Raw genomic sequence first — 115343 nt, forward strand, 5'->3', positions numbered from 1 at the left:
GGGTATCGGATTCCCACATTCATCCGTACATGTACGGATGAATGTGGGAAGTGTTCGGATGAAGTTGCGAATCAAGGTTTCCGCGATAAGTTTATACTGCCATGTACAAACCGATAAAAACCGATATAACTTACGATATAATTATAAAGCTACGATTAATTGATAATCGATTGGTGCACCTGCGAGGCTCATGCGCATTGCTGGACCGAGGGGCTCCGGAAAAACTGTTTTGCTCTGCGATCTTAGGGATCGTGCGCGAGAGCTTGGATGGAAGACCGCTATTGTTTCTGCTGGCCCTGACCTATTGTTGGACTTGCGGGATCAGGTTGCTGATTCTTCTCTTGAGGCCAATGCTTCGGTCGGCGTAAACGCAGGATTTGTTTCGGCGAAAGTCGATGTTGCACCCAAAGAGTCGAGCCTTAGAAAGTTGTTGAGATCGGCAGCGAAGTCATCCAAGGGTCTTTTTATTGCCATCGATGAAGTTCAGGACGCCCCGATTGATGATATACGAGCTGTTGCGTCTGCGGTTCAGCTTTTGATAGGGGAAAAAGTAGATATCGCACTTGCCTTTGCTGGTTTACCCGCCGGTGTTATGGATCTTATTAACGGCAAGGCGCTTACGTTTTTGCGTCGTGCCCTCCCCGAAGATCTGGCGCCTATCAACCAGGTGGAGGTAGCTCTCTCTATGGGCGATAGTTTTGTCGCGACTGGTTTGACCATAGAGGACGATCTGCTGTCGAGGGCCGCTAAGGCCACTAAGGGCTATGCCTATCTGGTGCAACTGGTCGGTTATTCCATTTGGCAGCGCTCCAACTTGCATCGTGCCAAAAGTGCCATTGTGAGCGAGCGCGACGTCACCGAAGGCATTGCGCTGGCAGAGGCTCGTTTTCACGATGTTGTTCACGAGCCAGCGATTTCCGGACTGGGGCCTAACGATATCAAATACCTTTTGGCGATGTGCGAGGACAAACAACAGTCCAAATCATCTGAGATTGCTAGGCGCATGGGTAAAAAGACCAATGAGGTCAGCTCCATTAGGGCAAAATTGCTACAAAGAGAGGTTATTCAGGCGCCACAGAGAGGCTACGTGCAGTTTGCCGTGCCGGACCTAGATATCTATCTGCGAGAGAATGCCGAGGAGATTCTCGAACGGTTCTAGGTCGAGGTATTATTAGGCTTTGATTTTACTTGGGGGCATTATGGTAAAAATACGAGATTCCCGTATCGAATTACTTCGCATTGTCCTTATGTGGACGGTAATGGCTCATCATTTTGTTGTTCACAACGCTGATTCTGTTTCCGTATTTCCTAGCTCGTTTACTAGGTTTTTCTACAATATCTTTTTCTATCCAATTGGAAGAACTGCGGTCGGCTGCTTTGTTGCCATAACAATCTGGTTTGTTGCGGGGAAAGCTGGATACTCCATTAAACAAGCTGTTAAACAGATAGCTTCAATCGAAGGCACGGTTCTCTTCTATAGTATTGTGCTGGGTTTTTTCTTCATGCTTCGCGGCGATATTCAAGTAAGTCCAACCAATTTGATAGATATTTTTGCACCAACTCTTACTGGTTCTAGTTGGTGGTTTGTAACCGTCTATGCTTGGCTTGTTATTTTTCTGCCCTTTTTAATTCCGGCTTTGCATGTGTTGGACCAGAAACTACATCTTTATCTATCAATCTTTCTGGTCTTCGCCTTTGGATTCCTGCGTTATGTGCCACTCTTTTGGATTCCCATCGACGGGCTACTAGTTGATTTTATTATAATTTGCGTTCTTGTTTGCTATATTCGCTGGTATGTAGATTTGTCAACAGTGGATGTACGGCGCCTGGTTACTTGTTGTATTGCTTCCTTTGTGGGAGTTGCAATATCGTTTTATGGTCAATTCCATTTTGATGGTTTGCTGGGCTCGACCTTTGCGAATTTGTATAACGGTTTTTTCGGATCACCGGCGTCTATTTTTTCGTTAGTTATAGCAATTTCGGTCTTGTTGATCGATTTAAAGATGCCGCATTTTTCCTCCCGTTTCGTTAACGCTGTAGCGAAACTTTGTTTCGCTACTTATCTTATTTCTGACTATGGGCCTATCCAAAGTTGGCTTTGGAGCTCGCTGTTTCCCTTTACGCGTGTCGGCGTTAGACTGGGAATATTGCAGGTGCTTCTGGTTCCAACGGCTGTTTTCGCGATTTGCTTAATGCTGGAAGGTCTCAGAAAACTCTTAGTCGGCTTCTTCATGCGACTTGTCGGTCCTTGCGATTTGTTAAATAAAGCTATGTCGTAGAACCGAGACTTTCGACATTTTCTACTGCATACGTGATTTGCCGACGATCCCTCTACACAGGTGATGGAACAATTGGGATTCTGAACCAGCGTTCTCTGGTTGTAGCGGATTGGTTGATAATCATCTAGGAAAGCGTGTCGTGGGCACGTAAAGCCTGTTGTAGGCATGGTAACGCCCACGGTTGTTGCAACTAAGACGACTATCATCGAGGTTGCTGTAATCTGGCCGGTTGAGTCGAAGGCCGACATGGTAACCGTTGCGAATTATTTGAGATCGGTGATGATGGCTAGTCTGGTATGTCTCTGGTGCTGTTGCTGTCTAGGGCGCTATTAATTGTTGTAGAGGCTCCAGTTCAAATCAATGACTCGAATCGGTTTCCATACCAATAGAATGCGCTGCTGGCATATGACGCATCGATATGGGCATAGAATTGCGTTTATTTAATTTGCAGCCACAAAGATGTCTTTTGCAAAGCGTGAGGGCTATCTTGCCCGTGCTGTGCGTCCGGGCAACTTTAGTGCCGTGACGGGCAACTGTCAGATGGTCCGTCGCGAAGTGTTTGAGCAGGTCGGAGGCTACAATGAGGAATTCGCCGTTGGCTTTACCGACGCGGACTTTTGTCTGCGCGTGTGGGAGGCCGGCTATCGAACCATCTTTACACCCTATGCCGAGCTCTAACACTACGAGTTCACCTCGCGCGGTAGGGAAGAGGCCAACGAGGAAAAGATGTGTCGCTGGAAGCGCGAGCAAGTACTGTTCATGCGGCGCTGGCCTGAGTTCTTCTTGGATGGCGATCCGTGGCTCGGGCCGAACCTATCCACCGAAAGCGAGTACTTCTTGCTTTAGAGCGAAGTAATTCCAAGATCCGGCAAAGTATCCTCAAGAGCTGCAAGAGCGGTGGGGTTCAAGTGCTCCTCGTTGAAGCGGCTCTTGTCATATCGAAAACGTGTGTCAGGTTTTTTCAGGTGACTGTATTAAATTAGTTCGCTTATGTGCTCGGTTTGACTCAGAAGCTATTTAGCGTAACGGTTGAGGTGTGGCGACTCATATTTAAATTGCAGTCACAAAGACACCTTTTATCGATTTCCCGTTGAAATACTGAATTGATAGTTTAAAAATAACTTAAGAGAGCCTTAAATCTCGGAGAAAGGATGTCGTATGAAAAACCTTCGAGAAAGATGGCGCGGACTAACATTGCTGGGAGTTGTTGCATTTGCCGCTGCCTGCATGACGGTTGCCCCGGCGCCCTCATTTGCTGATATTGCTGGCGGTGGCGGAGGCGGTGGACCGATTATGGAATGGTGTTCCGACGGTCGTCCGAAGACCGGACTCGTTCGGTTCGAGGACGGCAACCTGCGCTATTTCGATCCCGAGACTGGCGCCATGGTCACGAACCAGTGGCATAAGGATTACGAAGCCGTCTGGTACTATTTTGGCGCTGACGGGACCGCAGTTTCGGGCTGGCAGTCTATCGGTGGGGACAAGTACTACTTCTACCCCGAAAGCCATGATATGGCATACGGCCGAGTTCAAATTGACGGCAAGAACTACTTCCTGAACTCCCCTGGCGCCAATGCTGATGGCCGTATGCAGCATAGCGGCTGGTTCTATGACTCCATTTACGGTAAGTGGTCCTACGCGACCTTCAGCGGCGAGCTTCTGACCGGTTGGCATAATCTCGGCGGGGCTTGGTACTATTTCAACGAATCTGGGGTCATGCTGACTGGCTGGATCAACGATTCGGGTACCTGGTACTACGCCAATGCCTCCGGTGTGATGGCCACTGGTTGGCTTAACATCGGCGGTGCGTGGTACTACCTCGATGGTTCGGGCGCCATGGTTGCTAACGGCTGGCGCAGCCTGGGCGGCTCCTGGTACTGGTTCGGCGATTCCGGTGCAATGGCCATTGGCTGGTTCTTGGCAGGCGGCTCTTGGTACTATGCGAGTGGTTCGGGAGCCATGGCAACCGGCTGGCTCAGCAATGGCGGCACGTGGTATTGGCTCAGTGGTTCGGGCGCTATGGCCTCTAACTCTTGGGTCAACATTGGCGGAGTCTGGTACTGGTTCGACAATGCCGGTGCCATGGTCACCGGTTGGCTCGAGATCAACGGGGCCTGGTACTACTTTAACGGTTCCGGCGCTATGACCCACGACGCCTGGGTCGGCGACTACTATCTTAAGTCTTCCGGCGCCATGGCTACGAACGCCTGGGTCGGCTCCTATTATGTCGGCGAGGACGGCAAGTGGATTCCAGGTTACGGTTTAGTTTGGTATAAGAACGGAAGCGATGTTTACCATACGCATAAGTGCCGTACCGTTGGCAAGGACGCAAAGGGCTATTCGCAGATCCCTATTCAGGAGGCCCAGAGGCGTGGCGCTTCACGAGAGTGCAAAAACTGCCAGCAAATTGGCTAGCACATTATTGAGTTAGTTTTGATTGAGGCCCCGTTGCCCTGAGGTGACGGGGTCGCTGTGTGATTGGATACCGTGCCGCTATGATGAAATGCTCATTCGGGGAGCTGGTCTTTTCGGGCCTGGTTTCTTTGGGGCTCCTTTTGGGTTCGCCCTCGATGTTATACGCCCTTGATTCGAATAACACTGACGAAGGTCCCGCATCTAACGTTACTATTGCTTCTGTCGAGTCAGGCGTTGATGCTCAGCGCGAATCGACCTTCGCTGTCGAGCAGAACTCTCAGGTGGATAATGAGATCCCTTCTGAGGTCTCGAATCAAATTATTTGGCATCAGGGGTGGATATCACCCGAAGAAGGGGCTGGTTTTTGGCGTTGGGGCTTGTCCGACGGAACAATCGCTGTTTCTTCTTGGAGACATATAAACGGTGTCTGGTACTGGTTTGACGACGAAGGTCGAATGGCTCAGGATGGGTTGGTTCAAGTCGGGGGTGCGACGTATGCCTTCTCCTCTTCGGGCGCAATGCGTGTCGGCTGGTACCTAGATTCTACGGGCTCCACTTCTGCTTGGCGTTATTTCTCCGGTTCTGGCGCCATGGTAAAAGGCTGGCTTTCAGACGGCAGCAACTGGTATTGGCTGGATGATGAGGGCAAGATGGTCCACGATGCGATGCTGCAGATCGGGGGAGCCACGTATGGATTCTCTTCTTCTGGTGCAATGCTTATCGGATGGCATCTTGATGCTTCTGTCTGGCATTATTTTTCCGGCTCTGGCGCTCTGGTAAAGGGCTGGCTCTCGGATGGGGGTCGTTGGTATTGGCTTGATCCTGCAGACGGTTCTATGGTCACCGGGCTGAATGAATGCAATGGCACCTCTTATATCTTTAACAGTTCAGGGGCCATGCTATCCTCCCGGTGGGCACTTATTGACAACAACTGGTATTACGCTGACTCCAACGGCTTACTGCATGGAGGCTGGTTACTTCTAGGGAATTCTTGGTATTACCTGGATCCAGGAAGCCATATTATGCTCACGGGCTTTGTGCAAGTGGGTACATCCTCCTATATCCTTACGAGCTCTGGTGCCATGGCAACGGGCTGGGCACTTGCTGATGGTACTTGGTATTACGCCGCCTCAAGCGGAGCTATTCAACGAGGACGATGGATAAAGTCCGGAAGCGCCTGGTATTACCTTGATGATGTATCCGGCGCAATGCGTACTGGTGAATTTGCGGTAGGAAGCACGCGCTATTTTTCTTATGATTCCGGTGCGATGGCATCTTCGTGCTGGATCAATTTGAGCAACGGTATGGCATGGGCGAATTCGTCTGGAGCACTGAGCGAGCCGTTGCCTACTTCATCTGATGGATCTCCCTTAGTCGCTGATCGTGCCGACTTGTCTTCATTGCCGGGTACAATTCATATTGGAGACGCGGTTTTCTATGCGGACCAAAACGGTGTCGTTAATGTGGCATCTGGTTGGATTATGTCGAATGACGCTTCTGACGAAAACGGCAATACTTGGTACTACGCATCTTCCAATGGTGTCCTTAAGTCTGGTTGGCAATATGTCAACGGTGCGTGGTATTGGATGGACCCTTCCACGTTCAAGATGAAAACTGGATGGCTTAATGACGGCGGTACGTGGTACTGGCTTCAGCCTTCGGGTGCCATGTTTGCTAACGGGTGGCTGAAAATCGATGGCGTTGACTATTACTTCAATGCAAGTGGTGCATGGTTGAATACGTCTGGCTCTGTTTTGGGGGTTAATAGGTCCAGTCTGGTCAATTGGCTTATGAGCCACGAAAACGACGGCTATTACCGTGGAACACGCTACGATACACATCTTAGCCAAGAAACATGCATGTATCCAAAGGGTGATCCTCGCTGGGATGGGTATACCGGTATGAACTGCGGAGGATTTGTATCGCACGCATATATGAAGGCGGGCGGGAATTTAGCTCCCATTGCCGCCGAGCAGAGCCATTCCCCTTGGAGTGGAGGTCCCGGAAGGGGCGGCTGCGTAAACGCTTATCGTTGGTACGGCTACGCTATCGATACGTGTGCGAACGTGACTTATTTCAACTCTATTGATGAGTTGTTACGTAGTGGTTTGGCTCGTAAGGGGGACATTGTGTTCTTCAATCCTTACAACCCATATGCGGACGATAGCCACATTGGTTTTTTCTGGGGCAATTCGCCGAGCGAAAATTTGTTCTGGCATAGTGATGGTTATGGAAATCGCATCTCCGGTTTGACTGCTTTGGGCCCATCGAAAGTAATCTTGATTCGTTAGAATTCCGCGTTGTAGGGGGACTCTCTGGGTCCCCTACCTTTTTGACATCTGGTTTGAAAGCTTATTTGAAGTCGGTATTCTTGGGGAGGTAGGGGGACAATGAGCCTTCGGGTTCAACCTTGCTGGTAAGTTCTTTTTTTCTTTGCAGCATCGCGCCCAACTATTTATCGTCCTAGATGGCGTCTTGTCCAGTTAGATGTTCGGAAGTGTTTCATAGCTATGCTGTAAGCTAGACGCAATCAAGAGCGAATGACGAGGTTTACATGAACAAACATCTTAAGTTGTTTTCGGCATTGTTGGTGCTATTGCTCCTTGCGCCCGTTTCTATGTTTGTATGCCCTGCGGATGCAGAGGCTGCTCAGACTCTGGTTGAGAATTCTTGGCGTTATGAGGGTGGACAATTAGTTTCAGATGATGCTTCTTCCGAAGAAGACGGAATAGCTTTATTGTCTATGGACGCTCTTCCCGATGGGGTTACAGCTCAGGGCATTGACGTCAGCGAGCACCAAGGGCGTATTGATTGGGACGCAGTTAAAGCTTCTGGCATCGATTTCGCTATTCTGCGCGTTGGGTTTGGCGCTCCGTCTTTCGGCGGTCGAGTTGACTATCAATTTAATCGAAATATTTCTGAGTGCGAGCGGCTCGGAATTCCCTACGGCGTCTATATCTATTCATATGCTTTTGATAATCAGCAGGCAGCTGATGAGGCATCAATGGTGATCAATTGCCTTTCTGGGCATAATCCAAGATTGCCGGTGTATTACGATCTTGAGGATAACTCGATAATTGCAAATGGACGTCAAACCGGAATTGCATCGAGGGCGCAGGTTTTTTGTAATAGGATTTCTGTCGCAGGATATGAGCCTGGTATTTATGCAAATTTAAATTGGTTTAACAACATTTTGACTGACTCTGTATTTAAGAGTAGCTCTTGGGATCATTGGATTGCTCAATATAACTCGCAATGTGACTATACCGGCAATTACAGTTTTTGGCAGTATAAGAGCAACGGAAAAGTCCCTGGAATCAACGGCAACGTTGATATGAACTACGCGTATGTTGATGTCTCCCTTTATCATTGGCAACTAATTGACAGCACCTGGTATTATGCAGCCTCCAACGGCAAGTCGTATACTGGATGGTTGTTTCAGAGTGGCACGTGGTACTGGCTCGAGCCCGACGCGGGCGGTGCCATGGCTACCGGCCTTCACGAGTGCAACGGCTCCCTGTACTGGTTTAATTCGTCCGGCGCTATGGCGTCCGGGTGGGTCCTCGACGGCGGGACCTGGTACTACGCGACGGGCTCCGGCGCGCTGGCGCGCGGCCCCGTATCCGTCGGCGGCGTGCCCTACTGCTTCGACGCCCGGACGGGGGCCATGCTGACGGGCTACCAGACGGACGCGCATGGCGTCCGTCGCTACTTCGGCAGCTGCGGTCCCCTTAACGGCTGGGGCCTCGTCGACGGCTCCTGGTACTGGTTCGCTGACGGTATCGCCTCGACCGGCTGGCTTTACACCGGCGGCTCCTGGTGCTGGCTCGACCCCGACGCGGGCGGCGCCATGGTGACGGGCCTTCACGCATGCAACGGCTCAGCGTACTGGTTCGACGCCTCCGGCGCCATGGCGACCGGATGGGTCCTCGACGACGGCACCTGGTACTACGCGACTGGCTCCGGCGCCCTCGCCTCCGGCTGGCTCAGCCTAAGCGGTGCGTGGTACTGGCTCGATCCCTCGACGCACACCATGGCCACTGGGCTCCACGAGTGCAACGGCTCCGCGTACTGGTTCAACGGCTCCGGCGCGATGGCGACCGGATGGGTCCTCGACGGCGGGACCTGGTACTACGCGACGGGCTCCGGCGCCCTCGCCTCCGGCTGGGCCTACGTCGGCGGCGCCTGGTACTGGCTTGACCCCTCGACGCACGCTATGACTACGGGTGTTCAAGAAATCGATGGGGTGAAATACTCTTTTGCTAGTAATGGTGCATGGCTCGGCTAGCAACTCTTCTTTAATTGCTTTTTTCTAATTACATATTGCTCTTAGCTATCCATTTGTAGACTATGTTTATGTAAAAATTGGTTACTACTGGGGGCTGCACATGGCAAGGAAAAAGCGAATAACATTAACCCTAATCATTCTTTCAACTATACTGCTCGCTGGGCCCGGTGTGGTTGATATCGCGAACGCAGAATCCATAAGCTCCTCCATCCCTACTGATTTTGAGCGGCAATCCGTCCCCTCGGCTCTTTCTCCTTCTGATTCAATCGATGATGGTCCTGCTCAAGAATCCGTTAAATGGAATCTGGGTTGGAATTCGTTTGACGGCAACTGGTTCTATGTGGATTCAGTTAATCCGGTCTCGCTGCATTCTTGCTGGCTCTATACCAGTGGGATCTGGTACTGGCTCGACCCCTCGACGCATGCCATGGCCACCGGCCTGAACGAGTGCAACGGCTCCGCGTACTGGTTCGACGCCTCCGGGGCCATGGCGACCGGCTGGGTCCTCGACGGCGGCACCTGGTACTACGCGACCGGCTCCGGTGCCCTCGCCTCCGGCTGGCTCAACCTGGGCGGCACGTGGTACTGGCTCGATTCTACAACGCATGCCATGGCCACCGGCCTGAACGAGTGCAACGGCTCCGCGTACTGGTTCGACGCCTCCGGGGCTATGGCGTCCGGGTGGGTCCTCGACGGCGGGACCTGGTACTACGCGACGGGCTCCGGCGCGCTGGCGCGCGGCCCCGTATCCGTCGGCGGCGTGCCCTACTGCTTCGACGCCCGGACGGGGGCCATGCTGACGGGCTACCAGACGGACGCGCATGGCGTCCGTCGCTACTTCGGCAGCTGCGGTCCCCTTAACGGCTGGGGCCTCGTCGACGGCTCCTGGTACTGGTTCGCTGACGGTATCGCCTCGACCGGCTGGCTTTACACCGGCGGCTCCTGGTGCTGGCTCGACCCCGACGCGGGCGGCGCCATGGTGACGGGCCTTCACGCATGCAACGGCTCAGCGTACTGGTTCGACGCCTCCGGCGCCATGGCGACCGGATGGGTCCTCGACGACGGCACCTGGTACTACGCGACTGGCTCCGGCGCCCTCGCCTCCGGCTGGCTCAGCCTAAGCGGTGCGTGGTACTGGCTCGATCCCTTGACGCATGCCATGGCAACGGGCGTTCAAACTATTGGATCGTGTGAATATATATTTAATAGTTCCGGCAAGATGATGGCTAATTGCTGGTCAAACGGTGATGGGTCTTGGATGTATCATTCTTCGTCCAGCGGTGCAATTGACCTTAAAGGCATCATGACTGATTCGGGAATCCAGCTGATTGACGATGACGGGAATGTTAGAACGGGCTGGATTGAGAGTCAGGGTTCTCGATATTATTGTTCTGCTAATGGGGTAATTCTGACTGGATGGCAGCAAATAGCTGGGTCTTGGTATTACTTTAACTCGGATGGTCGAATGGCGACCGGCTGGCTTAACGATGGCGGTAACTGGTTCTGGCTAGATTCCGCTTCTGGCATAATGAAAACGGGATGGCTTTCCCTTGGGGGCACATGGTATTACCTTGATGCCGCGCGTGGGGGAGTAATGTTGAGCAACGGTTGGCATTGGATCGGCTCTACTGACTACAAGTTCAGTTCATCCGGCGCTATGGTTGGCGCTTGGGCCGATGTGCCGTGCTATTCGCAGTACCCGGAACTTCCTACTGGCTGTGAGTCGGTTGCCCTTACAAACTTGCTTAACTACTATGGTTTCGGTTTAGGTAAGACGATTATTGCGGATTATTACTTGCCCAAGGGAAGCAACGGCAACTTTGTTACCGCCTTTGATGGCAACCCAAGGCGTAGTAGCGGGGGTCTCATGGGATGCGTCGCCCCTGCGATTACTATTGCTGGTAATAACTTTCTGCGTGCTGCTGGAAGTGGCAAGCAAGCAAAAGACGTCTCTTTCTCGTCAATTTCTTCCATTAAGAACAGACTGACCTGTGGTCAACCTGTTGAGATGTGGAATACCGAGTGGGGAAGTTGGCCAGGAGGCCGCTATGCTGCGCGTTGGTATAACGGGCACTCCTATGGCCTGTGGGGCGGTAATCATGCCGTAGTCCTTAAAGGCTATGATGACGAGCAGGGAATTGTCTATCTTTCGGATTCGATTAACGGCAATGTTACGCGAAATGCCCAGGTGTTCTTCGGCACGTGGCAACAGATGGATAGCCAGGCCGTGGTAATTGAATAGCCATGATGCTAAAAGGGGAGAGCTCGGCGAGTTCTCCCCTTTTGCTACATTGTTAATCTGGCTACGCCGTCTTCTTACGTCCAAATAGTTCGTCCCAGTTACTGGCTGCCAAAACTGTTCCGCATACAATTACAACGCAGCAGATTACGGATGCCATGTCGGGAATTGTTCCAAGCAAGATCAGGCCAAAGACCACCGACCATGCCGAATAGGAGATATTCAGGGCCATCGCACGCGCTGCTCCGATTGCCGCAATGCCCTTGTAATAGAACAGATAGGATGCAGTTCCTGCGAGCCCGGCGAGTGCAATAATCAATGTGGGCATGCTCGGGATAGCGCTCAGCGTGAAATGCCACGCTCCGAAGAGGGGAAGTACAAGCACTCCATAAACAAGCGCACTTGTAGTTTCGCGGATTTGCAAAGCCGTTTCGTCATCAACGGCATCATCTTTCATTCCCCACGCGCACAGCACCGCTTCGGATCCCCATCCGATAACAGCAAGCAACGCGCCGAGTAAGCCGAGGGGGGCATTTGCAATCTCGCTCGATCCGGCCGATAGATAGCCCATCGTCATTACGCCGCAAAGAGCAACGAGAAGGGAAAGAATCTGTCCTTTGCCCATTTTCTCCTTCAGCAGCACGAAAGAAAGGAATGCTCCGACAGCGGGATAGAAGGCGGAGATAATTGCCGTGTAGGCTGCTCCGATATTATTAATCGCCAATACGTATCCGGTCATTCCGATAGGTCCACCGAGTAGTGCGCCGGCGATGACGACCTTGCCCGAACGAGTTTTAAGTGCAGCGAGCGTGTCTTTTAATCTGCCTCGAACTCCCATGTACCCAAAGAGCCAGATCGCACAGAAGGCATCATGGAGAAAAGATCCCGCAATGGAGGCGCATGCAAGCGCTTCCGCCGATCCAATATAGGGCGCAAGCGCCAAGCCGATTCCAAGAATCACTGTATCAAGGCCCCAAAGAAGACCGCTAAAAAAGCCGAATTGCATCGTTATTCACCTTTCCGATAGATCTCCAGTGCCTTTTTAAGGTATTTGGCACCGTAATTGAAGTAGATATAGAGCCACTCGCCCACGAAGTCACCTTCGGCTTCTTTCAGAAGAGACCAGAGGTACCAGCACCATCCTGCAAGGGCAATGTGCGCATAGTTATGTGCAACTTCGTTGTTTGTTGCCTTGCGCCCAAAATATGCATCAAGCGCGCGGTCGACTTCATCTTCGGAAAGCTCGCAGCAGACACTGCACGTTCCAAAATCGTTTGCGTAATCGCTCATGCCAGCATATTCCCAGTCAATGAGATAGTACTTGTCGTTCTCATCGATAAGGAAATTGAGGTAAAAGAAGTCATTGTGGCAAAGGCATTTTGGTGCATTATCGGCCTGTACAAAGTGCTCCAATTCATCGATTTCGGCGGACATTTCCCTGTAGCCTGGAATGTCGATGGGACCTTTTTCCAGAAGAAGTGATTCGTAGCGCTTCGCTTCGAGGTAGAAGTCAAATTCGGTTTCAACATTTGCACCACTCTCGTGAAGCGAACGACACATCTGCATCATTCGATTCATTTGGGCAGCATCATGCGGATCAGGCTGCTTTGCGTTGGGTACAAACTTCGAAATTTTCCAACCACGCTTTGGGTCCTCATGAATGAACGTGTCGTCAAGGCCGAGTTCCTTGGCCTTTTTAAGTGCGGCTACTTCTCCATTTCTGTTAATAAGCAGTTCGGTCCCGACTCCCGGATGGCGGTAAACGTACTCTCCGTCATTGGTTCTAAAGTGGCACGATAGATTCGTAAGACCTTGTTTAAGTGGATAAACGTCGTGAATCTCTGATTTGGAGCAGCCGAGCACTTGCTCGATGTTATCGAAAATATCGGAGTCAACGTTTTCGATAAAATGCGGATCAAAGGCACGCAGTTCATCAAGAGAATCGAATTCGTTGATCTCGCCCTCAGGATACTTCTTGATAACCATATCGAGCTCCTTGATGTGCTCGATATATAGATCTTCCCAAAGCTTGTCCGTTGTTTCGGGCTTGTTATATTCCGTTTCGAGAATCTGCTTGAATGCAAGCGAGAAGGCTTTATCAAAGTAGACATGTCCGAGCATATACCAAGCATCGGAACCGCCAATCGTAACATTGGTGATTCTGTCCATTGCTCCGGTTTGAATGCACCATTCTTTGGTGGCGCCTTCAGCATATTGAGCAGAATAAAATGCTTTCCAAACGTATGCTTCAAACGGATTGTTTAGAAGGTAATCATCGCTTGAGCAAATATAGGTGTTGCCAAGCCGCTCTTTTACGCACATAAGCGATGCGTGGTTATTTTTGGATGCATATTCGTTGTTGACGACAATCGAGACGCCGAACTTGCTTTCGAGATAGAAGAAATATTCTTTTTTATAGCCGACAACGACGGTGATATTGCTGATACCTGCGTCTTGCAGCTGCCTAATCTGACGTTCGATGAGAATCTCACCACGTACCTTTAAAAGGCCTTTGGGCTTTTCATACGAAATGGGAGCAAAGCGGCTCGAAAGCCCCGCAGCCAATATCACTGCGTTTTCAACCTTATAGGGGTGAAGTGCTTCGTAACCGCTGTCGGTTAGGCTGTCCGATTCGAGAAGGCCCTCATTCGTAAGCTCTTTATTTGCTGCGTTTACCGATCCAAGTGAGAGGCCAGTGCGCTCGGCAACTTCTCGCTGGCTGGCATATGGGTTCTTTAGGTATTCGTACAGAACAGTAAAGTTACGCTTGGTCAGTTCCACTGCAGGCCTCCAATTAAGATGTTCATTGCTAAGGGAAATGATAGAATGATTGAACGCTATGTTCAATTTAATTTATTTATCTACATAGACTGAACAGACAGTAACGAAAATCAATCCTGGAATGTGGATTAAAATAAATAAGTGAGATATCTGGGAGGGTTGCTTATGTATCAATTCGAAAAGAAGGCCACGCTTGTTTGTGCTGCCGCGTCATTAATCACTGCTTGCTGCTTGCCCTTGAGTGCGAATGTCGCGTTTGCACAGGATTCCGTTGAGGCTCAGAGTATTGAGTCAAAAGCGGTTTTTTCTTCTGTGGTTTCCGATGATTTGCAACCTGATATTTCTTCCGTCATAAAAGATGGCTGGCAACGGGATGAGTCGTCTGGAGTTTGGTATTACGGAAAAAACGGTAAGCACCTAACTGGCTGGCTGCAAAGTGGGGGCTATTGGTATTGGCTTGATCCAGCCAATGACGGTGCAATGCAGACAGGTTATTTCAATGTGACCGATGTTGGCGGATCGACTGCTTCGTTTTATGCGAATGACGGTAATGCCGCAACGCCTTTTGGCGCGCTATATCAAAACTGCTGGCTACGCAACTCAGATGGAAAATGGTTTTATGCCAATGCTGGAGGCGATTTAGCTGCTGGTTGGTTTTACCAAAATGGCACATGGTATTACCTGGATCCTGCCACCCATGTAATGCAGGTTGGTTTTGTCGACCTCGGGAGCGGGAAATACTACTTAGATGCCTCTGGTGCTATGAAAACCGGCTGGATTCTCGTTGACGGGAATTGGTACTGGGCTTATTCATCGGGTGCCCTTGCTTCGTCATGGCAGACGATAGGTGGGGCTCGCTATTATTTTGACTCACAGACGTTCATCATGTTCAAGGGTCGTCAAAAGATTGATGGAAGAACCTACATTTTTGGTGACTATGGCCTCGCAAATGGATGGTACAAAGACGGAGCAGATTGGTATTATTGCTCTAACGGTATTGCGGCCACTGGCTGGAAATTTGTTAACGACACTTGGTATTATCTCGACCCAGCTTCCGACGGCAAAATGTTCGTTGGGTATTTAGACCTTGGCAATGCAACTTATTATTTAAAGTCTAACGGGGCTATGGCTGTTGGTTGGGCTCAGGTCGAGGACGGCTGGTATTTCGCCTCCCAATCTGGTGCACTTATTTCTGGCTGGTATAAAGAGGGCACGAGCCGGTATTACCTGGACCCTGTTAGCCATCTCATGAAAACGGGCTTATTTGAAGTGGGCGGCAACGATTGTTTTGCAAACCAGAGCGGTAGGCTTGTGGTTTCAAGCTGGGTTACCGTTAATGACGGCGTTCAAAGATACGCTGATGATAATGGATATCTTTGCAAGGATGTGATTCGCGAAAACGGCACTATCCTAAAAACCGCTGGAGCTGATGGTTGGCAGGTTGCGTCCGGCTGGGTTAATGTCGCAAATCTAAGGTTTTACGCTGAGCCCGGAACGGGTGTCATTCATCTTGGATGGCTGCAGATTGACGGCGATTGGTATTGGTTTGATGCCGATTCTGGCGTGATGAAGACCGGATGGGTTTTTACTGGTGGTGCATGGTATTACCTAAACGCTGACGGAAAAATGGCAACTGGTTGGAAATGCCTGAATGGAACATGGTATTACCTTGAGTCCAATGGAAGCATGCATGTTGGCTGGCTTAAAGATTCGGGTAAGTGGTATTGGTTAGACGGCAGCGGCGCTATGGCAACTGGTGCAAGAACCATCGATGGCGTTCGCCGAATTTTCTGGAGCGATGGTCAGTGCGACAAAGTTGGCTGGCAAAATCCTCCCCAGTATCCTCAGGTCAGCTCTTGGACTGTTCAGCTGCCTAGCTATTGCACCGGATACTTTACCTATGTGACCCCTTCTCGCATCTCTGTCGAAGCAACACGGGAAGATTGCGTGAATGCCTTTATTCAGCGTGCCTATGAGTATATCGGTACGCAATATATTGAGCCTTGGTCTACCGCTCCCGGCGGAGCTGTTGATTGCTCTGGTTTTGTCTTGCAGTGCCTTTATGCTACTGGCATGGATATGGGTGTTTACAACCCTTATAACCATCGCTGGGATCCAAGCCAAACCTACAATTCCATGAATTGGTATCGAAGCAATATCTTTATGCCCGTGAGTACGAGCTCGATCCAGCGCGGCGATGTTATTTATTACCGCGGTCATATTGCAATTGCACTTGGTAACGGAATGATGATCGATTCCTGGCCTCATCAGGGTGTCGGAATTCATCCTATTGGTGTACGCGGAAACGTAATCGGTGCTGCTCGTCCTTTTATTTAATTATTAAGGGTGCCAAGCGGTTGCTATTAGAAGGGGGCATGAAATGAATGCTCGAATTGGTGATCGTGGACGTTTTCAATTGGCTGAAGAGCTGCTTTTTGCGAGCTTGCTTGTTGTCTTGACCTTATGTATTGCACATCCTGCTTACGCGGCTGATGAGGTGTTGGATTGTGGCGGCGAGACCGTTGTTTCTTTGCCCCAGCAATCAGATGATTCGTCTATTGAGGCTGAAGCTGCTTCTGCGCCGATATCGCCCGAAGATCAGTGCCCCTCTTTGAAGGAGGACCAGTGTTCCGGTTGGAAATCGGAGGGGTCGTCTCGTTATTATCTCAATAACGGCAACCGCTTGACTGGTATGCAGAATATTGATGGCTCTGTTTACTATTTTGATCCTGCTTCTGACGGTTCGCTGAGCTATGGTTGGGTTTTTACTGATAATAAATGGTTTTATGCTGATCAATCCGGCGCCCTGGTGAGCGGCTGGCAGTATATCGGAGGCCAATGGTACTGGTTTGATTCTCTAGAAGGTTGCGCTTTGGCGACTGGCCGGCGAGTTATTGATGGACATCCTTATCTTCTTGGAACATATGGCTTGGTTTCCGGTTGGTGTCTTGATGGCGAGGCATGGTATTACGGTCAAAATGGCGAGGTCCTAACCGGATGGCTGTTTGTTGGCGATAAGTGGTATTGGCTTGACCCCGCTAACGACGGTGCAATGTCTAAGGGTATCGTTTGTGTCGGTTCAGCTAAATATTACTTATCAGAATCTGGCGCAATGGCTGTTGGCTGGGCGTTTGATGGTGTTAATTGGTATTATGCCGACTCCTCGGACTCACTTGCTCACGGCTGGCGTTTTGTGAACGGCGCCTGGTATTGGCTTGATTCCGATGGAATTATGGCTACCGGCATATTGCATCTAGGTGGGTATGATTACTATTTGAAGTCATCTGGCGCAATGGCTGTTGGCTGGGCTTTTGATGGGCTAAATTGGTACTATGCTGAATCTTCTGGTACGCTTACTTCTGGTTGGCATTCGATAGGCGGCTCTTGGTATTGGTTCGACGACACTAATGACCACAAAATGGTTACAGGGTTTATGTCAATTGGCATCAACCGGTACCATTTCACTGATTCGGGTGCGCTGTCATTTGGCTGGTACCTGAGTGAGGGTGACTGGTATTACTCGGATCCCGTAAACGCTTCAGGTATTGTTAAGACTGGTTGGCTAACGCTTAACGGTTGCTATTACTATCTCAACCCCATTGCTGGCGGAAAAATGTCAATTGGACAATTTGCCGTAGACGGGAAATACTATTTTGCAAAGGCTTCAGGTGCCTTGGCTTGTCGAGAGTGGGTTGACGTCCAGGATTATGCTGAAGCTGAGTCTTGTAAGGTATTTGCCGGCTCTAACTGTGTTTTAACTGGAGCCTTGCGAGCGGGAAAGCTATTTATTTCAAACGGTGATGGAGAATTGGTCCAGGCGAAGGGCTTTGTAACACTGGGCGGTTGTAAATTTTTTGCAGACCCAACTGATGGCTCCCTGTGCTCTGGATGGAAGAATATAGACGGTTCTTGGTATTTCTTTGATGAGTTTGATGGCTACGCTCGATCCGGCTGGATATATATAGGTGGTTCTTGGTTCTATCTCGAACCGTCTACCTTTGTTATGAGAACCGGCTGGATTGCTGTTGGCGGTTCCTGGTATTACTTGAACTCATCTGGATACATGCAGACTGGTTGGGTAAATCTCGGTGGCACTTGGTACTGGCTTGATTCGAGTGGAGCCATGGCAACTGGTTGGCGTATTGTGGACGGCTCTTGGCAGTACTTTATGTCCAATGGCGCTTGGGTATCTGACTATATGGATGCAAGGGCACAGGGCTATTCTAGCAATACCAATTGGTTGATACTTGTTGATACGTCGCGTTGCCTTACAAGCATTTACACGGGGTCTAGAGGGAATTGGTCTTTGAACCGTCGATACGTATGTTCCACCGGCAAAGCAAGCACGCCTACGGTGTTGGGGGAGTATCAGGTCTACGGTAAGGGTTATTCCTTTGGCCATGGGTACACTTGTTATTACTACACGCAATTCTACGGCGACTATCTCTTCCATTCATCGCCTTATTACGTTAACAGCAATCAGGTGATGGATCCTACGATGGGCGTTCCGTCATCTGCCGGATGTGTGCGTCTTGAGATCCAGAATGCAAAATGGATTTACGATAATATTCCTTATGGAACGAAGGTCGTTACTTATTAACGGAGAATATTTAATACACTGATAAAAGGATGTTCGTGTCGATCGAGTAACAGATGCTACATTTGATGCGTAGCATTTGCGCGGATATTTGTTGTTCGTGGTTTTGGACTATGGGTATCATTTTGCCTAGAGTAGATATAGCGTGTCTTTATGATGCTTATCGGAAATCTATGTAAGAGGATAATTTGAAAGAAAAGTCACTTAAGTCAAACATGCTATGGAACTCTATCGGTTCTTTATATTATTCAGGCTGTCAATGGCTTATTACCGTTGTTGTAGCAAGGCTTTCAAGTACCTACGGAGCCGCTGGATTGCTTTCAGTGGCGATGTCGGTATCAAATATTTTTTCGCAAATTGGTCTTTTTAGAATTAGATCATACCAAGTGTCCGACATTCATGAAAAGGTATCGGCTAGGCAATACGTCGGTTTTAGAATTGTTACCATCGTCTTGGGCTTTGCAATTACATTAATATATATGTGTTTCACTTGTTCAAGAGATAGTTTTATTGCTGTATCGCTTTATCTGGCCTTTCGCGCTGGAGATGTTTTTATTGACGTACTGCATGGGGTCGATCAGCAACATCAAAGGATGGACTACTGCGGTATCTCGATGATTATTCGAGCAACCCTATTTCTTGTTGCCTTTATTATTGGATTGGGATTTTTTGATAGCTTAGATATTGCATTGCTTGGCATGGTAGTTGCCACCTATCCCGTGATTATTTATGACTATAAAATTGCATCTCGATTTACGAACGTAATGCCTTCTTTTAATCTTTCGACTAGTAAACATTTATTTCAGTCATGCCTGCCCGCCGTGGTCGGCATGTCTCTCTGTTCAGTAGTCGTTACATATTCTCGTCAGTTCTTAGGGGAATGTTATGGTTCCTCATCGCTTGGCATTTATGCGACTGTCTGTACGCCGATCGTGATCATTCAAGCTTGCGCTTCATATGTTTATGCCCCTCTTCTGGGGTTATTTGCCGAACGATTTGAGGCTAAAGACGCCCAGGGCTTTTTCCGTCTTGTTTTTGCGGTGGCTTTGGCAATGTTTGCCTTGTTTGCGGTATGTGCTGGCGTTTTCGTTTTCTTTGGGAACGATTTGCTCGGCATGGTGTTCGGAGGCACAATCTCTAGCTATGGTTATTTAATCTATGCGGGTCTATTTAGCTCTGCTTTTACAGCATTAGTGGCATTTTTAAGTGATCTTCTAATTAGTATCCGCGATATGTCTGGTTGCTTTATTGGAAATAGTGTCGGTTGTTTGGTCTCATTTCCTTTGTCTTGGGTTTTGATTCCGCAATCGGGATTAAATGGCGCCAGTTACGTAGTGATTGTTAGCTATTTTGTGACCTGTACAATCTTACTTGGCTTTCTCTATAGATCTGTTCGCAAGAGCACCGCTGACACTCAAGATAGTTAATTGGAATGGGTTTTCTAAAATGAATGATTCCGAGGCATTGTCGCACTTACAGGCGGCTGAACTTAAAATATTAGACGCTATTGCGTCTCTTTGTGCCAAATTTGATATCAACTGGTGGCTCGACGGGGGAACCTGCCTTGGCGCCATGCGACATAATGGTTTTATTCCTTGGGATGATGATATTGATATCGGCATGATGCGTTCAGATTATGAGCGTTTTTGTGAACTTGCACCTAGGGAGCTTCAGCCTGGGTTTTCCCTTCATAACTCACAAAATACAGATTGTTACGCGGCTATGTTTTCAAAAGTTTACATGGACGGTACTAGGTTTGAAAATCAAGAAGGAAGAGACGCCGGATCTGCGATGGGTATTTTCGTAGATGTATTTCCTTACGATTATTTGTATGTTGATGCTAATTTGCGTGCTCAACAGATAAAAACTGCTTCTTCCGCTCAACGGCTTTCTTATCTATACCATTCAGGGAGTATTTCTGTTCCGCATAAGGGCATGCTTGGTGAAATCGAAAAGGCAGTCTGTGTTTTGCTCCATGGTATTGAAAGGATGCGTTGTAAGGATCCTCGCCAATATCAGGACAGATTCGATAACGCTATTGGCGATGATAGCGTTGGGCAGATTAGCAATGAGTGCCTGACGCTTGCCTGGCCTAATATGGCCCCCGTTCCAGGCGATGATATTCTTCCGACTTGTAGGGCAAAGTTTGAAGGTAGATCATATCCTGTTCCGAGATACACGGAGCGCTACCTTACAACAATGTACGGTGACTGGAAGAGTATCCCGGCTCCCGAGGATCGCCATACACACTTACCATTGCTAATTGATTTCGGTGATGGGCAAATTTGGGAGTCTGGAAATTAGATGGCGCTGACATATGTGATTTTTTCAGCTCAATATCCGCCTCATATGGGCGGAATTGAGAGCTTTACGCGTAATATGGCATACGCCCTTACGGAAAAGGGTGCTAGGGTAATTGTTGTAACAAACGATACCAATTCAATTGGAATAGACATTGAGACCGATTGTGGTGTTGAGGTCCTTCGCTTGTCTTGTTTTCCATTCGTTGATGGTCGCTTTCCAGTTGCTAAGCATGACGAGAAGAACCGTAATCTATGGAAATGGCTTGAATCCCAAGATGTGGACGGCGTTTTGATAAATGCACGGTTCTATCTTCATTCAATTTTGGGCATGAAGTATGCACGAAGAAAAGGTCTAACGCCTGTCGTTCTTGATCACGGATCAGCTCATCTTTCATTCAGCAGTCCGTATCTTGACCCTTTCGTACGCATTTATGAGCATGCTATTACATTAAGGGGCAAAAGATATAAGCCAGCATACTACGGTGTATCTGAAAAAAGCGCTGAATGGCTTCGTCATTTTGGGATTACCGCCAAAGGCGTCATCCCTAATGCAATTGATGCAGAGAAATACCGTAACATGTCTTCAGGTCGCGATTTTAGAAATGAGCTTGGATTAGGCGAAGACCCAGTTATAGTTTCCTATGTTGGTCGATTTATTCCGGAAAAAGGAATCAAGTCTATCATTGACACTTCGAAAAGCTATCGACTTAATGAACTTGGGGTCCATTTTGTCCTGGCGGGCGATGGGCCAATGTCTTCTGCGGTTGAGCTGGCCCAGGGAGAGTCGCTTCACTGGGTGGGACGTCTGTCTGCATCTGATGTCTCCGCTCTTCTTCAACAGTCCAATCTACTTTGTCTCCCAACTCGTTCTGAGGGATTTTCAACAATACTGCTAGAAGCAGCTGCATGTGGGTGTCCTGCTGTTGTTACTGACGTCGGGGGGGCACGTGAGCTTATTCCGAGTAGCGATTATGGGACAATTATTAAATCGATGAGTGCGGAGTCGGTTGAGATGGCTGTGTATCAGATGGCATCTAGCCGCTCAGTATTAAACAAGCAATCGAAATCAATTCAGGAATTGGTTGAGCTTGGGCATACATGGGCTAACTCGGCAGATAAGCTCTGCTTTGCTTTCGCTAAGGCAAGAGACTAGCCATATTGCTATCGTTTTTGTGGCGACGACATAGGTTGCGTTAGGCCAAATGTAGAGCAACGCTCTCGTAGCGATGGAATCTGGGAGAAACCGGCTGTTCGCCTCGCCGTCGCACAGCTGGTCGGCCTCGGCGTCCATCACGGCGGTGACGACCTGCTCGGCGAGGCGCCTGAGTAGCTCCTGCATGTCGATGGCACCGTCGTCGAACCGTGGCATGGCGAGCATGTCCGGCGTCGGGTCTGATAAGATTTCCATAGCGGTCTTCGTCCTTTCCTAGAACCTGCTGTCATGGTGATTTCAGATTCTAGGACGAAGGCCGCTCTTCGTTAAACGGGCGCTAGGGCGCCACCCTTACACCAACATTTTCGACGCGATCATCCCAGCCGTATAAACTTAATATTCAAGCTTGAGATGTAACTTCGTGATGGTTAGTCCGGATGCTGTAAACTTTATCTATAGTTAGAAAGTACGTTGGACTGTAAGGGTCGTATTTTCTTCGAGCGTCGCTAAGGGCCAACTATTATTTGGAATGGATGAAACTCGATTGTCATTTGCTACAACAAAAGATTCAAAAGGTTATCCGAGTGTTCTGGTAATTATTCCTGCTTACAACGAGCAGGAATGCATTCTCAATACCGTTGCGTCTATTAAAGCTGCTGGATATGACTATGTCGTAATTAACGACGGCTCGCAGGACGGAACACTTAGGCTTTGCCGAGAGCATGATGTCAACATACTGGATCTCCCACAGAACCTTGGTATCGGTGGGGCGGTCCAAGCGGGGCATAAGTATGCTCAGAGATTTGGCTATGATATCGACATTCAGGTTGACGGCGATGGCCAACACGATCCTTCCTATATACCTGAGCTTGTTAAGCTGATTGAGAGTGGGGCGAGCCTGGCGATAGGCTCTCGATTCTTGGTTGAGACTGACGGTTTCCAATCAACTTTTATGCGTCGTGTTGGAATCAGGTGGCTTTCATTTTTGCTTGAGTTGCTTACGGGTAAGGTGGTCACTGATCCCACCTCTGGCTTTAGAGCCTGTAATAAAGACGCCATCGACTTATTCTGCAAGAGCTATCCTGATGACTATCCGGAGCCGGAATCGATAGCTTTGGCTATGAAACTTGGTCTTCCCGTCATGGAAGCACCTGTAAAGATGAATGAGCGCCAAGGCGGGCGTTCATCCATTGGGGTTCTCTCTTCCGTCTACTACATGATTAAAGTTACGCTTGCCATTGTTCTTGTGTGTTGGGTCCATAGGGGAGACCAATAATGAATTTGATTTTAAGGATTGGGGCAGCCATCTTTTTTGGTGGGTTCCTCGTTTATGTTCTTCGCCTCGTATCCAAAGGAAAGATGCTTCTCAAGTATTCTCTACTTTGGATTTTAATGTGCATGGCGGCCTTGCTCTGTGATTTATTTCCTCAGATTATTTATTTTTGCTCCACGGCTATCGGGTTTGTTAGCCCGGCCAATTTCCTCTTTTTGGGTGCAATTGTGTTGTTGCTTGCAATCTCTCTATCCCTTAGCGTTGCGGTGAGCCGTCATGTTTTAGCAATCAAAAGCCTTACACAAAGGATTGCCTTGCTCGAAAAAGAGCTTGAGAATCGTTTGGATTATCATGAATGAGCTCGATGCAATTGTTTGATTCAGTTCGTTTTTAGTTCTTCAATGTTGCCAGTTGCATAAAAGGAAAGTGGAAATCAGCCTTATACAAACGTTGCTAATACTCTTTGCTGAGGCTCTGATCGGTGCCAAATCCGATGGCTCTCATCGTGGGTTGACATCTGCTGGTCAATGGTGGTGTTATCCCTGCTCCGGCTGCAATGTTGTTTCAGCTGCTATACTGTAGTCGAATTGTTTGTATTAATAATGTGGAACAGAAAAATTAATTAGCCGGAGGACTCCATGACAAAAGAGCGTAATTCCATTATCGAGCTATTTAGGTTAATCTCTAACATTAATTGTGCTCGTCTTCCGATCCTTAATTGCCTAATAGATATATAATCTATATGCTGTTAAGTAGTGTGTCGTATTATATGATGCGATACGTTAAACGAATTTTAATTGGGCATATTGGTTATTTTAGGAACTGTGTCTCAGGATCGATTGTGCCTAGATATTCAAACGGTTGTTTGATTTTATTGGAAGAGTGAAATGATAAATAATCCGCATTTTAGTTTATTCAGCGCGATTTGTCTTGTATCAATTTGTTTCACCCCTCTTTTATGCCCCACGATTGCTTTTTCATTACCCGAAGATTGTGCGGTTCTAAGCGCTGATATTTCTACAGATCAATCGGTACAGGGCCCAGTTGGGCCATCGGATAGTGATCGGTTACTTTCGGATTCAGTTAATTTCACAGCGTCTATTGATTTGTCGACATATGAATACACTGGCGGTGCGATTACTCCTAGGGTGTCGGTTTTTGCTGCTGGCGGTTTTATGCTTACATGTGGGACCGATTATGAAGTCGTATATGCTAATAATATTGCACCTGGCTGTGCTGCTGTAACTGTAAATGGGCTAGGGGACTACGCTGGCGCTACCACCCGGTTGTCGTTCCAGATTGTTCGCTCTTCTGATAACAAAATCGCTCTTCCTGGTTCTTGGGTCTACGAAAACGGTAAATGGTGGTGGAGATATGAGGCCGGTGGTTGGCCGTCAAACTGTTTTCTGACTATTGGGGGATCGGAATATTATTTTGATTCCGAAGGCTACGCAGCTACTGGTTGGAGATGCCTGAGTGATGGATGGCACTTATTCTCTGAATCCTGTGCGCATTTGAAGGGATGGACTGCCACCGGCGGTCATTGGTTCTTCCTTGACGAAGCATCAGGTTCAATGAAGACCGGCTGGGTTTTAGACAATCATTACTGGTATTATTTGGACGGTTCGGGCGCTATGCATACTGGCTGGCTGCTCCTTGGCAATTCTTGGTATTGGCTTGAGCCTTCCGGATTAATGGCTACGGGCTTTAAACTTGTAAACGGCAGTTTGTATCATTTCTCTCAATCTGGATCCATGAACACTGGTTGGTTTGTTAACGATGGGACATGGTATTGCGCCAATGCCTCTGGAGCGATTCGTACAGGATGGTTTTACTTTGATTCTAACTGGTATTTGCTTGATTCCAATAATAATGGCGCCATGCTCGAAGGATTTCAGTCTGTAAATGGTAATTGCTACTATTTGGATTCGGATAGTGGCGGCGCATTAGAGTGCAACGCCTGGATCTTCACGCAAGATGGAAACGCATATTATGCGTGTAGCAGTGGTGCAATTGTGTTAACGGGTGTCAAGGACAGCGTGGGCGAAATTAAGCTCAAAGACGCCAAAGGAAAGCCTATAGTAGGCTGGTATTGGTCTTCCGCTGCTCATACGTGGTTTTACGCAGATCCAGACGGGGTGCTACAGCGCGGTTGGCAATTAATTGGCAAGAGGTGGTATCACCTCGACAACGAATCCGGCGTTATGAATACAGGCTGGTTCCGTGATGATGACGGGCTATGGTATTACCTTATGTCGTCAGGTCAAATGGCAACTGGTTGGTACAGTATCGATAATGGCGAGTATTTCTTTAATGCAGCCGGTGCTTGGGTAGAGCCCGAGCGTTCTGCTCGTACTTCCTTTCAGTCTCAAATTGTAAGCCGATGCTACAACGTTCCTTCTCCTGGAGTGGGATTGTGCTCGGAGTGGGTTAGCGAGGTATTTTATCCCGTGCTTGGGTCTTATCCCAACGGTGACGCATGCGACATGTTTTGGAATTGGTGTCACAGTCGAGATGTATCGCAGCTTAAGGTTGGAATGATAGTTGCGGTCCCTACACATACGCATACTAATGCGGGGGCTCGCTGGGGACACATTGCTATTTACGTCGGTAACGGTATGGTTATGGATAACATCGGTTACATTAGGACGACATCACTGGCTTGGTGGCTGAACTACTACCACACTACCGCTACACCTCAGTGGGGCTGGGTTTTAAATACGCCTTTGGAATGATATAGCTTTGGCTAGCTTGCGGAAATCAATCTCGAAGGCAAACGCTCCTTTGTGCTGCCGTTGTTCCATCCGGTTTCATCATGGCTCCGGTTCATCATAAGACAAGTAAAATTGCCATTTCTGTATTCGATAATGGGATTGGTATTCAGGAGCCACTTTCTCGTGGCGGAAGAATGGCAAATACAGTTGAAGAGGCTATCAGCTTGGCTTTTGAAAGGGGGGGCTACTGATGGAAAGGGTGCCGGAAACGGTTTATGGCTTTTGCAAGAAGTGGTTAAGCAGGGACTCGGGTCAATCTCTGTCGTTACTTCTGGAACAAGCTTCGACGTTATACATAAAGAGGGAGTTGAAGATGCTCCTCTTATAAGAGAGCACATGCCTGCTAGCGGGACGACTCTTGTCGATTTTCAAATATTTCCTAGCAGCGTCATAAATTTAAATGAAATTATGGGCGATGCCTCACCTGTCGATTTATGGACTGAAAATCACGAAGTAGATGATGACGGTAAAACGATAAAGCTGAATGTTAAAACTGAAGCTCATGGTTTAGGAAGTCGTTTCGACGCGAAGCTATTTAGAACTGTTGTAGAAAACATACTTACCGATTAAGATATTACTGCGGTGTTAGATTTCAATGATGTTGAAATCGTCAGCTTGTCTTTTGCTGATGAGCTGATTAACAAGTTGAAAAAACGGATTGGTGTTGATCAATTTAATAGGCGAGTTCGACTCGTCAATCTCTCTAGTGGGTGTCGGTCTATCTTTAGTGGCATTATTGAGAATTATTAAAAGGCTTTATCGATCCCGTCTTGTTTTCTAGATCCTTCAGGTAACTTAATATCTTCTTGAGATTATCATTTTGGATTGTTTTAGACCTTTGCTGCAGTGGAGAAGGATTTATGAATTGTTGTAAAAGCATTTTGATTAATTATTTTCAAGGTATTCGAATTAATGTCAGCTTATTAAGCAGGCGACAGCTCTGCTTACTAGCTGGTGGTTTTCTCTTCTTGTTAATCAATTCAATTTATTGGTACACATTCTCTCATCGCCTAATTTCGATCTTCTTTTCGGCTTCGCTGCTTGTCTTGTTGATCATTTTTTTATTTGCCGCCATCTGTCGTGATTCTGATCAAGCAAATGAGGCTAAACTTTTCTTTGCTTCATTAACTATTTTGGGTATTTTGTTTTCTGGTGTATTTACGCCTCTTTCCGCGCCCGACGAGGATTTCCACTTTAGCGCATCTTATGCTTTGTCTAATTTTATTATGGGCAAGGGTTATCAAAGTGATGATCCTTTATTGATGAGGCAATCCGATGCCGAATTTTATACCGAGTTTCTTCATAACCTGAATTTATCTTCTACTAACTACGACCGCCTTAATAGAGAATACTCTCAGCTCCTTGATAGCTCTGATGCTGAAATTTTTACTATGACCGGTAGATCTCATTCTGTTTCATCCAATCTCCCTCAGGAAAAAATACTTTCCGCTCTCGGTATTACTCTGGCGCGTTTATTAAATTTAGGACCGGCTTATCTATATCTTTTCGGCCGGCTATTTAATCTGGCCTTCTATATCGTATGTGTCTATATTGCATTTAGGATTACTCCTATTGGCCGCAATATTATTGCCGTCATTAGTTTGTTTCCTATGTGCCTGCATCTTGCGGTTTCTTATTCATATGATGCTTTTATCATCCCTATGTCAATCTTGCTGACTGCGCTTTGTTTGAGGTCCATTAAAGCGGAAGGCCTGTTTACCATAAAAGAAGGCTCTCAAATTCTATTTGTGGCCATGCTTCTCGCTCCGTGTAAGGTTATATATACAATGGTTGCTCTGCTGGCACTGTTTATTCCTCAAGGGCGCTTTCGGTCTAGAAAAGAAGAACTGTTTATCAAACTTGGCTGCATGATGCTTGTCGGTATGGTTCTGGCTGGAGGCAGGCTCTTAGATTATTGCGTCAATTCTGCTTCTTCGGGTTCAGCTGTAAATAACAGTATGGATTACAGAGGGGATCAGTCGGGTCATTTTTATACTGTGTCCGATGTTGTCAATAACCCGTTGAGATTCGTTAAAATGCTTTACCTGTCTCTTGACCAGTTTGGATTTGAGTATCTGCAGCGTATGGTTGGGGGGTCTCTCGGTTGGTTCCAAGAAGAAATAGCCTCACCCCATATTTATGTCGTGGCTCTGACCGCGGTGATGGGCATGAGTGTTGTGTCATCTGATGATGATAGCGACGTTCTTTCTTTTTCTACTAGTTTAACTGGCATTTTTGTATTCGCTATTGGTCTTATTCTGGTCATGCTGACTCTTCTTGTGTCCTGGGTATTCAATACAGAGGGGCTCATTACGGGTGTTCAAGGCAGGTATTTTCTCCCGTATCTCCCTTGGTTGCTCATTTCTCTTAGGACAAGTAAGTTCAAGTTTGATGGAAAGCTGTTTCCCTATTTGCTAATGGCTATGCTGTTCCTAAACTTCTACAATTTAACTCGTATTTTTTCCATAGCACTTACACTCTAGTTTTACAGGGGAAGTTGTGTCTTTTAAAGCTAATGCAAAAAATGGATTAAGGCGTCTTAAGTGGGCGTCATGGGGTCTTGTTCATCAGGGTTTTTCCGATTTGAGAACCTCCGGTCTTGTTGCCGTAAATGATTTTGAGGTAAATGACGGTCGTCTTCATCTTCGCGGTTGGGTTAAGTCTTATTTACCCGAGGACTCGATTTTCTCAATTTCAGTTAAAGGTAAGGACGGTGTGGTCTATTCTTGCCCTGTGGAATTTGTTGATAGCCCTGAAGCAAAATGCTATTTCGGACTTGATGAAGATCCTATAATTGGATTTTGTTGCGTTCTCGATTACCGCTCTCCCTTAGACCTAGAAGTTTATCTATGTGCAGAATGGTCGAAGGGCTTTAAGGACACGAGGCTAGGCATTCTTAAAGCTAATTCAAGTGTTGCTGCCACTGTTTCAGTTGCTAATCCTTATCTTGAGGGGCAGATTGGTTCTGTCGAATTAGGGTCGCTCTGCTATTCGGGACAATTGAAAGACAAGGTAACTATTCCCGATGATTATCACGTGGACATTGTTGTCCCCGTGTTCAATGGCCTTAATTTACTTAAATCGCTTGTCGTCAACTTGAGCAATACAAAGATTGCCCATAAAGTTTATTTTGTAGATGATTGCAGCACTGATGATGCCGTTCCGGCCTTTCTCATGGAACTTTGTGAAAGTGACCCCAGATATCAACTTGTTAGTGCTAAAGAAAATGGCGGCTTTGTCAAAAGCGTAAACCTTGGGCTATCGTTTACTACTGGCGATGTTGTGCTGCTGAATACCGATGTGCAATTGCCCCCGCTGTGGCTGGAGCGCCTCATCGCACCTTTGCTGCTTGATGACAAGGTTGCTTCAGCGACTCCTTTTACGAACAGCGGAACTATTTGCAGTTTTCCAAGATTCCTTGAGAATAATGAACTCGCTTTTGGGCTTGATGTTGCTGAAATTGATTCGATCTTTTCGCATTTTCATCCTATCTATAATGAGGTGCCTACTGGCGTAGGCTTCTGTATGGCTTGCAGTCGAAATGCTCTTAATGCCGTTGGATTCTTGGATTCTGATATGTACGGAAGGGGCTTTGGAGAGGAAAATGACTGGTGCCAGTCTGCGATAAAGGCTGGTTTTAAAAACGTAATGGTTGAGAACCTGTTTGTCTTCCACAATCATGGGGCGACTTTCCAAAGCGACGAGAAGGTGGCCTTGATTGAAGATCATCTCAAAAAGCTGAACAAAAGGTTTCCTAACTACAATCGCGATGTTGCGAGATATTGTGAAGCTAATCCTCTCAAGGAGCTTCGTTCGTTTGTGTATGCCCAGGCATTCTTGAAAAGCATTCCAGGTTTTAAGACTGTATATTTGACTCATGATTTAGGTGGGGGAGCGTCTACCTATTTAAAACGTAGGATTGCAGCTGACCTGGCTGCCAGTCAATGTGCAGTAACAATTGAATATTCTGTGTTTGAAAGCATTTTTCACGTAGCGATCCAAAGTGGCGATAAACAAACACAGTTTGTTTCTTCGACTTTGGCTGATGCACTTGATGTGGTCTGCTCTTCTACTGATAAAATTGTCGTAAACGAGCTTGCGTCTTACCCTCATCTTGGACTTGCACTTGAAGATATTGCCGAACGTGTTGAGTCGCACCATTGTGCTCTCGAGGTTCTAATTCATGACTATCTCATGATTTGTCCGAGCATTAATCTTGTTAACGCCAATAAACGGTATTGCGGTTTGCCCGGCATTTATTGCGATTGCTCCAAATGCTATCGAAATCAAAAATTCTATGATGTCTATGAAGACTCAATTGTTGCTTATCGGGCTAAGTGGCACCGTCTGCTTCTCGATGCAGGAGAGGTAGTCGTTTTCTCGGAATCTTCTAGTCGTCTCTTAGAAAATACGTTCGGTGATATTGGAAATATTGTTCTTAGGCCCCATAAAGTGCCGTCATTGCATTCGAATATAACGGTGAAGAAGACACCTGATGACCCTATCGTCATCGGATTGATTGGTAGGCTTACCGAACATAAGGGTTCTCGCATTATTAAAGAATTGCTTAATGAAATAGAATCGCGCGACCTTGATGTTTCTATCGCTCTCATTGGTAAGACTGATGATGATTTTGATATCAAGTCAGATCATTTCTTTGAGTTTGGAGAATATCGACTCGAGGATTTGCCCAAATTGGCTGCTGAGAGTGGGGCCGATGTCTTCTTCTTCCCAAGTGTTTGGCCAGAGACCTTCTCTTATGTCTGTTCCGAAATTATAGACATGGGTTATCCGCTCGCGACATTTGATTTGGGCGCTCAGCAAGAGAAGGCCTCTGGTTATGAAAAAGGGTTGGTGCTTTCTCTTGAATTGTCTCCTTCTGATCTTTGTGACGCACTAGTGTCTTTTGCAAAAGACTGTCGAGACTTAATGCTGTAATTGAGGTGCTATGGACTTTTCAATTAATGAGACTGCCAGGATTAGTTTTCTAGACACTCTCAAATGTTTATTTCGAAGCGATTCGAAGGACAGGGCTCTGGTTTATATCTCTCCCGATCTAGGGGGTTCGGACTTTATTAGAGTTGTGAGTCCTTACATTAAAAACCCACTGTTATCCGAGGCTGCAATCTATAGCATCAAAGATCTTTTCATTGACGATTTTATTAATGCTCGACGGATTTCTAACGCTTTTTATCGTTCACATAATGTCACTTTCTTGGTTTCAAGAAATAAGATCTCCTTGTCAAGCGTCCATGAATTACGGCGTCTGCAAGAGAAATACTCTTGTTCGATCATTGTCGATCTTGACGACGATTTGTTTTCGATGGATGACTCACATCCTCAATACGAGGAATATCTACCTGAATTAGACAAGTTGAAGGAATTGCTTAGCTTCTCCAATTTGCTTGTGGCCTCTACTCCTGAGGTTGTTCAAGGTGTTGAGCGAGTTGGAGTGAATATTAAATCATGTGTTTTGCCCAACTGTCTGGATGATAGGATTTGGGTGTGGGGGAGGCGCCTTTCTCAGTCTGATGATGGGCCCCTTAGGGTTTTGTATTCTGGAACTGAAACTCACGATGCCGATCTTACAATGCTAGCCGAGTACATGCCTTCCATTGAGAAAAGTGTATATGAAGCGTCTGGCAGAAGCATTGAGGTTCATGTTGTTGGTGGCACTTTGCTTGATCTGCCCGGACTGATCATTCACAAAGTTCCCCCTGAGTTGAGGAGATATGACCTTTATGTTGAATGGCTTTGTAGTTTAGGGACATTTGATTTTGCGATAGCCCCTCTTTGTCTTGAGAACAAGATGAATCACGCCAAATCAAACCTGAAATTTCTCGAATATTCTGCGTTAGGCTTACCCTGCATCTATACAAATATCGAGCCTTATTCCAGAACCGTCACCCATGGCCTTGATGGGTATTTGGTTGATTTAAACACTGAAGCAGGTTGGATTGAATCATTTTGCAGTCTCAGTTCTGATAGGCGTCTTAGAGAAAAAATGGGAAAGGCTGCTGAGAAGAAGCTTAAGAATTCCTATCTTCTTTCAGACCATTTTGAAGATTGGGCTTCATTAATTAAATAATTTTGACACCCAGCAATCTCATTTAAATTGACTATGAGGTTAAGTTTTATTAGTCCCGTGTGGCTCTCAGAGTGCTGCGCGGGACTTGTTTTATACATGGGTATCTTTCGTCTTTTTATCAACCGCTATCGGCCACGCTACAATGTTAAATAACTAAATTGCAACGTAGATACCAGGGAGTGTATTTATATGAAGGGCATCATCCTCGCCGGCGGGTCCGGCACGCGCCTGTACCCGCTCACGCTCGTGACCTCCAAGCAGCTGCTGCCGGTCTACGACAAGCCCATGATCTACTACCCGCTGTCCACCCTCATGCTGGCGGGCATCCGTGACATCCTGATCATCTCCACGCCGACCGACCTGCCCAACTTCGAGCGCCTGCTCGGGGACGGCTCGCGCTACGGCGTGAACCTCTCCTACGCCGAGCAGCCGAGCCCCGACGGCCTGGCCCAGGCCTTCACCATCGGCGAGGATTTCATCGCCGGCGAGCCCTGCGCGCTGGTGCTCGGCGACAACATCTTCTACGGCAACGGCCTGTCGCGCCACCTGACGCGCGCCGTCCAGAACGCCGAGTCGGGCCGCGCCACGGTCTTCGGCTACCACGTTGACGACCCCGAGCGCTTCGGCGTCGTGGAGTTCGACGGGGAGGGCAGAGCCGTGTCCATCGAGGAGAAGCCAGCCGAGCCCAAGAGCTCCTACGCCGTCACCGGCCTGTACTTCTACCCGGGCGACGTGGCCGCCAAGGCGCATAGGGTGGAGCCGTCCGCGCGCGGCGAGCTGGAGATCACCACGCTCAACCAGATGTACCTGGAGGAGGGGACGCTGTCCGTCGTGACCCTGGGCCGCGGCTACGCGTGGCTCGACACCGGCACCATGGAGAGCCTGCACGAGGCCGCTGAGTTCGTCCGCGCCGTGGAGCACTCCCAGGACCTGCCGGTCTCGGTCCCCGAGGAGATCGCCTGGGAGAACGGCTGGATCACGACCGAGGGGCTCAAGCAGGCCGCCGAGGCCTACGGCAAGTCGGTCTACGGTCAGCACCTGAAGAAGGTCGCCGCCGGCGAGATCGTCAACAGCCCGCGCGAGTATTAGGGTAATTTGGGTAGAATCTGCCTAAACGTTATGGAGAAGGGAGTTATCAATGGCTACATCTAGTATTAAAGCGCCTATTCGGGTTACCTCTGTTGAGGGCGCCAGGGCCTTATGCGAAGCATATGAAAAAGGATTAGCGATGGATGCCTCGATTAAATCCCCGAAGCGCTTAACCGGCGGACGGCTATCAGTTGAGAAGCAAAAAGCAATCGATAAATTGTTCGCCAAAATGGGTATTTAGACATGGCTCTGGTCGCATATTCGTTATTTGATCATTGCGAAGCTCAATCGGAGGAGAAGGTCGAATCGGTCCTCTCCTCCTTTTCGTGCGAGCGGAATTCTGACATTGAGCTTTTCGTGCGTTGTAAGGCTCTTGAATTTAATAAGCGCGGGGCCGCATCTTCCTATTTGGTATTTGAGTCGACAGTGCCTCGTTTGTCGTTTTTATGCACTTGCGCTTAAAGTTGCAAGTATTCCTGCGATCAATGTGAGTCGGTCGTTTCGAAAGAAATTCGAATATTTCGGTGAGTACGACTCGGCTTCTAATACTATTGAGCTTCCTGTTGTGCTGCTTGCCCAGTTTGGCAAAAATGACCGTTATGCCGATCTCGTGAGTGGCGAACAGTTAATGTCTCTTGCAGAGGATTCTGCGCGCGAGGTTCATCGTCTTGCCGGCGGTAGATTTGTCGTTCTTGACGCTGTTGATGCGCGAGGCCTGTTGACCTTTTATACTAATTTGGGCTTTAGGAAGTACGGTAACCGCGAGAATGGCCAGGACGTTTCTTCTGACAGTGGCTCATTTGTTCAGATGTTTAAGTACGTTCATCCAAACGGGTAGATTTAATTTGGAGCATTATGTCTGAGATCTTCGAACCCCACAACATCATCGTCACGGGCGGCTGCGGCTTCATCGGCAGCAACTTCGTGCACTACGTCGTGGACAACCACCCCGAGGCGCACGTGACCGTCCTGGACAAGCTGACCTACGCCGGCAACCCCGAGAACATCGCCGGGCTGCCCTCCGACCGCGTCGAGCTCGTCGTGGGCGACATCTGCGACGCGGAGCTGCTCGATAGGATCGTCCCCGGCCACGACGCCATCGTCCACTACGCCGCCGAGAGCCACAACGACAACTCCATCGCCGATCCGGAGCCGTTCCTGCGCACCAACGTGGAGGGCACCTTCCGCCTGCTGGAGGCCGTGAGGAAGTACGGCATCCGTTACCACCATGTCTCCACCGACGAGGTCTACGGCGACCTCGCGCTCGACGACCCGGCCAAGTTCACCGAGGAGACTCCGTACCATCCGAGCTCCCCGTACAGCTCCACCAAGGCGTCCTCCGACATGCTCGTGCGCGCATGGACCCGCACCTACGGCCTGCGCGCCACGATCTCCAACTGCTCCAACAACTACGGCCCCTACCAGCACGTGGAGAAGTTCATTCCGCGCCAGATCACCAACATAATCGACGGCGTGCGCCCCAAGCTCTACGGTAGGGGCGAGAACGTCCGCGACTGGATCCACACCGAGGACCACTCCAGCGCCGTCTGGGACATCCTCACCAAGGGCCGCATGGGGGAGACCTACCTCATCGGCGCCAATGGGGAGAAGAACAACATCACCGTGCTGCGCATGATCCTCGAGGCCATGGGGCGCGACCCCGAGGACTTCGACTGGGTCGCCGACCGCCCCGGCCACGACCGCCGCTACGCCATCGACAGCACGAAGCTCCAGCGCGAGCTCGGCTGGAGGCCGGCGCACACCGACTTCGCCGAGGGCCTCAAGGCCACCATCGACTGGTACGTCGAGAACGAGTCCTGGTGGCGCCCGGCCAAGGAGGCCACCGAGGCCCGCTACCGCGCGCAGAGGCAGTAGGCCGCATCCCGGCGCCCCGCGGTTATCCAACCTCTTCGATAGGAGCTTTTCCCACATGGCAGACATCGCATTCGAGAAGGACCTCTCCGTCGCCGAGACCGGCATCGAGGGCCTCAAGGTCGTCGACCTCGCCGTCCACGGCGACTCGCGCGGCTGGTTCAAGGAGAACTGGCAGCGCGCCAAGATGTGCGCGCTCGGCATCCCGGACCTCCGCGTCGTCCAGAACAACGTCTCCTACAACGAGAAGAGGGGCGTCACCCGCGGCATCCACGCCGAGCCCTGGGACAAGTTCATCTCCGTGGCCCGCGGAAGCGTCTTCGGAGCCTGGGTCGACCTGCGCGAGGGCAGCGCCACGTACGGCAAGGTATTCACCTGCACGCTCGACCCGTCGAAGGCCATCTACGTCCCGCGCGGCGTGGGCAACTCCTTCCAGGCCCTGGAGGACGGCACCGCCTACACCTACCTGGTGGACGCCCACTGGTCGCTGGGGCTCAAGAGGACCTACACCTTCGTGAACCTCGCCGACCCGGAGCTCGCCATCGAGTGGCCGATCCCGCTTTCGGAGGCGACCGTTTCCGAGGCGGACCTCAACCACCCGATGCTCAAGGACGTCGTCCCGATGGCTCCCAGGCGCACCCTCGTCACCGGCTGCAACGGCCAGCTGGGCCGTGCGGTGCGCGCGCTCGCCGAGGAGCGCAGCGTGGCGAAGGACTTCGACTTCTGCGACATCGACACCTTCGACATGTCCGACCCGGAGGCCTACTCGCAGTACGACTGGTCGCTCTACGGCACCGTCATCAACTGCGGCGCCTACACCGCCGTGGATAAAGCCGAGACCCCCGAGGGCCGCGTGACCGCCTGGAAGGCCAACGCGACGGGGCCCGCGCTGCTCGCCCGCACCTGCGCCGAGCACGGCATCACACTGGTCCACGTTTCCTCCGACTACGTCTTCGACGGCACGGCCGAGGTCCACACCGAGGACGAGCCCCTCAGCCCGCTGTCCGTCTACGGCCAGACCAAGGCCGCCGGCGACATCGCCGTGGCCGGCTGCCCGCGCCACTACATCATGCGCAGCTCCTGGGTCATCGGCGAGGGCCACAACTTCGTCAAGACCATGAAGGGGCTCTCCGACCGCGTCGCCGACCCCGAGGACAAGCTCACGCAGGTCACGGTCGTGGACGACCAACTGGGCCGCCTGACCTTCACGCGCGACATGGCTGCGGCCATCTTCCATGTGCTCGAGACGAAGGCCCCCTACGGCACCTACGACTGCACCGGCTCCGGTGCCGTGAAGAGCTGGGCCGATATCGCCCGCGCCGTCTTCGAGGCCGCCAACGGCAACGGGGAGAAGGTCGTGCCGGTATCGACCGCCGACTACTACACCGGCGCCGCCGGTCCCGTCGCCCCGCGTCCGGTCCACTCCGCGCTCGACCTGTCCAGGCTCGAGTCGGTCGGCTTCCACATGCCCGACTGGGAGGAGGCGCTGGGGGAGTACCTCAAGACGCTCTAGACGCTATCAACTTTTCGAGAGTAAAAGCCGCCGCTTGTTAACGGCGGCTTTTCTTGTTGGTGGCTATATGCGCAGTGGTGCTAATAGTTTTTTGCGGAAGATCTACCTCTCGCTTGTCTTGGTGGCGGACTTGCCGGGCTGGTCGTCGTAAGCGTATTTGCTGTACACGTTGATCTCCCACTGCTTTTTTTCGACCTTTGCCACGGAATCGAGAATGAATCCGGTTGCAAGGCTCAGGCCGCACAGGAACATAAACGACGCGGCGAGCATGGCGGTGGGGAAGCGCGGAACGAGGCCGGTCTGGAAATACTCGACAACGATGGGCATGCCCAGGGCGAGGCCGATCACCGCAAACAGAAGCGCGACGAGGCTGAAGAACTTCAGCGGGCGGTAGTCCTTGAACAGCGTGCCGATCATCGCAACGACTTTAATGCCGTCGCTCACGGTATTGAGCTTGGACTCGGAACCTTCCGGACGGTCGCGGTACTCGATGGGCACATCTTTGATGCGCCAGCGGTGGTCGACGGCGTGGATCGAGAGCTCGGTTTCGATCTGGAAGCCCTCGGAAAGCACGGGGAAGGTTTTAACGAACGGGCGGCTCATGGCGCGGTAGCCGGTCATGACGTCATCGAAGCTGTAGCCATAGATCCACTTGATCATGGCGCGGACCAGATTGTTGCCAAAGCCGTGGAAGGCGCGCTTGTTTTCCTCGGCGTAGGTGCCGTTGGAAAGGCGGTCGCCTACGGTCATATCGGCCGTGCCGTTGAGGATGGGCTCGCAGAGGGCTTTGGCCGCCTCGGCGGGGTAGGTGTCGTCTCCGTCAACCATCAGGTAACAATCGGCATCGATATCGCGGAACATCTGGCGGCAGACATTGCCTTTTCCCTGACGCGGTTCAAAATGCACCGTTGCGCCATGTTCGGCTGCGATGCGGGAAGTATCGTCCGACGAGTTGTTGTCGTATACATAGATTGTCGCCTTCGGAAGCTCGCGGCGAAAGTCGTCGACGACCTTGCCGATCGTGAGGGCTTCGTTGTAACAGGGAATAATAATGGCAATGGATTTAGAATTCACTCTATGCTCCTTTGAAATTCAATTTTAGAAAGTATAGCCGTTTGGCGCTGACTTCCTGAGATGTGGGTTAGTTCTCCAGTTTTGTTGCGCGAATCTTTTGATTGCATGTCGGGTCTATACTGTTCGTTTGTCAACGATTACGAGTAAAGGAGTTGCATCCGTGTCGGATCAGACAAAGCAACAAGAAACTCGCAGTCTGCCTGCGACGTTTGCTAAGAACGAATTTGAGAAGGACGCGTTTATCCTTCGTCAGCTGGTTACCAAGGATTTTAAGATCAAGTATCGCCGCAGCGTGCTGGGGGTCGCGTGGTCGGTGCTCAATCCGCTGCTGATGATGATCGTGATGTCTATTGTTTTCTCGACGATTTTCGGACAGAGCCGCAATGGTTCCATTACCCCTGAGATGTACCCGCTGTACCTGATTGTGGGTAACATTACGTTCTCGGTTATGTCGGAGTCTACTAACCAGGCACTCATGTCGATTGTTGCTGCATCGTCCCTGCTTAAAAAGGTGAAGGTGCACCGCTGGGTGTTCCCGGTTCAGAAGATACTGTTCTCGCTCGTTAACTTTGGCTTCTCGCTGGTTGCCGTCGCCTTGGTTATGCTGTGGTTCCATGTTCTTCCTACCTGGCATTTAGTCTTGCTGCCGGTTTGCCTGATCCTGCTCATGTGCTTTTGCATGGGTTTAGGCATGATGCTTTCTGCGCTTGCTGTGTTTTTCCGTGACGTCATGCACCTGTGGACTGTCGTTATCACTGCATGGATGTACCTGACGCCCATCTTCTGGACCACGGACTACATTAGTCAGATGGCCCACTGGATTCAGGTGCTGGTTGTTGTGAATCCCATGTACAACTATCTGCAGTTCATGCGCGATATCTTTCTGTTCAATACCGTGCCCTCCACGCTTACGTTTGGTCTGTGCGTTGCTTGGGCCGTTGTCGCCCTTGCCATTGGCTATGCCGTGTTCCATAAGACTGAGCACAAGTTTATTCTCTACATCTAAGGAGTGCTGTTCATGACTGAATCTGCTATTGATTACAGCGAGCAGCCTCTGGCTGTCGAGGTCGACGACGTCACCATGATCTTTAACATGGCGTCCGAGTCGCTGACCAACCTCAAGGAGTACTTCATTAAGCTTGCCAAGCACGAGCTGTTCTTTGAGGAGTTTAGGGCGCTTAAGCACATCTCGTTCGATATTCATCGTGGCGAGGTCGTGGGTCTGGTCGGCACCAATGGTTCCGGTAAGTCTACGATGCTCAAGATTATCGCTGGCGTGCTTGAGCCAAGCGAGGGCAGCGTTAAGGTGCACGGTAACATCGCGCCGCTGATTGAGCTTGGTGCCGGCTTTGATCCCGAGCTGACCGCCCGCGAGAACATCTATCTGAACGGCGCCCTGCTCGGCTATACCAAGGAGTTCATCGACGCCAACTTTGACGGCATTATCGAGTTCGCTGAGCTTCAGAACTTTGTCGACATGCCGCTCAAGAACTTCTCCTCGGGCATGGTTGCGCGTATTGCCTTTGCAATCGCGACGATTACCGAGCCCGATATTCTGATCGTTGACGAGACGCTGTCCGTCGGTGATGTGTTCTTCCAGCAGAAGTGCGAGGCCCGCATCCGGCACTTTATCCAGAGCGGCGACGTGACGGTTCTGTTCGTTTCGCACTCCATGGAGCAGGTTGAACGCATCTGCCAGCGTGCCGTTTGGATTGAGAAGGGTGACCTTCGCATGGACGGCCCGGTCGATGAGGTCTGCAAGGCGTACCGCGAGCAGTTCAACTAGGTTATAATTACTTGCGCCTGACAGGCTTGCGCTTGCTTGGGCGTGCGGTTATATGCTCCATTAGCTCAGTTGGATAGAGCAGGGGACTTCTAATCCCAAGGTCGACGGTTCGAATCCGCCATGGAGCACCATCGTTTATTAAGCCCGGACCGCTTGGAGGTCTGGGCTTTTTTCATCTTGTGTGCTGTGGTTTTGAAGGGTTCGTCATGGGAAGCAAAAGGCTCGACTGGATCGATATTGCAAAGGGGATTGCAATTATTCTGGTCATTGTGGGGCACACCGTCCCAAATCCTTCTCCCTTGCGGCACGCGATCTTCTCGTTTCACATGCCGGTGTTCTTTATTCTTGCCGGGTATACGTTTAGGCCGAAGCCGTGGCGCGAGCTGCTGAGTGGTTCGGTGCCGCGCCTGCTGGTGCCGTATCTGGTTCTTGCACTGGCGTGGCAGGTTCCGACGTTCTTGATGAGCGGCGCTCCTTTGACGAGCGGTACGCTGGTTGCGGGGCTTAAGACGCTTGTGTTTGCCTCGGGCGTTGATGTGCCTGGGCTTGGCGTTACCGCCGTTGGCATGGCATGGTTTTTGGCGGCGCTGTTTACGTCGCGCCTACTGTTTAATGTGCTCGTGCGGCTGTTTGATCGCCGCGGGATTGGGGTTGTTTGGCAGGGCGTTGTCTGTGCCGCGATTGCCTTTTGCGGTTTGAGCGTGTCTCGCTTTTTTGGTGTTTACCTGCCACTCGATTTGGATCTGAGCTGCTATATTGTGCTGCTGATGTGGGTTGGCTATACGGCGCGCCAAAGGGGGCTGGAGCCGAGCGTGAGCAAGCTCCTGCTGTTTATTGGAGCCGGTGTCGCTTGGTTTGTCCTTGCCGCGCTGAGTGGGCTTGAGCTTTCGAGTCGCCGCGTGGACGGGTTTGTGGTTGCGACAGTTGCCGCTCTTGCCGGCAGCTACTGCGTGTGCTGGGTTTCCATGGCGCTGGAGAAGTTGAAAGACGTGCCGGTTTTGGGATCCTTTGAGCGATCGCTCGTGTTCTGCGGACAGGCCAGTCTTGCCATCTTTGCAATCCACGCGGTCGATTGGTTTATTCCTTGGCAGACGATGCCGCTGCTTATGACGCTGCCGGCATCGTGGCTCTTCGCGTCAATCGTACGCTGTGCCTGCGATATTGGATTGGCATTCGTGATTAAGAGGGCGTAATAACAGCGGGAGGCGGTCTTTTTGAGAGCCGCCTCTCGCTATTTTGAAAGGGTTTCGAGGCGCGAATTCGTGCTGGGCTTTGACTAGATTGCTTGATTTTACGTCTGATCGCGTACTTTTCCACCTGGTTAACTTAGATAAAACTGGGGTTCGAACCAGTTTTCGAATGAGTAGGAATCATTTTTTTCCGTCCATTTGTCGTCGTCAATGAGGAATCTGAAATCATCGTCCCCGCAGATATCTTCGGGCCATTGATCCCAACCTAAATCTCTTGGATAGCCGTTTGCATCGAGATCGGTCTCATCGGATTCCCAGTCGGAAACGAGTTCGAATGACGCGTCTCGAATCAGCCTTACAAGTAGTTCTTGTGCAACGGTGTGAGCCATTAAGTCATGTCCGTGTTTTGCTCTCAGGCGATATCTAATCAGATCTGCTCGCAACCTGAACAGAAAGTCATAGTCGTACTTCATCAGGTATTGAGATGGAAGTAAGTCAATTATCCAGCTATCGGGGAGTTGTCCAACATGAGTCCCTTTTGGAAGATGAGAAAGGTCCTCAAGATCTTGATTAATATAGTCAAGCAGAATATCGGTGCCAAAGGCGAAGGACGCTGCACCTTTATAACCGTATTCGTCTTTTAAGAATTGGGACCAGGCGGCATGAGACGAATCGATTGCCAGCGATTCCTTTGTTGTGTCCTCATTAACAGTCTCTGCTGCAGAATCATCGGGGAAGTTTTTCCATTTCAGGACTTTGCATACAGCTGTTGCCTTGTCGCTTCGAATGGATTGGCCGCTCTCATACTTACCCCATGTTTTTGCCCCGATACCGGCTCTGAAAGCTGCTTCTTCTATGCTAAGACCCAGTTCTGCTCTCCTTGTTTTGATTTGGTATGCCAGATTTTCGCCAACTTGGATCGTCTTTGGAGGCATCTTTGTTCCTTTCAGATACCGGAACGTATAGGATACCTACCATATTAATACTAAATAGATGTTTGTAAAGTTGTTATGTTGTCAGTTTACGCTTGATGGGGTTCGAACGAGAAAAACGCGCGTCCACAGAATGTGTGCTGCGGACGCGCGTTTTTCTTATGGATGTTACCTTGGCGGACAGAAGACCGATGCGCTCGATCCTGTCGCTTTGTTTGCTTTTTCCTAGGCTAGACATTCTTTCAGCAGCTCCAACGCGTGGGCGTAGCCTTGGAGGCCTTCGCCGGTGATGGTGGCGAAGCAGGCTAGGCGTGCATAGCTCATCTGGCGGAAGTCCTCGCGCGTCTCGACGGCGCTGATGTGTACCTCGACGGCAGGGATGGCGACGGCCTTGAGGGCATCGAGGATCGCCACGCTCGTGTGCGTGTAGGCCGCCGGATTGATGACGATGCCGTCGACCTTGCCGTAGGCCTCCTGGATCTTGTCGACGATGCTGCCCTCGTGGTTGGATTGAAAGACCTCGACCTCGTCGAAGCCCTGTGCGGCGCCCGCTTCCTGGCAGATCTGCACTAAGCGGTCGTAGTTGTCGCTGCCATAGATGCCCGGCTCGCGAATGCCGAGCATGTTGAGGTTGGGGCCGTTGATGACGAGTGCTTTCATGGATGCTTCCTTTGCGATTGGAAAACCACCACAAAGGTGCCTGTCCCCTTTGTGGTGGTTTTGGTTAGAGAGCGGGTGGGAGGGTGTCGAGGAGGGCTTGGGCGGTGTTGGCGGCGCAATCGCGCGAGTCGATGATGTAGTCGGCCCAGGCGCGGTAGCGCGGCATGCGCTGCTCGGCCAGCTTGTCGATGCCATCGCGGGCGGTGATGGGGCGACCCTTGTGGGCGAGTTCGTCGAGCTTACGGTTGAGCATCACGATCTGGCTGTTCTGGTGCAGTAGCGGGTAGTTCTCGTCGCGCGTGACCACGCCGCCGCCCGTGGAAAGCACCAGGCCGCTGTGCTTGGAGATGCCGGCCAGCGCCGCCGTCTCCTGCTCGCGGAAGGCCGCCTCGCCGCGCTCGACGATATAGTCGGCGCAGGGCATGCCCAGGCGTTCCTCGAGGGCGCGGTCCAGGTCGATGTGCTCTCGCCCCGTGAGCAGGGCAATCTGCTCACCCACGCGGGTCTTGCCCGAGCCCGGCATGCCGATCAGCGCGATGTTCTGTTCGCGGCGTGACAAGCGCTCCGTTACGTCCAGGATGCGCTCACGCGGGGTGACCTGGCCGGTATAGCGCTCAACGGCTTGCGCCGCCTGGGCCACGAGCATGAGCAGGCCGCCGATGCAGGGGATGTCGCGGCGCTCGGCCTCGAGCATCAGGCCCGTACGGGCAGGGTTGTAGACAATGTCGATAACGCCTTCGAGCGCATCGAGCCCTTCGAGCGTGCAGGGGGCGTCGGGGCAGTGGGGGAACATGCCGGCGGGCGTGCAGTTGACGAGCAGGGCGGCGTCGGACTGCTGCGCGATGTTGTCGTAGTTGACTTCGCTCGTGCGGCCGACCGGCACGACGATGGCGCCCAGGTCGCCGAGCACCATGCTGGCAGTGGTGCCGGCGCCACCGGTGGCACCGAGCACGAGGGCCTTCTTGCCGGCGACCTCAACGCCCAGCTCCTCGACTAGGCACTGAAAGCCGAAGTAGTCGGTGTTGTCGCCGCGCAGGCGGCCGTCGGGCAGGCGCGTGATGGTGTTGACGTTTCCCATACGCTCGGCGAGTGGACTCAGCTCGTCCAGGTATTCCATGACGGCGCGCTTGTAGGGGATGGTCACGTTGGTGCCCTCCCATTCGTCACCCGTCATAAAAGCCTGGAGGTCCTCGGGCTCGCGCTCAAATCGTACGTACTCTAGCCCCGCGAGCTCCTTGTAGATGGTCGGGGTGTAGCTGTGGCCCAGCACGCGGCCCAGCACGCCGTAGGGGCGGGTTGCGGCGGTATCGGCCATCTAGAGCACCTCCGTGTAGCTGCCAAAGTAGGTGAAGCTCTCGCACACGTCATCGATGGAGTCGAGCAAGTCGTCGAGGGCCTTGCTACCAAAGGGGCAGTCCAGGTCAAAGTAGAACATAAACTCAAAGTCATGCCCGGGGATGGGACGGCTCTCGAGCTTGATGAGGTTGATATTGAGCGCGTAGAAACGCTCGAGTACGCGATAGAGCGCGCCCGGCTCGTTGGCCGTGGTAATCATAAGCGAGGTGCGGTTGGCACCGGGGTAGACGCGTGGCTCGCGGCTGATGACGACAAAGCGCGTGTAGTTGTTGTCCGAGTCCTGGATGTTGGGCTCCAGCACCTCCAGACCATAGAGTGCCGCGCAGCTGCGCGATGCGATGGCGGCAACATCGGTGCGCTCGGAGCTGGCGACCATCTCGGCCGACATGGCGGTGTTGGGGTACTTGGTGGCGTGCAGGCCGTGCGCCTCGATAAAGCTAGCGCACTGCGCGATGGCCTGACCGTGGCTATAGACCTCGTGCACGTCGGCGAGCTTGGTGCCGGGTTTGACGAGCAGATTGTGGTCGATCTTGAGACGCAGCGAGCGCACGATATGGAAGTCGAACTGGGCGAGCAGGTCGTAGACGGCGTTAACCGAGCCGGCGGTGGAGTTCTCGATGGGCAGCACGCCAAACTCGCAGAAGCCGTCGCGCACGGCGCGCATGACGCCCTCGAAGGTCTCGAAGAACGCGATGTCGGGCACGTCGAAGAGTTTGCACGCGGCGATTTGACTGTAAGCGCCCTCAACACCCTGGCAGGCGACGGTGGCCGTCTGGGGGAAGGGCGTATCGAAGGCCTCGGCCGTGGCGTGTGCCCTTTGCGAGACCGTGATGCCCTTGAGCTCGTTGATATAGCGCTGCTGCTCGGCCTTGCTCATGCTCATGAGGAGACGGAACAGGGTGATGGTCTGCGCCTCGTAGCGCTCGGGCGCGCGGCTGGCGAGGTTGTTGAGCTTGGAGCGCTCACGGGCGGGGTCGAAGACGGCCTTGCCCATCTCGATTTTTGACTTGGCGACCTCGGTGGCAATGTCCATGCGCTCGACAAAGCTGTTGAGGAGCGTGGTGTCGATGCCATCGATGGCCTGGCGAATGTCAGCAAGGTCCATGGAGACCCCTTTCACGTGTCGGGGGATGTTGAGGGGTGGGTAGTTAGCGCTGGGCGGCGTCCTCGAGGAGGGCGTCCCAGATGGCGAGGGCGGCGGCTGCCTCGGCTACGGGGACGGCTCGGGGGACGATGCAGGGGTCGTGGCGGCCGTGGACCGAGAGCTCGGCATTTTCCATAGCGTCCATGTCTACGGTCTGCTGCTCGCGGCCAATGGAGGGCGTCGGCTTTACGGCCATGCGCCACATGACGGGCGCGCCGGTCGAAATACCGCCCAGGATGCCGCCGGCGTTGTTGGACTCGACCTCGATCTCGCCGGTCTCGGCATCGATGCGATACGGATCGTTGTTCTCGCTGCCGCGCAAGGCGGCCACGGCAAAGCCCATGCCAAACTCCACGCCCTTTACGGCGGGAATGCCAAAGGCGATTTGCGCGATGCGGTTCTCGATGCCGTCGAACATGGGGTCGCCGATGCCCGCGGGAAGCCCGTAAATGCCGCACTCCACGATGCCGCCGATGCTGTCAAGCTCGTCGTGCGCGGCTAGGATCTCCTCGCGCATGCGGCCGGCTGCGACGGCGTCAATGCACGGCAGATCGTTCGTAAGGATCGCCTTGCGGTCGGCCTTGCGATAGACCATGTCGTCCATCGGCAGGTCGGAGATACCGCCGATCTGCGCCACATGCGCCATGACCTGAATGCCGCGGGCCTCGAGTGCCTGCAGCGCAATGCCGCCGGCGATGCACAGGGGTGCCGTTAGGCGGCCGGAGAAATGCCCGCCACCAGCGACATCGTGCATGTTGTGATACTTCACGCGCGCAGGGAAGTCCGCATGTCCCGGACGGGGCTTGCGACGCAGCTCGGAGTAATCCTTGGAGCGCGTGTTGGTGTTCTCGATAATCGCAGCGATGGGCGCGCCGGTGGTGTGTCCATCGACCACACCGGCGATGATATGCGCGGCGTCGGCCTCGCGGCGTTTGGTCGCGGTCTCGTCGCGACCGGGGGCGCGACGGTTCAAAAAGGCCTGCAGCGCTTCTTGGTCAACGGCGATGCCGGCGGGGACGCCATCGAGGGAGCAGCCGATGGCGGGGGAGTGCGACTGGCCGAAGATGCTTAAGTGCAAGACGTTGCCAAAGGTCGAGGACATGCTATTCCTCCTCGAGTGTGACCTTGCCGCCCAGCAGGCGGTAGTGGTCGAAGAAATCGGGATAGGACTTGTTGACGGCCTCGGCGCCGTGGATCACGACCTCGCCGGTGGCGCGGCTCGCGGCGATAGCGGCCATCATGGCGATGCGATGGTCGTTGTGCGAATCGACCTCGCCGCCGGTGAAGGCATCGACACCCTTGATGATGAGGTCATCGCCGGCAATGCGCACCTGCGCGCCCAGCGCGGTGAGCTCGCGGGTGGTCGTGACCAGGCGGTCGGATTCCTTGATGCGCAGACGGGCGCAATCGCGGATAAAGGTGCGGCCCTGCGCCAGCGAGGCTACGGCCGAGATGACGGGCACCAGGTCGGGAATGTCGTGGGCGCTCATCTCAAAGCCGGCGAGCTTGTCGGACTGCACGGTGGCGGCGTTGGTGGAGCGTACGATGCGGGCGCCAAAGCGCGAAAGCGCGGCAAGCACGTTGCGGTCGCCCTGCGCGGAGCTCAGGGATACACCTTCGACTGTGATGGGGTCGGTGCCGATGGCGCCGGCACACAGCCAAAAGGCAGCGTTGGACCAGTCACCCTCGACGGCTACGCTGCCGGGCGTACGGTACGAGCCGCTGCTCACGCGGAAGTTCGTGACCTCGGGCTGGCCATCCTTGGCCGGAATACGCTCGACGTTGACCTCGACGCCAAAGGCCTTCATGGCCTGGATCGTCAGGTTGATGTAGGGGCGGCTCTCGATGAGGCCGGTTACCTGCACGCAGGAGGGCTGGGCCAGCAGCGGGGCTGCCAGCAGCAGGCCCGAGATATACTGCGAGCTCACGTTGCCCGGTAGTACAAAGGTGCCCGGGCGCATGCGTCCACTCGTCTTGAGCGGAAAACCGCCCAGGCCCTGTAGGTCGCAGCCGGCGGCGATGATCTCGTCCGAGAGTGGGGAGAGCGGGCGGGCGCCCAGACGACCCTGACCCACAAAGGTGGCCTCTGCCCCCAGAGCGCAGGCGACGGGCAACATAAAGCGGAGCGTGGAGCCGCTCTCGCCGCAGTCAAGCGTGCCGCCGGCAAGGGCCTTGAGCAGGCCAAACTCAACACTTTTCATGGTGGGGTGGACCTGGAAGCCGTCCTCGACGGTCTCGATGCGAGCACCCAGGGCCGTAAGGCAACGCACCGTAGCCTCGATGTCGGCGCAGGTGGTGTTGCAGGTGACGTGCGTCTCGCCGTTGGCAAGTGCGGCGCAGATGATGAGGCGATGTGCCATCGACTTGGACGCGATGGCGGGAACGGTGCCCTTGAGCGGGGACGGGGTGATGCGGGCTAGCATGCGGATGCGTCTCCCTTCTGGCCGAGGCCCTCGGCAATGAGTTCGTGGAAAGTGGAAAGCGGTGTGCGGTCGATGCTGCAGCGGCCAATGCCGTGCGGAATCACCAGGTCGATAGTGTCGCCCGCGCGCTTCTTGTCGTGGAGCGCCTCGGCAAAGACGGTATCGGCATCTAGGTCGCAGCGGGTCTTGAGGCCATGGCGGGCGCAGAGCTCCTCAATACGACCGGGCAGTGCAGCATCGCAAGCGCCGTGCAGGGCCGCGGCGCGTGTGATGATGCCCATGCCGATCGACACACAGTTGCCGTGTCCGAGCTCAAAGTGCTCGCAGGCTTCGACGGCGTGTCCGGCGCTGTGTCCAAAGTTGAGAAGCTTGCGCTGGTTGGTTTCGCGCTCGTCGGCGACGACCACTGCGCGCTTGATATCGATATTACGGGCGATGATGAGTGCCACGCGGGCCACATTGCGGTTGAGGAGCTCCAGCGTGAGCGGGGTCTTCTCCAGCTCGGCGAAGAGCTCTGGGTCGGCGATCACGGCGTGCTTGACGACCTCGCCGCAGCCGTCGGCGAACTGCTCGGGCGTAAGGGTGGCCAGGCACCCCACGTCGGCGATAACCACATTCGGCTGCCAAAAGGCGCCAGCCAGGTTCTTGCCGGCGGCTAGGTCGATGGCGGTCTTGCCGCCCACCGACGAATCTACCATGGCGAGCAGACTCGTGGGGATCTGCACAAACTTGCAGCCGCGCATGTAGGTGGCGGCCACAAAGCCCGCCACGTCGCCCACGACGCCGCCGCCGAGTGCCACGATCACATCGGAGCGCGAAAGCTCATGCTCGGCTACAAACTCCAGGATGCTGATGTAGGTCTCGGCGCGCTTGTGTGCCTCGCCGGCTTCGAAGGTGCAGATGCTCACCTCGTAGCCTGACGCCTCCAGGCTCTGCTTAACGGGCATCTGGTAGAGCGGGCCCACGTTGGTGTCCGTCACGATGACGGCCTTGGTGCCGCCGGCAGTGGCGCGCACGAGCGGCCCCGCCTGCTCCAGCAAAAACGTGCCAACATGCACCTGGTAGGGGCGTGCGGTGTCGATATCGATGGTAATCGCCATAAGCTTCGGTCCTTTCGACCTGGCGTGATAGGTGGTCTAGTGGGAGGCCTCGTCGTCGAGTGCGCGCTTAATGCGGTCGCCCTCGGCAAGGAGATTCTCCAGATAGCGCTGGTCGCGGTCCTTAAGGGCGCGGCTGTATGCGCCGAGCGATTCGATCAGATGGTCGATCTCGAAGGCGAGCGCATCGGCGTCATCGATCATGAGCTCTGACCACATTTGCGGGTTGAGGTGCGCCACGCGGGTGAGGTCGCGGTAGCTGCCGGCCGAAAAGCCGTGGTGGACCTGAGCGGTCGGGCTCTTAACATAGGCGTTGGAGACGACGTGCGCGAGCTGGCTCGTAAAGGCGATGACGCGGTCGTGCTCGGTGGCGCTCGTTACGCTGAACTTGCCAAAGCCCAAGGGACGTACCATCTCGCGCACCTGGCCCAAAAGCTCCAGCTTAAGGGCGTCGTCCACTGCGGGCGGTACAAGCACGAGCGGTGCGCCCTGGAACAGGTCGGAGCGGGAATGCGCGTAGCCCGAGAACTGCGTGCCCGCCATGGGGTGCGCGCCCACAAAGTAAAAACCGTGCTCGCGGGCAAGCTTAAAGGCGCGCTCGCACACGATGTTCTTGACGCCCACGGTGTCGATCACCACGGGGCCCATGATGGCCTCGGTGTCGGTGGCGTCGGCGAGTGCCTGAGCGTGCGCTTCGAGCCACTCGATGCAGGCCTCGGGATAGCAGGCAAGGACGATGATGTCGCACTCGCCGAGCGTCTCGTCGTTGAGCTCGCCGGCAACGGTGCCCATGCTGGCGGCCGTCATCACGTCATCGTCGGGGTCCCAGGCCAGCACGCGAACGCCCGCCTGCGCATAGCCGCGGGCAAAGCTGCCGCCGATGAGGCCCAGGCCCACGATGCCGGCGCACTTGGGGCCACCCTGGTTAACGCGTGCGTTTCTCACCGTACCCATGGGCTACTCCTGAACGGGTTCTTGGCAGACGACCTCGCGGATGGCGCGGATGCGGCGCATGGTGTCGTCGAACTGGTCGGGCGTGAGGGCCTGGGCGCCGTCGGACCAAGCGTGGCTCGGGTCGTCGTGGACCTCGATCTCCAGGCCGTTGGCGCCGCAGGCGGTCGCCGCGAGCGCCATGGGCTCAACGTAGCGGGTGTAGCCGGTGGCGTGGCTGGGGTCGGCGACGACGGGCAGGTGCGACAGGTGGTGCAGCACCGGCACGGCGTTGAGGTCGAATGTGTTGCGGGTGCGGGTCTCGAAGGTGCGGATGCCGCGCTCGCACAGGATGACGTTGTCGTTGCCCTCGCTCATGATGTACTCGGCGGCCATGAGCAGCTCATCGATCGTGCCGGACATGCCGCGCTTAAGCAAGATCGGAGTCTTGGTCTTGCCGACCTCTTTGAGCAGAGGGAAGTTCTGGGCGTTGCGGGCGCCGATCTGCATGACGTCGATCTTCTTGTCCAGGAAGACCTGCACGTCGCGCGGGTCCATGATCTCGGTGACGATCGGCATGTCGAGCTCGGCAGACGCCTCGCACAGCAGGTCCAGACCGGCGGGGCCCATGCCCTGGTAGGCGTACGGGGAAGTGCGGGGCTTGTAGGCACCGCCGCGCAGCATCGTGGCACCGGCGGCCTTCACGCGGCGGGCGATGCGGATGAGGTTCTCGCCCTCGACGGAGCACGGGCCGGCGATGACCTGGAACTGATCGCCGCCGATCTTGACGCCGTGGCCGCAGTCGATGACGGAGTCCTCGGGGTGGAACTTGCGGTTGGCGCGCTTGAACGGCTCGGAGACGCGCTGCACGCGCTCGACGACGTCCATGGACTCGAGCAGGAACGGGTCGATCTTGGTCGTATCGCCCACCAGGCCGATGATCGTCTCGTTCTCGCCGCGCGAGACGTCGGTCTTCAGGCCCTTTTTTTCAATCCAGCTGACGATATGGCTGACGGCCTCGTCGCTGGCGCTCTGCTTTAAAATTGCAATCATGGTGTGCCTCTCACCTCGATGGATAACCCTTGTAAAAACGGCCCGCATCGCGAGCCGTGTATATATGGTGCATGAGAGTTTATACTATCTGATTCGCTTTTGCCTTCTAAAGTGGGCCGTTGCGCCGCGTCTTCCTCGGAATTGCAAAGCTTTTTCTTTTATTTTGATAGCCCGTGGCGCACTTGGGTATAATGCCTACCGTTCGCCCTATTAGCTCAGAGGATTAGAGCGTCTGCCTCCGGAGCAGAAGGCCGTTGGTTCGAATCCAACATGGGGCACCATCGAACGTGAGACCGTCCGAACCTCGCATGGTCCGGGCGGTTTTTCTTATACCGACGCGACGTGATGGGACGTGGTATGGCAGCAACGGATATCGAGCGCGGACTCTCGACCGCCGAGGTCGAGGAGCGCATCGCCGCCGGTAAGATCAACCGCAACATGGAGCTCAAGACCAAGTCGGTCAAAGAGCTCATCATTGAGAACCTCTGCACGTTGTTCAATTTGATCAACGTGATCTTGGCTTTCCTGGTCATTTTGACCGGTTCGTTTAAGAATCTGACGTTCCTGTTCGTGGTGTTCCTCAATACCGCTATTGGCGTCATTCAGTCCATGCGTTCCAAGAAGATGGTCGATAAGCTTACGCTGCTAACCTCCAAGAAGGCCATCGCGGTGCGCGACGGCGCTGAGGTGGAGCTCGACCTGGACCAGATCGTGCTCGACGACATTATCCGCTTGGGGCGCGGTGACCAGATTCCCGCCGACGCCGTGGTGGTTTCGGGCGAGGCGCTCGTGAACGAGAGCCTGCTGACGGGCGAGAGCGACCTTATTAAGAAGCAGCCCGGTTCCGAGCTCATGAGCGGCAGCTTTATCGACTCGGGCTTGCTGCGCGCCCGCGTGATCCATGTCGGCGCCGACAACTACGTGGCCAAAATTAATAACGAGGCCAAGTACGTCAAAAAGGTCAATTCCGAGATCATGAACGCGCTGAACGCCATCGTGCGCTTTGCGAGCATCATCATGATCCCGCTCGGTTTGGCGTTGTTTGCCTCGAGTGTGAGCGAGCTGTGGGATGCCGCAGGAACCCCGGGCGATAGCGCGCTTTCGTGGTGCTTCTCCGAGCTGTTGGCTGGTCATGTGCCTTCGTCGGCGCTGCTGTCCACAGTGGGCGCCCTGCTGGGCATGATCCCGCAAGGCCTGGTGCTGCTGACCTCGTCGGTGCTCGCCATCGCCACGGTGCGCCTGGCCCGCCGCAAGGTGCTGGCGCAGCAGCTCTACTGCATCGAGACGCTCGCTCGCGTCGATGTACTGTGCCTGGACAAGACGGGCACCATCACGTCGGGCCGCATGGAGGTCGAGGGTACCTATCCGCTACCGGTCGAGGGCGTTGCCCTGGGCGTGGGGGAGAACGGGGCATCTGTTCCCGTCGATACCACGGTGCTCGATTTTGCGCTGGCTAACGTCGCGCGTGCGACTTCGGCCGATGCCAACGAGACCTGCCAGGCGCTGCTCAACTATTACGCCGATCGCCCAGTCGAGGTGTCTGAGCCGCTGTCGGTCATTCCATTCTCGTCGTCTAAAAAATGGAGTGGTGCTTCGTTTGCACAGGGCTCCTATGTGATGGGCGCCGCGCAGTTTGTGCTCTCTGATCGTGTGTTTTCGCTGGTCGAGAACTGTGTCGCCGAGCTTGCCGATACCTGCCGCGTGCTCGTGGTGGCGCGCGTTGACGGCTTTACGCCCGATGGAGATATGGTGGGCGAGGCCGAGCCCGTGGGCTTTGTGACCATCCGCGACGAGATTCGTGCCTCGGCGGCCGAGACCATCGGCTACTTTAACGAGCAGGGCGTGACGCTCAACGTGATCAGTGGCGACGATCCGCGCACGGTGTCGTCGATCGCGCGCGTGGTGGGCGTGCCGGGGGCGGACGCTTATGTGGACGCCACGACGCTCGATACGCCGGCCAAGCTCGATGCCGCAGTGGACCGCTACCATGTCTTTGGTCGTGTGACCCCGCAGCAGAAGCGCGAGCTCGTGCAGGCGCTCAAGCGACGTGAGCACACCGTGGCCATGACGGGCGACGGCGTCAACGACGTGCTGGCGCTCAAGGAGGCCGACTGCTCCGTCGCCATGGCGGCCGGCTCCGATGCCGCGCGCAACGTGGCCGAGATCGTGCTCGTCGACAACGATTTTGCCTCGATGCCCGCCGTGGTGGCCGAGGGCCGTCGCTCCATCAACAACCTGCAGCGTTCGGCCTCGCTGTTCCTGTCTAAGACGCTGTTCTCGATGGGCCTGGCGGCGCTGTGCATCGCGCTGCCGCCGTACCCCTTCGAGCCCATCCAGATGACGCTCATTAACTTCTTCTGCATCGGCGCGCCGGGCTTTGTGTTGGGCCTGGAGCCCAACAATGCTCGCGTGAAGGGGTCGTTCCTGACGAACGTGCTCAAGCGGGCACTGCCGGCGTCGATTGCGGTCATTTTGGCCGCGGCGCCCGATATCTTTGTTGCGCGCGTGTTTGGCTTTAGCCAGCTCACGCTGTCTACGATGTGCTTGCTTACGTCGTGCGCGGCGAGCGTCAGCCTGATCTGGCGTATCTCGCAGCCTCTCACGCCCTTACGTGTGGTGCTCTTTGTATTTGTAGTCGCCGGCATCTTGGTGGGCGTTATCGGATTCCCGGAGCTGCTGTCTATTGCCAACCTGACGATGGGTCAGATGGTTATCTTGGCTGTCATCGTGGTCTTTACCTGCTCGGTGTTCTTTAAGCTCGCCACGATGATGGATTCGCTCAAGCCGCGTCGTCGTCATGCCGCAACTGGTTTTGGCCGCGGTGTGCGTGTCCGCCTGGGTCGCGGTGGCGGCAAGGTGAGCTCGACGGGTTCGACGGCGGAGCGTTTTGCCAAGCGTGTCGCCGCCGACATGGCGCAGCGCCGCGAAGCTCGCACCGTTCGTGAGGCCGAGGCCCGCGCACTCGAGGGCGTGGCCCAGGCCCAGCCCAAGAAAAAGAAGGGTACCGGAACCAAGCGCTCTCGCGTGACCAAGTCCGCCCAAGGCATCAAAGTCTCGATGCCAAGCAAAAAGAAGAAGTAACTACGCACCCTGCCGATGTTGAATTGGTGCCTTGCTCCTGTGGGGCCGTGGCGATGTTATGCTCTAACCTCGATTGTTTGAATTGCTTCGAAAAGAGGATGCCGTGATCTGCCCGCATTGCCTTAAGACTATCGAGGACGGCGCCTCGTTCTGCCCCTACTGCAACGCCTACGTGGGTCCGGGCGATGGTCCGGAGCACACCGAGTTCGTGTTCTGTGAGGGCTGCGGTGCCCGTCTTTCTCCGCATGATCGTACGTGCCCCAAATGCGGACGCCCCGCTCCGGGTATCCTCTCCGAGGACGCGGCCGCATCCGACCTGGCAGCGGGCCGCACGGCGGGCTTTCCGCGCCTAACGCAAGAGCAGATTGACACCGAGGTGCCTCATGCGCCGACCTCTGCCGCTGCAGTGCTCTCAGACGCCGCCGACCCCAATGAGACCTGCGTGCTGCCGGCTTTCGATAAGGATTTCGGTATCCCCAAGGTCGATATTCCCATGCCCGTTTCCCTGCATGACGATGCTCAAAAACCCAAGCGCAAGGTGCACCCCGACGAGGACGCCTATCACAAGCACAAGCGTCATATTCCCAAGCCGCTTATTGTCATCGCGGTCCTTGCCGTCGTTTGCGGTGGTGCCTATTGGTTCGTGACGGCCGATCCCATGGGTGTTATGCCCGGCTTCTACGACCAGTTTGGCCAAGCTGCACAAACCACCTTCCCCACGCGCCAAAAGGGCGAGGCCACTGAGGACGATACCAAGCAGGATGATTCTGCCGAGGTGGTCCAGGAAGAAACCGTGCTCACCGATGATCAGCTCTATACCAGGCTCGACGGTCTGTATCAGACCATCGTGTCCTATGCTGACGAGGATCAGATCGGCGAGGTCATCGATTCGTTTAACAACGGCTATCTGCGTACACCGCTTTCCACCCGCCAGGAGCTGTCGCAGAGCGCTTATGCCCTGCGCGACCAGATCAAAAAGACCCAAGACGAGCTCAACAGCCTTAAGGTGCAAGACGATACCGTCTACGCGGAGGATATCGAGCACCTAAAGCAGCTTGCCGAGTGGATGTACGAGCGCGTCGACGTGATTTGCCAGAGCTGGGATATCTCGCTGGCCATTCCCGATGGCGAGTCGATGAGTTCCCACCAAAGCGAGATCCTGGCGCCCATCGCGCAGGGCGGCAATAGCGCGCTGAACCAGTACGATGCCAATGTGGGTTCCTGGAAGCCGCAGCAGCGTTCCTAAAATTAGTTCGCCATAGTCGGCATAACCTACGTGCGCAATTGATGTAAGCCCGTGCTTATTGCTACAATTCGTACAAATATGCTTTAAACGTACGAGGAAGGAACCACATGTTTGGTTTTAAGAAAGAGCTCTACACGCCCGAGTATCAGCTTGTCGGCGACGAGTGCGCCGTAATCGAGACGTCGAAGGGTACCATCAAGGTCAAGTTTGACGGCGAAGGCGCTCCCATTCATGTCGCGAACTTCTGCGAGCTTTCCACGATGGGCTTCTATGATGGCCTTAAGTTCCATCGCTATGTGCCCGGTTTTGTTATCCAGGGCGGGGACCCCAATACCCGCGACATGTCCGGCGCCGACGTCGCTGCCGGTCTTGAGGGCCCCGACGGCATGCCCGGTACCGGTGGCCCCGGCTACTGCATCAAGGGCGAGTTTGCCACCAATCCGCGCAACAGCCATGTCGATGGCGCCCTTGCCATGGCACGCTCCATGGACCCCGATTCCGCGGGTTCGCAGTTCTACTTCTGCCTGGGTGCCCAGCATAACCTCGATTCCGGTTACACCGTCTTTGGTACCACGGTCGAGGGTCTCGATGTGATTTCGCAGCTGCGTGCCGGCGACGAGATCGTTCATGTCGAGATCGTTCACGAGTAAAGGGGACTTCCTTGAATAGCCAGCTGATCCAACAGGGCCGCGCCGCTTACCGCGCGGGTGATTTTTCCGCTGCAGCCCAGATGCTTGGGGCGGCAAAAACTCCCGATGAGATTATGGGCGAGGCCGATCACCTTCGTGGCAACGCCTTGATGCACCTGGGCATGTATGCCGAGGCCGCCGAGGCCTATGCCGCCGCCCTCAACGACGGCACCTACGGCAAGCGCGGCGCGCTGCTCACCAACCGCGGCAAGGCGCTCGCCGCCGTGGGCGACTACACGACGGCCGCCCAGGCGTTTTCTGCTGCTACGCAGGATGCTTCCTATGCCACGCCGTTCAAGGCCTATCTGGGCCTGGGCAATGCGCTGTTCCAGTCGGGCGACTATGCCAACGCGGGAACCGCCTTCCGTCAGGCTGCCATCGACGGCGCCAATCCGGCTCCTGCCGCCGCACTCGGCGAGCTCGGTCGTTGCTTCATTAAGCTCGGCCGTCCGGCGGATGCCGTGGAGACCTACCGCACGGCTATCGACTTTGCCGGCCCCCGCGACGACACGCGTGCGCTCAACGCCGGCATGGGTCAGGCGCTTTCTGCCGCCGGCCGTCCCTCCGACGCACTCGACGCCTTTAACGCCGCTACTGCCGATGGCATCTACCAGCTCACCTCCGAGCAGGCCGATGAGCTTGCTCGCGTGCAGGATTCGCTTGCTGCGCTGTCTGCCCAGACGGCTATGGCCACGGCTCCGGCGCCCGCGATGGACGCTCCTGCCGTCGATCCGCTCGATCCTACGGGTGCGACCGGTCAGTTTATGCCCGATCCCTCGGACACCGGCTTCTTTACGCTGTCCGAGTCCGAGATGGTCCAGCAGGACCGTCAGGATCGTAAGCAGGCCAAGGTCCGTCGTCGCCATCGCCACACGGGCCTCAAAGTCTTCATCGTGCTGCTTCTGCTCATTTTGATCGCTGCGGGCGGTCTGGGCTTTGCCTACACGCGCGGCTTTGGCTTCCCGTCTCAGGAGTCTGTCGTTACCGATCTGTTCCAGGCTGCCGGCGACGGTGACACCGCAAAGGCCGAGTCTTGCCTGGCCTCGAGCCTGTCCGAGGACGCTAAGTCGATGATCATCTCCTCGATTCCGCAGGGTGCCACCGTGTCCGTCGAGGGCATGGATCAGTCCATGACCGAGACGACCGCCAAGGTGAAGGCATCGCTGTCCAAGGGCGGCGAGCAGGAGTACACCGTCAAATTCGTGCGCTCCGATAACCATATCGGCTGGGCCGTTTCTTCGCTCGATATGGATTTCTCGGCTGCTGACAACCAGTAGTGACCTTATGGGATTTAGCTTTGCCCGGCGCTTCACCGCAAGTGAGGTGTCGGGCTTGCGCTAGTATGATGAGCTAGTAGTTTTCCAGCAATCATCCAACACATCAGGAGTTGCGTTGTTTTCTTTGATGGATATGTTCTTCGGTAGCTATGCGGGCGATCTTGCCATCGACCTCGGCACCGCAAATACGCTTGTCTCCGTGCGCGGGAAGGGCATCGTCATTCGCGAGCCCTCTGTAGTCGCCATCGACAAGAACGACGAGCGCATCCTGGCGGTCGGTATCGAGGCAAAGCGCATGCTCGGCCGTACGCCCGGCAACATCGTGGCCGTTCGTCCCCTGAAGGACGGCGTCATCGCCGACTTCGATGTTACCGAGGCCATGCTTCGCTACTTTATCGACAAGGCGTCCGAGAAGCGCTATCCGTGGACTCCGCGTCCGCGTGTTGTCGTCTGCGTTCCCTCCGGTGTCACGTCGGTCGAGAAGCGCGCTGTCTTTGAGGCCACGATCCAGGCCGGTGCCCGCCAGGCCTATCTGATCGAAGAGCCCATGGCGGCTGCCATCGGCGCCGACCTGCCCGTCGAGGAACCCACCGGCTCCATGGTCATCGACATCGGTGGCGGTACCACCGAGGTTGCCGTTATCGCTATGGGCGGCATCGTCGTCTCGCAGTCCATCCGTATTGCCGGCGACGAGTTCGATCAGGCCATCCTCACGCACGTTCGTGATGCCTACAACCTGGCCATCGGCGAGCGTACGGCAGAGGACATCAAGATCAAGGTCGGCTCCGCCGTGCCGCTCAAGGATGAGCTCGACGTCGAGGTCAACGGCCGCGACGTGATCACCGGTCTGCCCAAGACCGTGCGCATCGAGAGCGAGGAGATTCGTCGCGCACTCAACAAGCCGCTCGACGAGATGGCCAAGGCCGTCAAGGACGCACTCGACGCTACGCCTCCCGATCTTGCCTCGGACCTTATGTACTATGGCATTTTGCTGACCGGTGGCGGCGCGCTGCTGCGCGGTCTCGATGTGCGCCTGCGCGATGAGACCGGCGTTTCGGTCAACGTCAGCCCCACGGCGCTCGATAACGTTGTTAACGGCTGTGCCCGCGTGCTCGAGGCCAATGCGTTTGATGGCGGCTTCGTCCAGACCAATGCTTAATTTCCAAAAGGTGGATTCCATTTGGCACGATCTTCGGGTTTCTCCACAAATCTGAATACCAAGCGACAATCAACGGGTATGCGCCCGTTGATTGTTTTCAGCCTGATTTCGGTGTTGCTGCTCACGTTTTACATCCGGGAGGGCGAGGCAGGACCGATTCATGCCGTGCGCTCGGGCGTGACGACGATTACCTCGCCGGTGCGCTTTGTGGGCTCGGCTGTGGCGGCTCCCTTCAATGCGATCGGAAACGTGTTCTCTAACCTTACGGCGTCGCAGGACACGCTTGACGAGCTTAAGAAGCAAAACGAGGAACTGACCTCTAAGGTTGCCGAGCTCTCCGAGGCTCAAAAGACTGCCGAGCGACTGGAGGGGCTGGTCGGTCTGCAGTCGACCTACAACCTCAAATCGACCGCAGCTCGTATCGTCGGCGCTTCGGGCGATGCCTGGACCTCGACCGTTACCATCGATAAGGGTTCTGCCGACGGGCTTACCATCAACATGCCTGTGACGAGTTCTGCCGGTGTCATAGGCCAGATTATTGAGGTCTCGGCCAAGACGTCCACCGTGCGCCTGATTGGCGACGAGAACTCGGGCGTGTCCGCCATGGTGCAGGACACGCGCGCCCAGGGTATGCTGCAGGGTCAGGCTGACGGCACGCTGCGTCTTGAGTACGTGAGCGTCGACTCCGATGTTAAGGTTGGCGACATCATCGTGACCTCGGGCATTGGCGGTGTGTTCCCCAAGGGTCTTCCGCTCGGCACCGTCTCGTCGGTTGAGAAATCGGCAAACGACGTGTACTACACCATTGTGGTACGCGCCCAGACGACGGCCGAGAACAACGAGGAAGTGCTGGTCATTACCTCGCTGACCGACGAACAGTCGGCCTCGGATGAGGACGTGAACACGGCCAACAGCACGCCGCAGGGAACGTCGCGGGATGCTGCGACCAAGACGAAGGACGAGAGCTTGGATGACGGTTCCGACACGTCCGAGACGACCGATTCCGGCTCGAGCGAATAGGGGGGCATGTCCATGGATCTACACGAGCAGGGGATGAGCTCCCGCACGTTTGTAATCGCTGCCATCGTGTGCGTGCTGCTGCAGGCAGGCCTGGCACCGCAGATCTCCATTGCGGGCGGTCGCGTCAACTTTATGATTATCCTGGTGTGCCTAAGCGTGTTCTCGGGCGACCCGACCCGTGCCGTCGTGTGCGGTTTTTGCAGCGGCTTGTTCTATGACCTTTCCGCTGCCGTGCCGGTGGGCGTTATGTCGCTCCTGCTGACCGTGGGTTCTTTTGCCCTGGTGCATAGCGCTGCCGGTCAGACGGGCGGTACCCCGAGTGCGCGCGGCATCACTGTGGGCGCCTTCGCTTTCGTCATTAATGTGATCTACAGCATCATCTTGCTGTTTATGGGTTTGGAGACGAGCTTTGTCGTGGCGATCTTCGGCCATGCGCTGCCGTCTTCGATCCTGACGGGTCTGGTTGCCATTCCGTTTTTGATGTCCGGCGTCGTGCCGCAGTCCGGTTATGGATTCTCCGCACGTGGCGGACGCCAGACGGGCATGCGCTTTAAGCCCAAGACCCGTAAGCTCAAATAGGGGAGGCTCGTAGATGTCTTCCCAGATGACGGTTATTATCGCCGGTATCGTGCTGGTTGTGGCCATCGTAGTCGCGCTGGTCATCATGCGTCGCGGCGATTCCCGTTTTACCTACGATACGCAGCATGGAACGGCCCCGCGCGCCACCGAGGGCGAGGGCAATACCGCGGCGACCGCCTTTAAGGGCCGCTTCTCCATCCTCACCACGGGTGTGGGCGCGATGTTCGCGGCGCTTGCCGTCAAGCTGTGGGGCATGCAGATGGTCTCGTCGGACTATTATGAAAAGCAGGCTAATAGTAATCAGACGCGCACCGTTACCACACCCGCTGTGCGCGGCCGCATCCTCGACCGTAATGGCGTGGCACTTGTCCAGAACCGTCCCTCACTTGCTGTCGTGGCCTACCGCGACCTTGCCGAGGATGAGGTTCTGGTTCGCCATCTTGCCAACGTGCTCGGTATGCCCTACGTGGCGGTTCTGCGCAATATTCAGGACAATTCCGAGGGCGCCCAGAGCCTGCATACCATCGCGACGGACGTCCGTCGCTCCACGGTTGCCTATATCAAGGAGCACGCCGGCGAGTTCCCGGGCGTCAAGATTGCCGAGCGTACCGAGCGCCAGTACCCGTACGGCGAGACGGCCTGTCACATTTTGGGCTATACCGGCACCATTACCTCCGAGCAGCTTGAGGCCCAGAATAAGAAAACCTCTGGCGACGATGATGCTTCTGCTGGCCGGATTACGTACCAGTCGGGCGATATCGTGGGCCAGGCGGGTGTTGAGAGCTACTACGAAAACCTGCTGCAGGGTATTCGTGGCGAGCAGACCGTCAAGGTCGATGCCTCGGGCAATGTGACCGGTCAGGCCGGCGCCGTGCCCGCCAAGGCCGGCTCCGACATTAAGCTCACGCTCGACCTCAAGATCCAACAGGCCTGTGAGACGGCGCTGGCGAGCGCCATCGAGCTTGCCAAGACCACTGGCTACAGCAATGCCGGCAACGGCGCTGTGGTGTGTCTCGATCCCAACAACGGCGAGATCCTGGGCATGGCGAGCGAGCCCAAGTTCGATCCGTCCGTCTTTATCGGCGGCGTCTCAAATGACGTGTGGACCGAGCTCAATGATGACAAGGGTTCGCACCCGCTGCTCAACCGCGCCATTAGCGGACAGTACATGTCGGCCTCGACCATCAAGCCGCTCTCGGCACTGGCCGGTCTTGAGTTTGGAACCTACACTTCAACGCAGACAACCAACTGCACGGGCTATTGGATGGGCTTGGGCAAGGCTTGGGGCAAGCGCTGCTGGCTGACGTCTGGACACGGCACCATGACGCTGCAGTCGGGTATTGCCAACTCGTGCGACCCCGTCTTCTACGATATGGGCAAGGCGTTCTTTTATGACGAGCAACATTCCGAGGGCCTGCAGGAGGTCTTTCGTCGCTGGGGCCTAGGCAAGACCTGCGGTATCGATTTGCCGAGTGAGGGCGCGGGCCGTATTCCCGATGCCGAGTGGAAAGAGTCGTACTTTACCGACGCCTCTGCCGAGGACCGCAAGTGGAATGCCGGCGATATGACCAACATTGCCATCGGCCAGGGCGACATTTTGGTGACGCCTCTGCAGATGGCATGCGCCTACATGGGCCTTGCCAACGGCGGTAAGCAGTACGTGCCTCACGTGTTTTTGTCTGCCGTGTCGCGCGATGGCGACGGCGATGCCTATAAGTACAACGGCAAAGGCAAGAAGAAGCGCTTGGAGGCCAAGATCAACAGCGATTCGGATTTGGCTCTTGTTCGCAACGGCATGCACGACGTGATTTACACGGCATCGACGTCCCTGGCGGCTCACTTTGGCACCCTGACGCCGCAGGTATACGGCAAGTCGGGCACGGGCGAGAAAAGCGGCGAGGACGAATACGCGTGGTTCTGCGCCTATGCGCCGGCCGATGATCCCAAGTATGTCATCGCTACTGTCCTGGAGCAGGGCGGCGGTGGCTCAGATACCGCGATGCATGTCGTGCGCGACGTGCTCGGCGCGATTTATGACGAGCCCGATACCTCTTCGGCCTCGGGCGATTCTTCGGTTCGATAGGAGGTTGCGATGGATTTTTCTCCGGCGGATCTGTTCCGTTCAACCAAGACCGGCTCTCGCAGCAGCCTGGACCGCGTCAACAAGCAACTTTCGGCCTCGCGCGGTACGTTTCGCCAAAAGGTGCATATCGGTGTGCTGCTGGCTACCGTCGCGCTCGTTGCCTATGGCGCCATCATTATTTGGTCGGCGTCACAGTTTAAGGCCGACGCCTCATTCTCGCGCCACCTGCTGGGCATTGGCATTGGCGCGGTGCTTGCGGTGCTCGTCTGGCGTACCGATCTGCGCGGCATCTCTAACTTCTCGACGGCGCTGCTCGTCATTGACCTTATTGTGATCTTCTCGCCCAAGATTCCGGGCCTGTCCTATACGGGCGGTCTGGGCATGACGGGCTGGATCAAGATTCCCGGTATCGGCTTGACATTCCAGCCGGTTGAGCTTGCCAAGCTCATCACCATCTTCTTTATCGCCACGCTTGGCTCGCAGTATAACGGCCGCATCGATACCGTTCGCGACTACGTCAAGCTCTGCGGCATGCTGTCCATTCCGTTTTTGGCCGTCGTCGCCATGGGCGACCTGGGCTCGGGCCTGGTCGTGCTGGTCTCGGGCGCCATCGTCATCTGCATGAGCGGTGCACGCCGCGAATGGGTGCTGTCGACCCTGGCCCTGCTCGTGGGCCTGGTGGCCCTCGTCCTGGCGCTCGATTCGGTCTTTGATTCGTTGCTCGGCCACGATGTGCTCATCAAGCAGTATCAGATGAACCGCCTGACGGTCTTTATCGACCCCGATAATGCCGATTCGGACGATGCCTACAACCTGCAGCAGTCGCTTATCGCCGTTGGCTCGGGCGGCTTCTTTGGTAAGGGTTTGGGCCATGCGACGCAGTCGGCCGGCGGCTTTCTGCCTGAGTTCCACACCGACTTCGTCTTCGCCTTCCTGTCCGAGACCTTTGGCTTTTGCGGTTCCTTTTTGCTCCTATGCCTCTACGTGCTGCTGATCTTTTCGACGATTCGCGTCGCCTTTAAGTGTGAGTCGCTGTTCTTGCGCCTATCGTGTGTGGGCATCGTTGGCATGTGGGCGTTCCAGACCTTCGAAAACATCGGCATGTGCATCGGCATGATGCCGATTACCGGTATTCCGCTACCGTTTATTAGCTTCGGTTCGTCTTCGATGATGATTCAGCTGCTGACGGTGGGTATCGTACAATCCATATGGCGGCATCGTTTGGGCGCCGCGTAACCGCTGGAGGGGTTTGCTATGAAAATTCCCGTAGATAAGCTGACCCGCGCTTTTAAGATGGGCGCGTCCGTTAAGAAGGATTCCGATACGCCGGTGCGCGTCTCGGTCTATCTGGATTCGTCCGCCTCGCGCTTTCTTGCTGAGACGGTGCGTGACGCCTTTGTGCCGCAGACGACCTCGGGCATTGTGCGCGTCGAGCGTCTGGGGGAGGAGCGAATTGCTCCAAAGACCGATACCGATGTGGTACTGGTGCTCTCGTGTGGTTCCGACCGCCTGGAGAGTGCCGTGCAGGAGCTCGTGATCGCCGGCGCGCCCGTGTGCGTGCTTGCCGAGTCTGCTGTGGAGGTGCCGTTTATCGAGGAGTCCACGCCCATGCTCGGCGTGGTGGCGGCAACCGATAAGACGTATCTGCTCGAGACGCTTGCCCGCTGGATTCTCGATCGCACCGACAAGGAAACGGCTTTTGCGGCGAACTTTGCCTTTATGCGCATCGCGGCAGCTAATCGTATCATCACCTCGTGCGCGCTCACCAATATGGCGACCGGTGCGCTGGTGTTTTTGCCGGGCGCCGATTATCCCGTTATGGCGCTGGCGCAGGTGGGCATGCTCTTTGAGCTCGCTGCCGTCTTTGGACGCGGCATTAAGCCTGAGCGCGGCTACGAGGTCGCGGGCGTGCTTGCCGGCGGTCTTGTGATCCGCGCGGTCACCCGCGCGCTCGTCAAGCAGACGCCGCATATTGGGTTTGCCGTTAAGGCGCTCACTGCTGCCGCGGGCACCTATGGCATGGGCCGTGCGCTTGTTTCGCTCTACGAGCGCGATGTCGACTACAGCCGTGCCAACGAGGTGGTCACTGCCACGTTCTCCCGCGTTCGCGATCTGGTGACCACGGTCGCGGGCGCTACCCGTCCTATGGCGTCCTACCAAGACGCATCCGATCTCGCTGCTTAGGGGTTTTCTGTTGCGCGTTCCGTATCAAGACTGCTTTCATTTAATTGAGCCGCTGCTCGCCAAGGTCGAAAAGCCGAGCCGCTATATCGATCACGAGTGGGGCACGCTTTCCAAGGCCGATGCCGACTACCGTTGCTGCCTGATCTACCCGGATGTGTACGAGGTTGGTTTGCCCAACCAGGGCATCGCCATCCTCTACAACATCCTTAACCAGGCCGAGGGCATCTCCTGCGAGCGTGGCTATGTGCCGTGGCCCGATATGGGTGACGCCATGCGCGAGGCGGGCATTCCGCTGCTGTCGCTCGAAGGTGCTGCCCCCGTTGCTTCGTTTGATATCGTCGGTCTGCATGTGCCGCACGAGATGGCGGTGACGAACTTCCTCGAGGCACTCGATCTCGCTGGCATTCCGCTGTTAGCGGCCGACCGAGGTGAAGACGACCCCATCATCATCGCCGGCGGTCCCTCGGTGTACAACCCCGAGCCGTACGCGGCCTTCTTCGATGCCATCCTCATCGGTGAGGGCGAGGAATCGCTGCTCGAGACCTGCCAGCTGCATCGCCGCCTGCGCGACGAAGGAGTCCCGCGCGCGCAGATTGTCGAGCAGCTTGCATCCATTGGCGGCAACTACGTGCCGTCGCTCTATGAGGTTCGTCACGACGAGTCCTGCTCGCCGCATGGCTACACCGTGCCGCGTGAGGGCAAGGATGCGCCGACCGTGGTCTACAAGCGCGTCGTCGAGGACTTTAGTGCCACGAATCCGCTGTCGCAGTCGTGCGTGCCCTATGCGCAGCTGGTTCACGACCGCCTGTCTATTGAGATCCTGCGTGGCTGCGCCCGCGGCTGTCGTTTTTGTCAGGCCGGCATGACGTATCGCCCGGTGCGCGAGCGCTCGGCCGATCAGATCGTCTCGTCGGTGATTCAGGGTCTGGAAAAGACCGGCTATGACGAGGTGTCGCTGACCTCGCTCTCCACGACCGACCACTCCTGCATTCGTGACGTGCTCGGCAGGCTCAACCGTCGCCTGGAGGATACGGGTATTCGCGTGTCTATTCCGTCGCAGCGCTTGGATTCGTTTGGCGTGGATATGGCCGAGTCGGTCGCCGGCGAAAAGAAGGGCGGCCTGACGTTCGCGCCCGAGGCCGGCAGCCAGCGCATGCGCGACATCATTAACAAGAACGTGACCGAGGAGGACCTGGACCGTGCGGCCAAGGCGGCCTTCGAGGCCGGCTGGAACCGCATGAAGCTCTACTTTATGATGGGCCTTCCCGGCGAGCGCAACGAGGACATCGTGGCCATCGCCAATCTGGCCGATCACGTGCTGGAGCTCGGTCGTTCCGTGGTGCCCAAGGCTCGTCGCGGCTCGATCTCGGTGTCCATCTCGGTTTCGGTCTTTATCCCCAAGGCTGCCACGCCGTTCCAGTGGTGCCCGCAGCTCGACTACGACGACGTCAAGCGTCGCCAGAAGCTGCTTATCACGAGCGTTCGCAACCGTGCCGTCCGCGTGCATTACCACGATGCCGAGACCTCGCTCATCGAGGCCGCGCTCTCCCGCGCCGGTCGTGACATGACGCCCGTCATCATCGATGCTTGGCGCTCGGGGTCTCGCTTTGACGCCTGGGTAGAGCATTTCTCGCTCGATAACTGGAAGGAGGCTGCTGCCAAAAACGGCATCGACCTCAATGAGCTCGTGCACCTGCCCTACGAGTTGGACTGGCGTCTGCCGTGGGAGCATGTGAGCCCCGGCTGCACGCGCGGCTTCCTCGAGCGCGAGTACCGTCGCTCGCTCGAGGGTGTCACGACTCCCGACTGCACCCGCACGTCGTGCACCGGCTGCGGAATCTGCCCTACGCTCCACGCCAAGAATGTATTGATGGGTGATCGCGCATGAGTGAGCGCCTGACCGACAACCCCACGCTCTTTAGACTTCGTGTTCGCTATGGCAAGCGCGATCGCCTTAAGTACCTGGGCCATCTCGAAGTAATCCATACCATTGAGCGCATCGTGCGCCGTGCGGGACTTCCCTATGCCGTCACGCAGGGCTTCTCTCCGCACATGCGAGTGGGCTTCTCTTCGGCGCTACCGGTGGGTACGTCGTCGATCTGCGAGTGGTATGACCTGTTTATGACCGAGTTCGTGGCGCTCGACGAGGCGTTTGGGCGCCTGGCTGCGGCGTCTCCGGCCGATCTGGCGCCCATCGAGGCGGCGTACATCGACGTGCGCACGCCGGCGTTGACGGCGCAGCTCACGCGTCTGTCGTATCGCATCGACCTGCACTTGGATCCCGAGGCGCCCGTAAGCGCCGACGAGGTGCGTCGTGCGATCGACACGCTGCGCGCGGACCATGGCATCGACTACGCGCGCGGCAAAAAGAGCAAGCGCTTGGATTTGGATCACACGCTCGTGGGCTATGAGCTCACGGCGGGGGAGCGCCCTGACCATTTGGTGCTCATGCTCGACACCCATGCCGACAACGAGGGCTCCATGCGTCCGGAAATTTTGCTTTCCGCTGCTGATGTTTTGTTGCAGGGCTTGACCCCGGGCGTGGATGCACCTATTGTTTCCACCGGTATGCAAGACCTCGTGACCATCTGCTCCTACGATGTCGAGCGTCAGAATCAAGCATGCGAGGACGACGAGGGCCGACTCGTCAGCCCCATACCTGTGCGAACTTGTGGATTTGCTCCACATACTCGTTGACGGGGGTATTTTCGCCTGCTACTATATTCGGCTGTTGCACTAACTGATGCATGAAGGGCAAGTAAACATGTACGCAATCGTTAACACGGGCGGCAAGCAGTACAAGGTCGCCACCGACGATGTCATCACCGTCGAGAAGATCGAGGGCAATGAGGGCGACAAGGTCACCCTGCCGGTCATCTTCCTCAACGATGGTAAGAAGATCGTCACCGATCCCGACAAGCTGGCCAAGGCCAAGGTTACCGCTCAGATCGTTGAGCAGTTCAAGGGCGAGAAGCAGCTGGTCTTCAAGTTCCACAAGCGTAAGCGCTATCGTCGTCTGAAGGGTCACCGTCAGCAGCTCACCAAGCTGAAGATCGTGAAGGTCCAGGCTACGTCCCGCGCCAAGAAGGCTGTCAAGGCAGAGGCCGAGGCTGTTGCCGAGGCTCCCGTCGCCGAGTAGATTACACTCGTAACGAAAGAGTAGGTATACACAATGGCACACAAAAAAGGACTCGGTTCCTCCCGTAATGGCCGTGACTCCCGCGGTCAGCGCCTTGGCACGAAGCGCTATGCCGGCCAGACGGTAACCACGGGCACGATTCTCGTCCGCCAGCACGGCACTCACATCCACCCGGGTGAGAACGTTGGCCGTGGCAAGGACGATACGCTGTTCGCGCTGGTCGACGGTACCGTTGAGTTCCACAAGGGTATCAAGCACAGGGTCAGCGTACGCCCGCTCGCGAACGCGTAATTCACCCTTCATAGAGCACATATGTGGGAGGCACTTGAGTTTTAGGATTCAAGGGTCTCCCTCTTTTTGTAGGAGGCGATTCTGTTGTCACAGTTCACCGATATCAGCCGCATTAACGTGTGCGGCGGCGACGGCGGAGCCGGATGCATGTCGTTTAGGCGCGAGGCATTTGTCCCCAAGGGCGGCCCCGATGGCGGCGACGGCGGTCGTGGCGGCAATGTTGTCATCCAGGCCGATGCTCAGCTGTCTTCGCTGATCGATTACCGCTTCAAGCATCACTTCCGCGCCGAGCGCGGCACGCACGGGCAGGGTGCCCGTCGTAACGGTAAGAGCGGCGAGGACCTGATTCTCAAGGTCCCTATGGGTACCGTGGTGCGCGAGCTCGATCCCGAGACGCAGACCCCGATGTTCGAGATTGCCGACCTGGTGCACGACGGCGAGCGCGTCGTCGTGGCGCCCGGCGGTGCCGGCGGTCTGGGCAACACACACTTTGTGACGTCGGTGCGTCGCGCTCCGGCCTTTGCCCAGCTCGGCGAGCCTGCCGAGGAACACTGGATCGAGCTCGAGATGAAGCTTATGGCCGATGCCGCGCTTGTGGGCTTTCCCTCGGTGGGTAAGTCATCGCTCATTGCGCGCATGAGTGCCGCCCGCCCCAAGATTGCTGACTACCCGTTTACCACGCTCGTGCCGAACCTCGGCATGGTGCGTGCCGGCGAATATTCTTACGTCGTTGCCGACGTCCCCGGTCTCATCGAGGGCGCGAGCGAGGGCAAGGGCCTGGGTCACCAGTTCCTGCGCCACATTGAGCGCACGGCGCTCATCATGCACGTCGTCGATATGACGGGTGGTTTTGAGGATCGCGATCCGGTCGAGGACTATCGCATCATCAACCGCGAGCTCGAGCAGTATGGCGCCGAGCTTTCGGAGCGTCCGCAGATCGTCGTTGCCAACAAGTGTGATGCGCCGGGCACGGCCGACAAGATTGCCGACCTTAAGCGTGCGGCGCTCGACGATGGCCATATGTTCTTTGCCGTGTCTGCTGTTACGGGCGCCGGCCTCAACACGCTGATGCTTGCCGTGGGCGAGCAGGTGGCTAAGCTTCGCGCCGAGCTGGCGGTCTCTGATGAGCCGGTCGATCTGCGCGACGAGGAGTGGGAGCGTCGCCGCCTGCAGCGCGAGAAGCGGTTCCGCATTGTCCAGGAAGAGCCCGGTGCCTTCCGCGTGGTCGGTCGTGCCATCGAGCGCATGGTCATCCAGACCGACTGGGAAAACGAAGAAGCCGTCATTTACCTGCAGCATAAGTTTGCGCGTATGGGTGTTGACGACGCGCTCGAGAAGGCCGGTTGCCGTGCGGGCGACGAGGTCCGCATTTGCCAGCGCGCTTTTGACTTTGAGGGCGCCGAGGACTTCTCGGAGTACGAAGAGCTCGAGGATGCTGGCGAGGACGTTGCCGTCGAGGTCATTGACGTGGCCGATGCTGCGGATGAGGGCGTCGAGGTTGTCGATGCGGCGGATGCCGAGGACGATGCCGAGACCTCGGAGGGCGAGTAAGCCATGTCGCTGCGCGGTGGAATCGGTCTGCCCGAGCTTCCTCTAGAGGACGGGCAGGAGTTTAGGCTCGGCATTATGGGTGGCACCTTTGATCCCATCCATTACGGGCACCTGGTGACCGCTGAGCAGGCGCGTGAGTCCCTCGACTTGGATGCCGTGCTCTTTATGCCGGCGGGCACGCCTGCCTTTAAGCTTGACAAGCCGGTGACGCCTGCCGAGGACCGTTATGCCATGACGGTCCTCGCCACCGCCGCGAACCCGGCCTTTTTGGCGAGCCGGTTCGAGATCGACCGCCCGGGCGTAACCTATACGGCTGATACGCTTCATGCCCTTCGCGACTTTTACCCGCCGCAGGTAAAGCTCTACTTTATTACGGGCGCCGATGCGATTATCGATATCGTGACCTGGCATGATGCCGAACGAATCGCTGAGCTTGCTACCTTTATTGCGGCGACACGACCGGGCTTTGATATCGATACAGCGCGTGCCCGAATCAAAGAGTCGGGGCTGCCGTTCGACGTGCGCTATATTCAGATTCCGGCGCTGGCGATCAGCTCGACGAACATTCGTAAGCGAGTTGCCCGCGGCATGAGCGTGCGCTATCTTACGAGCGAGTCCGTGCTCGGCTACATTCGCAAACGCAGGCTATATGCCGATTTGGGCCAAGAAGATTTTGAGTGATGGGGGTCTACGTTGTCGGTAGGGGATCAGTTCGAGGGCGATGAGCGCGCACTGCTCAAGCGCATTCAAGAGCTGCTCGATGTTCGCATGAAGGATAAGCGCAAGCGCTATGTGCATTCGCTGGGTGTTGCCGAGACCGCACTTCATCTGGCCGAGGTCTACGGCGTTGACCGCTTTGATGCCGCTGCTGCCGGTCTGATCCACGACTGGGACAAAGTGCTCTCCGACGACGAGCTGGTTACGCGCGCTCTGCATTACGGCATTAAGATTGCCGGCTCTCCTTCCGCCGCGACGCCGCTTTTGCATGGTCCTGTTGCCGCCTATGAGCTTCCGCAGCTTTTCCCCGAGTTGTCGCCGGCCGTTTTCCAGGCTGTCGACCGTCATACCGTGGGCGCTTGCGACATGACGCCGCTCGATATGGTGGTCTTTGTGGCCGATGCCATCGAGCCCAACCGCCACGGCGACTATGCGCATGCGCTGCGCAAGATGGTGGGGGAGTCGTCGCTCGACGAGTTGTTCTTCTCCTGTTTTGCGCAGGGTTTGGTCTATGTGATCCAGTCCGGGCGCTATCTTTATCCCACGGCTATTTCGATTTACAACCATTACGCCCAGCTGCGCTAGCTCGGGCTGTCTAGAAAGAGGTATTCCATGGCCGACGAGACCATGACCGACGAGCAGATTCTTGAACATGTGGAGCACAAGAGCTTCGCCGCCACGTCCGACCGCACTGCCGCCTCGCTGTCCGCGAGCGGTGTCGCCGCCGAGGATGTCGCCCGCGCCGCCGCACAGGCCGCCTACGACAAGAAGGGTGAGGACGTTCAGGTGCTCGACCTGACCGAGCTTTCCGACGTATGCGACTACTTTGTGCTTGCCACCGGTACCAACAACCGCCAGGTCGATTCTATCGTCGACGAGATCGAGGAGAAGGTCGCCGAGGCTTGCGGCGAGCACCCGTTCTCCATCGAGGGTCGCGAGCAGAAGACCTGGATGCTCATGGACTACGGTTCGGTTGTCGTCCACGTCTTCACTCCCGAAGCCCGCGACTTCTACCGCCTCGAGAAACTCTGGGGAGACGCTCCCCAGCTCCCCCTCAACCTCCTCTAGTAGCTCATTTGAGACGGGGTTTAGCTACCCTCACGCATATCGCCGGGCGGGTGCGGTTTTCCGCACCTGCCCGGCTTTCTTTTTGCCCAAAGGCGGTTAATCGTTGAAGCGGGATTGGCGGCCGAAGGATAGGGCGGTGTCGCCGAATTTGTCTCGGACGGCGTCGATGGCGACGGAGAGGTCGCGGCGGTCGCTGGATTGGGCTCCGCGATCATCGATCTCGCAGAACAGGTCGGTCTGGATGCCGCCTTGGTGGTCGAAGTCGCTCATGCCGATGCCCGCTAAGCGAACATGCATGCCTTCCTGCCAGATGTTGTCGAGCAGTTCGAGCGCAACCGCCACGAAGATGTTCTCATCGTCGGTCGGATGAAGCAGTCGGCGCTGTGCCGAGCGACCGCTTCCATACGAATACTTAAGCTTGAGCGTTACCGTGGCACCCGTCAGCCCCTGACGGCGCAGACGGCGTCCCACTGACTCTCCCAACAGCGCAATCGCCGCCTCAATATCCCTACGCTCAGTCAAATCTTTCGCAAAGGTGCGTTCATTGCTGACCGACTTGACCTCGCGCTCTTCGTCGAGACTCGTGACTTCAGAGATTTCGAGTCCCAGCGCACGCTGGCGCATGCGTTCGCCGTTGACGCCAAAAATAGAGGCCAGTGTGGACTCAGGCGCGCGCGAAAGCTCGCCGAGGGTGTAGATGCGCATGCGGCGCAGTCGCTCCTCGGCCGAGCGTCCGATGCCGCTCATGGCAGATGCCGGCAGCGCGGCCAAAAAGCGCTGCTCGGTTCCGGGGCGCACGATGGTCAGCCCAAACGGCTTATCCCGCTCGCTTGCGATCTTTGCGACCGTCTTGTTGCAGCCCACGCCAATGGAGCAGGTCACTCCCAGCCCTGCCACGCGGTCGCTTATACGCCGCGCAACCAGCAGCGGGTCTTCGGGCGCAAAGCGACCCGGTGTGATATCGATAAAGGCTTCGTCGATGGATACGCGCTCGACGCGCGGGGTCTCGTCGGCGAGAATCGCCATGACCTGCGCGCTCACCTCGCGGTAGCGATCAAAGTGCCCGTGTGTCCAAATGGCCTGAGGACACAGACGCCGTGCCTCGGCCGAGGGCATGGCGGAGTGCACGCCAAAGCGACGTGCCTCATATGAACACGTGGACACGACGCCACGCGAATCGGCGTCTCCGCCCACGATGAGCGGTTTTCCGCGCCATTCGGGATGGTCGAGCATTTCCACGCTCGCAAAAAACGCATCGAGGTCCATGAGGCCCACCGCCGGACCCGTCCAGGGAGGCGGCGTGACGCCCATGGCATCCTCATAACCGTATGTATGTTCGCGTCTTTCCATGTCATGAGTATACCGCGCAGCTCATGTGAGGTGCGTGTATGTGCTTGCAAATCCCGAATTCTTGTCTAAGATATGGATTTGCCCTCGACTACACCGAAGAAGTTGGTCTCACGGACTTCACCTGCCCGCGTCGATGGCGTATTATGTTCAACTGTTTGTTTGTAGTTGCAGCCTAAAGCTGCTTGGTTGGAGGAGTTTCCTTTGGCAGTCAAGATTCGCCTTGCTCGTCACGGCGCTAAGAAGCGTCCGTACTACCGTGTCGTCGTCGCCGATTCCCGCGCCCCGCGTGACGGTCGTATCATCGAGGAGGTTGGCCGCTACAACCCGATGACCGCCCCCAAGACCATCAACCTCGACCTCGAGAAGATCGCCGACTGGCAGTCCAAGGGCGCTCAGCTTACCGACGCCGTCGCCGCTCTGGTCAAGGCCGCCAACGAGGGCGAGAAGACCGAGACCGTCGTCAAGAAGTCCAAGAAGCAGCTCGCCAAAGAGGCCGAGGCCGCTAAGGCTGCCGCTGAGGCCGCTGAGGGCGCCGAGGAGTAAATCGTGCCTGAGGTTGACGCTGCACAGCTCGAGGGTGAGGCAATGCTCTCAGATCGCATCGCCGATCTCGTCGAATATCTCGTTGTTCAGATCGTCGACGACCCGGATTCCGTGAGCCTCGAGGTCATCGATGGCGACGACGCTTCTACGATTGAGGTTTCGGTTGCCGAGGATGACGTCGCTAAGGTCATCGGCCGTCGTGGCCGTACCATCAAGGCCATTCGCACGCTCGCCCGTGCACTGGCCGCTCGCCTCGACACTGCTGTCGAGGTAGAGGTTCTGGGCTAGGACCTTGAGGTCCCAGTACAAAAACATCGCCCGTGTGGTCAAGCCGCACGGAAGGAAGGGGGAGGTCCTCGCGCAGCCGCTGCGGGGGCTTCCTTCTGTATTAGAGCCGGGTATGCGCGTCGCCCTGACGCCGCCGGCGCTCAAGCGCGACCGCTTTTGCACGGTCGTGTCCGTCACCGATACGGGCGATGGCGATCTGGTCTTGTTTGAGGGCATTGACGACTTGACGGCCGCCGAGGGCATCACGGGATGCTATGTGTTGGCAAATCGTGACGATTTTGAGCTCGATTCACTCGACGCCGCCTATACCGACCTGATGGGTCGCGAGGTGGTCGACGAGCGCTTCGGTTCACTCGGCACGATCGTCGAGATCATGTCGACGCCCGCTAACGATGTTTGGGTTGTCGAGGGTGATCGGTACGGCGAGGTACTGATTCCCGTGATCGAGCAGGTTGTGCTCGATCTTCCCGACACAGGAACAATTTCCGTCCACGTTATGGACGGCCTGATCGATATGGACAAGTAGGGAGGACAACATGCTGATTGAGACCCTTTCGGTCTTTCCCGAGATGTTTGAGCCCGTCATGTCCACATCGATTTTGGGCCGCGCCCGCAAGGCCGGCCTTTTTGATTTTAAGGCGTATAACCTGCGCGACTGGACGCACGACCGCCATCGTACCGTCGATGACGAGCCGTACGGCGGCGGGCAGGGCATGCTCATGAAGGTCGAGCCTATTGCCGAGGCCATCGAGGCTATTAGCTCCGAGGGTCCTAAGCCCACCGTGGTGTTTTTTACCCCCTGTGGCGAGCCCTTTACACAGCATGTGGCCGAGCGCCTGCTCAAAAGCGAGCGCTTGCTGTTTGTGTGCAGCCGTTACGAGGGTGTCGACGAGCGTGCCTATGCGTATGCCGACGAGCGCCTGTCGATCGGCGATTACGTGCTCACGGGCGGCGAGCTTCCCGCTATGGTCGTTGCCGATGCTGTCGTACGCCTGATTCCCGGCGCCCTTGGTGACGAGATGAGCAACGTCGACGAGTCGTTCTCGACCGCCGAGGACGGAGGCCTGCTCGAGTATGCGCAGTACACTCGCCCTGCTGAATTCAACGGCGAGGGCGTGCCGCCGGTGCTCGTGAGCGGTGACCATGCCAAGGTTGACGCCTGGCGCCGTAAGAATGCCATCGAGCGCACCTGCCGCTGGCGTCCCGACCTGATCGAGACGGCACGGCTTACGCCCCAGGAGCGCGCATACGCGCAGGAGATTCTGGACGCTTCGTATTCGCAGAGCGAGGAGTGAGAATGGTTCCATCGCAGCATTCCGCGTTGAGGGGCGCTTTTGAGTGGGTCGCGGTCATCGCGATCGCGCTCGTGGCCACCTTCCTGATCCGCACCTTTGTGGTCGAGCCCTTTGTGGTACCCACCGGCTCCATGGAGGACACGATCGAGATTGGCGACCAGATCCTGGCACAAAAGGTGAGCCTCGAGCTCGGTCAGCCCGTCAAACAGGGTGATATCGTGGTGTTCCACAACCCCGATGCCACTTCCGAGCATGATGTTCTTGTCAAGCGTGTTATTGCCACGGCCGGCCAGACGGTCGACCTGCAGGACGGCAAGGTGGTCGTTGACGGCCAAGCGCTCGACGAGGACTATACGACGGGCATGAGCTGGCCGCTTTCGGTCCAAGCGCCTGGCGCCCAGGTGAGTTATCCCTACACCGTTCCCGACGGGTGCGTGTGGGTGATGGGCGACAACCGCGAAAACTCTGCCGACTCGCGCTACTTTGGTCCCGTCGATCGCTCTGATTTGATCGCTGTGGCGCTTGTGCGCTACTGGCCGCTCAACCGCATCGGCGCTATCGACTAAAAACCGCTATAGTACAGTACCTAACCGTGTAATCGTTTCGACGAGGGGATATTAGAGGCATGAACGCTTCATCGCTTTCCTTCCAAGACATCATCCTGCGCCTCCAGCAGTACTGGGGCGAGCAGGGCTGCGTCATTATGCAGCCCTATGACTCCGAGGTCGGTGCCGGTACCTTCCATACCGCGACCACGCTGCGCTCGCTCGGTCCCGCCGAATGGCGCACCTGCTATGCGCAGCCCTGCCGCCGTCCCGCCGACGGCCGCTACGGCGAGAACCCTAACCGCATGCAGCACTACTATCAGTTCCAGGTGCTCATTAAGCCCTCTCCGGTTAATGCTCAGGAGCTTTACCTGGGGTCTCTTGCCGCCATTGGCCTGGACCCCAACGACCATGACGTCCGCTTTGTCGAGGATGACTGGGAGAGCCCGACCCTGGGCGCCTGGGGCCTTGGCTGGGAGGTTTGGCTCAACGGCATGGAGGTCACGCAGTTTACGTACTTCCAGCAGGTGGGCGGCATCGAGGTCGACCCCGTGCCCGTCGAGATCACCTATGGCCTGGAGCGTATCGCCATGTATGCCCAGGGCGTCAACTCCGTTTACGACCTGGTGTGGAGCTACCTGCCCGACGGTACGCCCATGACCTATGGCGACGTGTTCCTCGAGAACGAGCGCGAGTTCAGTGCCTATAACTTTGAGGTCGCCAACGTCGAGATGATGCGTCAGAAGTTTGACGACTACGAGGCCGAGTGCCATTCCTGCCTGGAGCGCAAGCTGCCGTTGCCGGCGTACGACTGTGTCATGAAGTGCAGCCACGCCTTCAACCTGCTCGATGCCCGCGGCGCCCTGTCCGCGGTCGAGCGTGCCAACTACATCCTGCGCGTCCGCGCCGTCGCCAAGGCGTGCTGCGAGGCCTACATGGCCGAGGTCGCCGGAGTCAACGAGAATGCCGACCAGGAAGGCGAGGTGGCGTAAGCCATGGCAGACGCTAAGGATTTCCTGTTTGAGATCGGTACGGAGGAAATGCCCTCTGCACCGCTGAACAATGCCGTCAAGCAGCTTGGCACCATGATCGCCAAGGGTCTCGACGAGGCCGGTCTGGCCCACGGCGAGGTCCGCGTGATCTCGAGCCCGCGTCGCCTGGCTGCGCTCGTTGCCGACGTTGCCACCGCGACCGATGAGGTTCACGAGGTCAAGCGTGGCCCCGCGGCAAACATCGCCTTCGACGCTGACGGTAACGCCACCAAGGCCGCCCAGGGCTTCGCCCGCAAGTGCGGTGTGGCTGCCGAGGACCTGGTCCGTCGTGAGGATACCGACGGTCGCGAGTATGTCTTTGCCGAGAAGAACATTCCCTCCGCACCGGCAACCCCGATCCTGACGGCCCTGTGCGAGAAGACCATTGCCGGCCTGCAGTGGCCCAACTACCGCTCCCAGCGCTGGGGCCACGAGCATGCCACCTTCGTGCGCCCGGTCCGCTGGATTTGCTGCCTTCTGGGCGAGGATGTTGTGCCCGTGTCGTTTGCCGACGTGACGAGTGGCAACACCACGCGTGGCCATCGCGTGCTTGGCCCCGGTGACCATGTGGTCGCCAGCCCCGCTGTTTACGAGCAGGTGCTCGAGGATGCCGGCGTGCTTTCTGCCGAGCGCCGTCGCGAGGCGATTCTCGCCGGTATCGCCGAGGTCGAGGCCGCTCGCCCCGGCTGCCATGTCGATACGCCCAAGAAGGTCTTTGAGGAGGTCATTAACCTCTGCGAGTGGCCGACGGTGCTCGTCGGTACTTTCGACGAGGAGTTCCTCAAGGTCCCGCACGAGATTATCTGCGAGTCCATGCTTACCAACCAGCGCTACTTCCCGATCTATGACGGCGAGGGCAAGCTGACGCGTGAGTTCGTGGTCGTCTCCAACAGCAAGCCCGAGAACGCCGAGCGAGTGATCGACGGTAACGAGCGCGTCGTGCGCGCCCGTCTGGACGACGCTAAGTTCTTCTACGAGGAGGACCTGAAGATCTCCCTCGACGAGTTCCGTGAGCGTCTGGCCAAGGTTGCCTTCCAGGAGAAGCTAGGTAGCGTGCTCGCCAAGTCCGAGCGCATCGAGCAGCTCGCGCTCGCTATCGCCCGCGAGGCTCACCTGGGCGCCCATCTTGCCGCCGACGCTGCTCGCGCCGCACACCTGTGCAAGGCAGACCTGGTGTCCAACGCCGTCGTCCAGTTCACGAGCCAGCAGGGCGTGATGGGCGGTTATTACGCCGCCGCGATGGGGGAGAACGACGAGGTCGCCCATGCTATTCGCGATCACTATCGTCCTCGCTTTGCCGGTGACGAGCTGCCCGAGGGCACTGCTGGCTGCATCGTGGCCTGCGCCGACAAGCTCGATACCATCGCCGGTATCTTTGCCATCGGCGAGCCCCCGACCGGCTCCTCCGACCCCTACGCGCTGCGTCGTGCCGCTATCGGCATCATCAACATCCTGCGCGACCGCCTGCCGATCGACCCCACGTCGCTGATTGACTTTGCCCTTGAGCTCTATAGCGAGCAGGGCATTGAGTTCGACACCGCCGAGGTCGCCCAACAGGTTCGCGACTTCTTCCATGGCCGCCTTGTGAGCATGGCCCGCGACGAAAAGATCCCGGCCGATACCGTTGCCGCCGTCTCCGCGGTGCACATCATCGCCCCGTCCGTCTTCTTCGCCCGCTGCGCCGCGCTCGACGAGGCCCGCAAGAACGACGCTGAGACGTTCGATAACCTGGCGACCGCCTATGCCCGCGCCGCGCATATCTCCAAGCCCGAGCTGGGTGCGGAGTATGACCGCAGCCTGATGGGCGAGGTCGAGCTTGCGCTCGCCGACGCCTCCGAGGCTGCTCAGACCGCCGTCGATGCCGCCCTTGCTGCCGAGGACTACCCGGCCGCATTTGCCGCCCTCGCCGCCCTGCGCGCGCCCATCGACCGTTTCTTCGATGAGGTCATGGTCATGGACAAGGACGAGCAGCTTCGAGATAATCGCCTTAAGCTGCTCAACCGCTTCGAGGCCGTTTTCTCCGGCATTGCCAACATCGGTGAGCTTGCCCGCAAAAAGTAAGCCAGCCTGCGCATAAGCGCAAAAGGAGCCCCGCATGGATTGCTCGGTCACCGCTCGTCCCACCGTTATCGTTATCTCCGACTCGCTCGGCGATACCGCTTGTGAGGTGGTGCTTGCGGCGTCCGGGCAATTTGATGAAGGGGCTTTTCGCGTTTTGCGCCTGCCCAAGGTGACCTCCGTGGAGCAGGTCAAGTCATTTGTGGGGCCGCGCGTCGATGCCGACCATCGCGATGTCGCCGTGTTCCATACCATTGTCGATCCGGCGCTTCGCGCCCGCGTGCTCGATTACCTGGGTATGCTGCATATCCGTTCGGTCGACCTGATCGGCCCGACGCTTGCCGTGCTGTCGTCGCTCATCGGTGCGCCGCCCAAGTGCGTTGCGGGCGTGATTCACAAGACCGATGACCGCTATTTCCATCGTATCGAGGCCATGGAGTATTTCGTTGAGCACGATGACGGTCGTGGTTGCGACGATCTGTCGGGTGCCGATATCGTGCTGCTGGGTGTGTCGCGTACATCCAAGACGCCGCTTTCGATGTATTTAGCCTATCAGGGCTACAAGGTCGCCAATGTCCCACTGGCGCATGGCATGGAGCCGCCCAAGTCGATTTACGAGGTTGACCCGATGCACCTGTTCGGCCTGATTTCGACCGTCGACGTTATTTCTGAGATTCGCGATAGCCGCTTGTGCGATGACTACGCCCGTGCCGTTGCCGGCTCCTATGCCGAGCCTGAGAGCGTGCGCAGCGAGCTTGAGGAAGCTCGTGCCCTCATGAAGCGCTTAGGCTGCTTTGTTGTGCGTACCGACGGCAAAGCCATCGAGGAAAGCGCTGCCGAGATCATTGCTCACCTCGAAGAGATTCAAGAGGCAAGAGCCCGCCGTGCCGCCCGCCGCGCTCAACAAAAGTAGCTCACTTGGGACAAGGTTGTTTGGGTAGCTAATTTGGGACGGGGCTCTTTTAGCTAACCAAAGAGAATACTTGGAAATAATGCTGATAAATGGTAAAGCGATTTAGCAAATACATCGCATCCGACCTGCACTTTCCTTGTAGTGGTATCTTCATAAGGTAGCCACCTTTACCTACCGTTTACCGCCGGTTTTAGCACGTTTACCAAACCGCGCACCCTCTGCTCAAGCCTGTCCAAAACCCGCCGTATAGTTCCCTCACGGCCCGCATCCGGCGGGTCGATTCGTTACCACGGTCGTGCGCGTAAGCGCATGGAAGGGGAAGTATCGTGAGCGATTGCAAGAGGGTTTACCGTTTTGGAACCGACGCCCAGGGCACCTGTGTCACTGAGGGCGACAAGTCCATGAACTTCGTGCTTGGCGGCAAGGGCGCTAACCTTGCAGAGATGAGCCGTATCGGCCTGCCGGTTCCCGGTGGCTTTACCATTACCTGCCAGACTTGCGTCGAGTACTCCGGTGCCGGCAATGTGTGGCCCGAAGGCGCACTCGATGAGATCGTTGCCGCTGGGGCGGACCTCGAGGCCCGTTGCGGCAAGAAACTCGGCGATGCCTCCGATCCGCTGCTCGTGTCGGTTCGCTCGGGCGCTCCGTTCTCCATGCCCGGCATGATGGACACGGTCCTCAACCTGGGCCTCAACGACGATTCCGTCCAGGGCCTTATCGCGCAGACGCAAAACCCGCGCTTTGCCTGGGACAGCTACCGTCGCTTTATCCAGATGTTCTCCAACGTCGTCATGGGCGTCGACGCCGATCTATTCGAGAACGCCCTGACCCAGGCCCGCCTGGTCGCCGGCGTTCGTGTCGATTCCGAGCTTTCGGCCGAGGACCTGCAGGAGCTCGTCGAGACCTTTAAGGGCATCTTCTCCGAGAACGTCGAGGCGACCCTGTATCCCGAGCTCGAGGTCGCCGACGGTAAGCCCGTTTTCCCGCACGATCCGGAGCTCCAGCTGCGCCTTGCCATCCAGGCCGTCTTTGGCAGCTGGATGAACGAGCGCGCCTGCATCTACCGCAAGCAGCACGGCATTTCCGACGAGCTCGGCACCGCCGTCAACGTCCAGGCCATGGCCTTTGGCAACAAGGGCGAGACCTCTGCGACCGGCGTCGCCTTTACGCGCAACCCGGCCGACGGCACCAAGGAGTTCTATGGCGACTTTTTGGTGAATGCCCAGGGCGAGGACGTCGTCGCCGGCATCCGAAACACCGAGCCCATCGCCGACCTCAAGACCACCCCGGGCCTCGAGTCCGCAGGCGAGGAGCTCGAGCGCGTGTTCCTGACGCTCGAGGATCATTACCGCGATATGTGCGATATCGAGTTTACCATCGAGCAGGGCAAGCTCTGGATGCTCCAGACCCGCGTGGGCAAGCGCACCGCCACTGCCGCCCTGCGCATTGCTATCGAAATGGTCGAGGAGGGCCTCATCACCCGCGAGGAGGCCGTGAGCCGCATCGATCCCGCGCAGCTCGATCAGCTCCTGCACCCGCAGTTCGACGCCTCCAAGAAGTACGAGGCCCTGGCCAGCGGCCTTAACGCCAGCCCCGGTGCCGCCGTGGGTGAGGTCGTGTTCTCGAGTGACGACGCCGTCGCGCGTTCCGCCGAGGGTCACAAGGTCATTCTGGTTCGTTGGGAGACCAACCCCGACGACCTGAAGGGCATGGTCGCCGCCGAGGGCATCCTGACCAGCCACGGTGGCAAGACGAGCCATGCCGCCGTTATCGCCCGCGGCATGGGTACGCCCTGCGTTTGCGGCGTTGAGCGCTTCCACATTGACGCGGCAGAGAAGGTCGTGCGCATCGAGGGCAGCGACCGCGTGCTGCGCGAGGGCGATGTCATCTCCATCGACGGCACCCAGGGTATCGTCGTTGACGGCGCGGTCGACTTGGTCTCTGCAGAGCTCACCGGCGACTTGGACACCATCCTGTCCTGGGCCGACGAGATCCGTCTGGACGAGACCTGCGGCCACGCCAACCACGTGCGCGTCAACGCCGACAACCCCGAGGATGCTGCACTCGCGCTTGAGTTTGGCGCCGAAGCCATCGGCCTGTGCCGCACCGAGCATATGTTCCTGGGCGACCGCAAGAACATCATCCAGAGCTTTATCCTGTCCGATGACGAGGCCGTAAAGCAGCAGGCCCTGGCCAACCTGCTCAAGGTCCAGACCGAGGACTTCCTGGCGATGTTCAAGACCATGTCCGGTCGCGATGTGGTCGTTCGCCTGCTCGATCCGCCACTTCATGAGTTCCTGGATGATCCTCGCGAGCTCGAGGTCGCCATCACCAAGAAGGAAGCCGCTGGCGCCAGCGAGGAAGAGCTTGCCGCCCTGCGCACCCGCCTGCGTCGCATTGACAGCATGGTCGAGTCCAACCCCATGCTGGGCCTGCGTGGTGTGCGCCTGTCCGTCGTCTTTAGCGATCTGCCTCTCATGCAGGTTCGCGCCGTTGCCACGGCTGCTGCCCGCCTTATCAAGGAGGGCGTCGACTCACGCCCCGAGATCATGGTGCCGCTCGTTTCCATCACGGCAGAGCATGTCCAGACCCGCGAGGTCATTGAGCGTGTCATCGCCGAGGTTTCCTCCGAGGAAGGTGTCGAGCTCAACATTCCCGTGGGCACGATGCTCGAGCTGCCGCGCGCCTGCATGGTCGCCGACGAGATCGCCCAGCACGCAGATTTCTTCTGCTTTGGCACCAACGACCTCACCCAGACGACTTTTGGCTTCTCGCGCGATGATGCCGAGGCCAAGTTCATCCCGCTGTACCTGCACAAGAAGATCCTGAAGGACAACCCCTTCGAGACCATCGACACGGCGGTTCTCGAGCTCGTGCGCATGGCCGTCGAGAAGGGCCGCGCCATCAATCCCGACATGCACTTTGGCGTGTGCGGCGAACACGGCGGCGACCCCAAGTCCATCAAGGGCCTGTTTAACGTGGCCGACGTGGACTACGTGTCCTGCTCGCCCTATCGTGTGCCCCTCGCACGTCTGGCTGCCGCCCAGGCCAAGCTCGAGGCCAAGCGTTCCGCCTAGCCCCCTGCGCATCGACGCCTAGCGTAGCGCCCCTTCATACCGCCCGTCTCATTCGTGAGGCGGGCGGTTATCATGTGCGGGTTTTGTCTTTTTGTCTGCGTAAAAAATTGTTCTTGCAGCAGAAACCCGCGCGTGTATACTCGAATACGTTTGTTCAACTACGTGCCGGCCAAGGTGGTACGGCACCTCTAGAAGAGTAAGGAATTGCACATGGATTACATCCGCGCAATCGAGCGTCAGCAGATCCGCGAGGACATTCCTCAGGTTCGCGTCGCCGACAACGTCAAGGTTCACTACCGCATTAAGGAAGGCGACCGCGAGCGCATCCAGGTCTTCCAGGGTGACGTCATCCGCATGGCCGGCGCCGGTGCCCGCGAGACCTTCACCGTCCGCAAGATGTCCTTCGGTGTCGGTGTTGAGCGTACCTTCCCGCTTCACAGCCCCAAGATCGCCAAGCTCGAGGTCGTTCGTCATGGTCGCGTCCGTCGCGCCAAGCTGTACTACCTCCGCGACAAGGTGGGCAAGGCTGCTCGCATCCCCGAGAAGCGCTAAGAAGATCGCAGCGTCTGTCCACTCGTTTGGACACAAGGGTCACCTTCGGGTGGCCCTTCTTTTTATCTGATTTGCATGCAAGGAGGGCCTGGTATGGCCAATATGACGAGCTCGGTTTCGGCATCGCAGGTTGCCGGAGAGCTGGCGAGCGCAACGTTTGAGGAGATCCCCGCCCTCGTGGAGCATTATCGCGAGGACCCGCGCCAGCAGGTGATCAAGGCTTGCGAGCGTGCTCTTAAGCGCCATGCCAAGGAACTTGCCGAGCGCGAGCGCGTCAATGACATGTACGAGCTTATGCATGAGCTTGGCGGCAATGGGGTGGTCGTTGGTGTCGACGAGGTGGGTCGCGGATCGGTGGCCGGTCCTTTGACGGTATGCGCCGTCTGCCTTCCTATGGAGCCGCGCGTCTGGGGCATCAACGATTCCAAAAAGCTCACGCCGGCGCGCCGCGAGTTGCTCTCGGTGAAGATTTCCGAGGTGGCGACGGCAATCGGTTTTTGCCATATCGCGCCGAAGGATATCGATGAAATGGGCATGGCCCGTGCTATCCGTACCGCCGTTGCGGGCGCCGTGGCCGATACGGGACTTGAACCCGACTGCGTCCTCATGGATGGCAACCCCTTGGGCGCCGTTCCTAACGAGCGCGATGTGGTGAAGGGCGATGCCAAGATCGCCTGCATCGCCGCGGCGTCCATCATGGCAAAGGTCACGCGTGACGAGATGATGGTCGAGTACGACGCCGAGTACCCCGAGTACCATCTGGCCGAGTCGAAGGGCTATGCGAGCCCCGAGCATATCGAGGCCATTCGCAAACATGGACTTTGTCCGCTGCACCGCGTGAGCTTTTGCGGAAACTTTCTGCAGACTGAGCGCCTTTTCTAGGCCAATTGTGGAGATAGGGACCTTAAAAGTTCTATAAACCTGCTGGTAGCGGGCCGTATGCAACACCATTGCTGCGTACGGCCCGTTTTTTGACGGCATTTGGTCAGCTTTTGGTTTGCTTCCGGTACTTACCCGCATGAAAGGTGCCCTCATCATCGGGGCAATGCAGCGTGCGGGAAAGGAGACCCCATGAGTGCCGCAAGCAAAAAGAGCAAGACGCAGCAGCTCAAGGAGCGTTGGGAAAACGGCGAGCTCGACTGCGGGGCGATGACGCCCGAGTTTATCAAGGGACTCAGTCCCCGCGAGCTGGGCATGCTGGGCGAGCTGATCACCATCGACTACTTTAACGAGCGCGGCTACACCTTGCTGGAGCAGGGTTATCGTTGCACCGAGGGCGAGGCCGATCTGGTGCTGCTCGATGAGCTCGACGATGTCGTGGTGATGGCCGAGGTCAAGACCAGACGCGTCGCACTGGATTGCAGCACGCGGGTCTTTCCCGAGGAGGCCGTGGACGCCCAAAAGCAACGCCGCTACCGCCGCATCGCAAGTTGCTATCTCATGGAGCATTATCCGCTCAAGGCGATTCGCTTCGATGCCGTGGGCGTCACCATTCGTGGCGGGCATATCGCCGAGATCGAGCATCAGTACAACGCGTTCGATTGGCAGGTGTCGTGATGGCGTTCGAGACGTTTGCCGTTCACGCGGCCTGCATCCGTGGCGTCGAGGCGATTCACGTCACGGTCGAGGTCTCGCTTGCAGGTGGTGTTCCGGGCATCCAAATGCTCGGCATTCCGAGTATGGAGGTGATGGAGTCACGCGGTCGTATTCGCTGCGCGATGCGCTCCGCCGGGTTCGAGATCCCACGCTCGGGCATTACGGTCAACCTAGCGCCCGGCGATATTCGCAAGAACGGTAGCGGCTTTGATCTGCCCATCGCCATCGCGGTTCTGGCGGCCGATGGGCAGATTCCCCGTGACAACCTCGATCGCTGCCTTATCGCCGGCGAGCTCGGCTTGGACGGTACGGTGCTTCCCGTCAAGGGCGAGGTGGCGTTTCAGCTATTGGCACGTGATATGGGGCTGTCCTTTATCGCCGGCTGGTCCGATCAGCATGTGCCGCTTGCGGGCGTGGATTGCGGATTTATCGATCATTTGTCTCAGCTTGCTCGCGGCATGGGCGATGCCGTGCGTCATTATCTGGATTCCGAGGGTGTTGAGGCGACCTTTGAGCCCGAACTCGACTATGCCGATGTGCTAGGGCAGGAAGTCGCTAAACGCGGCATGGCGCTTGCGGCCGCCGGCGAGCTCGGTTTGCTTATGATCGGGTCCCCGGGATCGGGCAAGACGATGCTCGCCCGTCGTATGACCGGCATCCTGCCCGAGCTTTCCGTTGAGGATCAACAGGAGGCGCTGTGCATCCATTCGGTTTTGGGTGAGAACATCGATGGCTTATTGGCAGGTCATCGGCCGTTTCGAAGTCCCCATCACAGCATATCAACGGCTGGCCTCATTGGCGGAGGGCGCCCGGTGCATCCGGGTGAGATCAGCCTGGCTCATGGCGGCGTGCTCTTTTTGGACGAGCTTGCTGAGTTTCCCACGGGTGTGCTGCAGACGCTGCGTCAGCCCATCGAACGCGGCTATGTGAGGATCGTGCGCGTCGACGGGGCCTTTACCTTCCCGTCGCGCTTTCAGCTGCTGGCTGCGAGCAATCCCTGCCCCTGCGGTTTTTTGGGCGATCGCGAGGTACCGTGTCGCTGCTCGGCGGCGATGGTCGAGCGCTATCGGTCTAAACTGCGCGGTCCTTTGGCCGACCGTATCGACATGATGATCGATGTGACCCGTCCCGACCCCCAAGTGATTATCGAGGGTGCGGAGGGTATGTCGTCTGCCGAGTTACGTGACTACGTTGTGCGCGGTCGCGCTTTTCGCGCCTGGCGCGAATCCCGTATGGACGATGCGGATGCCGAGGCCGAGGATGACGAGACACGGTCCATTGACGGCGTCGTTTCGACCTTTGAGCTCGATGATGCGGCGGAGAAGTGTGTGCTCGGCCTGTCGAAGCGCACACATCTCACGGGTCGCGGCATCGTGCGACTGGTGCGTATCGCGCGTACAATCGCCGACGTCGCCGAGAGCGAGCAGGTGACGCAGGACCACGTGCTTGAGGCAGCGGTGTACCAGGGAAGGAGGGACCAATGATGGCCGAGGGGACCTACGAGCTGCATCCAGGTGATGCGTTGTATCCCGAGACCGTTTTGGAGCTTTCTGATGTACCCCAGACGCTCTATGTGCGCGGCAACCCCGAGGTGCTTTCGACGCCCGCGCTCTCCATCATCGGCGCGCGCAAGGCCTCGCCGTATGGTCTTGCCGTGGCAGAGCTTGCGGCAAAGGTGGCGGTCGAGGCGGGAGTGACGGTAGTTTCGGGCGGCGCGGTCGGTTGTGACCAGGCCTCGGGTTGGGCTGCGGTCAACGCCGGCGGCAAACACGTCGTGGTGCTGGGGACGGGCGCCGACGTGGTCTACCCGCGTTCGAGCGCGGGGCTTATTATGCGCACGCTCGATACGGGTGGCGCGGTCGTGTCGATCTCTCCGTGGGGCATGGGTCCGCGCAAGTTTGCCTTTCCGCGCCGCAATCGCGTGATCGCGGCCCTGTCGCAAGCCCTCTTTGTATCCGAGGCGGGTATGCCTTCCGGGACGTTTTCTACAGCCGAGGCTGCTATGGATTTGGGGCGCGAACTTCTTGTCGTGCCGGGGTCGATCCTATCGCCCGAGTCGCGTGGCACGAATTACCTCATTGCGAACGGTGCTTGCTGCATCATCGACGAGGAATCTATCGAGATGGCTATCTCACGCATCTACGGCACCCTGCGCTACTCGCGCCCCGATGCTCCCGGCATTGCCGACCTGGATCCAACACAGCAGACCGTGATGCATGCGCTCATCGCCTCTCCGCTCAAGGTCAACGACATCGCGGCGCTCGTCTCGCTCGATGCCGTCGGCGTACTCAAACTCTTGGGTTCGCTTGAACTCGAGGGCCTTATCGATCGCATGATGGATGGAAGGTATGCGCCCTCCAAGTTTGCCCTTCACGCCCAGACACCCTTCGGTCACAATGGAAAACATGTCAATTAGAAAGGTGTTTGCAGATGCTGTTTGATCAGGTGACGGTTATCGGTGGCGGTCTGGCGGGTTCGGAATGCGCGATCCAGCTGGCAGACCGCGGTTTTGCCGTTAAGCTGTGCGAGATGCGCCCCCAGGTGAGCTCCCCGGCTCACCATACCGATCACTTGGCAGAGCTCGTCTGCTCCAATTCGTTTAAGTCGACCCGTCCGGATTCCGCGGCTGGTTTGCTGAAGGCCGAGCTTGAGCGCATGGGTTCAGTCCTGCTCGATTGCGCCCATCGCGCGGCTGTTCCCGCTGGCGGTGCCCTGGCGGTCGACCGCGTCAAGTTTTCCGAGCTTGTCGAGGCCGAGGTTGCCGCCCGTCCCAATATCGAGGTCGTGCACGGCGAGGTCACGCAGATTCCCGAGGGCCACGTGGTCATTGCCGCGGGCCCGCTGTGTTCACCGGCGCTGAGCGAAGAGGTCATGAAGCTCGTCGGTGGCGACGCCCTTGCGTTCTTCGATGCCGCGGCGCCGATCGTCGATGCCTCCACGCTCGATATGGACGTGCTGTTTTCGCAGTCGCGCTACGAGGAGCAGGGGAGCGGCGACTATCTCAACGCTCCGCTCAACAAGGAGGAGTACGAGGCCTTTATCGAGGCACTTACCACGGCCGACCGCGTGGTGCTCAAAGACTTTGAGGGCGGCGATCTGTTCCAGGCCTGCCAGCCTGCCGAGGAAGTTGCGCGCACCGGCAAGGACGCCATTCGCTTTGGCGCCATGAAGCCCGTCGGCCTCACCGACCCGCGTACCGGACGTCGCCCCTGGGCGGCGATTCAGCTGCGTGCCGAGAACAAGGAGAAGACCGCCTATAACCTGGTGGGCTTCCAGACAAACCTGACCTTTGGCGAGCAGAAGCGCGTCTTCCATATGGTGCCGGGCCTGGAGAACGCTGAGTTCTTCCGCTACGGTGTCATGCACCGCAATACCTTTGTCGACGCCCCGCACGTGCTCGATGGCACCTTTGCCGTGCCCGGTACCGGCGTGCGCCTGGCCGGTCAGATCACCGGCACCGAGGGGTACATGGAAGCCGTGGCGACCGGTCTGCTCGCGGCGCTCAACACCTATGCCGAGGCTATCGGTGTCGCGGGCGTCGAGTTGCCGCGCGTGGGCGCCCTGGGTGCGCTCGTGGGCTATGCGACCGATCCTGCCACCGTGGGCTATCAGCCTATGCATGTCAACTTTGGCCTGGTGCCGCCACTCGAGGATGGTAAGCGCCGCAGCAAGCGCGACCGCTACCAGGCCTATGCGGACCGTGCGCTCGAGGCCCTTGATGCCTATCTGGCCACTCGTCCTGATCTGTTTGGAGGCGACCGGTCATAGCCTTTGACCTGTACGACACCGTCGACTCGTTTATCGCCTATATCTCACGTGTCGAGGGACTTTCTCCCAACACGGTGACGGCCTACGGCTCGAGGCTGGAGCGCTTTGCTGCCTGGTGCGAGCGCGAGGATATCGATGCTTTCGCTGCCGACGTGCGCACCATTCGCCGCTATCTTGCCGAGCTTTCGCGTGAGCAGGTGGCTCCCCGAACGCTTGCGGCGCATCTGTCGGCTATCCGATCGCTCTATCGATGGATGGCTGCCGAGGGGGTCGTGGAGGGCGATGTGGTCTCGGCAATTTCCTCGCCCAAGCTCCCGCGCGATCTACCCGGTGTGCTGACGACCCAACAGGTGGAGGCGCTGCTCAAGACGCCTGATACCTCAACACCCGCGGGACTGCGCGATGCGGCGATGCTCGAGCTGCTCTATGCCTCGGGCGCCCGTATCTCTGAGCTCGCAGCACTCAATGTGGAGTCCATTGCGTGGTCCGAACGTACGCTGCGCCTGTGGGGCAAGGGGAGCAAAGAACGTATCGTCCCTCTGTATCGTCGTGCGCTCGAGGCGACGCGTCTCTATATTGAGGAGGGGAGGCCGGAGTTGCTCGCTCAGGCAAAGCGTCGTGACCCCGCTACCGGGCCGCATCCGCTGCTTATATCGGCGCGCGGTAATCGCATGAGTGCCGCCATGCTCAGGCGGCGGTTTCATATGCTGGCGACGCTCGCCGGCATTCCGGCCGACATCGCCCCGCATGCGATGCGCCATACCTTTGCGACCGACTTGCTCGAGGGCGGCGCGGACCTGCGCTCGGTTCAAGAGCTGCTGGGTCATGCGAGCCTGTCCACGACGCAGATCTACACGCATCTCACACCCGATCGGCTTAAGCGGGCTGTGGCTCAAGCCCATCCCCGCGGCGAATAGTGGCTGGGACGTCCCGCGCCGCGCTCAGGTGTGTGGTTTTGATTGCGGGTTGGCAGGAAGATGCATTCCTGCTATCATTCATCGGGTTGCTTCACGGCAACAGGTTTTTATCACGCACGCGCGGCTACTTCATACCGTGGTGCCCGGGCTTTGGTAGCACATGTCCGGGTTGGTTTTGGAGGATGACCCCGCGCGGAGGCAAACCACAGGAGGTTTAACATGGCTACCAAGATTAATATCCGCACCCTGCTCGAGGCCGGCTGCCACTTCGGTCACCAGACCCGTCGCTGGAACCCCAAGATGAAGCCGTTCATCTTCGGTGAGCGCAACGGCATCTACATCCTCGACCTCAAGCAGACTATCCTCGACGCCGACCAGGCCTACACCTTCGTCAAGAACGTCGCCAAGGGCGGCAACGTGCTGTTCGTCGGCACCAAGAAGCAGGCTCAGGAGGCCGTCAAGAACGCTGCTGAGCGCGCCAACATGCCTTACATCAACCAGCGTTGGCTCGGCGGCATGCTGACCAACTTCGTCACCATCCGCTCCCGCATCAACCGCATGGAGGAGCTCGAGGCCATGGTCGAGGACGGCCGCATGGCAGTGCTCCCCAAGAAGGAGCAGGCTGTTCTCGGCAAGGAGCTCACCAAGCTCCAGACCAACCTCGGTGGTGCCCGCGACATGAAGGGTCTGCCCCAGGCTCTCTTCGTCATCGACACCAAGCGCGAGGAGAACGCCATCAAGGAGGCTCAGCGCCTGAACATCCCCGTCGTCGCTCTGATCGACACCAACTCCGATCCCGACGAGGTCGAGTACGGTATCCCCTGCAACGATGACGCTATCTCCGCTGTCACCCTTATGTGCGAGCTCATGGCTGACGCCTGCCTCGCTGGCTCCGGCAAGGAGCAGGTCTCCGAGGCCGAGATGGCCGCTGAGCCCAAGGCCGAGTAAATCAGTCTTAGTTAATTCTTTTTCATCTCTTTGAAAGGAACCACAATGGCCCAGATTACCGCCGCTATGGTCAAGCAGCTCCGCGAGATGACCGACTCCCCGATGATGGAGTGCAAGAAGGCTCTCGTCGAGGCTGACGGCGACATGGACGCCGCTGTCGACGTTCTGCGTAAGAACGGCCTTGCCAAGGCTGCCAAGAAGGCTGGCCGTGAGACCAACGAGGGCGCTGTCGCCGCGTTCGTCTCCGAGGATGGCAAGACCGGCGCTCTGCTCGAGCTCTCCTGCGAGACCGACTTCGTTGGCTCCAACGCCAAGTTCACCGGCTTTGCTTCTAAGGTCGCTGAGGTTGTCGCTACCACCGAGCCTGCTGACGTCGACGCTCTGCTCGAGAAGCCGATGGGCGAGGAGACCGTTTCCTCCGAGCTCACCGAGATGATTCACATCATGGGCGAGAACATGAAGATCTCCCGCTTCGCTGCCCGCAAGGCCGAGAACGGCGCGCTCGCTTCTTACATCCACATGGGTGGTAAGATCGGCGTCCTCGTCGAGTTCGCCTTCGAGAAGGCCGAGACCGCTCAGGCTGAGTCCTTCAAGACCTTCGCTCACGACGTTGCCCTTCAGGTTGCCGCCGTCGCTCCGATCTGCGCTACCCGCGATCAGGTTCCGGCCGAGACCGTCGAGCACGAGAAGCAGATCTACATGGCCCAGGCTGCCGAGTCCGGCAAGCCCGAGGCTATCCAGGAGAAGATGGCTGTTGGCCGTCTGGAGAAGTTCTACAAGCAGTCCGTGCTCACCGAGCAGGAGTTCATCAAGGACAGCTCCCTCACCATCAAGAAGTACGCTGAGCAGGTCTCCAAGGATCTCGGCGACACCATTACCGTCGTTGCCTTTGACCGTCTGGTCCGTGGCGAGTAAATAAGCTCTTGTAGCTGGTAATGAGCAGGCTGTGGGTTTTACTCACAGCCTGCTTTTTCATGGCTCTTATCAGAGCCTTTGATATCATATTGAGAGTCTAATTAAAGGAGGATCGCTTTGTCCGACATCCGATATAAACGCGTGCTTCTTAAGCTTTCCGGCGAAGCACTGATGGGCGACGGCCAATATGGCATCGACCCCAAGGTTACCGACCATCTTGCCAAGCAGGTCAAGGAGCTGCTCGCCGTTGGCCATGAGGTCGGCGTCGTTGTCGGCGGCGGCAATATTTTCCGCGGCATGGCAGGCGCTGCTGGTGGCATGGAGCGTGCTCAGGCCGACTACATGGGCATGCTGGCAACCGTTATGAACGCGCTCGCCCTGCAGGATGCCTTCGAGCATAACGATGTTCCCTGCCGCGTGATGAGCGCTATCCAGATGAACGAGATCTGCGAGCCCTATATTCGCCGTCGCGCTATCAACCATCTGTCCAAGGGCAACGTCGTCATCTTCGCTGCCGGTTCGGGCAATCCGTACTTTACGACCGACACCGCCGCGGCTCTTCGTGCGTGCGAGATCGGCGCCGAGATTCTGATTAAAGCCACCAAGGTCGACGGCATCTACGACAAGGATCCCGTCAAGTGCGCCGATGCCGTCCGTTTTGACAAGATTACCTATCACGAGGTTCTCGTCCGCGGCCTGCAGGTTATGGATTCCACGGCTACGGCACTGTGCCAGGATAACCGTATGCCGATTTTGGTCCTCAACATCGATGGCGAGGACACCGTCAAGCGCGCGCTTTCGGGTGAGCCCGTCGGCACGCTCGTCTATCAGGAGGATTAAGCATGGCAGAGAACATCACCGCCCATATGGACAAGTCGCTCGAGTCCCTCAAGCATAACTTCTCCAAGGTCCGTACCGGTCGCGCCAACGCCAACATTCTGTCCGACATCACCGTTGATTATTACGGTGTCCCCACGCCGGTCACGCAGGTTGCCGCCGTCAAGACCCCCGAGGCTCACATGCTGCTCATCGAGCCGTGGGACAAGGCGCTCATCAACGCTATCGTCAAGGCCATCGGCGCTTCCGATCTGGGCATTACCCCCAACTCTGATGGCACCGTCGTTCGTCTGCCGTTCCCGGCGCCCACTGAGGAGCGCCGTCGCGAACTCGTCAAGGAGTGCCGCGAGTACGCCGAGCAGGCCAAGGTGTCTATCCGTAACATCCGTCGCGACTTCAACAATAAGCTCGAGCGCGATGAGGAGCTCACCGAGGACGATGTCCGTCGCGAGCAGGCCAAGGTCCAGAAGCACACCGATGAGTATGTCGCCAAGGTCGAGGAGCTTCTGAAGGAAAAAGAAGCCGAGGTCATGGAGATCTAAGGTGCAATACGACGAGCATAAACTGGTCGAGTACTTTGCCGACGCCCCTGCGGGCGTCGGTTTTTCCGACCTTGACCTCAATAACATTCCGCACCATATCTCGTGCATCATGGACGGCAACGGTCGTTGGGCCACGTCGCGCGGTCTTGCACGCACCGAGGGTCATAAGGCAGGTATCCTCTCGCTGCGCGAGATCATTACCGCCTGCGTGCGCCTGGGCGTCGACGTGCTTTCTGCCTATGCGTTTTCTACCGAAAACTGGAACCGTCCGCAGCATGAGGTCAACGTCTTGATGCATCTGTTTGCCAAGACGTTTATCGACGAGCTGCCTCTTCTGAAGCGCGAAAACGTGCGCGTTGTCTTTTTGGGCGACATTTCCGCGCTGCCCAAGAAGACCCGCGACGTTTTTGAACGCGGTCTTGCCGAGTGCGCCGATCACACCGGCATGACGCTGGCGCTTGCCGTCAACTACGGCGCGCGTGCCGAGATTACCCGCGCTGTCCGTCAGATTGCACTCGACGCTGCCGCCGGTAAGATCGATCCTGCCGCAATTGATGACGACATGGTGGCTTCCCACCTCTATACTGCCGGCCTTCCCGATCCTGAGCTTGTGATTCGCACCTCTGGTGAGCTGCGCCTTTCGAACTATCTGCTGTGGCAGGTGGCTTATTCCGAGTTCTACGTCACCGATACCTATTGGCCCGACTTTGATCGTTGGGGCCTTGTCGACGCCATTTTGGCCTATCAGGGCCGTGACCGTAGGTTTGGTGGACTGAGCAAGACCGAGGAGGCTTAATCGTGTCCGATCGTCCCAAGGCATCTGCTCCCAAGACGCCTGCGCGCAAAGCTGCCACTGCGGGAGCGCCTGCAGCGAAGAGCGGCACCGGTTCGTGGCTGGCGGGCTTTATTACCCGTGCCGCCGCCGGTATCGTCTACGCCGTTGTCTTTATCCTGTGCCTGGTTTTGGGTATCGTGCCCACGGCCATCTTTGTTTCTGTCATGAGCGGTCTGTGCTGCTATGAGTTTTTCCGTATGACAAGGCTCGATGGCAAGATGGCTAACGAGCGCATGGGTATCGCTGCCGCCGTACTCTTTCCGCTGTCGGCGTTGGGCGATTCGATGTTGCTGAATGCCCTGCTTTTTGCCTTGATGCTCACTGTGGGCATTTGGTATGTCTGGTCGCCGCGTACCCGCATCTCTGATGTGGCCGTGACGCTCATGGGTCCCATCTACACTGGCTTTATGCTGTCGGCTATCGTGCTGCTGCGCGATGCCGTGCCCGGTTTTGCCGGCGCCCTGCTTTCAGTGGGCGTTTGCGCGTCCCTTTGGGTCTCCGATTCGTTTGCCTACATCGTGGGCAGCCGTATCGGCAAGCACAAGATGGTTCCCAAAATCTCTCCCAAAAAGAGCTGGGAGGGGTTTGCCGGCGGCATCTTGGGCTCGGTTTTGATTTGGCTTATCCTGTGGGCTACGCACTTCTACAAGCTCAGCCTGCCCTATGCGCTGCTGTGCGGCGTGGTCGTGTCCATTCTGGGCGTTATCGGCGACCTTATCGAGTCGCGCATCAAGCGCGGTGTGGGCGTCAAAGATTCCGGCAACCTTATCCCGGGCCACGGCGGCATGCTCGATCGTAGCGATTCGCTTATCTTCGGCTGCATCACCGCGCAGCTGTTGCTGATGATCGGAGGCGTGCTGTAATGTCCTTCCAGACGACGTATGGCCCCGATGGACGCCTTCGCGTTGCCATCCTGGGCTGTACAGGCTCTATCGGCACCCAGGCGCTCGATGTGTGCCGCCAGCATGCCGATCGCCTGCAGGTGACGGCGCTGTCCGTTAACTCCAGTACCTCCGAGCTCGTTGCCGCTGCCCGCAAGTTCTCGGTTCCGGCGGTTGCCGTGGCCGATGTCGATCATGGCGATGACGCCGTGCTGCAGGAGTTGCCCGAGGGAACGAAGCTCGGCGTTGGCGCGCAGGCGGTTTGCGAGCTCGCGCGTCGCGACGATGTCGACTGCGTGCTCGTCGCTATTGTGGGCGCCGCCGGTCTCGAGGCGAGCCATGCGGCCTTGACCTCGAATAAGCGCCTTGCCCTTGCCAACAAGGAGTCCCTCGTCGTCGGTGGCGACTTGCTTATGCCGTTGGCACAACCGGGCCAGCTTATTCCGGTCGACTCTGAGCATTCCGCCATCTACCAGTGCTATCTGGGGGAGAACCCGCGCGAGGCCCACTGCATTTGGCTCACCTGCTCGGGCGGTCCGTTCTTTGGCCGCACGCGCGACGAGCTCGATCGCGTGACGCGTGCCGATGCCCTCGCGCATCCCACGTGGGCCATGGGTGCCAAGATCACCATTGACTCCGCCACCCTCATGAACAAGGGCCTGGAGCGCATTGAGGCCATGCATCTGTTTAACTGCGACCTCGATTTCATTAACGTGGTCGTGCAGCGTCAGTCCAAGATTCACTCTATGGTCGAGTTCGCCGACGGCTCCGTGATGGCGCATCTCGGTGCATCCGACATGCGTATTCCCATCCAGTTCGCGTTCTCGTATCCCGAGCGTTGGGATACCCCGGCGCCTCGTATCGATTTCCGCGAGCTGGGGCAGCTCACGTTTGATGCTGCCGACATGGATACCTTCCGCTGTCTGGCACTGGCCGAGCGTGCCGGCAAGACGGGTGGCACCATGCCGTGCGTGCTCAATGCCGCCAACGAGGTTGCCGTCGATGCCTTCCTGCACGATGGCTGCAGCTTTACCGATATCGATCGCATTGTGGAATCCTGCATGGACGCCCACGATATGCAGGCGGTCGATTCGTTTGAGCAGCTTCGCGACATCGATGCGTGGGCGCGTGAAAAGGCTGCGCAGGTGCTCGCCGCAACCCGTTCCTAACCCATAAGGATTGCTTTTTCGTTTTATGGATACTGTTCTGAGCGTTCTCTCATCGGTCTTTTGGGGCCTGCTGATGCTTTCCGTCCTCGTGTTTTTGCACGAGGGCGGCCACTTTTTGGCGGCGCGTGCCTGCGGCGTCCGTGTGACCGAGTTCTTTTTGGGTCTGCCGTGCCGCTTTGACATCCATTACACGTCGCGTCGCATTGGAACCAAGTTTGGCGTGACCCCGCTGCTGCTGGGTGGCTACGCTGCCATCTGCGGTATGGATCCGACCGATGTTTCGTGCGCCGATCGCGTGCTCGCGGCTATCTATCGTCATGGTCGCGTGACCGTGGCCGACCTTGCTGTCGAGCTCGAACTTTCCGAGGAGGATGTGCTCGAGGCATGCGCCCTTTTGCTGGGCTGGGGCTCCATCGCGCCCTGGTATGAGGAAGGGGAGAAGCCCTCGCCGAGCTACTATCCCACCAAATATCAGACGTTGCCACGAGACACGGCAGGCTATACCACCTTTGATGGTCGCCGTTTCGATCGCGAACATGCGACTGCCGAGGGCGATGTGTGGGAGCTGCCGTGCGGCGAGGCCGAGTTCCTTGCGCAAGAACGCTCGCACACCTATCTTGGCCAAGGCTTTCTCAAGCGCGCCTTTATGCTGCTCGCAGGCATTATCGTCAATATCTTGACGGGTTTTTTGCTCCTTATGAGCATCTATTCCATTGCGGGTGTCACCGTGCCGATGGATACCAACGTGATCGGTCAGGTTGACGAGGGGTCTATTGCCGCCAAGGCGGGTATCGAGGCCGGTGATGCGATCCTTTCGGTTGACGGTGTCTCATGTTCTACTTGGATGGATGTCTACGATGCCATCGGCAAGGCCGCCGGTAAGGACGATATCGCCATCGAGTACGAGCGTGACGGCAAGCAGCATTCGACCACGGTTGCGCTCAAAGAGGACGAGCGCCTAGGTGTGTATGCCTCTACGCAGGTGGTCCGTTTAGACCCGATCACCTCGGCGCGTCTGTCATTCTCCTATGTTGTACAGACGGCGGATGGCGTGATGCGCCTACTCCAGCCGCAGCATACGATGGAGATTCTCGATCAGTCTTCTTCGATCGTGGGTATTAGCGTTATGTCCTCACAGGCTGCTGCTGCCGGCCCCGCAACGTTCCTGTCGTTTGCCGCGCTCATTTCGTTCTCGCTTGGCTTTATGAACCTGCTGCCCATCCCACCACTCGATGGCGGCAAGCTGGTCATCGAGATCATTCAAAAGATTGCGGGCCGCGAGCTTCCGCTCAAGGTCCAGACGATTGTGAGCTATGTGGGCATCGCGCTCTTTGCGCTGCTGTTTGTCTATATGCTTCGTTCCGACATCCTTCGATTTATTCTGTAGGGGAGTGTTTGGATTGTCTTTATCCCATCCTTTGCCTCGCGAGTTGACGCGCCCCGTGCATGTGGGCGGTGTGCAGATCGGTGGCGGCGCGCCGGTGGTGGTCCAATCCATGACCTGCACCGATACCGCTGATGCCCAGGCAACGCTTGCGCAAGTGTGCGCGTTGGCGCAGGCTGGCTGCGATATCGTGCGTGTGAGCGTGCCCACCGAGGCCGCGCTTGAGGGTTTCCGCACCATCTGTGCCGAGTCTCCGGTGCCGATTGTCGCTGATATCCACTTTAACCATAAGCTCGCCATTGGCGCCGTTGAGGCCGGTGCCGCCAAGCTGCGTATCAATCCCGGCAACATCGGCGATTGGGCCAAGGTTGACGCTGTCATCGATGCCGCGGGTGCCGCGGGCTGCGCGATTCGCATTGGCGTGAACGCGGGCTCGCTTGAGCAAGATATTGCCGAGCGCGACGACCTCACGCAGCCCGAAAAGCTCGTGATGTCGAGCGAGCGCTTTGTGCGGCACTTTGAGGACCGTGGGTTTACCAACATCGTGCTATCCGCCAAGGCCCATAGCGTACAGACGACGCTTGATACCTATCGCGCCCTGTCGCGCGAGATACCGCATGTTCCGCTCCACCTGGGCGTGACGGAGGCGGGGACCAAGCTTCAGGGCACCATCAAGAGCTCTGTAGGCTTGGGTATCTTGCTTTCCGAAGGCATCGGCGACACCATGCGTGTGTCGCTCACGGCCGATCCGGTTGAGGAGCCGCCGGTCGCCTGGGGAATTTTGCAGTCACTGGGCCTGCGTCGCCGTGGTCCCGAGATTGTCTCTTGCCCCACGTGCGCCCGCTGCCAGGTTAACCTGATTCCCATCGCCGAGGAAGTAACCGAGCGGCTTAAGAACTATGCCGCGCCGCTTTCGATTGCCGTCATGGGATGTGCCGTTAATGGCCCCGGTGAGGCTTCTGATGCCGACCTGGGCGTTGCTTGCGGACGTGGTCAGGCCTTGCTCTTTTCGCATGGCCAGATCATTGGTAAAGTAGCTGAGGACCAAATTGTCGACGCGCTTATGGCCGAGGTCGACAAGCTTATTGAGGAGAAGTAAATGACTCGAGCAATGTATATGTCTAAGCTCTATGCTCCGACGCTTAAAGAGGATCCGGCGGACGCTGAGCTCGCCAGCCACCGCCTGTTGCTCCGTGCCGGCATGATCCGCAAGGAGGCCGCCGGCCTGTATTCCTATCTGCCGCTTGCTTGGCGCTCGATCCGCAAGATTGAGAACATCGTGCGCGACGAGATGGACGCCGCCGGCGCCCAGGAGCTCATGATGCCCATCATGGTCGATGCCGAGCTGTGGCGTGAGTCCGGCCGTATCGACGCCTATGGCAAGGAGCTCGTGCGCTTCGATGACCGTCATGGCCGCGAGTTCGTACTCGGCCCCACGCATGAGGAGACCGTGACTGCTCTGGTGCGCAATGAGCTGCGTTCCTACAAGCAGCTGCCGGTGAATCTCTATCACATCCAGGACAAGTTCCGCGACGAGTTCCGTCCCCGCTTTGGCCTGATGCGCGGTCGCGAGTTCATCATGAAGGACGCCTACAGCTTCTCCGCCACGCAGGAGAGCCTGCAGGAGGAGTACGACAAGATGAAGCAGGCTTACGCCAATATCTGCGATCGCTGCTATATCAAGGCCCTGCCCGTTGTCGCCGATTCCGGCGAGATCGGTGGCGATACCTCCGTCGAGTACATGGCTTTGGCCGACGCCGGCGAGGCTTCTCTCGTCTATTGCGATGACTGCGGTTTTGCCGCCGATGATGAGGCTGCAAGCACCAAGGTCGTCGTGATTGAGGGTCCCGGTGACGGTACGCTTACCAAGGTTGAGACTCCGGGCATGGGCACCATTGAGGCTGTTGCTAAGTTCTTTGGGTTCCCCGAGAACGGCACGCGCAAGTCCCTGGCGCTCATCGATGCCGAGGGCAAGCCCGTCGTGGCCATCGTCCCGGGCGATCATGAGCTCAACGACTGCAAGGCCGAGCATGTCTTTGGCAAGGGCTATCGCATGATGACCGACGAGGAGCTCCAGACCTACGGTCTGCACAAGGGCTTTATCGGACCGGTTAACTTGCCCGAGGGCATCCGTCTGGTGTGCGACGAGAGCCTGCGCGAGTCCAAGCAGTGGGCCTGCGGTGCCAACGAGGTCGATTATCACTTTACCGGTGCCTGCCCCGAGCGCGACTTTACCGTCGATGAGTGGGCAGATCTGGTCACCGTCGTTGCCGGCGATCCCTGCCCGCACTGCGGCAAGCCGCTCTCTGCTGCCCGCGGCATCGAGGTCTCTCAGGTGTTCCAGCTGGGCACCAAGTACTCCGAGGCCATGGGTGCCACCTTTATGGACGAGGACGGCAAGGAGAAGCCGCTCATCATGGGTTGCTACGGCGTTGGTGTGTCCCGCTCGCTTGCTGCCGTCGTGGAGCAGCACAACGACGAACACGGCATCGTCTGGCCGGTCTCCGTTGCCCCGTACGAGGTCGCGGCGATTCCGCTCGATCCCAAGAAGGAGGAGTGCGCAACCGTCTGCGACCAAATCGTCGAGGGCTTGTGCGCCGAGGGAATCGAGGTCGTCGTCGACGACCGTGACGAGCGTCCCGGCTTTAAGTTTGCCGATAACGACCTTATGGGATTCCCGTATCAGGTGGTGCTTGGCAAGCGTGGCCTTAAGAATGGCACCGTTGAGCTCAAGGACCGTGCCACGGGCGAGCGCGAGGACGTGGCGATTGACGAGGTCGTCGCCAAGGTTGCCGAGCTTGTTAAGGCGGCCCGCCGTTAATCGACGTTTCTGCTATTAGATGTAATTGCGGGACTGCTCCGTATCTCTCTTAGGAAGAGATGCGGAGCAGTCTATTTTGTTGCGTGAATAAACTCGATGGGTAAAGGAAAACCCCACAGCCCATATGAGCTGCGGGGTTTTCTTGTGCCTCCGATGCGAAATAAATCGCTCAGATATTACTGATAATCGACGACGTCGATCCAGTTCTTCAGGAACTCATCGTTCACGTTGCGCTTACGAGCGAGCTCGGAAGCGGCGACGATGCTCGTCCACTGACGCACGACCTGCATGGGCATGTCGGCGCGGTCGCAGTAGAGCTCCAGGTAGGCCTCGGCCTGATCCTTGCTGTTGAGGGCGAAGAGCAGGTAGGTGGTGGCAACGTCGGCAGCAGGGGAGCCCTGGGTGGCGTGTGCCCAGTCGCACACATAGAGCTGGCCGTCGTCGCCGACGATGACGTTGGAGGGGTTGAAGTCGCCGTGGCAGACCTTGAACTCCTTGGTCATGCCGTCCAGACGCTCCTGAAGGTTGTAGCGCGTGGTGGCATTGAGCTGATCAAGGCTGTCGATCATGCGGGCGAACTTGTCGCGCTGACGGTTGAGCAGCGGGGAGGTGTAGCCGTGGATCTCGATTTGGAGGTCGACGAACATCTCGAGATACTCACCAAAGCGCTGGGGCTCGGCAGTCATCTTCTCGGCAAGGGTGGTGCCCGGAACCTTCTCGGTCACGAGCGCCCAGCCGTTGGCGTTCTCGAGCTGGGAAACCTCGAGAGCCTTGGGGCTGCGGATGCCGCACTCATTGATGCGGGCAAGATTCAAAGCCTCGTTGAACACGTCGGAGACAGGCTTGGTCTCGTTAAAGACCTTGACAATCTTGTCGCCCAGGTCGTAAACGACCTTGTTGCCACGGCGGACGAGCTCGGTCTTGGAATCGGGTAGCAGCATGGTTGCATCCTTTCAACGATGCGATAGAAGCGACGGCGGGGGTGTGTGAAACACCCGTGCACCCCCGCCGTTAAAAACCGTGCTAAAACTAGCAGACGGCGTAGTCCTGAGGCTCGCGGCCGTAGTAGGCGTCCAGGTAGAGCTCCTTGATCTCGCTCATGAGCGGGTAGCGCGGGTTAGCGCCGGTGCACTGGTCGTTGAATGCCTGCTCGGTCATCTCGTCGAGGGTGTCGAGGAAGTACTGCTCGTCAACACCGTAGTCGGCGATGGTCTTCTTGACGCCGATGAAGTCCTTGAGCTCCTCGAGCTTCGTGATGAAGTTCTCGAAGACCTCCTTGTCGTCCTTGCCCTCGATGCCGCAGTACTTGGCCATCTCGGCGTAGTTGTGCAGCGCGTTGGGGTAAGGATACTGGGAGAACGTGCCCATCTTGACGGGAGCCTCGGCGGCGTTGTAGCGCATAACGCGGGTCAGGATGACGGCGTTGGCGAGGCCGTGGGGCAGGTGATGGAAGGCGCCGAGCTTGTGAGCCATGGAGTGGTTGAGGCCCAGGAAGGCGTTGGCGAAGGCCATGCCGGCCATGCAGGAGGCGTTGTGCATCTCCTCGCGGGCGTGCGGGTCCTTGGCGCCGTTCGTGAAGCTGGAGGGCAGGTTCTCGAAGACGAGCTTAGCAGCGCGCTCGGAGAGGCCCTTGGTGTAGTCGGAAGCCATGATGGAGACGTAGGACTCGATGGCGTGGGTCATGACGTCGATGCCGGAGGCAGCGGTCAGGCCGCGCGGGGCGGTCATGCAGTTGTCGGCGTCGACGATAGCCATGTTGGGGAGCAGCGCGTAGTCGGCGAGCGGCCACTTGATGCCGGTCTCCTTGTCGGTGATGATGGCGAACGGCGTGCACTCGGAGCCGGTACCCGAAGAGGTCGGGACGGCGACGAAGTAGGCCTTCTTGCCCATCTCGGGGAAAGTGAAGATACGCTTGCGGATGTCCATGAAGTCCATGGCCATGTCCTCAAACTTGCACTCGGGGTGCTCGTACATCATCCACATGATCTTGCCGGCGTCCATAGCGGAGCCACCGCCGACGGCGATGATCACGTCAGGCTCAAAGAGAGCCATCTGCTTGGCGCCGCGACGTGCGCACTGCAGCGACGGATCGGGCTCGACGTCGTAGAAGCAGTCGTGGGCGATGCCCATCTCGTCGAGCTTGGCCTCGATGGCGCGGGTGTTGCCATTCTTGAAGAGGAACTGGTCGGTGACGATGAAGGCGCGCTTCTTGCCCATGACGGTACCGAGCTCGTCGAGGGCGACGGGCGTGGAACCCTTCTTGAAGTAGACCTTCTCGGGAGCGCGGAACCACAGCATGTTCTCACGGCGCTCGGCCACAGTCTTAACGTTGATCAAGTGCTTCACCCCAACGTTCTCGGAGACGGAGTTGCCGCCCCAGGAGCCGCAGCCCAGGGTCAGAGACGGCTTCATGCCAAAGTTGTACAGATCACCGATGCCGCCGTGCGAGGACGGGGTGTTGATGACGATACGGCAGGCCTTCATGACGTGCTCGAACAGACTGATCTTCTCGGCCTGGGCGGGGTGCACGTACAGAGAGGCGGTGTGGCCCGGGCCACCGGCGAGCACCAGGTGCTCGGCCTTGTCGACGGCCTCCTGGAAGTCCTTGGCGTGATACATGGCCAGGACCGGGGAGAGCTTCTCGTGGGAGAACTCTTCCTTGGCGGGGTCGGTGGAGGTGACCTCGGCGATCAGGATCTTGGTCTTGGCGGGAACCTCGATGCCGGCGAGCTCGGCGATCTTGGCGGCAGCCATGCCGGGAATGCGGTGATCGAGGGCGCCGTTCTTGAACATGGCGGCACGCAGGGCCTCCATCTCGGCACCCTGCTTGACGAAGTAGCAGCCGCGCTTCTGGAACTCGGCCTTAACCTGGTCATAGATGGTGTCGATGACGGTCACGGACTGCTCGGAAGCGCAGATCATGCCGTTGTCGAAGGTCTTGGAGTGGATGATGGAGTTGACGGCGGGCAGCACGTCGGCGGTGTCGTCGATGACGACCGGGGTGTTACCGGCGCCAACGCCCAGGGCGGGCTTGCCCGAGGAGTAGGCGGCCTTGACCATGCCCGGGCCACCGGTGGCGAGGATGATGTCGACGTCGCGCATGACCATGTTGGTCAGCTCGATGGAGGGGACATCGACCCAGCCGATGATACCCTCGGGGGCGCCGGCCTTGACGGCGGCGTCAAGCACGAGCTTGGCGGCGGCGATGGTGCACTTGGCGGCAGCCGGGTGCGGGGAGATGATGATGGCGTTGCGGGTCTTCAGGCTGATCAGCGTCTTGAAGATCGCAGTGGAGGTGGGGTTGGTCGTCGGGATGACGGCGCCCACGATACCGATGGGCTCGGCGATCTTGGTGATGCCATAAGCCTCGTCGCGCTCCAGGACACCACAGGTCTTGGTGTTCTTGTAAGCGTTGTAGATGTACTCTGCGGCGTAGTGGTTCTTGATGACCTTGTCCTCAAGAACGCCGCGGCCGGTCTCCTCGATGGCCATCTTCGCCAACGGGATACGAGCCTTGTTGGCGGCCATGGCGGCCTCATAGAAGATCTTGTCGACCTGCTCCTGCGTGTACGTAGCAAAAAGCGCCTGGGCCTCTCGCATCTGAGCGAGCTTAGCCTCAAGCGCCTCTACGTTGTCCACAATTGCGGGAGTAGTGTTTTCCGGTGACTTTTTCACCATTTGTGTCTCCTTGCGATCGGAGATTTACCCTACGTCTTGCATGATAGCAAGAAATTATTCGGCGAACGGTAAGATTCCCGTAAAAGGCATACTAAAACGCTTCAATAAACTGAAGCGTTTTAACTAAAACTATCTGCCAGTGCATCGCCCCACTCATTGGGGACAGACTTGCATGAGTATTTCAATGGGAAAACGGGGAGAACGGGGCAACTGTTTGATAATCGCTATTCGCGGGTCGCGGTTGAGTCGGACACGCAGGCGGTGCAGCTGGTCGATTACATCCATCTCAATCCTGTGAATGGTGCGCTTGACTCGCTCGAGTCGTACTGCTGGTCAAGTTGCAAAGCATATCAGCTGGGCTACGATCTTTTTTTATATTTGTGATGCGGCCCCTATGCTCGAAAACACTCATGTAAGTCTGTCCCCAATGAGTGCAAAAAGGCGCCCTCCTTAGGGGAGGGCGCCTTTGGTAAGTTCTATATGAACGCGAGGTCTTTGACCCGGAGAGTCCGAGGTACTTGTTGGTAAGACCTTATTTAGGAGCGCGCAACCTTGCCGGACTTGAGGCAGGTGGAGCAAACGTTCATCTTGCGACGGTGACCATCGACGACGACGTAAACGCGCTGGATGTTGGGGCGGAACTTACGGTTGGTGACGCGGTGAGAGTGGCTGATGGAGCGACCGGCAACGGGGTGCTTACCGCAAACTTCGCAAACTTTGGACATAACTGACCCTCCTTGGGCGACAAACGAACATGTCGCGTTAACAAACAAGCCTGAACTATAGCACAGAAGTCGCTCCCTGTGCGCAATCTACACAGAGATATTCCTCTTTTGGCGATAGTGCCCACGCTACGGCCCTGGACGTAGATCCGATTTGCGTGCAGCAGAGGGGATTATGCCAGCTCGTGCGTGTGTTTTCAAGCTCGTCCCACAAATATATATAGGTTTATGGAGCGCCTGCGCACGTTTACGGATTGCTCTGTATTTATGCTCGCAATTAAGCTTGAGGTTGGCTACACTATCCCTTGACCATTAAAGGGGTACGAGATACCCACATGGAATTACATAGCTGTCAAAGAGCAGCCTTTCCTGTGGGTGTCTGGTCCGCTTTAAGCGGTCGGGCATCTATTTTTTTGACTGTGTCAGCAGTCAAGACATGTGAGGAAGGAGATCGATGGGCACGACTTCCCCCAAGGCGGTCATCATGGACGAGACCGCCGTCAATCGAGCGATGACCCGCATTGCGCACGAGATTCTCGAGCGCAACGAGGGCTGTGAAGACCTCGCTCTGGTCGGCATCGTCACGCGCGGCGACCTTCTGGCAAAGAAGCTCGCCGAGGAGATCAAGGAGATCGAGGGCGTCGACGTTCCGCTCGGTAGCCTCGACATCAGCTTCTACCGCGATGACTACGCCACCAATTTCGCTCCCGCGATCCACGCCACCAACATTCCCTTTAGCGTCGACGGCAAGCGCGTCGTTTTGGTGGACGACATCCTGTATACGGGCCGTACCATTCGCGCCGCTCTGGACGCCGTTATGGACCTGGGCCGTCCGAGCCGCATTGAGCTGGCAGTCCTCGTTGACCGCGGTCACCGTGAGCTCCCCATCTCGCCGGACTTTGTCGGCAAGAACGTTCCCTCGTCGCATGAGGAGAACGTGCACCTATATATGAAGGAAGTCGACGGCCACACCGCCGTCGAGATTAACGACGTCGCGCCGGGTTCCCACGTGGGCTCCGCGCCGCTGGGAGGTGAGTAGTACCGTGGCGTTCAACCATAAGCACCTGATCGACATTACCGAGTACTCCGAAGAGGACATCAAGCTCATCCTCGAGACCGCCAAGGCGTTCTCTGAGGTCAACGAGCGTGCGATCAAGAAGGTCCCCACGCTCAAGGGCAAGACCATCGTCAACATGTTCAACGAGCCCTCGACGCGCACCCGCAGCTCCTTCGAGCTCGCCGAGAAGCGCCTTTCGGCCGACAGCCTCAACTTTGGCGGCTCCTCGACCTCCACGGTCAAGGGCGAGAGCCTCGTCGACACCGTCGAGACCCTCAACGCCTACAAGATTGATTGCATCGTCGTTCGCGATAAGCACGCCGGTGCTCCCTACATCGTCACGCAGAACTCGCCCGCGAGCGTCATCTGCGCCGGCGACGGCAAGCACAACCACCCCACGCAGGCCCTGCTCGACCTGTACACCATCTGGGAGCACAAGGGTGACTTCCACGGTCTGAAGGTCGCCGTCGTCGGCGATATCGCGCACTCCCGCGTGTGCGGCTCGCTGATCCCCGCACTTAAGATCATGGGCTGCGAGACCTACGCCGTCGCCCCCGGCACGCTGCTGCCGCCGGCGCCCGAGGTCCTGGGCTGCGACCACGTGACGAGCGACCTCGATTCCGTCCTGCCCGAGCTGGACGTCGTCTACATGTTGCGCGTGCAGCAGGAGCGCCTCGAGGGCGCACCGTTCCCCACGATTCGCGAGTACCACAAGCTCTTCGGTCTGACCAAGGACCGCGAGAAGCTCATGAAGCCCGATGCGATTATCTGCCACCCGGGCCCCATCAACCGCGGCGTTGAGTTCGACTCCTATATGGCCGACCACCCGCAACGCTCCGTCATCCTGGAGCAGGTCTACGCCGGTATCTGCGTGCGTATGGCTATCCTGTATCTGCTGCTTGGAGGTGCCGATAATGGCCTTGCTTCTTAAGAATGCCCACGTCGTCGATCCGTCCGTCGAGCTTGACGGTGTCGTCGACGTCCTGATCGACGGTGACAAGATCGCCGAGGTCGGCGAGAACCTCGCCGCCGAGGGAGCCGAGGTCCGCGACCTTTCCGGCAAGTATCTCGTCCCCGGCCTGGTGGATATGCACGTGCATCTGCGCGAGCCTGGCTATGAGGTCAAAGAGGACATCGAGAGCGGCACCCGCGCTGCTGCCAAGGGCGGCTTCACCGGCGTGTGCGCCATGCCCAACACCGATCCCGTCACCGATAACGGCACCGTCGTGGAGTTCGTCAAGTCCCGCGCTGCCGAGGTCGGCCACTGCCGCGTCTATCCGTCGGGCGCCATGACCCGCGGTCTTAAGGGCGAGGCCATGTCCGAGATGGGCGATATGGTCGCCCACGGCGCCGTCGCCTTCACCGACGATGGTCGCGGCGTGCAGGGCGCGGGCATGCTCCGTCGCTGCATGGACTACGGCAAGATGTTCGGCAAGGTCTTTATGAGCCACTGCCAGGACGAGGATCTGGTCGGCCACGGCCAGATCAACGAGGGCAAGGTCTCGACCCGTCTGGCCCTCGAGGGTTGGCCGGCCGCCGGCGAGGAGCTTCAGATTGCCCGCGACATCGAGATTGCCAAGCTGACCGGTGCCAAGCTGCACATCCAGCACATCTCCACCGCTCATGGCCTGGAGCTCGTGCGTGCCGGTAAGGCTGCCGGTGTCCAGGTGACCTGCGAGGCCACCCCGCACCACATGTTCCTGACCGAGAACGACCTGGACGAGACCTACAACACCTCGCTCAAGGTCAATCCGCCGCTGCGCACCGACGAGGATGCCGAGGCCATCCGTCAGGGTGTCATCGACGGTACCGTCGACGCTATCGTTACCGACCACGCTCCCCACACCCCGTGGGAGAAGGCCCGCGAGTTCGAGCTCGCGCCCTTTGGAATGATTGGCCTCGAGACTTCGCTGTCGCTCGTGCTCACTGAGCTGGTCAACACGGGCAAGATGAGCGTGAGCCGCATGGTCGAGCTCATGGCCATCAAGCCGCGTGAGATTCTGGGCCTCGATCAGGTTCAGGTCAAGGCGGGCTCTGTCGCCGACCTGACCGTGTTCGACCCCTCCGCAACCTGGACGGTTGGCGAGGACGGTTACGAGTCGCGCGCCGAGAACTCCGGTTTTGCCGGCCGCACGCTCACCGGTCGTGCCACCGATGTATTTGTCGGTGGCAAGCAGACGCTCGCCGACGGCTGCATCTGCTAGCATAGCCTTATCGCTTTTGTGCGCGGCGCCCTTGCGGTGCCGCGCTTTCTGTTCGTTTAGACCATGCAACCGCATGGGGGATTGGAGCGTCTATGCCCACACCTTCCACTGCACGCATGCACGACTTCGAGGTCGTCTCGAACCGGGAGATCGCCGACGGCATCTTCTCGCTCGTCATCTCGGCCCCCAAGCTTGCAAGTGCGCTCAAGCCCGGTCAGTTTGTGAACATCGCCGTCCCCGGCGATGCGTCTTCTCTGCTTCGTGTGCCCTTGAGTTTCTACCGCGCCGACGCCGAGGCCGGCACCGTCGAGCTGTGGTACGCCGTCGTGGGCGACGATACCCGCCGTTTGTCCCAGATGGGCCCTGGCTCCACCTCTAACCTGTTGGGCCCCGGTGGCCGTGGCTGGATGGTACCCGAGGGCACCAGGAAGGCACTGCTCGTCGCCGGTGGCATCGGCGTTCCGCCTGTGCTGTGTCTTGCCGGCATGCTTGCCGAGCAGGGTGTTGATGTGGACGTGTGCCTGGGCTTCGGCACCGCTTCCAAAGTCGTGGGTGTCGATGAGTTCCGTGCGCTGGGCGCCACGGTTAACGTGTGCACCGACGACGGTTCGCTCGGCACGCACGGTTTTTGCACCGATCCGGCAGCCGAGCTGCTTGGAGAGGGCGGCTACGACTACGTCGCCAGCTGCGGCCCCGCCGTCATGATGAAGAAGGTCGCCGCCGCTGCCGCCGAGGCCGGTGTGTACTGCGAGGTGTCGCTCGAGCGCATGATGAGCTGTGGCTTTGGCGCCTGCAACACCTGCAATGTCGAGACGGTCGACGGTATGAAGGGTGCTTGTATGTGCGGCCCCGTGTTCGATGCTTCCAAGGTGGTGGTCTTCTAGTGGGTACCGTGAACATGGCCGTCGATTTCGGCGGCGTCAAGATGCAGAACCCCATTAACACCGCAGCCGGTACCTTTGGCTACGGTTGGCAGTTCCAGAACTTCTTTGATGTTTCCCAGCTGGGCGCCATCACCACCAAGGGTTGCGCTGCCGAGCCCTGGCCCGGCAATCCCGCGCCCCGCATGGCCGAAATTCCCGGCGGTATGATCAACTCCGTGGGTCTTCAGAACCCCGGCGTGGCCGCCTTTGCCCGCGAGTCCGGTCCGTGGCTCGAACAGCTGTCCAAGGACGGCTGCCAGGTCATCTGTCAGGTTGCCGGTCACTCCGTTGACGAGTTTGTCCGCGCACTCGAGATGTATGTCGAGCTATGCCCCTGGGCTGCCGGCTACGAGATCAACGTGAGCTGCCCCAACATCGCCGCCGGCGGTGCCGCCATGGGCTCCACGCCCGAGGGCGCCTCTTCCGTTATGGCTGCCTGCCGCAAGGTGACTGATAAGCCGCTGTTCGTGAAGATGGCGCCGGTCAACGTCGCCGAGATCGCCAAGGCCCTCGAGGCTGCCGGCGCCGACGGCCTTTCGGTCATCAACTCCATCCAGGGCATGGCCATCGACGTCCATACCCGCAAGTCCCGCGTGGCCAAGCCCAAGGGCGGCCTTTCGGGCCCGCTGTGCCACCACATCGCCGTGCGCATGGTCTGGGAGGTTGCCCAGGCCGTCGATATCCCCATCAACGGTGTCGGCGGTGTCATGACTGGCGAGGATGCGGCTGAGTTTATCCTGGCCGGCGCCACCTGCGTGTCGGTCGGCATGGCCAACTTCGTCGATCCGTGTGCTTCGCTTAAGATCGCGCATGAGCTCGAGGCCTGGGCCGAGTCCCAGGGCGTAAAGGACATCAACGAGCTGGTGGGTGCTTTCGAATGCTAGAGAATGATGCCCGCGACCGTGTTATCGTCGCCCTCGACTGCGACCGTGAGCGCGCGCTCGAGCTCGCCCACGAGCTTTCGGGCCATGCCGCCTGGCTCAAGGTCGGCATGACGCTCTATTACGCTGAGGGTCCCCAGATCGTCAAGACCTTTAAGGACCTTGGCTTTAAGGTCTTCCTCGACCTTAAGTTCCATGACATTCCGCATCAGGTGCGCGGCGCTGCCCGCTCGGCCTCGCTTGCCGGTGCCGACCTGCTTTCGGTCCACGGCCTGGGCTCGGGTGCTATGCTCGCTGCCTGCCGCGAGGGTGCCGAGGAGGCGCGTGAGGACCGCGCCAAGCTCGTCGCCATCACCGTGCTCACGAGCATGAATCAGGATGCCTTGAGCGAGATCGGCGTCGAGTCGCCCGTGGCCGAGGAGGCCGCCCGCTTGGCAAAGCTTGCTCAGGCCAACGGCATCGATGGCATCGTGTGCTCACCGATGGAGGCTCACGACATGCGTGAGCTGCTGGGTCCTGATGCCCTGATCGTGACTCCGGGTGTGCGTCCGGTGGGTGCCGCCCTTGGTGACCAGTCCCGCGTGGCGACGCCTTCCCAGGCTATCGAGCGTGGCGCAAGCCACATTGTGGTGGGCCGTCCCATCACCGGTGCCGACGATCCGGTTGCCGCCTTTGACGCCATCGTCGCCGAGCTGGTCGAAAACGTCGCGTAAAAGATTCCCCTAAGTCACCACTTTTGGGTCTCATTAGCACAAAATAGCCCCTGTGCCTGCGTAAACTTTCCCATCCTTTGTGTGGAATCGCAGGTCAGGGGCTTAACTTTGGGCGCAGTATATTGCACTTTTTGCGGGTATCGTCTAACCTATGGAGCCGCGATTAGGCATTTTGTACGTTCTACGTGCTAAAATGCCAATTATTGAATCAGATATAACCCAACTATTTGGAGGTACGAATGGCACTCCCTCAGCTTACCGACGAGCAGCGCAAGCAGGCTCTTGAGAAGGCTGCTGCCGCACGTCACGCCCGCGCTGAGCTTCGCGAGCAGATCAAGAAGGGCGAGAAGTCCCTCGAGTCCGTGCTCAACTCCGATGACCCCATCGCTTCCCGCATGAAGGTTTCCACCCTCATCGAGTCTCTCCCCGGTTATGGCAAGGCCAAGGCCGCCAAGATCATGGAGGAGCTCGGTATCTCCGCTACCCGTCGCGTCCAGGGCCTCGGTGTCCGTCAGCGCGAGCAGCTCCTCGAGCAGCTGACCAAATAAGTGAGCGCTCAGGATTCCAAGCTCTTTGTGATTTCTGGACCGTCAGGCGCAGGCAAAGGTACGCTCGTCACTCGTGTGCGCGAGCGCCGCTCGAACCTGGGTCTGACGGTTTCGGCTACCACGCGAGCACCACGCAAAGGTGAGGTCGACGGCGTCAACTACTTTTTTCTGACGCGTGAGGAGTTCGACCGCCGCGTGGCAAACGGTGAGTTTGTTGAGTGGGCCGAGGTCCACGGTAACTGCTACGGCACGTTGGTGAGCGAGGTCACATCCAAGCTCGCCTCGGGCTCGTCTCTGATTTTGGAGATCGATGTCCAGGGCGCCCTGCAGGTGAAGGAGCGTTTCCCCGAGGCCGTGCTGATCTTTATCAAGCCGCCTTCGCTTGAGGTGCTCCGCGAGCGTCTAGTCGGTCGCGGTACCGAGACGCCCGAGACGATTGAGCTGCGTATGGCAAACGCCGCCGATGAGCTTGCCCTTGCCGACCGCTACGACGACGTCGTGGTGAATGACGATCTCGACCGCGCGACCGATGAGCTCGTTCGCGTTCTCGATATGCATGAAAGGATCTGAGGTCCGTGTCCGTTGTAAAGCCTTGCATTGACGATCTTCTGGAGAAGACCGATCACAACCGCTTCCTGCTCGCTTCGCTTGCCTCCAAGCGCGCCTGCGACATCAATAGCATGCTGCGTGGCCAGCACAACCGCGTGCTTGCCGTCCAGGATGTCGATGACATCACCATCGGGCTTTCCGGTGCCGATACCATCTCGATGGCTATGGACGAGATTGTCGACGGCGACATCTCTTACGACGAGGCCCGTTACGAGAAGGCGCTCGGCCACAAGGTTGCTGAAGCCTAAATGGCGGCTCGCGTCTGCCTAGTCCACTATCACGAGGTTGGACTGAAGGGCAAGAACCGCGCACATTTTGAGCATATCCTCATGGATAACATTAAGGCGGCCTTGGCCGCCTTTTCCGTGAACGCCGTGTCTCGAATTTCCGGTTATATCCTCGTGACCTTTAACGAGCATCAGGCCGACGAGGCGGCGCGTGTCATCCGCACCGTCCCCGGCGTTGCTCGTGTGTCTTTGGCGTATCACACCAACCGCGACCCGCAGGAGTACTGCGCCGCCGCCGTGAAGGCGCTGCGCGAGTTTGGTTCCTTCGATTCGTTTAAGGTGCACGCCAAGCGCTCCAATACTGACTATGAGCTCACCTCGATCGATATCAATCGTCAGGTGGGCGAGGTGCTGTGTGAGGCCTTCCCCGATAAAAAGGTTCAAATGCATGACCCCGATGCGATGGTGCACGTACTGGTGGTCCAGGGTAGCGTTTATGTGTACGCGCGCTCCGAGCGCGGCGTGGGCGGTCTGCCGGTGGGTTCTGCCGGCAAGGTCGTGACGCTGCTGTCGTCGGGTATCGATTCTCCGGTGGCGACCTGGATGCTCGCGCGTCGCGGCGCGGTTTGCGTGCCGGTACATTTCTCCGGTCGTCCGCAGACGCCCGATACGAGTGAGTATTTGGTGCAGGACATCATCCGTGCGCTTGAGCCGGGTGTCCAGATCGGTCGTCTGTACGTGGTTCCGTTTGGCGACTGCCAGCGTGAGATTTCGGTCACCTGCCCCAGCAACCTGCGTGTGATCATGTATCGTCGCATTATGTATTCGGTTGCCGAGCGCATTGCGCACATCGAGGGCGCCAAGGCCATCGTTACGGGCGAATCGCTTGGGCAGGTTGCCTCCCAAACGCTTGAGAACATCATGGCCGTCAACGAGGCCGTGAAGATTCCCGTGTTCCGTCCTCTCATCGGTTCGGACAAGCAGGAGATCATCGCGCGTGCCGAGGAGATCGGTACGTTCGATATCTCGACTGAGGCCGCTCCCGACTGCTGCACGTTGTTTATGCCGCGCCGTCCCGAGACGCACGCTAAACTCGATGCCGTACATGAGGCCTGGGAGTTGTTCGATCATGAGGAGATGATCGAGCGCCTGCTCAAGCAGACCGAGTACATCGACTTCGAGAGCAACACGTATAAGGCCCCTAAGACCTTAAAACGCAAACATTCGGAGCTTGCTCCGCGTGAGATTTACCAAGATCACGAGTAAATTTGTGTATAGACAGACGATGCGCCTGTATCGTCGGTCTTTTGGTATCTGGGTATTTTGCGGCTAAGTGTTCATTTGCTGACGTATGTCTGAATAAATGGACATTATTTCGCAAGGTTTTGGTCAGCTTTTGGTTTGACCTCGAAAACCGGTTTTGGGGCGTGGCTGTTGCGGAGCTCCTTTCCTGACACGATGGTGTTGGGAGGTTTTGCTATGGCGCAGCGCGAACAACACGAACGAGTCAAAAAGATGGACCGCTGGGCGGGAAAACTGCTCGGTCATAAGGCAGTGGTGATGGCGATACTGGTCGTCATTGCGATGTCGAGTGGACTGGCAATGGCGAACCTTGGCGGCGGTGCCGGCGGCGTGTCGTTTGAGCGTACTGATGGTTCGGGCTCGTTAGTGGAGCCGGGATCCGGTGATGCCTCGAGCGGAAAGACATCCGAAGGCTCTTCGACTAAGGCTTCTGCCGCGGCAGAGGTCTATGTCGATGTCGATGGCGCCGTTGTGTCGCCCGGCGTATATCGTCTCAAGGACGGCGCGCGGGTGGCTCAGGCGATTGATGCCGCCGGCGGGCTGGCGCCCGAAGCAGACGTTACGGGGCTTAATCGTGCATCCAAGGTCACTGATGGACAAAAAATTCACGTTCCAACGGTAGGGGAGCAGCAGGTGTCCATTGTGGAAGCCGGTGTTGATGGTGGGACTTCCGCATCATCAGGCGTCGGTGGCGCAACAGGCCTAGTAAACATTAATACGGCAAGCTCGGCAGAGCTGCAGACGCTCTCGGGAATAGGTCCCTCAATGGCACAGTCGATTATCGATGAGCGGACAAAGAACGGTGCTTTTGCTTCGGTTGACGATCTGATGCGCGTGTCGGGAATCGGCGAGAAGAAGCTTGCCAAAATCAAAGATTGCATCTGCGTATGAGTGCGACCGAGCGAGAGCACGTGATGCCTCCGCGGCCCCTGATTCCGTGGACGATGGCCCTGTGTGCCGGCATGTGCGTGAGCTGCGCCTTGGTGCTCAGCATAGCCGCTGATGCGCTGCTGAGGGAGCGGGCGACGGCGGTCGGGCCGCTATGGGCCATTCCCGTTGCGGCAGCGGTTTTCGTTGTGCTGGCTCACTCTTGTGCGAGGCTTGCCCCTTTGAAGCGGTGGCTGTATGCCGCGTCCGTCGGTCTCGTGGCGGGAGCGGTCGTCTCGGCGTGGTGGGCTGTGGGTGCGCTAAGCGCCTCGAGGGCGCTCGACGGTCGAGCGGCAAGCGGCCTCGAGTTTGTCGTGCAGGGTGATCCATCCATAAACGACGACGTGTATTCCTATACCTGCGAGGCACGCGCGGACGGTAAGAACTTGGCAACGGTTCGCCTATCGTGTGATCGTGAGCTCAAGGTCGGGGCGCACATGCGTGTTATCGGTCGCGTTTCGCGTTTTGAGAACGACGCATATGGACGATCGCGCGTGCTCCGAGGCGAGGTGCGCAAGGTTAAAGCCGTTCGGATTTTATCGGTCGATGAGGGTTCTCCGGGGCCGCTGCTTCGGCTGCGAAATGGGCTGCTTGCGTCCATCGCGCCTGCGACCGACCCGGCGCGTGCGCTCATAGCCGGTGTCGTCTGCGGTCGTTCGGCCGAGCTGCGCGCCCAGCCGGCGGGCGACTGGTTTTCTGTGACGGGAACGGCACATCTTATCGCCGTCTCGGGCAGCCATTTGGCTATCGTGGGGTTTGTAATCGAGGGTGTATTGCAAAAGACTCGGTGCTCACGTGGTCTTCAGCGGGCGATATTGGCGATAACGCTTGTGGGCTATGCTGCCTTTACGGGCGCGTCTCCCTCGGCCGTGCGTGCGTGCTGCATGGTGTTCGTGACGCTTGTCGTAAACGGCGCGGGGCGTCGTCGGCACGGCGCATCGGCACTCTTCGTAACCATGTCCATCTTTGTGCTACTGCGGCCGACGGTGCTGTTCGAGATGGGCTTTCAACTCTCGTGTGCCAGCGTCTTAGCCATTCTGTGCTTTTGTCCCTATGCGACCTACGCTTTGGGTGAGCTAGGTGTGCCATCAGGCGTTGCCAGCGTGCTTTCCGTCACGCTGTGCTCACAACTGGCGACACTTCCCATTACCATTCCTGCCTTCGGTACATTCTCGCTCATTGCTCCGTTGGCAAATGCGGTCATCGGTCCGGTGGTGAGCGTACTGCTCGCTGTGTCGATCGTGCTGGCTCCCTTTTCGCTCGTGGGACCGTTGCGGACTTGGGCGCTCGTTGTGCCCATGATTGCCGCCCGTTGCGCGCTGTTCTTCGAGCAGCTGTTTGCCGCCGTGCCAGGTGCATACGTGAGCGTGCCGCCCGATAGCATGTGGATTTACCTAGTGCCGTGTTTTCTGGCGGTTCTGCTGGTCTGGTGGCCGCGTCCCCGTGCACGTCCTATGGCGGTGGGGCTTGCATGCCTGATGCTCTTGGCTGCGATTCCGTACGTCTATTGGGATCGATTCGCTCCGCCTTCGGTGACGGTGCTCGATGTGGGCCAGGCCGATGCGATTCTTATCCGCCAAGGCGGCGCAGTTGCACTTGTCGACTGCGGGCTCGACGAGCGTGTGGTTGCGGCGTTGGTTCGCAATAACGTGCACCATATCGATGCCGTTTTTGTGACGCATTGGGATGAGGACCACTGGGGTGGTTTGCCTGCCGTGCTCGAACAGTTTTCGGTCGGAACGATTGCCGTGGCGGCGGATGCGCTGGAGGATGCTCCTGCCGAGGTATTGAACCGACCTGGCGTGGAGTATCGGCAGGTGCGCCGTGGGGATACGGTCGACATCGGCTCATTTTGCGCTCGCGTGATGTGGCCATTCGAGTTCGTGGATGGCGAGGGAAATGAGGACTCGCTTGTCCTGCTGCTCTCTTATGTTCAGGAGGGCAAGGGCCTGCGAATACTTCTCACCGGTGATGTCGAGCTCGACCAAGAGCGGGAATTCGTGCAGGAGGTGGGGGATATCGATGTCCTTAAACTCGGGCATCACGGCTCCAAGGTTTCAGTCGATGGCGAGTTGCTGGACGTCCTGAAGCCCGAGCTTTCCCTCGCAAGCGCCGGTGAGGGGAATCGATACGGCCATCCGTCCGATGCCTGCATCGATGCCGTTAAGGAAGCGGGTGGTGTGTTCGCGTGTACCATCGAACACGGCGACATTACCGTCACACCGACTGCGAATGGCTTTGCGATGCGATGCCAGCGACCGTGACGACGTCGTTGGCGTGTGGTGGGCCCCTGGGCTAAAATGGCACGGAACGAATACGAAGGCCTGCGGGAGGGGAGCGCAATGTCCGAAACCGGTTTGCTGCCGGCATATCTGATCGTCGGTACCGACGGAGTTAAGCGCGACCACGCCGTCTCGCGTATGAAAGCGCGTCTGGAAAAATCGGGTATGGTCGAGTTCAACCTCGACGAGCGAGACATGACCAAGGACCCCGATATCGAGTCCATTATCGGATCGCTTAACACCTTTCCGATGGGCAGCGAGTTTCGTCTGGTAATCCTCGATGGCTGCTCAAAGCTCGCCAAGGCGGTCTCGGAGCCGCTCGTTGGGTATCTGGCGAGTCCCAGCCCAACAACGGTCTGCCTCATCATCGCCGACTCACTTGCCAAGAATACGCGCCTGTATAAGGCAATCGCCAAGATCGACAAGAAGGCTATCGTCGATTGCTCGGGTACCAAGCGCTGGGAACTGCCGCGCCGTGTTCAGCAGATGGCGACGCAGCGCGGTAAGTCGATTTCGACGGCGGCCGCCGAGGAGCTCGTCTCGCGTTCGGGCGAAAACACGCGCATGCTCGATAACGACTTGGCTAAGCTTGCCCAGATGGTCGAGTCGCCC

The 115343-nt window shown here is 57.1% G+C and carries 100 protein-coding genes and 2 tRNA genes (1 of these 102 running past the window's edge); 86 read left to right on the plus strand and 16 right to left on the minus strand.

Annotated elements, in window-relative coordinates; genetic code table 11:
* Positions 1–190: 190 nt before the first annotated feature.
* From AAAV21_RS05500 to AAAV21_RS05530, 7 genes are all read left to right on the plus strand, one after another.
* Positions 191–1159: an ATP-binding protein gene (locus AAAV21_RS05500; RefSeq protein WP_349108025.1), complete on the plus strand. Its 969-nt coding sequence runs from the start codon at positions 191–193 to the stop codon at positions 1157–1159.
* 40 nt (positions 1160–1199) lie between these two features.
* Positions 1200–2279, plus strand: coding sequence for an acyltransferase family protein (locus AAAV21_RS05505; RefSeq protein ID WP_349108189.1), 1080 nt, complete (start codon positions 1200–1202; stop codon positions 2277–2279).
* Between the two features lie 459 nt (positions 2280–2738).
* Entirely contained in the window at positions 2739–2957 is a 219-nt protein-coding gene (locus AAAV21_RS05510) for a glycosyltransferase family 2 protein (RefSeq protein ID WP_349108028.1), read from the plus strand.
* Between the two features lie 615 nt (positions 2958–3572).
* Positions 3573–4694, plus strand: a complete 1122-nt coding sequence (locus AAAV21_RS05515; protein WP_349108030.1) for a hypothetical protein — start codon at positions 3573–3575, stop codon at positions 4692–4694.
* 59 nt (positions 4695–4753) lie between these two features.
* On the plus strand, positions 4754–6985 hold the full coding sequence (locus tag AAAV21_RS05520; protein ID WP_349108032.1) for a hypothetical protein: 2232 nt from the start codon (positions 4754–4756) through the stop codon (positions 6983–6985).
* A gap of 1043 nt (positions 6986–8028) precedes the next feature.
* Positions 8029–8982, plus strand: a complete 954-nt coding sequence (locus AAAV21_RS05525; RefSeq protein WP_349108035.1) for a hypothetical protein — start codon at positions 8029–8031, stop codon at positions 8980–8982.
* A 100-nt stretch (positions 8983–9082) separates the two neighbouring features.
* Entirely contained in the window at positions 9083–11224 is a 2142-nt protein-coding gene (locus tag AAAV21_RS05530) for a C39 family peptidase (protein ID WP_349108036.1), read from the plus strand.
* Positions 11225–11285: 61 nt separating this feature from the next.
* Here AAAV21_RS05530 and AAAV21_RS05535 read toward each other — a convergent pair whose 3' ends face one another.
* Together AAAV21_RS05535 and AAAV21_RS05540 are read right to left on the minus strand one after the other, a co-directional pair.
* A complete protein-coding gene (locus tag AAAV21_RS05535) occupies positions 11286–12227 on the minus strand; it encodes a DMT family transporter (protein WP_349108037.1) in 942 nt (313 codons plus the stop codon).
* 2 nt (positions 12228–12229) lie between these two features.
* Positions 12230–14002, minus strand: coding sequence for a phosphotransferase (locus AAAV21_RS05540; RefSeq protein WP_349108040.1), 1773 nt, complete (start codon positions 14000–14002; stop codon positions 12230–12232).
* Between the two features lie 165 nt (positions 14003–14167).
* On the opposite strand from AAAV21_RS05540, the gene AAAV21_RS05545 reads away from it, so the two are divergent.
* The 17 genes from AAAV21_RS05545 to AAAV21_RS05625 all read left to right on the plus strand — a co-directional run bounded on the left by AAAV21_RS05545 (position 14168) and on the right by AAAV21_RS05625 (position 36664).
* The gene (locus AAAV21_RS05545; RefSeq protein ID WP_349108041.1) at positions 14168–16339 is read left to right on the plus strand and encodes an NlpC/P60 family protein; all 2172 of its coding nucleotides are present in this window, start codon (positions 14168–14170) and stop codon (positions 16337–16339) included.
* Between the two features lie 43 nt (positions 16340–16382).
* Positions 16383–18602: a L,D-transpeptidase family protein gene (locus AAAV21_RS05550; protein WP_349108043.1), complete on the plus strand. Its 2220-nt coding sequence runs from the start codon at positions 16383–16385 to the stop codon at positions 18600–18602.
* A 185-nt stretch (positions 18603–18787) separates the two neighbouring features.
* A complete protein-coding gene (locus tag AAAV21_RS05555; protein WP_349108044.1) occupies positions 18788–20026 on the plus strand; it encodes a polysaccharide biosynthesis C-terminal domain-containing protein in 1239 nt (412 codons plus the stop codon).
* A 19-nt stretch (positions 20027–20045) separates the two neighbouring features.
* Entirely contained in the window at positions 20046–20903 is an 858-nt protein-coding gene (locus AAAV21_RS05560; protein WP_349108047.1) for a LicD family protein, read from the plus strand.
* Positions 20904–22055, plus strand: a complete 1152-nt coding sequence (locus AAAV21_RS05565) for a glycosyltransferase family 4 protein (protein WP_349108049.1) — start codon at positions 20904–20906, stop codon at positions 22053–22055.
* Positions 22056–22599: 544 nt separating this feature from the next.
* Positions 22600–23331 carry a glycosyltransferase family 2 protein gene (locus AAAV21_RS05570; RefSeq protein WP_349108051.1) on the plus strand — a complete coding sequence of 244 codons (732 nt, stop codon included), beginning with the start codon at positions 22600–22602 and terminating at the stop codon, positions 23329–23331.
* The gene (locus AAAV21_RS05575) at positions 23331–23687 is read left to right on the plus strand and encodes a DUF2304 domain-containing protein (protein WP_349108053.1); all 357 of its coding nucleotides are present in this window, start codon (positions 23331–23333) and stop codon (positions 23685–23687) included. Before AAAV21_RS05570 ends, AAAV21_RS05575 begins: the two co-directional genes overlap by 1 nt.
* A 528-nt stretch (positions 23688–24215) precedes the next feature.
* Positions 24216–26063: a hypothetical protein gene (locus AAAV21_RS05580; protein ID WP_349108054.1), complete on the plus strand. Its 1848-nt coding sequence runs from the start codon at positions 24216–24218 to the stop codon at positions 26061–26063.
* A 162-nt stretch (positions 26064–26225) separates the two neighbouring features.
* Positions 26226–26672, plus strand: a complete 447-nt coding sequence (locus AAAV21_RS05585) for a hypothetical protein (RefSeq protein WP_349108057.1) — start codon at positions 26226–26228, stop codon at positions 26670–26672.
* Between the two features lie 290 nt (positions 26673–26962).
* Complete coding sequence (locus AAAV21_RS05590) at positions 26963–28585, plus strand: DUF2142 domain-containing protein (protein ID WP_349108059.1); 1623 nt, start codon at positions 26963–26965, stop codon at positions 28583–28585.
* Between the two features lie 16 nt (positions 28586–28601).
* Positions 28602–31040 carry a glycosyltransferase gene (locus AAAV21_RS05595; protein ID WP_349108060.1) on the plus strand — a complete coding sequence of 813 codons (2439 nt, stop codon included), beginning with the start codon at positions 28602–28604 and terminating at the stop codon, positions 31038–31040.
* A gap of 10 nt (positions 31041–31050) precedes the next feature.
* Positions 31051–32190 (plus strand): glycosyltransferase, encoded by a 1140-nt coding sequence (locus tag AAAV21_RS05600; RefSeq protein ID WP_349108063.1) that lies wholly within the window; start codon positions 31051–31053, stop codon positions 32188–32190.
* Between the two features lie 189 nt (positions 32191–32379).
* Positions 32380–33279 carry a glucose-1-phosphate thymidylyltransferase RfbA gene (gene rfbA / locus AAAV21_RS05605; protein ID WP_349108065.1) on the plus strand — a complete coding sequence of 300 codons (900 nt, stop codon included), beginning with the start codon at positions 32380–32382 and terminating at the stop codon, positions 33277–33279.
* A 49-nt stretch (positions 33280–33328) separates the two neighbouring features.
* A complete protein-coding gene (locus tag AAAV21_RS05610; RefSeq protein WP_349108067.1) occupies positions 33329–33520 on the plus strand; it encodes a hypothetical protein in 192 nt (63 codons plus the stop codon).
* 105 nt (positions 33521–33625) lie between these two features.
* Positions 33626–34117 carry a hypothetical protein gene (locus AAAV21_RS05615; protein WP_349108069.1) on the plus strand — a complete coding sequence of 164 codons (492 nt, stop codon included), beginning with the start codon at positions 33626–33628 and terminating at the stop codon, positions 34115–34117.
* A 17-nt stretch (positions 34118–34134) separates the two neighbouring features.
* Complete coding sequence (rfbB, locus tag AAAV21_RS05620) at positions 34135–35154, plus strand: dTDP-glucose 4,6-dehydratase (RefSeq protein ID WP_349108070.1); 1020 nt, start codon at positions 34135–34137, stop codon at positions 35152–35154.
* 55 nt (positions 35155–35209) lie between these two features.
* The gene (locus tag AAAV21_RS05625; RefSeq protein ID WP_349108072.1) at positions 35210–36664 is read left to right on the plus strand and encodes a sugar nucleotide-binding protein; all 1455 of its coding nucleotides are present in this window, start codon (positions 35210–35212) and stop codon (positions 36662–36664) included.
* 102 nt (positions 36665–36766) lie between these two features.
* On the opposite strand, the gene AAAV21_RS05630 is transcribed toward AAAV21_RS05625, so the two are convergent.
* Complete coding sequence (locus AAAV21_RS05630) at positions 36767–37738, minus strand: glycosyltransferase family 2 protein (RefSeq protein WP_349108075.1); 972 nt, start codon at positions 37736–37738, stop codon at positions 36767–36769.
* Positions 37739–37898: 160 nt separating this feature from the next.
* Between AAAV21_RS05630 and AAAV21_RS05635 the strand changes: the two genes are divergently transcribed.
* The 4 genes from AAAV21_RS05635 (at position 37899) to AAAV21_RS05650 (ending at position 40717) form a co-directional block, all read left to right on the plus strand.
* Positions 37899–38744 carry an ABC transporter permease gene (locus AAAV21_RS05635; protein ID WP_349108077.1) on the plus strand — a complete coding sequence of 282 codons (846 nt, stop codon included), beginning with the start codon at positions 37899–37901 and terminating at the stop codon, positions 38742–38744.
* Positions 38745–38756: 12 nt separating this feature from the next.
* Positions 38757–39524, plus strand: coding sequence for an ABC transporter ATP-binding protein (locus tag AAAV21_RS05640; RefSeq protein WP_349108078.1), 768 nt, complete (start codon positions 38757–38759; stop codon positions 39522–39524).
* A gap of 54 nt (positions 39525–39578) precedes the next feature.
* Positions 39579–39655, plus strand: a tRNA-Arg gene (locus tag AAAV21_RS05645).
* 75 nt (positions 39656–39730) lie between these two features.
* Positions 39731–40717 (plus strand): acyltransferase, encoded by a 987-nt coding sequence (locus AAAV21_RS05650; RefSeq protein WP_349108079.1) that lies wholly within the window; start codon positions 39731–39733, stop codon positions 40715–40717.
* A gap of 128 nt (positions 40718–40845) precedes the next feature.
* Here AAAV21_RS05650 and AAAV21_RS05655 read toward each other — a convergent pair whose 3' ends face one another.
* From AAAV21_RS05655 to aroF, 9 genes are all read right to left on the minus strand, one after another.
* Positions 40846–41649 (minus strand): helix-turn-helix domain-containing protein, encoded by an 804-nt coding sequence (locus AAAV21_RS05655; RefSeq protein ID WP_349108081.1) that lies wholly within the window; start codon positions 41647–41649, stop codon positions 40846–40848.
* Between the two features lie 222 nt (positions 41650–41871).
* On the minus strand, positions 41872–42306 hold the full coding sequence (gene aroQ / locus AAAV21_RS05660; RefSeq protein ID WP_349108083.1) for a type II 3-dehydroquinate dehydratase: 435 nt from the start codon (positions 42304–42306) through the stop codon (positions 41872–41874).
* Between the two features lie 64 nt (positions 42307–42370).
* Positions 42371–43621, minus strand: coding sequence for a shikimate kinase (locus AAAV21_RS05665; RefSeq protein ID WP_349108085.1), 1251 nt, complete (start codon positions 43619–43621; stop codon positions 42371–42373).
* On the minus strand, positions 43622–44767 hold the full coding sequence (pheA, locus tag AAAV21_RS05670; RefSeq protein ID WP_349108087.1) for a prephenate dehydratase: 1146 nt from the start codon (positions 44765–44767) through the stop codon (positions 43622–43624). It lies immediately after the preceding gene.
* A gap of 43 nt (positions 44768–44810) precedes the next feature.
* Entirely contained in the window at positions 44811–45908 is a 1098-nt protein-coding gene (aroC, locus tag AAAV21_RS05675) for a chorismate synthase (RefSeq protein WP_349108088.1), read from the minus strand.
* Between the two features lies 1 nt (position 45909).
* Positions 45910–47229 carry a 3-phosphoshikimate 1-carboxyvinyltransferase gene (gene aroA, locus AAAV21_RS05680; RefSeq protein WP_118256532.1) on the minus strand — a complete coding sequence of 440 codons (1320 nt, stop codon included), beginning with the start codon at positions 47227–47229 and terminating at the stop codon, positions 45910–45912.
* Positions 47223–48329: a 3-dehydroquinate synthase gene (gene aroB, locus AAAV21_RS05685; protein ID WP_349108089.1), complete on the minus strand. Its 1107-nt coding sequence runs from the start codon at positions 48327–48329 to the stop codon at positions 47223–47225. The genes aroA and aroB overlap by 7 nt, the downstream gene beginning before the upstream one ends.
* Positions 48330–48365: 36 nt before the next feature.
* A complete protein-coding gene (locus tag AAAV21_RS05690; RefSeq protein ID WP_271743404.1) occupies positions 48366–49280 on the minus strand; it encodes a prephenate dehydrogenase/arogenate dehydrogenase family protein in 915 nt (304 codons plus the stop codon).
* Between the two features lie 3 nt (positions 49281–49283).
* Complete coding sequence (aroF, locus tag AAAV21_RS05695; protein WP_195404115.1) at positions 49284–50309, minus strand: 3-deoxy-7-phosphoheptulonate synthase; 1026 nt, start codon at positions 50307–50309, stop codon at positions 49284–49286.
* Positions 50310–50513: 204 nt separating this feature from the next.
* On the opposite strand from aroF, the gene AAAV21_RS05700 reads away from it, so the two are divergent.
* The 19 genes from AAAV21_RS05700 to rsfS all read left to right on the plus strand — a co-directional run bounded on the left by AAAV21_RS05700 (position 50514) and on the right by rsfS (position 70393).
* Positions 50514–50590, plus strand: a tRNA-Arg gene (locus tag AAAV21_RS05700).
* 76 nt (positions 50591–50666) lie between these two features.
* The gene (locus tag AAAV21_RS05705) at positions 50667–53390 is read left to right on the plus strand and encodes an HAD-IC family P-type ATPase (protein ID WP_349108091.1); all 2724 of its coding nucleotides are present in this window, start codon (positions 50667–50669) and stop codon (positions 53388–53390) included.
* 103 nt (positions 53391–53493) lie between these two features.
* The gene (locus AAAV21_RS05710) at positions 53494–54636 is read left to right on the plus strand and encodes a zinc ribbon domain-containing protein (protein WP_349108093.1); all 1143 of its coding nucleotides are present in this window, start codon (positions 53494–53496) and stop codon (positions 54634–54636) included.
* Between the two features lie 107 nt (positions 54637–54743).
* The gene (locus tag AAAV21_RS05715) at positions 54744–55286 is read left to right on the plus strand and encodes a peptidylprolyl isomerase (protein ID WP_055249980.1); all 543 of its coding nucleotides are present in this window, start codon (positions 54744–54746) and stop codon (positions 55284–55286) included.
* Positions 55287–55297: 11 nt separating this feature from the next.
* Positions 55298–56602: a tetratricopeptide repeat protein gene (locus tag AAAV21_RS05720; protein ID WP_233503136.1), complete on the plus strand. Its 1305-nt coding sequence runs from the start codon at positions 55298–55300 to the stop codon at positions 56600–56602.
* Between the two features lie 127 nt (positions 56603–56729).
* Positions 56730–57761: a rod shape-determining protein gene (locus AAAV21_RS05725; RefSeq protein ID WP_006236061.1), complete on the plus strand. Its 1032-nt coding sequence runs from the start codon at positions 56730–56732 to the stop codon at positions 57759–57761.
* A 78-nt stretch (positions 57762–57839) separates the two neighbouring features.
* Positions 57840–58781, plus strand: a complete 942-nt coding sequence (mreC, locus tag AAAV21_RS05730) for a rod shape-determining protein MreC (RefSeq protein WP_349108096.1) — start codon at positions 57840–57842, stop codon at positions 58779–58781.
* Between the two features lie 12 nt (positions 58782–58793).
* Positions 58794–59360, plus strand: coding sequence for a hypothetical protein (locus tag AAAV21_RS05735; RefSeq protein WP_117646379.1), 567 nt, complete (start codon positions 58794–58796; stop codon positions 59358–59360).
* A gap of 13 nt (positions 59361–59373) precedes the next feature.
* Positions 59374–61443 carry a penicillin-binding protein 2 gene (gene mrdA, locus AAAV21_RS05740; protein ID WP_349102712.1) on the plus strand — a complete coding sequence of 690 codons (2070 nt, stop codon included), beginning with the start codon at positions 59374–59376 and terminating at the stop codon, positions 61441–61443.
* 9 nt (positions 61444–61452) lie between these two features.
* A complete protein-coding gene (locus AAAV21_RS05745; RefSeq protein WP_349102711.1) occupies positions 61453–62679 on the plus strand; it encodes an FtsW/RodA/SpoVE family cell cycle protein in 1227 nt (408 codons plus the stop codon).
* Between the two features lie 18 nt (positions 62680–62697).
* Positions 62698–63627 (plus strand): hypothetical protein, encoded by a 930-nt coding sequence (locus tag AAAV21_RS05750; protein ID WP_006236071.1) that lies wholly within the window; start codon positions 62698–62700, stop codon positions 63625–63627.
* Between the two features lie 10 nt (positions 63628–63637).
* Positions 63638–65515 (plus strand): TIGR03960 family B12-binding radical SAM protein, encoded by a 1878-nt coding sequence (locus tag AAAV21_RS05755; protein WP_349108098.1) that lies wholly within the window; start codon positions 63638–63640, stop codon positions 65513–65515.
* On the plus strand, positions 65512–66324 hold the full coding sequence (locus AAAV21_RS05760) for a TIGR03936 family radical SAM-associated protein (protein ID WP_117757141.1): 813 nt from the start codon (positions 65512–65514) through the stop codon (positions 66322–66324). Before AAAV21_RS05755 ends, AAAV21_RS05760 begins: the two co-directional genes overlap by 4 nt.
* Positions 66325–66391: 67 nt before the next feature.
* Complete coding sequence (rplU, locus tag AAAV21_RS05765) at positions 66392–66766, plus strand: 50S ribosomal protein L21 (RefSeq protein ID WP_035138585.1); 375 nt, start codon at positions 66392–66394, stop codon at positions 66764–66766.
* A 33-nt stretch (positions 66767–66799) separates the two neighbouring features.
* Positions 66800–67057, plus strand: coding sequence for a 50S ribosomal protein L27 (gene rpmA / locus AAAV21_RS05770; protein WP_006236075.1), 258 nt, complete (start codon positions 66800–66802; stop codon positions 67055–67057).
* A gap of 84 nt (positions 67058–67141) precedes the next feature.
* Entirely contained in the window at positions 67142–68608 is a 1467-nt protein-coding gene (gene obgE / locus AAAV21_RS05775; protein ID WP_349102709.1) for a GTPase ObgE, read from the plus strand.
* A 3-nt stretch (positions 68609–68611) separates the two neighbouring features.
* Positions 68612–69289: a nicotinate-nucleotide adenylyltransferase gene (gene nadD, locus AAAV21_RS05780; RefSeq protein ID WP_089573445.1), complete on the plus strand. Its 678-nt coding sequence runs from the start codon at positions 68612–68614 to the stop codon at positions 69287–69289.
* An 87-nt stretch (positions 69290–69376) separates the two neighbouring features.
* On the plus strand, positions 69377–69910 hold the full coding sequence (gene yqeK / locus AAAV21_RS05785) for a bis(5'-nucleosyl)-tetraphosphatase (symmetrical) YqeK (protein ID WP_192934390.1): 534 nt from the start codon (positions 69377–69379) through the stop codon (positions 69908–69910).
* 27 nt (positions 69911–69937) lie between these two features.
* The gene (gene rsfS / locus AAAV21_RS05790; RefSeq protein ID WP_117745948.1) at positions 69938–70393 is read left to right on the plus strand and encodes a ribosome silencing factor; all 456 of its coding nucleotides are present in this window, start codon (positions 69938–69940) and stop codon (positions 70391–70393) included.
* Between the two features lie 96 nt (positions 70394–70489).
* On the opposite strand, the gene dinB is transcribed toward rsfS, so the two are convergent.
* Positions 70490–71704, minus strand: a complete 1215-nt coding sequence (gene dinB / locus AAAV21_RS05795) for a DNA polymerase IV (RefSeq protein WP_273376111.1) — start codon at positions 71702–71704, stop codon at positions 70490–70492.
* A 240-nt stretch (positions 71705–71944) separates the two neighbouring features.
* Between dinB and rpsP the strand changes: the two genes are divergently transcribed.
* The 26 genes from rpsP (at position 71945) to AAAV21_RS05925 (ending at position 98658) form a co-directional block, all read left to right on the plus strand.
* Positions 71945–72286, plus strand: a complete 342-nt coding sequence (gene rpsP, locus AAAV21_RS05800) for a 30S ribosomal protein S16 (protein WP_022094749.1) — start codon at positions 71945–71947, stop codon at positions 72284–72286.
* A gap of 42 nt (positions 72287–72328) precedes the next feature.
* Positions 72329–72574 (plus strand): KH domain-containing protein, encoded by a 246-nt coding sequence (locus tag AAAV21_RS05805; protein ID WP_171021534.1) that lies wholly within the window; start codon positions 72329–72331, stop codon positions 72572–72574.
* A 34-nt stretch (positions 72575–72608) separates the two neighbouring features.
* A complete protein-coding gene (gene rimM, locus AAAV21_RS05810; RefSeq protein ID WP_349108192.1) occupies positions 72609–73100 on the plus strand; it encodes a ribosome maturation factor RimM in 492 nt (163 codons plus the stop codon).
* A 10-nt stretch (positions 73101–73110) separates the two neighbouring features.
* Positions 73111–73869: a tRNA (guanosine(37)-N1)-methyltransferase TrmD gene (gene trmD, locus AAAV21_RS05815; RefSeq protein WP_055250008.1), complete on the plus strand. Its 759-nt coding sequence runs from the start codon at positions 73111–73113 to the stop codon at positions 73867–73869.
* A gap of 2 nt (positions 73870–73871) precedes the next feature.
* Complete coding sequence (gene lepB, locus AAAV21_RS05820) at positions 73872–74435, plus strand: signal peptidase I (protein WP_055250011.1); 564 nt, start codon at positions 73872–73874, stop codon at positions 74433–74435.
* A 59-nt stretch (positions 74436–74494) separates the two neighbouring features.
* Positions 74495–75406: a glycine--tRNA ligase subunit alpha gene (locus tag AAAV21_RS05825; protein WP_006236091.1), complete on the plus strand. Its 912-nt coding sequence runs from the start codon at positions 74495–74497 to the stop codon at positions 75404–75406.
* Positions 75407–75409: 3 nt separating this feature from the next.
* Entirely contained in the window at positions 75410–77506 is a 2097-nt protein-coding gene (glyS, locus tag AAAV21_RS05830) for a glycine--tRNA ligase subunit beta (protein ID WP_349108101.1), read from the plus strand.
* A 34-nt stretch (positions 77507–77540) separates the two neighbouring features.
* A complete protein-coding gene (locus AAAV21_RS05835; RefSeq protein ID WP_349108103.1) occupies positions 77541–78416 on the plus strand; it encodes a pyruvate, water dikinase regulatory protein in 876 nt (291 codons plus the stop codon).
* 326 nt (positions 78417–78742) lie between these two features.
* Positions 78743–81493, plus strand: a complete 2751-nt coding sequence (gene ppdK, locus AAAV21_RS05840; protein WP_349108104.1) for a pyruvate, phosphate dikinase — start codon at positions 78743–78745, stop codon at positions 81491–81493.
* A 210-nt stretch (positions 81494–81703) separates the two neighbouring features.
* Entirely contained in the window at positions 81704–82045 is a 342-nt protein-coding gene (gene rplS / locus AAAV21_RS05845) for a 50S ribosomal protein L19 (protein WP_006236098.1), read from the plus strand.
* A 93-nt stretch (positions 82046–82138) separates the two neighbouring features.
* A complete protein-coding gene (locus AAAV21_RS05850) occupies positions 82139–82927 on the plus strand; it encodes a ribonuclease HII (RefSeq protein ID WP_349108105.1) in 789 nt (262 codons plus the stop codon).
* A gap of 189 nt (positions 82928–83116) precedes the next feature.
* Positions 83117–83602, plus strand: coding sequence for a YraN family protein (locus AAAV21_RS05855; protein ID WP_035138570.1), 486 nt, complete (start codon positions 83117–83119; stop codon positions 83600–83602).
* Positions 83602–85125, plus strand: a complete 1524-nt coding sequence (locus AAAV21_RS05860) for a YifB family Mg chelatase-like AAA ATPase (protein ID WP_349108107.1) — start codon at positions 83602–83604, stop codon at positions 85123–85125. Before AAAV21_RS05855 ends, AAAV21_RS05860 begins: the two co-directional genes overlap by 1 nt.
* The gene (locus AAAV21_RS05865) at positions 85125–86057 is read left to right on the plus strand and encodes a DNA-processing protein DprA (protein ID WP_349108108.1); all 933 of its coding nucleotides are present in this window, start codon (positions 85125–85127) and stop codon (positions 86055–86057) included. Before AAAV21_RS05860 ends, AAAV21_RS05865 begins: the two co-directional genes overlap by 1 nt.
* A gap of 14 nt (positions 86058–86071) precedes the next feature.
* On the plus strand, positions 86072–87409 hold the full coding sequence (trmFO, locus tag AAAV21_RS05870; RefSeq protein ID WP_253055967.1) for a methylenetetrahydrofolate--tRNA-(uracil(54)-C(5))-methyltransferase (FADH(2)-oxidizing) TrmFO: 1338 nt from the start codon (positions 86072–86074) through the stop codon (positions 87407–87409).
* A gap of 8 nt (positions 87410–87417) precedes the next feature.
* Positions 87418–88326, plus strand: coding sequence for a tyrosine recombinase (locus tag AAAV21_RS05875; protein ID WP_252200135.1), 909 nt, complete (start codon positions 87418–87420; stop codon positions 88324–88326).
* A 219-nt stretch (positions 88327–88545) separates the two neighbouring features.
* Complete coding sequence (gene rpsB, locus AAAV21_RS05880) at positions 88546–89274, plus strand: 30S ribosomal protein S2 (RefSeq protein ID WP_006236109.1); 729 nt, start codon at positions 88546–88548, stop codon at positions 89272–89274.
* Between the two features lie 45 nt (positions 89275–89319).
* On the plus strand, positions 89320–90189 hold the full coding sequence (tsf, locus tag AAAV21_RS05885; RefSeq protein WP_349108110.1) for a translation elongation factor Ts: 870 nt from the start codon (positions 89320–89322) through the stop codon (positions 90187–90189).
* A 117-nt stretch (positions 90190–90306) separates the two neighbouring features.
* Positions 90307–91029, plus strand: coding sequence for a UMP kinase (gene pyrH / locus AAAV21_RS05890; RefSeq protein ID WP_035138557.1), 723 nt, complete (start codon positions 90307–90309; stop codon positions 91027–91029).
* 2 nt (positions 91030–91031) lie between these two features.
* The gene (frr, locus tag AAAV21_RS05895) at positions 91032–91568 is read left to right on the plus strand and encodes a ribosome recycling factor (protein ID WP_006236112.1); all 537 of its coding nucleotides are present in this window, start codon (positions 91032–91034) and stop codon (positions 91566–91568) included.
* Position 91569: 1 nt separating this feature from the next.
* Positions 91570–92364, plus strand: a complete 795-nt coding sequence (locus tag AAAV21_RS05900) for an isoprenyl transferase (RefSeq protein ID WP_089573403.1) — start codon at positions 91570–91572, stop codon at positions 92362–92364.
* A gap of 2 nt (positions 92365–92366) precedes the next feature.
* Positions 92367–93266, plus strand: a complete 900-nt coding sequence (locus AAAV21_RS05905; RefSeq protein ID WP_349108112.1) for a phosphatidate cytidylyltransferase — start codon at positions 92367–92369, stop codon at positions 93264–93266.
* The gene (gene dxr, locus AAAV21_RS05910; protein ID WP_349108113.1) at positions 93266–94453 is read left to right on the plus strand and encodes a 1-deoxy-D-xylulose-5-phosphate reductoisomerase; all 1188 of its coding nucleotides are present in this window, start codon (positions 93266–93268) and stop codon (positions 94451–94453) included. Before AAAV21_RS05905 ends, dxr begins: the two co-directional genes overlap by 1 nt.
* A 25-nt stretch (positions 94454–94478) precedes the next feature.
* Entirely contained in the window at positions 94479–95840 is a 1362-nt protein-coding gene (locus AAAV21_RS05915) for a M50 family metallopeptidase (RefSeq protein WP_349108114.1), read from the plus strand.
* Positions 95841–95853: 13 nt separating this feature from the next.
* Positions 95854–96936, plus strand: a complete 1083-nt coding sequence (gene ispG / locus AAAV21_RS05920) for a flavodoxin-dependent (E)-4-hydroxy-3-methylbut-2-enyl-diphosphate synthase (RefSeq protein ID WP_349108115.1) — start codon at positions 95854–95856, stop codon at positions 96934–96936.
* On the plus strand, positions 96937–98658 hold the full coding sequence (locus tag AAAV21_RS05925; RefSeq protein WP_349108116.1) for a proline--tRNA ligase: 1722 nt from the start codon (positions 96937–96939) through the stop codon (positions 98656–98658).
* 176 nt (positions 98659–98834) lie between these two features.
* Here the strand turns inward: AAAV21_RS05925 and AAAV21_RS05930 are convergent, their stop codons facing one another.
* From AAAV21_RS05930 to rpmB, 3 genes are all read right to left on the minus strand, one after another.
* Positions 98835–99599, minus strand: coding sequence for an aminoglycoside phosphotransferase family protein (locus AAAV21_RS05930; RefSeq protein WP_006236119.1), 765 nt, complete (start codon positions 99597–99599; stop codon positions 98835–98837).
* Positions 99600–99687: 88 nt separating this feature from the next.
* On the minus strand, positions 99688–102336 hold the full coding sequence (gene adhE, locus AAAV21_RS05935; RefSeq protein ID WP_349108117.1) for a bifunctional acetaldehyde-CoA/alcohol dehydrogenase: 2649 nt from the start codon (positions 102334–102336) through the stop codon (positions 99688–99690).
* A 536-nt stretch (positions 102337–102872) separates the two neighbouring features.
* The gene (rpmB, locus tag AAAV21_RS05940; protein ID WP_022094725.1) at positions 102873–103061 is read right to left on the minus strand and encodes a 50S ribosomal protein L28; all 189 of its coding nucleotides are present in this window, start codon (positions 103059–103061) and stop codon (positions 102873–102875) included.
* Between the two features lie 451 nt (positions 103062–103512).
* On the opposite strand from rpmB, the gene pyrR reads away from it, so the two are divergent.
* From pyrR to holA, 13 genes are all read left to right on the plus strand, one after another.
* Positions 103513–104097 carry a bifunctional pyr operon transcriptional regulator/uracil phosphoribosyltransferase PyrR gene (pyrR, locus tag AAAV21_RS05945; RefSeq protein WP_006236123.1) on the plus strand — a complete coding sequence of 195 codons (585 nt, stop codon included), beginning with the start codon at positions 103513–103515 and terminating at the stop codon, positions 104095–104097.
* Between the two features lie 4 nt (positions 104098–104101).
* Positions 104102–105046, plus strand: a complete 945-nt coding sequence (locus AAAV21_RS05950) for an aspartate carbamoyltransferase catalytic subunit (RefSeq protein WP_035138537.1) — start codon at positions 104102–104104, stop codon at positions 105044–105046.
* Positions 105030–106319 carry a dihydroorotase gene (locus AAAV21_RS05955; RefSeq protein ID WP_117564269.1) on the plus strand — a complete coding sequence of 430 codons (1290 nt, stop codon included), beginning with the start codon at positions 105030–105032 and terminating at the stop codon, positions 106317–106319. The genes AAAV21_RS05950 and AAAV21_RS05955 overlap by 17 nt, the downstream gene beginning before the upstream one ends.
* Before the next feature lie 116 nt (positions 106320–106435).
* Positions 106436–107203: a dihydroorotate dehydrogenase electron transfer subunit gene (locus tag AAAV21_RS05960; protein WP_117564270.1), complete on the plus strand. Its 768-nt coding sequence runs from the start codon at positions 106436–106438 to the stop codon at positions 107201–107203.
* Complete coding sequence (locus tag AAAV21_RS05965) at positions 107203–108126, plus strand: dihydroorotate dehydrogenase (RefSeq protein WP_022094721.1); 924 nt, start codon at positions 107203–107205, stop codon at positions 108124–108126. The genes AAAV21_RS05960 and AAAV21_RS05965 overlap by 1 nt, the downstream gene beginning before the upstream one ends.
* Entirely contained in the window at positions 108120–108836 is a 717-nt protein-coding gene (gene pyrF / locus AAAV21_RS05970) for an orotidine-5'-phosphate decarboxylase (RefSeq protein WP_117564271.1), read from the plus strand. Before AAAV21_RS05965 ends, pyrF begins: the two co-directional genes overlap by 7 nt.
* Before the next feature lie 239 nt (positions 108837–109075).
* The gene (gene mihF, locus AAAV21_RS05975) at positions 109076–109384 is read left to right on the plus strand and encodes an integration host factor, actinobacterial type (protein WP_006236130.1); all 309 of its coding nucleotides are present in this window, start codon (positions 109076–109078) and stop codon (positions 109382–109384) included.
* Positions 109385–109954, plus strand: coding sequence for a guanylate kinase (gene gmk, locus AAAV21_RS05980; protein WP_099431806.1), 570 nt, complete (start codon positions 109385–109387; stop codon positions 109952–109954).
* 5 nt (positions 109955–109959) lie between these two features.
* A complete protein-coding gene (locus tag AAAV21_RS05985; protein ID WP_035138532.1) occupies positions 109960–110241 on the plus strand; it encodes a DNA-directed RNA polymerase subunit omega in 282 nt (93 codons plus the stop codon).
* The gene (gene thiI, locus AAAV21_RS05990; protein ID WP_006235944.1) at positions 110242–111486 is read left to right on the plus strand and encodes a tRNA uracil 4-sulfurtransferase ThiI; all 1245 of its coding nucleotides are present in this window, start codon (positions 110242–110244) and stop codon (positions 111484–111486) included.
* Positions 111487–111699: 213 nt separating this feature from the next.
* A complete protein-coding gene (locus AAAV21_RS05995) occupies positions 111700–112413 on the plus strand; it encodes a helix-hairpin-helix domain-containing protein (RefSeq protein WP_349108119.1) in 714 nt (237 codons plus the stop codon).
* Complete coding sequence (locus AAAV21_RS06000) at positions 112410–114713, plus strand: DNA internalization-related competence protein ComEC/Rec2 (protein ID WP_349108121.1); 2304 nt, start codon at positions 112410–112412, stop codon at positions 114711–114713. Before AAAV21_RS05995 ends, AAAV21_RS06000 begins: the two co-directional genes overlap by 4 nt.
* Before the next feature lie 78 nt (positions 114714–114791).
* Positions 114792–115343 carry the 5' portion of a DNA polymerase III subunit delta gene (holA, locus tag AAAV21_RS06005; protein WP_117654809.1) on the plus strand. Its footprint extends 411 nt past the window's final position, so the window shows 552 of its 963 coding nt (coding positions 1–552); the start codon lies at positions 114792–114794; the stop codon falls past the right edge of the window.

The organism is Collinsella sp. CLA-AA-H302, from assembly GCF_040093305.1.
GTDB lineage: Bacteria > Actinomycetota > Coriobacteriia > Coriobacteriales > Coriobacteriaceae > Collinsella.

Excerpts from the sequence above, each read along its gene's own strand:
- frr (WP_006236112.1), top strand. The coding sequence starts at position 91,032 with ATGGCAGAGAACATCACCGCCCATATGGACAAGTCGCTCGAGTCCCTC.
- rpmB (WP_022094725.1), bottom strand. The coding sequence starts at position 103,061 with ATGTCCAAAGTTTGCGAAGTTTGCGGTAAGCACCCCGTTGCCGGTCGC.
- adhE (WP_349108117.1), bottom strand. The coding sequence starts at position 102,336 with ATGGTGAAAAAGTCACCGGAAAACACTACTCCCGCAATTGTGGACAAC.
- AAAV21_RS05655 (WP_349108081.1), bottom strand. The coding sequence starts at position 41,649 with ATGCCTCCAAAGACGATCCAAGTTGGCGAAAATCTGGCATACCAAATC.
- rplU (WP_035138585.1), top strand. The coding sequence starts at position 66,392 with ATGTACGCAATCGTTAACACGGGCGGCAAGCAGTACAAGGTCGCCACC.
- AAAV21_RS05930 (WP_006236119.1), bottom strand. The coding sequence starts at position 99,599 with ATGCTGCTACCCGATTCCAAGACCGAGCTCGTCCGCCGTGGCAACAAG.
- aroQ (WP_349108083.1), bottom strand. The coding sequence starts at position 42,306 with ATGAAAGCACTCGTCATCAACGGCCCCAACCTCAACATGCTCGGCATT.
- yqeK (WP_192934390.1), top strand. The coding sequence starts at position 69,377 with ATGAAGGATAAGCGCAAGCGCTATGTGCATTCGCTGGGTGTTGCCGAG.
- AAAV21_RS06000 (WP_349108121.1), top strand. The coding sequence starts at position 112,410 with ATGAGTGCGACCGAGCGAGAGCACGTGATGCCTCCGCGGCCCCTGATT.
- pyrR (WP_006236123.1), top strand. The coding sequence starts at position 103,513 with ATGGGCACGACTTCCCCCAAGGCGGTCATCATGGACGAGACCGCCGTC.
- dinB (WP_273376111.1), bottom strand. The coding sequence starts at position 71,704 with ATGGGCGTCACGCCGCCTCCCTGGACGGGTCCGGCGGTGGGCCTCATG.
- lepB (WP_055250011.1), top strand. The coding sequence starts at position 73,872 with ATGGTTCCATCGCAGCATTCCGCGTTGAGGGGCGCTTTTGAGTGGGTC.
- aroF (WP_195404115.1), bottom strand. The coding sequence starts at position 50,309 with ATGATTGCAATTTTAAAGCAGAGCGCCAGCGACGAGGCCGTCAGCCAT.
- AAAV21_RS05580 (WP_349108054.1), top strand. The coding sequence starts at position 24,216 with ATGATAAATAATCCGCATTTTAGTTTATTCAGCGCGATTTGTCTTGTA.
- rsfS (WP_117745948.1), top strand. The coding sequence starts at position 69,938 with ATGGCCGACGAGACCATGACCGACGAGCAGATTCTTGAACATGTGGAG.
- pyrF (WP_117564271.1), top strand. The coding sequence starts at position 108,120 with ATGCTAGAGAATGATGCCCGCGACCGTGTTATCGTCGCCCTCGACTGC.
- trmD (WP_055250008.1), top strand. The coding sequence starts at position 73,111 with ATGCTGATTGAGACCCTTTCGGTCTTTCCCGAGATGTTTGAGCCCGTC.
- AAAV21_RS05955 (WP_117564269.1), top strand. The coding sequence starts at position 105,030 with ATGGCCTTGCTTCTTAAGAATGCCCACGTCGTCGATCCGTCCGTCGAG.
- AAAV21_RS05575 (WP_349108053.1), top strand. The coding sequence starts at position 23,331 with ATGAATTTGATTTTAAGGATTGGGGCAGCCATCTTTTTTGGTGGGTTC.
- AAAV21_RS05995 (WP_349108119.1), top strand. The coding sequence starts at position 111,700 with ATGGCGCAGCGCGAACAACACGAACGAGTCAAAAAGATGGACCGCTGG.
- AAAV21_RS05500 (WP_349108025.1), top strand. The coding sequence starts at position 191 with ATGCGCATTGCTGGACCGAGGGGCTCCGGAAAAACTGTTTTGCTCTGC.
- AAAV21_RS05825 (WP_006236091.1), top strand. The coding sequence starts at position 74,495 with ATGAACGCTTCATCGCTTTCCTTCCAAGACATCATCCTGCGCCTCCAG.
- AAAV21_RS05745 (WP_349102711.1), top strand. The coding sequence starts at position 61,453 with ATGGATTTTTCTCCGGCGGATCTGTTCCGTTCAACCAAGACCGGCTCT.
- AAAV21_RS05600 (WP_349108063.1), top strand. The coding sequence starts at position 31,051 with ATGGACTTTTCAATTAATGAGACTGCCAGGATTAGTTTTCTAGACACT.
- mihF (WP_006236130.1), top strand. The coding sequence starts at position 109,076 with ATGGCACTCCCTCAGCTTACCGACGAGCAGCGCAAGCAGGCTCTTGAG.
- AAAV21_RS05510 (WP_349108028.1), top strand. The coding sequence starts at position 2,739 with ATGTCTTTTGCAAAGCGTGAGGGCTATCTTGCCCGTGCTGTGCGTCCG.
- AAAV21_RS05640 (WP_349108078.1), top strand. The coding sequence starts at position 38,757 with ATGACTGAATCTGCTATTGATTACAGCGAGCAGCCTCTGGCTGTCGAG.
- thiI (WP_006235944.1), top strand. The coding sequence starts at position 110,242 with ATGGCGGCTCGCGTCTGCCTAGTCCACTATCACGAGGTTGGACTGAAG.
- AAAV21_RS05725 (WP_006236061.1), top strand. The coding sequence starts at position 56,730 with ATGGATATGTTCTTCGGTAGCTATGCGGGCGATCTTGCCATCGACCTC.
- nadD (WP_089573445.1), top strand. The coding sequence starts at position 68,612 with ATGTCGCTGCGCGGTGGAATCGGTCTGCCCGAGCTTCCTCTAGAGGAC.
- AAAV21_RS05960 (WP_117564270.1), top strand. The coding sequence starts at position 106,436 with ATGCACGACTTCGAGGTCGTCTCGAACCGGGAGATCGCCGACGGCATC.
- glyS (WP_349108101.1), top strand. The coding sequence starts at position 75,410 with ATGGCAGACGCTAAGGATTTCCTGTTTGAGATCGGTACGGAGGAAATG.
- AAAV21_RS05665 (WP_349108085.1), bottom strand. The coding sequence starts at position 43,621 with ATGGCCGATACCGCCGCAACCCGCCCCTACGGCGTGCTGGGCCGCGTG.
- AAAV21_RS05750 (WP_006236071.1), top strand. The coding sequence starts at position 62,698 with ATGAAAATTCCCGTAGATAAGCTGACCCGCGCTTTTAAGATGGGCGCG.
- AAAV21_RS05650 (WP_349108079.1), top strand. The coding sequence starts at position 39,731 with ATGGGAAGCAAAAGGCTCGACTGGATCGATATTGCAAAGGGGATTGCA.
- rpsB (WP_006236109.1), top strand. The coding sequence starts at position 88,546 with ATGGCTACCAAGATTAATATCCGCACCCTGCTCGAGGCCGGCTGCCAC.
- pheA (WP_349108087.1), bottom strand. The coding sequence starts at position 44,767 with ATGGACCTTGCTGACATTCGCCAGGCCATCGATGGCATCGACACCACG.
- AAAV21_RS05715 (WP_055249980.1), top strand. The coding sequence starts at position 54,744 with ATGTTTGGTTTTAAGAAAGAGCTCTACACGCCCGAGTATCAGCTTGTC.
- rfbB (WP_349108070.1), top strand. The coding sequence starts at position 34,135 with ATGTCTGAGATCTTCGAACCCCACAACATCATCGTCACGGGCGGCTGC.
- AAAV21_RS05855 (WP_035138570.1), top strand. The coding sequence starts at position 83,117 with ATGAGTGCCGCAAGCAAAAAGAGCAAGACGCAGCAGCTCAAGGAGCGT.
- AAAV21_RS05835 (WP_349108103.1), top strand. The coding sequence starts at position 77,541 with ATGGATTGCTCGGTCACCGCTCGTCCCACCGTTATCGTTATCTCCGAC.
- AAAV21_RS05590 (WP_349108059.1), top strand. The coding sequence starts at position 26,963 with ATGAATTGTTGTAAAAGCATTTTGATTAATTATTTTCAAGGTATTCGA.
- dxr (WP_349108113.1), top strand. The coding sequence starts at position 93,266 with ATGTCCTTCCAGACGACGTATGGCCCCGATGGACGCCTTCGCGTTGCC.
- trmFO (WP_253055967.1), top strand. The coding sequence starts at position 86,072 with ATGCTGTTTGATCAGGTGACGGTTATCGGTGGCGGTCTGGCGGGTTCG.
- AAAV21_RS05850 (WP_349108105.1), top strand. The coding sequence starts at position 82,139 with ATGGCCAATATGACGAGCTCGGTTTCGGCATCGCAGGTTGCCGGAGAG.
- aroA (WP_118256532.1), bottom strand. The coding sequence starts at position 47,229 with ATGCTAGCCCGCATCACCCCGTCCCCGCTCAAGGGCACCGTTCCCGCC.
- AAAV21_RS05565 (WP_349108049.1), top strand. The coding sequence starts at position 20,904 with ATGGCGCTGACATATGTGATTTTTTCAGCTCAATATCCGCCTCATATG.
- AAAV21_RS05550 (WP_349108043.1), top strand. The coding sequence starts at position 16,383 with ATGAATGCTCGAATTGGTGATCGTGGACGTTTTCAATTGGCTGAAGAG.
- aroB (WP_349108089.1), bottom strand. The coding sequence starts at position 48,329 with ATGGCGATTACCATCGATATCGACACCGCACGCCCCTACCAGGTGCAT.
- mreC (WP_349108096.1), top strand. The coding sequence starts at position 57,840 with ATGCGCCCGTTGATTGTTTTCAGCCTGATTTCGGTGTTGCTGCTCACG.
- tsf (WP_349108110.1), top strand. The coding sequence starts at position 89,320 with ATGGCCCAGATTACCGCCGCTATGGTCAAGCAGCTCCGCGAGATGACC.
- rpmA (WP_006236075.1), top strand. The coding sequence starts at position 66,800 with ATGGCACACAAAAAAGGACTCGGTTCCTCCCGTAATGGCCGTGACTCC.
- AAAV21_RS05705 (WP_349108091.1), top strand. The coding sequence starts at position 50,667 with ATGGCAGCAACGGATATCGAGCGCGGACTCTCGACCGCCGAGGTCGAG.
- AAAV21_RS05530 (WP_349108036.1), top strand. The coding sequence starts at position 9,083 with ATGGCAAGGAAAAAGCGAATAACATTAACCCTAATCATTCTTTCAACT.
- aroC (WP_349108088.1), bottom strand. The coding sequence starts at position 45,908 with ATGTCCTCGACCTTTGGCAACGTCTTGCACTTAAGCATCTTCGGCCAG.
- AAAV21_RS05925 (WP_349108116.1), top strand. The coding sequence starts at position 96,937 with ATGACTCGAGCAATGTATATGTCTAAGCTCTATGCTCCGACGCTTAAA.
- AAAV21_RS05805 (WP_171021534.1), top strand. The coding sequence starts at position 72,329 with ATGCTCTCAGATCGCATCGCCGATCTCGTCGAATATCTCGTTGTTCAG.
- AAAV21_RS05625 (WP_349108072.1), top strand. The coding sequence starts at position 35,210 with ATGGCAGACATCGCATTCGAGAAGGACCTCTCCGTCGCCGAGACCGGC.
- AAAV21_RS05610 (WP_349108067.1), top strand. The coding sequence starts at position 33,329 with ATGGCTACATCTAGTATTAAAGCGCCTATTCGGGTTACCTCTGTTGAG.
- AAAV21_RS05915 (WP_349108114.1), top strand. The coding sequence starts at position 94,479 with ATGGATACTGTTCTGAGCGTTCTCTCATCGGTCTTTTGGGGCCTGCTG.
- AAAV21_RS05535 (WP_349108037.1), bottom strand. The coding sequence starts at position 12,227 with ATGCAATTCGGCTTTTTTAGCGGTCTTCTTTGGGGCCTTGATACAGTG.
- AAAV21_RS05525 (WP_349108035.1), top strand. The coding sequence starts at position 8,029 with ATGAACTACGCGTATGTTGATGTCTCCCTTTATCATTGGCAACTAATT.
- rfbA (WP_349108065.1), top strand. The coding sequence starts at position 32,380 with ATGAAGGGCATCATCCTCGCCGGCGGGTCCGGCACGCGCCTGTACCCG.
- rplS (WP_006236098.1), top strand. The coding sequence starts at position 81,704 with ATGGATTACATCCGCGCAATCGAGCGTCAGCAGATCCGCGAGGACATT.
- AAAV21_RS05865 (WP_349108108.1), top strand. The coding sequence starts at position 85,125 with ATGGCCGAGGGGACCTACGAGCTGCATCCAGGTGATGCGTTGTATCCC.
- AAAV21_RS05760 (WP_117757141.1), top strand. The coding sequence starts at position 65,512 with ATGAGTGAGCGCCTGACCGACAACCCCACGCTCTTTAGACTTCGTGTT.
- AAAV21_RS05860 (WP_349108107.1), top strand. The coding sequence starts at position 83,602 with ATGGCGTTCGAGACGTTTGCCGTTCACGCGGCCTGCATCCGTGGCGTC.
- AAAV21_RS05515 (WP_349108030.1), top strand. The coding sequence starts at position 3,573 with ATGGAATGGTGTTCCGACGGTCGTCCGAAGACCGGACTCGTTCGGTTC.
- AAAV21_RS05560 (WP_349108047.1), top strand. The coding sequence starts at position 20,046 with ATGAATGATTCCGAGGCATTGTCGCACTTACAGGCGGCTGAACTTAAA.
- AAAV21_RS05505 (WP_349108189.1), top strand. The coding sequence starts at position 1,200 with ATGGTAAAAATACGAGATTCCCGTATCGAATTACTTCGCATTGTCCTT.
- AAAV21_RS05545 (WP_349108041.1), top strand. The coding sequence starts at position 14,168 with ATGTATCAATTCGAAAAGAAGGCCACGCTTGTTTGTGCTGCCGCGTCA.
- AAAV21_RS05735 (WP_117646379.1), top strand. The coding sequence starts at position 58,794 with ATGGATCTACACGAGCAGGGGATGAGCTCCCGCACGTTTGTAATCGCT.
- mrdA (WP_349102712.1), top strand. The coding sequence starts at position 59,374 with ATGTCTTCCCAGATGACGGTTATTATCGCCGGTATCGTGCTGGTTGTG.
- AAAV21_RS05690 (WP_271743404.1), bottom strand. The coding sequence starts at position 49,280 with ATGGGTACGGTGAGAAACGCACGCGTTAACCAGGGTGGCCCCAAGTGC.